The 107305-nt window shown below is 64.1% G+C and carries 129 protein-coding genes and 4 tRNA genes (2 of these 133 only partly in view); 53 read left to right on the plus strand and 80 right to left on the minus strand.

Annotation, left to right across the window (positions count from 1 at the left end):
* From MHZ91_RS01960 to MHZ91_RS01970, 3 genes are all read left to right on the plus strand, one after another.
* On the plus strand, positions 1 to 200 hold the 3' end of the coding sequence (locus MHZ91_RS01960; protein ID WP_239212086.1) for a TRAP transporter substrate-binding protein. 775 nt of this gene lie to the left of the window's left edge; 200 of the gene's 975 nt are visible here — the last part of the coding sequence; the start codon falls outside the window, past its left edge; it ends in the stop codon at positions 198 to 200.
* Positions 201 to 302: 102 nt separating this feature from the next.
* The gene (locus MHZ91_RS01965) at positions 303 to 803 is read left to right on the plus strand and encodes a TRAP transporter small permease (RefSeq protein ID WP_056567167.1); all 501 of its coding nucleotides are present in this window, start codon (positions 303 to 305) and stop codon (positions 801 to 803) included.
* 36 nt (positions 804 to 839) lie between these two features.
* Entirely contained in the window at positions 840 to 2117 is a 1278-nt protein-coding gene (locus tag MHZ91_RS01970) for a TRAP transporter large permease (RefSeq protein WP_239212088.1), read from the plus strand.
* Between the two features lie 125 nt (positions 2118 to 2242).
* On the opposite strand, the gene MHZ91_RS01975 is transcribed toward MHZ91_RS01970, so the two are convergent.
* Positions 2243 to 2533 (minus strand): DUF3579 domain-containing protein, encoded by a 291-nt coding sequence (locus MHZ91_RS01975; protein ID WP_013392635.1) that lies wholly within the window; start codon positions 2531 to 2533, stop codon positions 2243 to 2245.
* Between the two features lie 179 nt (positions 2534 to 2712).
* Here MHZ91_RS01975 and MHZ91_RS01980 point away from each other — a divergent pair, with 179 nt between their 5' ends.
* Both MHZ91_RS01980 and argF read left to right on the plus strand, forming a co-directional pair.
* Positions 2713 to 3894, plus strand: coding sequence for an aspartate aminotransferase family protein (locus MHZ91_RS01980; protein ID WP_239212091.1), 1182 nt, complete (start codon positions 2713 to 2715; stop codon positions 3892 to 3894).
* A 56-nt stretch (positions 3895 to 3950) separates the two neighbouring features.
* Positions 3951 to 4892: an ornithine carbamoyltransferase gene (argF, locus tag MHZ91_RS01985; RefSeq protein ID WP_175138749.1), complete on the plus strand. Its 942-nt coding sequence runs from the start codon at positions 3951 to 3953 to the stop codon at positions 4890 to 4892.
* 76 nt (positions 4893 to 4968) lie between these two features.
* Here argF and MHZ91_RS01990 read toward each other — a convergent pair whose 3' ends face one another.
* From MHZ91_RS01990 to MHZ91_RS02005, 4 genes are all read right to left on the minus strand, one after another.
* Positions 4969 to 5529, minus strand: a complete 561-nt coding sequence (locus tag MHZ91_RS01990; RefSeq protein WP_239212094.1) for a DUF4286 family protein — start codon at positions 5527 to 5529, stop codon at positions 4969 to 4971.
* 11 nt (positions 5530 to 5540) lie between these two features.
* Positions 5541 to 6071 carry a carboxymuconolactone decarboxylase family protein gene (locus tag MHZ91_RS01995; protein WP_175125766.1) on the minus strand — a complete coding sequence of 177 codons (531 nt, stop codon included), beginning with the start codon at positions 6069 to 6071 and terminating at the stop codon, positions 5541 to 5543.
* A 2-nt stretch (positions 6072 to 6073) separates the two neighbouring features.
* Entirely contained in the window at positions 6074 to 7027 is a 954-nt protein-coding gene (locus MHZ91_RS02000) for a tripartite tricarboxylate transporter substrate binding protein (protein WP_175125767.1), read from the minus strand.
* Positions 7028 to 7096: 69 nt separating this feature from the next.
* Positions 7097 to 7963 carry an amidohydrolase family protein gene (locus MHZ91_RS02005; protein ID WP_239212487.1) on the minus strand — a complete coding sequence of 289 codons (867 nt, stop codon included), beginning with the start codon at positions 7961 to 7963 and terminating at the stop codon, positions 7097 to 7099.
* A 97-nt stretch (positions 7964 to 8060) separates the two neighbouring features.
* Here MHZ91_RS02005 and MHZ91_RS02010 point away from each other — a divergent pair, with 97 nt between their 5' ends.
* A complete protein-coding gene (locus tag MHZ91_RS02010; RefSeq protein ID WP_239212097.1) occupies positions 8061 to 9011 on the plus strand; it encodes a LysR family transcriptional regulator in 951 nt (316 codons plus the stop codon).
* Positions 9012 to 9080: 69 nt separating this feature from the next.
* The gene (gene argG, locus MHZ91_RS02015; protein ID WP_175125769.1) at positions 9081 to 10421 is read left to right on the plus strand and encodes an argininosuccinate synthase; all 1341 of its coding nucleotides are present in this window, start codon (positions 9081 to 9083) and stop codon (positions 10419 to 10421) included.
* A gap of 105 nt (positions 10422 to 10526) precedes the next feature.
* On the opposite strand, the gene MHZ91_RS02020 is transcribed toward argG, so the two are convergent.
* The 12 genes from MHZ91_RS02020 to rnr form a co-directional block, all read right to left on the minus strand.
* Complete coding sequence (locus MHZ91_RS02020; RefSeq protein ID WP_175125770.1) at positions 10527 to 12455, minus strand: potassium transporter Kup; 1929 nt, start codon at positions 12453 to 12455, stop codon at positions 10527 to 10529.
* Positions 12452 to 13522 (minus strand): HAMP domain-containing sensor histidine kinase, encoded by a 1071-nt coding sequence (locus MHZ91_RS02025; protein ID WP_063952906.1) that lies wholly within the window; start codon positions 13520 to 13522, stop codon positions 12452 to 12454. The genes MHZ91_RS02020 and MHZ91_RS02025 overlap by 4 nt, the downstream gene beginning before the upstream one ends.
* Positions 13523 to 13636: 114 nt before the next feature.
* Positions 13637 to 14308, minus strand: a complete 672-nt coding sequence (locus MHZ91_RS02030; protein ID WP_006218435.1) for a response regulator transcription factor — start codon at positions 14306 to 14308, stop codon at positions 13637 to 13639.
* Positions 14309 to 14371: 63 nt separating this feature from the next.
* Positions 14372 to 14866: a biopolymer transporter ExbD gene (locus MHZ91_RS02035; protein ID WP_175125771.1), complete on the minus strand. Its 495-nt coding sequence runs from the start codon at positions 14864 to 14866 to the stop codon at positions 14372 to 14374.
* Positions 14866 to 15840 carry a MotA/TolQ/ExbB proton channel family protein gene (locus MHZ91_RS02040; RefSeq protein ID WP_175138753.1) on the minus strand — a complete coding sequence of 325 codons (975 nt, stop codon included), beginning with the start codon at positions 15838 to 15840 and terminating at the stop codon, positions 14866 to 14868. The genes MHZ91_RS02035 and MHZ91_RS02040 overlap by 1 nt, the downstream gene beginning before the upstream one ends.
* A 1-nt stretch (position 15841) precedes the next feature.
* Positions 15842 to 16654: an energy transducer TonB gene (locus tag MHZ91_RS02045; RefSeq protein WP_175124581.1), complete on the minus strand. Its 813-nt coding sequence runs from the start codon at positions 16652 to 16654 to the stop codon at positions 15842 to 15844.
* Between the two features lie 326 nt (positions 16655 to 16980).
* A tRNA-Val gene (locus tag MHZ91_RS02050) sits at positions 16981 to 17056 on the minus strand.
* Positions 17057 to 17201: 145 nt separating this feature from the next.
* Positions 17202 to 17474 (minus strand): HU family DNA-binding protein, encoded by a 273-nt coding sequence (locus tag MHZ91_RS02055; protein ID WP_003812968.1) that lies wholly within the window; start codon positions 17472 to 17474, stop codon positions 17202 to 17204.
* 354 nt (positions 17475 to 17828) lie between these two features.
* Complete coding sequence (locus MHZ91_RS02060; protein ID WP_175138754.1) at positions 17829 to 18509, minus strand: Fe2+-dependent dioxygenase; 681 nt, start codon at positions 18507 to 18509, stop codon at positions 17829 to 17831.
* 57 nt (positions 18510 to 18566) lie between these two features.
* Positions 18567 to 19811, minus strand: coding sequence for a cystathionine gamma-synthase family protein (locus MHZ91_RS02065; protein WP_175124727.1), 1245 nt, complete (start codon positions 19809 to 19811; stop codon positions 18567 to 18569).
* A gap of 45 nt (positions 19812 to 19856) precedes the next feature.
* On the minus strand, positions 19857 to 20594 hold the full coding sequence (gene rlmB / locus MHZ91_RS02070) for a 23S rRNA (guanosine(2251)-2'-O)-methyltransferase RlmB (protein WP_239212115.1): 738 nt from the start codon (positions 20592 to 20594) through the stop codon (positions 19857 to 19859).
* Between the two features lie 137 nt (positions 20595 to 20731).
* Positions 20732 to 23197 carry a ribonuclease R gene (gene rnr, locus MHZ91_RS02075; RefSeq protein WP_175124584.1) on the minus strand — a complete coding sequence of 822 codons (2466 nt, stop codon included), beginning with the start codon at positions 23195 to 23197 and terminating at the stop codon, positions 20732 to 20734.
* Positions 23198 to 23428: 231 nt separating this feature from the next.
* On the opposite strand from rnr, the gene MHZ91_RS02080 reads away from it, so the two are divergent.
* Positions 23429 to 23513: transfer RNA gene (locus tag MHZ91_RS02080), tRNA-Leu, on the plus strand.
* A gap of 164 nt (positions 23514 to 23677) precedes the next feature.
* Here MHZ91_RS02080 and MHZ91_RS02085 read toward each other — a convergent pair.
* Entirely contained in the window at positions 23678 to 24289 is a 612-nt protein-coding gene (locus MHZ91_RS02085) for a tRNA-uridine aminocarboxypropyltransferase (protein ID WP_175124585.1), read from the minus strand.
* Positions 24290 to 24450: 161 nt separating this feature from the next.
* On the opposite strand from MHZ91_RS02085, the gene MHZ91_RS02090 reads away from it, so the two are divergent.
* A tRNA-Leu gene (locus tag MHZ91_RS02090) sits at positions 24451 to 24535 on the plus strand.
* A gap of 230 nt (positions 24536 to 24765) precedes the next feature.
* On the opposite strand, the gene MHZ91_RS02095 is transcribed toward MHZ91_RS02090, so the two are convergent.
* The gene (locus MHZ91_RS02095) at positions 24766 to 25209 is read right to left on the minus strand and encodes a GNAT family N-acetyltransferase (RefSeq protein WP_175124586.1); all 444 of its coding nucleotides are present in this window, start codon (positions 25207 to 25209) and stop codon (positions 24766 to 24768) included.
* A 119-nt stretch (positions 25210 to 25328) separates the two neighbouring features.
* Here MHZ91_RS02095 and MHZ91_RS02100 point away from each other — a divergent pair, with 119 nt between their 5' ends.
* The 4 genes from MHZ91_RS02100 to MHZ91_RS02115 all read left to right on the plus strand — a co-directional run bounded on the left by MHZ91_RS02100 (position 25329) and on the right by MHZ91_RS02115 (position 30450).
* On the plus strand, positions 25329 to 26231 hold the full coding sequence (locus tag MHZ91_RS02100) for a DMT family transporter (protein WP_175124587.1): 903 nt from the start codon (positions 25329 to 25331) through the stop codon (positions 26229 to 26231).
* Between the two features lie 33 nt (positions 26232 to 26264).
* Positions 26265 to 27209, plus strand: coding sequence for an AEC family transporter (locus tag MHZ91_RS02105; RefSeq protein WP_175184388.1), 945 nt, complete (start codon positions 26265 to 26267; stop codon positions 27207 to 27209).
* Positions 27210 to 27358: 149 nt separating this feature from the next.
* Positions 27359 to 28582, plus strand: coding sequence for a YeeE/YedE family protein (locus MHZ91_RS02110; RefSeq protein ID WP_239212119.1), 1224 nt, complete (start codon positions 27359 to 27361; stop codon positions 28580 to 28582).
* Positions 28583 to 28782: 200 nt separating this feature from the next.
* Positions 28783 to 30450: an FMN-binding glutamate synthase family protein gene (locus tag MHZ91_RS02115; RefSeq protein ID WP_239212122.1), complete on the plus strand. Its 1668-nt coding sequence runs from the start codon at positions 28783 to 28785 to the stop codon at positions 30448 to 30450.
* A 58-nt stretch (positions 30451 to 30508) separates the two neighbouring features.
* Here the strand turns inward: MHZ91_RS02115 and MHZ91_RS02120 are convergent, their stop codons facing one another.
* Both MHZ91_RS02120 and MHZ91_RS02125 read right to left on the minus strand, forming a co-directional pair.
* On the minus strand, positions 30509 to 31999 hold the full coding sequence (locus MHZ91_RS02120) for a phosphatidylserine/phosphatidylglycerophosphate/cardiolipin synthase family protein (RefSeq protein WP_239212137.1): 1491 nt from the start codon (positions 31997 to 31999) through the stop codon (positions 30509 to 30511).
* Between the two features lie 9 nt (positions 32000 to 32008).
* Positions 32009 to 32344, minus strand: coding sequence for a YqjD family protein (locus tag MHZ91_RS02125; protein WP_175124592.1), 336 nt, complete (start codon positions 32342 to 32344; stop codon positions 32009 to 32011).
* A 370-nt stretch (positions 32345 to 32714) separates the two neighbouring features.
* Here MHZ91_RS02125 and egtD point away from each other — a divergent pair, with 370 nt between their 5' ends.
* The 9 genes from egtD (at position 32715) to MHZ91_RS02170 (ending at position 38230) form a co-directional block, all read left to right on the plus strand.
* Complete coding sequence (gene egtD, locus MHZ91_RS02130; RefSeq protein WP_239212139.1) at positions 32715 to 33692, plus strand: L-histidine N(alpha)-methyltransferase; 978 nt, start codon at positions 32715 to 32717, stop codon at positions 33690 to 33692.
* Between the two features lie 36 nt (positions 33693 to 33728).
* Positions 33729 to 35045: an ergothioneine biosynthesis protein EgtB gene (gene egtB / locus MHZ91_RS02135; protein ID WP_239212141.1), complete on the plus strand. Its 1317-nt coding sequence runs from the start codon at positions 33729 to 33731 to the stop codon at positions 35043 to 35045.
* 155 nt (positions 35046 to 35200) lie between these two features.
* A tRNA-Met gene (locus tag MHZ91_RS02140) sits at positions 35201 to 35277 on the plus strand.
* A 155-nt stretch (positions 35278 to 35432) separates the two neighbouring features.
* Complete coding sequence (locus tag MHZ91_RS02145; RefSeq protein WP_239212143.1) at positions 35433 to 35912, plus strand: Panacea domain-containing protein; 480 nt, start codon at positions 35433 to 35435, stop codon at positions 35910 to 35912.
* Positions 35913 to 35917: 5 nt separating this feature from the next.
* Positions 35918 to 36409, plus strand: coding sequence for a hypothetical protein (locus MHZ91_RS02150; RefSeq protein ID WP_239212146.1), 492 nt, complete (start codon positions 35918 to 35920; stop codon positions 36407 to 36409).
* A 50-nt stretch (positions 36410 to 36459) separates the two neighbouring features.
* Positions 36460 to 37122 (plus strand): SOS response-associated peptidase, encoded by a 663-nt coding sequence (locus MHZ91_RS02155; protein ID WP_239212149.1) that lies wholly within the window; start codon positions 36460 to 36462, stop codon positions 37120 to 37122.
* 55 nt (positions 37123 to 37177) lie between these two features.
* Positions 37178 to 37486, plus strand: a complete 309-nt coding sequence (locus MHZ91_RS02160) for a hypothetical protein (protein ID WP_239212151.1) — start codon at positions 37178 to 37180, stop codon at positions 37484 to 37486.
* 87 nt (positions 37487 to 37573) lie between these two features.
* A complete protein-coding gene (locus MHZ91_RS02165; RefSeq protein ID WP_239212162.1) occupies positions 37574 to 37750 on the plus strand; it encodes a type II toxin-antitoxin system HicA family toxin in 177 nt (58 codons plus the stop codon).
* A 57-nt stretch (positions 37751 to 37807) separates the two neighbouring features.
* Positions 37808 to 38230, plus strand: a complete 423-nt coding sequence (locus tag MHZ91_RS02170; protein WP_239212172.1) for a type II toxin-antitoxin system HicB family antitoxin — start codon at positions 37808 to 37810, stop codon at positions 38228 to 38230.
* 1 nt (position 38231) lies between these two features.
* Here the strand turns inward: MHZ91_RS02170 and MHZ91_RS02175 are convergent, their stop codons facing one another.
* The 29 genes from MHZ91_RS02175 to MHZ91_RS02315 all read right to left on the minus strand — a co-directional run bounded on the left by MHZ91_RS02175 (position 38232) and on the right by MHZ91_RS02315 (position 61100).
* On the minus strand, positions 38232 to 38732 hold the full coding sequence (locus MHZ91_RS02175) for a hypothetical protein (protein WP_239212174.1): 501 nt from the start codon (positions 38730 to 38732) through the stop codon (positions 38232 to 38234).
* A complete protein-coding gene (locus tag MHZ91_RS02180) occupies positions 38711 to 39205 on the minus strand; it encodes a lysozyme (RefSeq protein ID WP_239212176.1) in 495 nt (164 codons plus the stop codon). The genes MHZ91_RS02175 and MHZ91_RS02180 overlap by 22 nt, the downstream gene beginning before the upstream one ends.
* A complete protein-coding gene (locus MHZ91_RS02185) occupies positions 39202 to 39486 on the minus strand; it encodes a hypothetical protein (RefSeq protein ID WP_175122336.1) in 285 nt (94 codons plus the stop codon). The genes MHZ91_RS02180 and MHZ91_RS02185 overlap by 4 nt, the downstream gene beginning before the upstream one ends.
* 83 nt (positions 39487 to 39569) lie before the next feature.
* The gene (locus MHZ91_RS02190) at positions 39570 to 40676 is read right to left on the minus strand and encodes an acyltransferase (RefSeq protein WP_239212178.1); all 1107 of its coding nucleotides are present in this window, start codon (positions 40674 to 40676) and stop codon (positions 39570 to 39572) included.
* 53 nt (positions 40677 to 40729) lie between these two features.
* Positions 40730 to 41182: a hypothetical protein gene (locus MHZ91_RS02195; RefSeq protein ID WP_239212180.1), complete on the minus strand. Its 453-nt coding sequence runs from the start codon at positions 41180 to 41182 to the stop codon at positions 40730 to 40732.
* Between the two features lie 10 nt (positions 41183 to 41192).
* Positions 41193 to 42878, minus strand: coding sequence for a hypothetical protein (locus MHZ91_RS02200; protein WP_239212183.1), 1686 nt, complete (start codon positions 42876 to 42878; stop codon positions 41193 to 41195).
* Positions 42879 to 43529, minus strand: a complete 651-nt coding sequence (locus tag MHZ91_RS02205; protein ID WP_239212188.1) for a DUF2612 domain-containing protein — start codon at positions 43527 to 43529, stop codon at positions 42879 to 42881. It lies immediately after the preceding gene.
* The gene (locus tag MHZ91_RS02210; protein WP_239212199.1) at positions 43526 to 44716 is read right to left on the minus strand and encodes a baseplate J/gp47 family protein; all 1191 of its coding nucleotides are present in this window, start codon (positions 44714 to 44716) and stop codon (positions 43526 to 43528) included. Before MHZ91_RS02210 ends, MHZ91_RS02205 begins: the two co-directional genes overlap by 4 nt.
* Positions 44709 to 45053 carry a hypothetical protein gene (locus MHZ91_RS02215; RefSeq protein ID WP_239212201.1) on the minus strand — a complete coding sequence of 115 codons (345 nt, stop codon included), beginning with the start codon at positions 45051 to 45053 and terminating at the stop codon, positions 44709 to 44711. The genes MHZ91_RS02210 and MHZ91_RS02215 overlap by 8 nt, the downstream gene beginning before the upstream one ends.
* Positions 45050 to 45709 carry a Gp138 family membrane-puncturing spike protein gene (locus tag MHZ91_RS02220; RefSeq protein WP_239212203.1) on the minus strand — a complete coding sequence of 220 codons (660 nt, stop codon included), beginning with the start codon at positions 45707 to 45709 and terminating at the stop codon, positions 45050 to 45052. Before MHZ91_RS02220 ends, MHZ91_RS02215 begins: the two co-directional genes overlap by 4 nt.
* 32 nt (positions 45710 to 45741) lie before the next feature.
* Positions 45742 to 46566, minus strand: a complete 825-nt coding sequence (locus MHZ91_RS02225; RefSeq protein ID WP_239212205.1) for a hypothetical protein — start codon at positions 46564 to 46566, stop codon at positions 45742 to 45744.
* Entirely contained in the window at positions 46559 to 46867 is a 309-nt protein-coding gene (locus MHZ91_RS02230; RefSeq protein WP_239212207.1) for a hypothetical protein, read from the minus strand. The genes MHZ91_RS02225 and MHZ91_RS02230 overlap by 8 nt, the downstream gene beginning before the upstream one ends.
* Positions 46864 to 47406, minus strand: coding sequence for a phage baseplate protein (locus MHZ91_RS02235; RefSeq protein WP_239212209.1), 543 nt, complete (start codon positions 47404 to 47406; stop codon positions 46864 to 46866). Before MHZ91_RS02235 ends, MHZ91_RS02230 begins: the two co-directional genes overlap by 4 nt.
* Entirely contained in the window at positions 47406 to 49223 is a 1818-nt protein-coding gene (locus tag MHZ91_RS02240) for a phage tail tape measure protein (protein ID WP_239212211.1), read from the minus strand. The genes MHZ91_RS02235 and MHZ91_RS02240 overlap by 1 nt, the downstream gene beginning before the upstream one ends.
* A 90-nt stretch (positions 49224 to 49313) precedes the next feature.
* Entirely contained in the window at positions 49314 to 49769 is a 456-nt protein-coding gene (locus MHZ91_RS02245) for a hypothetical protein (RefSeq protein ID WP_239212213.1), read from the minus strand.
* Between the two features lie 9 nt (positions 49770 to 49778).
* On the minus strand, positions 49779 to 50228 hold the full coding sequence (locus tag MHZ91_RS02250) for a hypothetical protein (RefSeq protein WP_108696878.1): 450 nt from the start codon (positions 50226 to 50228) through the stop codon (positions 49779 to 49781).
* A gap of 57 nt (positions 50229 to 50285) precedes the next feature.
* Positions 50286 to 51794: a DUF3383 domain-containing protein gene (locus MHZ91_RS02255; protein ID WP_239212216.1), complete on the minus strand. Its 1509-nt coding sequence runs from the start codon at positions 51792 to 51794 to the stop codon at positions 50286 to 50288.
* Positions 51795 to 51803: 9 nt separating this feature from the next.
* On the minus strand, positions 51804 to 52331 hold the full coding sequence (locus MHZ91_RS02260) for a hypothetical protein (protein ID WP_239212218.1): 528 nt from the start codon (positions 52329 to 52331) through the stop codon (positions 51804 to 51806).
* The gene (locus MHZ91_RS02265) at positions 52328 to 52696 is read right to left on the minus strand and encodes a hypothetical protein (RefSeq protein ID WP_239212220.1); all 369 of its coding nucleotides are present in this window, start codon (positions 52694 to 52696) and stop codon (positions 52328 to 52330) included. The genes MHZ91_RS02260 and MHZ91_RS02265 overlap by 4 nt, the downstream gene beginning before the upstream one ends.
* Complete coding sequence (locus MHZ91_RS02270) at positions 52693 to 53169, minus strand: hypothetical protein (RefSeq protein ID WP_239212223.1); 477 nt, start codon at positions 53167 to 53169, stop codon at positions 52693 to 52695. Before MHZ91_RS02270 ends, MHZ91_RS02265 begins: the two co-directional genes overlap by 4 nt.
* The gene (locus MHZ91_RS02275; protein ID WP_239212226.1) at positions 53166 to 53594 is read right to left on the minus strand and encodes a DUF4054 domain-containing protein; all 429 of its coding nucleotides are present in this window, start codon (positions 53592 to 53594) and stop codon (positions 53166 to 53168) included. Before MHZ91_RS02275 ends, MHZ91_RS02270 begins: the two co-directional genes overlap by 4 nt.
* A 1-nt stretch (position 53595) precedes the next feature.
* Positions 53596 to 53946, minus strand: a complete 351-nt coding sequence (locus MHZ91_RS02280) for a hypothetical protein (RefSeq protein WP_239212229.1) — start codon at positions 53944 to 53946, stop codon at positions 53596 to 53598.
* Between the two features lie 59 nt (positions 53947 to 54005).
* Positions 54006 to 55088 (minus strand): major capsid family protein, encoded by a 1083-nt coding sequence (locus MHZ91_RS02285; RefSeq protein WP_239212232.1) that lies wholly within the window; start codon positions 55086 to 55088, stop codon positions 54006 to 54008.
* 20 nt (positions 55089 to 55108) lie between these two features.
* Positions 55109 to 55609, minus strand: a complete 501-nt coding sequence (locus tag MHZ91_RS02290) for a hypothetical protein (protein ID WP_239212235.1) — start codon at positions 55607 to 55609, stop codon at positions 55109 to 55111.
* Entirely contained in the window at positions 55606 to 56859 is a 1254-nt protein-coding gene (locus MHZ91_RS02295; protein WP_239212238.1) for a DUF2213 domain-containing protein, read from the minus strand. The genes MHZ91_RS02290 and MHZ91_RS02295 overlap by 4 nt, the downstream gene beginning before the upstream one ends.
* Complete coding sequence (locus MHZ91_RS02300) at positions 56840 to 57712, minus strand: minor capsid protein (RefSeq protein WP_239212241.1); 873 nt, start codon at positions 57710 to 57712, stop codon at positions 56840 to 56842. Before MHZ91_RS02300 ends, MHZ91_RS02295 begins: the two co-directional genes overlap by 20 nt.
* Positions 57612 to 59120, minus strand: a complete 1509-nt coding sequence (locus MHZ91_RS02305; RefSeq protein ID WP_239212244.1) for a DUF1073 domain-containing protein — start codon at positions 59118 to 59120, stop codon at positions 57612 to 57614. The genes MHZ91_RS02300 and MHZ91_RS02305 overlap by 101 nt, the downstream gene beginning before the upstream one ends.
* A complete protein-coding gene (gene terL / locus MHZ91_RS02310; RefSeq protein WP_239212257.1) occupies positions 59117 to 60538 on the minus strand; it encodes a phage terminase large subunit in 1422 nt (473 codons plus the stop codon). Before terL ends, MHZ91_RS02305 begins: the two co-directional genes overlap by 4 nt.
* Positions 60519 to 61100: a terminase small subunit gene (locus MHZ91_RS02315; RefSeq protein ID WP_239212259.1), complete on the minus strand. Its 582-nt coding sequence runs from the start codon at positions 61098 to 61100 to the stop codon at positions 60519 to 60521. Before MHZ91_RS02315 ends, terL begins: the two co-directional genes overlap by 20 nt.
* Before the next feature lie 51 nt (positions 61101 to 61151).
* On the opposite strand from MHZ91_RS02315, the gene MHZ91_RS02320 reads away from it, so the two are divergent.
* On the plus strand, positions 61152 to 62195 hold the full coding sequence (locus MHZ91_RS02320; protein WP_239212260.1) for a putative phage abortive infection protein: 1044 nt from the start codon (positions 61152 to 61154) through the stop codon (positions 62193 to 62195).
* Positions 62196 to 62349: 154 nt separating this feature from the next.
* Here MHZ91_RS02320 and MHZ91_RS02325 read toward each other — a convergent pair whose 3' ends face one another.
* From MHZ91_RS02325 to MHZ91_RS02365, 9 genes are all read right to left on the minus strand, one after another.
* Positions 62350 to 62652 carry a hypothetical protein gene (locus tag MHZ91_RS02325; protein WP_239212262.1) on the minus strand — a complete coding sequence of 101 codons (303 nt, stop codon included), beginning with the start codon at positions 62650 to 62652 and terminating at the stop codon, positions 62350 to 62352.
* Positions 62649 to 63005 (minus strand): hypothetical protein, encoded by a 357-nt coding sequence (locus MHZ91_RS02330; RefSeq protein ID WP_239212265.1) that lies wholly within the window; start codon positions 63003 to 63005, stop codon positions 62649 to 62651. Before MHZ91_RS02330 ends, MHZ91_RS02325 begins: the two co-directional genes overlap by 4 nt.
* Positions 62998 to 63201 (minus strand): hypothetical protein, encoded by a 204-nt coding sequence (locus MHZ91_RS02335; protein ID WP_239212268.1) that lies wholly within the window; start codon positions 63199 to 63201, stop codon positions 62998 to 63000. Before MHZ91_RS02335 ends, MHZ91_RS02330 begins: the two co-directional genes overlap by 8 nt.
* Positions 63202 to 63277: 76 nt before the next feature.
* Positions 63278 to 63619 carry a DUF1064 domain-containing protein gene (locus MHZ91_RS02340; protein WP_239212271.1) on the minus strand — a complete coding sequence of 114 codons (342 nt, stop codon included), beginning with the start codon at positions 63617 to 63619 and terminating at the stop codon, positions 63278 to 63280.
* Positions 63616 to 64299: a hypothetical protein gene (locus MHZ91_RS02345; RefSeq protein WP_239212274.1), complete on the minus strand. Its 684-nt coding sequence runs from the start codon at positions 64297 to 64299 to the stop codon at positions 63616 to 63618. Before MHZ91_RS02345 ends, MHZ91_RS02340 begins: the two co-directional genes overlap by 4 nt.
* Positions 64286 to 65098, minus strand: coding sequence for a YdaU family protein (locus MHZ91_RS02350; RefSeq protein ID WP_239212277.1), 813 nt, complete (start codon positions 65096 to 65098; stop codon positions 64286 to 64288). The genes MHZ91_RS02345 and MHZ91_RS02350 overlap by 14 nt, the downstream gene beginning before the upstream one ends.
* Entirely contained in the window at positions 65095 to 65454 is a 360-nt protein-coding gene (locus tag MHZ91_RS02355; RefSeq protein ID WP_239212291.1) for a Ref family recombination enhancement nuclease, read from the minus strand. Before MHZ91_RS02355 ends, MHZ91_RS02350 begins: the two co-directional genes overlap by 4 nt.
* Positions 65451 to 65972 (minus strand): DUF1367 family protein, encoded by a 522-nt coding sequence (locus MHZ91_RS02360; RefSeq protein ID WP_239212293.1) that lies wholly within the window; start codon positions 65970 to 65972, stop codon positions 65451 to 65453. Before MHZ91_RS02360 ends, MHZ91_RS02355 begins: the two co-directional genes overlap by 4 nt.
* 1 nt (position 65973) lies before the next feature.
* Entirely contained in the window at positions 65974 to 66291 is a 318-nt protein-coding gene (locus tag MHZ91_RS02365; protein WP_239212295.1) for a CII family transcriptional regulator, read from the minus strand.
* A 38-nt stretch (positions 66292 to 66329) separates the two neighbouring features.
* On the opposite strand from MHZ91_RS02365, the gene MHZ91_RS02370 reads away from it, so the two are divergent.
* Complete coding sequence (locus MHZ91_RS02370) at positions 66330 to 66494, plus strand: hypothetical protein (protein WP_239212298.1); 165 nt, start codon at positions 66330 to 66332, stop codon at positions 66492 to 66494.
* Between the two features lie 2 nt (positions 66495 to 66496).
* Here the strand turns inward: MHZ91_RS02370 and MHZ91_RS02375 are convergent, their stop codons facing one another.
* Entirely contained in the window at positions 66497 to 66697 is a 201-nt protein-coding gene (locus MHZ91_RS02375; RefSeq protein ID WP_142054242.1) for a hypothetical protein, read from the minus strand.
* A 96-nt stretch (positions 66698 to 66793) separates the two neighbouring features.
* Here MHZ91_RS02375 and MHZ91_RS02380 point away from each other — a divergent pair, with 96 nt between their 5' ends.
* Positions 66794 to 67897 (plus strand): S24 family peptidase, encoded by a 1104-nt coding sequence (locus MHZ91_RS02380; RefSeq protein WP_239212301.1) that lies wholly within the window; start codon positions 66794 to 66796, stop codon positions 67895 to 67897.
* A 34-nt stretch (positions 67898 to 67931) separates the two neighbouring features.
* Here MHZ91_RS02380 and MHZ91_RS02385 read toward each other — a convergent pair whose 3' ends face one another.
* Positions 67932 to 69224, minus strand: coding sequence for a hypothetical protein (locus MHZ91_RS02385; protein ID WP_239212304.1), 1293 nt, complete (start codon positions 69222 to 69224; stop codon positions 67932 to 67934).
* Positions 69225 to 69246: 22 nt separating this feature from the next.
* Entirely contained in the window at positions 69247 to 69579 is a 333-nt protein-coding gene (locus MHZ91_RS02390; RefSeq protein ID WP_239212307.1) for a hypothetical protein, read from the minus strand.
* An 846-nt stretch (positions 69580 to 70425) separates the two neighbouring features.
* On the opposite strand from MHZ91_RS02390, the gene MHZ91_RS02395 reads away from it, so the two are divergent.
* The 17 genes from MHZ91_RS02395 to MHZ91_RS02475 all read left to right on the plus strand — a co-directional run bounded on the left by MHZ91_RS02395 (position 70426) and on the right by MHZ91_RS02475 (position 79782).
* Positions 70426 to 70812: a hypothetical protein gene (locus MHZ91_RS02395; protein ID WP_239212310.1), complete on the plus strand. Its 387-nt coding sequence runs from the start codon at positions 70426 to 70428 to the stop codon at positions 70810 to 70812.
* Between the two features lie 61 nt (positions 70813 to 70873).
* The gene (locus MHZ91_RS02400) at positions 70874 to 71266 is read left to right on the plus strand and encodes a hypothetical protein (RefSeq protein ID WP_239212321.1); all 393 of its coding nucleotides are present in this window, start codon (positions 70874 to 70876) and stop codon (positions 71264 to 71266) included.
* A 2-nt stretch (positions 71267 to 71268) separates the two neighbouring features.
* Positions 71269 to 71637: a hypothetical protein gene (locus MHZ91_RS02405; RefSeq protein WP_239212322.1), complete on the plus strand. Its 369-nt coding sequence runs from the start codon at positions 71269 to 71271 to the stop codon at positions 71635 to 71637.
* A 100-nt stretch (positions 71638 to 71737) separates the two neighbouring features.
* Positions 71738 to 71929, plus strand: coding sequence for a hypothetical protein (locus MHZ91_RS02410; protein WP_239212324.1), 192 nt, complete (start codon positions 71738 to 71740; stop codon positions 71927 to 71929).
* Position 71930: 1 nt separating this feature from the next.
* Positions 71931 to 73031 carry a hypothetical protein gene (locus MHZ91_RS02415; protein WP_239212326.1) on the plus strand — a complete coding sequence of 367 codons (1101 nt, stop codon included), beginning with the start codon at positions 71931 to 71933 and terminating at the stop codon, positions 73029 to 73031.
* Between the two features lie 7 nt (positions 73032 to 73038).
* Positions 73039 to 73812: an ERF family protein gene (locus MHZ91_RS02420; protein WP_239212329.1), complete on the plus strand. Its 774-nt coding sequence runs from the start codon at positions 73039 to 73041 to the stop codon at positions 73810 to 73812.
* Positions 73809 to 74582, plus strand: coding sequence for a lambda exonuclease family protein (locus MHZ91_RS02425; RefSeq protein WP_239212331.1), 774 nt, complete (start codon positions 73809 to 73811; stop codon positions 74580 to 74582). Before MHZ91_RS02420 ends, MHZ91_RS02425 begins: the two co-directional genes overlap by 4 nt.
* Positions 74582 to 75088: an HNH endonuclease signature motif containing protein gene (locus tag MHZ91_RS02430; protein ID WP_239212333.1), complete on the plus strand. Its 507-nt coding sequence runs from the start codon at positions 74582 to 74584 to the stop codon at positions 75086 to 75088. The genes MHZ91_RS02425 and MHZ91_RS02430 overlap by 1 nt, the downstream gene beginning before the upstream one ends.
* A 13-nt stretch (positions 75089 to 75101) precedes the next feature.
* Complete coding sequence (locus tag MHZ91_RS02435; protein ID WP_239212335.1) at positions 75102 to 75593, plus strand: hypothetical protein; 492 nt, start codon at positions 75102 to 75104, stop codon at positions 75591 to 75593.
* 39 nt (positions 75594 to 75632) lie between these two features.
* Positions 75633 to 76328: a hypothetical protein gene (locus tag MHZ91_RS02440; protein WP_239212337.1), complete on the plus strand. Its 696-nt coding sequence runs from the start codon at positions 75633 to 75635 to the stop codon at positions 76326 to 76328.
* Positions 76329 to 76745 (plus strand): HNH endonuclease, encoded by a 417-nt coding sequence (locus MHZ91_RS02445; protein WP_239212347.1) that lies wholly within the window; start codon positions 76329 to 76331, stop codon positions 76743 to 76745.
* Positions 76742 to 77311: a hypothetical protein gene (locus MHZ91_RS02450; protein WP_239212348.1), complete on the plus strand. Its 570-nt coding sequence runs from the start codon at positions 76742 to 76744 to the stop codon at positions 77309 to 77311. Before MHZ91_RS02445 ends, MHZ91_RS02450 begins: the two co-directional genes overlap by 4 nt.
* A complete protein-coding gene (locus MHZ91_RS02455) occupies positions 77301 to 77651 on the plus strand; it encodes a hypothetical protein (RefSeq protein ID WP_239212350.1) in 351 nt (116 codons plus the stop codon). The genes MHZ91_RS02450 and MHZ91_RS02455 overlap by 11 nt, the downstream gene beginning before the upstream one ends.
* A gap of 49 nt (positions 77652 to 77700) precedes the next feature.
* Positions 77701 to 77913 (plus strand): hypothetical protein, encoded by a 213-nt coding sequence (locus MHZ91_RS02460; RefSeq protein ID WP_239212352.1) that lies wholly within the window; start codon positions 77701 to 77703, stop codon positions 77911 to 77913.
* Complete coding sequence (locus tag MHZ91_RS02465) at positions 77910 to 78104, plus strand: hypothetical protein (protein ID WP_239212354.1); 195 nt, start codon at positions 77910 to 77912, stop codon at positions 78102 to 78104. The genes MHZ91_RS02460 and MHZ91_RS02465 overlap by 4 nt, the downstream gene beginning before the upstream one ends.
* Positions 78105 to 78458: 354 nt before the next feature.
* Positions 78459 to 78701, plus strand: coding sequence for a DUF4224 domain-containing protein (locus tag MHZ91_RS02470; protein WP_128827827.1), 243 nt, complete (start codon positions 78459 to 78461; stop codon positions 78699 to 78701).
* Between the two features lies 1 nt (position 78702).
* Positions 78703 to 79782 carry a tyrosine-type recombinase/integrase gene (locus MHZ91_RS02475; RefSeq protein ID WP_239212360.1) on the plus strand — a complete coding sequence of 360 codons (1080 nt, stop codon included), beginning with the start codon at positions 78703 to 78705 and terminating at the stop codon, positions 79780 to 79782.
* Between the two features lie 337 nt (positions 79783 to 80119).
* On the opposite strand, the gene MHZ91_RS02480 is transcribed toward MHZ91_RS02475, so the two are convergent.
* The 3 genes from MHZ91_RS02480 to MHZ91_RS02490 form a co-directional block, all read right to left on the minus strand.
* Positions 80120 to 81043: a hypothetical protein gene (locus tag MHZ91_RS02480; protein ID WP_239212362.1), complete on the minus strand. Its 924-nt coding sequence runs from the start codon at positions 81041 to 81043 to the stop codon at positions 80120 to 80122.
* Positions 81044 to 81243: 200 nt separating this feature from the next.
* Positions 81244 to 81435, minus strand: coding sequence for a hypothetical protein (locus MHZ91_RS02485; RefSeq protein ID WP_175124598.1), 192 nt, complete (start codon positions 81433 to 81435; stop codon positions 81244 to 81246).
* A gap of 106 nt (positions 81436 to 81541) precedes the next feature.
* Entirely contained in the window at positions 81542 to 81901 is a 360-nt protein-coding gene (locus MHZ91_RS02490; RefSeq protein ID WP_239212364.1) for a hypothetical protein, read from the minus strand.
* A 151-nt stretch (positions 81902 to 82052) separates the two neighbouring features.
* On the opposite strand from MHZ91_RS02490, the gene MHZ91_RS02495 reads away from it, so the two are divergent.
* Positions 82053 to 82244, plus strand: coding sequence for a hypothetical protein (locus tag MHZ91_RS02495; protein ID WP_175124599.1), 192 nt, complete (start codon positions 82053 to 82055; stop codon positions 82242 to 82244).
* 27 nt (positions 82245 to 82271) lie between these two features.
* On the opposite strand, the gene yddG is transcribed toward MHZ91_RS02495, so the two are convergent.
* Positions 82272 to 83180 (minus strand): aromatic amino acid DMT transporter YddG, encoded by a 909-nt coding sequence (gene yddG, locus MHZ91_RS02500; protein WP_239212366.1) that lies wholly within the window; start codon positions 83178 to 83180, stop codon positions 82272 to 82274.
* A 96-nt stretch (positions 83181 to 83276) separates the two neighbouring features.
* Between yddG and MHZ91_RS02505 the strand changes: the two genes are divergently transcribed.
* A complete protein-coding gene (locus tag MHZ91_RS02505) occupies positions 83277 to 83516 on the plus strand; it encodes a 6-phosphofructokinase (protein ID WP_175124601.1) in 240 nt (79 codons plus the stop codon).
* Positions 83517 to 83538: 22 nt separating this feature from the next.
* On the opposite strand, the gene MHZ91_RS02510 is transcribed toward MHZ91_RS02505, so the two are convergent.
* From MHZ91_RS02510 to MHZ91_RS02525, 4 genes are all read right to left on the minus strand, one after another.
* Complete coding sequence (locus MHZ91_RS02510; protein ID WP_239212368.1) at positions 83539 to 85113, minus strand: sensor domain-containing diguanylate cyclase; 1575 nt, start codon at positions 85111 to 85113, stop codon at positions 83539 to 83541.
* Between the two features lie 160 nt (positions 85114 to 85273).
* A complete protein-coding gene (locus MHZ91_RS02515; RefSeq protein WP_191576547.1) occupies positions 85274 to 85495 on the minus strand; it encodes a hypothetical protein in 222 nt (73 codons plus the stop codon).
* A gap of 105 nt (positions 85496 to 85600) precedes the next feature.
* A complete protein-coding gene (locus tag MHZ91_RS02520; RefSeq protein ID WP_239212369.1) occupies positions 85601 to 86782 on the minus strand; it encodes an AI-2E family transporter in 1182 nt (393 codons plus the stop codon).
* Between the two features lie 91 nt (positions 86783 to 86873).
* On the minus strand, positions 86874 to 87587 hold the full coding sequence (locus MHZ91_RS02525; protein WP_239212370.1) for a DUF3053 family protein: 714 nt from the start codon (positions 87585 to 87587) through the stop codon (positions 86874 to 86876).
* A gap of 202 nt (positions 87588 to 87789) precedes the next feature.
* Here MHZ91_RS02525 and MHZ91_RS02530 point away from each other — a divergent pair, with 202 nt between their 5' ends.
* The 3 genes from MHZ91_RS02530 to MHZ91_RS02540 all read left to right on the plus strand — a co-directional run bounded on the left by MHZ91_RS02530 (position 87790) and on the right by MHZ91_RS02540 (position 89900).
* On the plus strand, positions 87790 to 88149 hold the full coding sequence (locus MHZ91_RS02530; RefSeq protein WP_239212371.1) for a hypothetical protein: 360 nt from the start codon (positions 87790 to 87792) through the stop codon (positions 88147 to 88149).
* 691 nt (positions 88150 to 88840) lie between these two features.
* Complete coding sequence (locus MHZ91_RS02535) at positions 88841 to 89122, plus strand: hypothetical protein (protein WP_175124606.1); 282 nt, start codon at positions 88841 to 88843, stop codon at positions 89120 to 89122.
* Between the two features lie 85 nt (positions 89123 to 89207).
* Entirely contained in the window at positions 89208 to 89900 is a 693-nt protein-coding gene (locus MHZ91_RS02540; RefSeq protein ID WP_218345085.1) for a cytochrome b/b6 domain-containing protein, read from the plus strand.
* Between the two features lie 93 nt (positions 89901 to 89993).
* Here the strand turns inward: MHZ91_RS02540 and MHZ91_RS02545 are convergent, their stop codons facing one another.
* Positions 89994 to 90452: a cytochrome c gene (locus tag MHZ91_RS02545; RefSeq protein WP_175124608.1), complete on the minus strand. Its 459-nt coding sequence runs from the start codon at positions 90450 to 90452 to the stop codon at positions 89994 to 89996.
* A gap of 58 nt (positions 90453 to 90510) precedes the next feature.
* On the minus strand, positions 90511 to 91887 hold the full coding sequence (purB, locus tag MHZ91_RS02550) for an adenylosuccinate lyase (protein ID WP_175124609.1): 1377 nt from the start codon (positions 91885 to 91887) through the stop codon (positions 90511 to 90513).
* A gap of 162 nt (positions 91888 to 92049) precedes the next feature.
* On the opposite strand from purB, the gene MHZ91_RS02555 reads away from it, so the two are divergent.
* Positions 92050 to 92661, plus strand: a complete 612-nt coding sequence (locus tag MHZ91_RS02555; RefSeq protein WP_175124610.1) for a glutathione S-transferase — start codon at positions 92050 to 92052, stop codon at positions 92659 to 92661.
* 90 nt (positions 92662 to 92751) lie between these two features.
* On the opposite strand, the gene MHZ91_RS02560 is transcribed toward MHZ91_RS02555, so the two are convergent.
* The 3 genes from MHZ91_RS02560 to gcvA form a co-directional block, all read right to left on the minus strand.
* Positions 92752 to 93570, minus strand: a complete 819-nt coding sequence (locus MHZ91_RS02560) for a sulfite exporter TauE/SafE family protein (protein ID WP_175124611.1) — start codon at positions 93568 to 93570, stop codon at positions 92752 to 92754.
* Positions 93571 to 93654: 84 nt separating this feature from the next.
* Positions 93655 to 94773: a tRNA 2-thiouridine(34) synthase MnmA gene (gene mnmA, locus MHZ91_RS02565; RefSeq protein WP_239212372.1), complete on the minus strand. Its 1119-nt coding sequence runs from the start codon at positions 94771 to 94773 to the stop codon at positions 93655 to 93657.
* Positions 94774 to 94780: 7 nt separating this feature from the next.
* Positions 94781 to 95707, minus strand: a complete 927-nt coding sequence (gcvA, locus tag MHZ91_RS02570; RefSeq protein ID WP_175124613.1) for a transcriptional regulator GcvA — start codon at positions 95705 to 95707, stop codon at positions 94781 to 94783.
* A gap of 237 nt (positions 95708 to 95944) precedes the next feature.
* On the opposite strand from gcvA, the gene MHZ91_RS02575 reads away from it, so the two are divergent.
* The 5 genes from MHZ91_RS02575 to MHZ91_RS02595 all read left to right on the plus strand — a co-directional run bounded on the left by MHZ91_RS02575 (position 95945) and on the right by MHZ91_RS02595 (position 100908).
* Positions 95945 to 96934 carry a tripartite tricarboxylate transporter substrate binding protein gene (locus tag MHZ91_RS02575; protein WP_175124614.1) on the plus strand — a complete coding sequence of 330 codons (990 nt, stop codon included), beginning with the start codon at positions 95945 to 95947 and terminating at the stop codon, positions 96932 to 96934.
* A gap of 67 nt (positions 96935 to 97001) precedes the next feature.
* The gene (locus MHZ91_RS02580; RefSeq protein ID WP_175138766.1) at positions 97002 to 97877 is read left to right on the plus strand and encodes an N-formylglutamate amidohydrolase; all 876 of its coding nucleotides are present in this window, start codon (positions 97002 to 97004) and stop codon (positions 97875 to 97877) included.
* 156 nt (positions 97878 to 98033) lie between these two features.
* Positions 98034 to 99152, plus strand: coding sequence for a Re/Si-specific NAD(P)(+) transhydrogenase subunit alpha (locus MHZ91_RS02585; protein ID WP_239212373.1), 1119 nt, complete (start codon positions 98034 to 98036; stop codon positions 99150 to 99152).
* A gap of 2 nt (positions 99153 to 99154) precedes the next feature.
* The gene (locus MHZ91_RS02590; RefSeq protein ID WP_006224972.1) at positions 99155 to 99472 is read left to right on the plus strand and encodes an NAD(P) transhydrogenase subunit alpha; all 318 of its coding nucleotides are present in this window, start codon (positions 99155 to 99157) and stop codon (positions 99470 to 99472) included.
* Complete coding sequence (locus MHZ91_RS02595; RefSeq protein WP_175138768.1) at positions 99469 to 100908, plus strand: NAD(P)(+) transhydrogenase (Re/Si-specific) subunit beta; 1440 nt, start codon at positions 99469 to 99471, stop codon at positions 100906 to 100908. The genes MHZ91_RS02590 and MHZ91_RS02595 overlap by 4 nt, the downstream gene beginning before the upstream one ends.
* Positions 100909 to 100935: 27 nt before the next feature.
* On the opposite strand, the gene glcF is transcribed toward MHZ91_RS02595, so the two are convergent.
* From glcF to aroG, 5 genes are all read right to left on the minus strand, one after another.
* Entirely contained in the window at positions 100936 to 102171 is a 1236-nt protein-coding gene (gene glcF / locus MHZ91_RS02600; RefSeq protein ID WP_239212374.1) for a glycolate oxidase subunit GlcF, read from the minus strand.
* A gap of 6 nt (positions 102172 to 102177) precedes the next feature.
* Positions 102178 to 103284 (minus strand): glycolate oxidase subunit GlcE, encoded by a 1107-nt coding sequence (gene glcE, locus MHZ91_RS02605; RefSeq protein ID WP_175124619.1) that lies wholly within the window; start codon positions 103282 to 103284, stop codon positions 102178 to 102180.
* 12 nt (positions 103285 to 103296) lie between these two features.
* Entirely contained in the window at positions 103297 to 104796 is a 1500-nt protein-coding gene (locus tag MHZ91_RS02610) for an FAD-linked oxidase C-terminal domain-containing protein (RefSeq protein WP_175138771.1), read from the minus strand.
* 181 nt (positions 104797 to 104977) lie between these two features.
* Positions 104978 to 106387, minus strand: a complete 1410-nt coding sequence (locus MHZ91_RS02615) for an FAD-binding oxidoreductase (RefSeq protein ID WP_175124621.1) — start codon at positions 106385 to 106387, stop codon at positions 104978 to 104980.
* Positions 106388 to 106528: 141 nt separating this feature from the next.
* On the minus strand, positions 106529 to 107305 hold the 3' portion of the coding sequence (gene aroG / locus MHZ91_RS02620) for a 3-deoxy-7-phosphoheptulonate synthase AroG (protein ID WP_175124622.1). It continues 297 nt past the right edge of the window; 777 of the gene's 1074 nt are visible here — the last part of the coding sequence; its start codon lies off the right edge, out of view; the stop codon is at positions 106529 to 106531.

Genomic DNA, 107305 nt, shown 5'->3' on the forward strand with positions numbered 1-107305 from the left:
CCGGCAAGGAATCGGCCCAGGCCATGCGCGCCTACGTCGACAACATCGAAAAGACGGGCGTCGAGCAGCTCAAGAAGGAAGGCATGCAGGTGTCCGAAGTGGACCGCGCCGCCTTTGCCGCCGCCGTGGAACCCGCCTACCCCGAGTACTACAAGAAGTTCGACAAAAAGCTGATCGACTCGATCCGCGACACCAAGTAAGCCGGCACGGCCCCCATCGCGGGGCCGTTTGCCTGGCGGCGGGACCGGCCTGCGCCGCGCGCCCGCCCCACTTTTCCGCGTCCATCGCCAACGGAATTCACCATGCGTTTGCTCTGCGCCTTCGACCGCGGCCTGTTCAAGCTGGTCTCGGCCCTCGCCCAACTTTTGCTGGTGGCCGCCGCGGCCGCCGCGTTCTACCAGGTCATCGCCCGGTTCGTGCTGCACTCGCCCGCCGACTGGAGCGAAGTCCTTACCCGCGCCCTCCTGATCTGGACCGTGCTGCTGGGCGTGGCCCTGGCCTTCCGCCACGGCGCCATGATCAGCGTCGAGCTGCTGCGCAATCTGCTGGGCGGCACGCGCCGCCGCGTGCTCGAGGCCATCATCGGCCTGATCTGCGCGGGCTTTCTCGGCTTTCTGGCCTGGATCGGCGGCAACATGACCTATCGCGTGCGTTTCCAGAACGTGCCGAGCCTGGACATCTCGATTTCCTGGATTTATCTGGCCATCCCCGTGGGCGCCACGCTGGCGGCCATCGCCGTGCTGGCCCGCTGGTGCGCCGGCGAAGAAGACGACGTGCCCGTGCGCAACGACGCGCAAGGCTGAGCCGCCCCCTATCGAACCTGAGCAGCAAAAATCGCCATGTCCCAATTAATGATTGTCTCGATGCTGATTTTCTTCGGGCTGTCCGTGCCGGTCGCCGTGTCGATCGGCTTGGCCAGCCTGGCGGGCGTCGGCGCCTCGGGCCTGCCCTGGCTGGTCGTCGCGCAGCAGCTGTTTGCCGCGCTGGACAAGTACCCGCTGGTGGCCATCCCCTTCTTCATCCTGGCCGGCAACCTGATGGAAGCCGGCGGCATCTCCGAGCGCATGGTGGAATTCGCCAAGAGCGTGGTCGGCGGCATCCAGGGCGGCCTGGCCTGCACCTGCGTGCTGACCTGCATGATCTTCGCGGCGGTCGCGGGCTCCAGCGTGGCCACGACCTTCGCGGTGGGCGCCATCCTGATTCCCGCCATGATCCGGCACGGCTATCCGGCCCCCTTTGCGGCGTCATTGCAGGCCAGCGCGGCGGAACTCGGGGTCATCATCCCGCCGTCCATCCCGATGATCCTGTTTGCCGTGTCCACCGACACCTCCACGGGCGAACTCTTCATCGCCGGCGTCATGCCGGGCATCCTGATCGGCGTTGCGCTGATGTTCTACGTCTGGCTGTACGCCAAGCGCAACAACCTGGGCAAGCGCGACGGCGAAGGCCGGCTGCCGCTGTGGCCCGCGTTCAAGCGCGCCTGGCTGGCGCTGCTGATGCCCGTCATCATCCTGGGCGGCATCTACGGCGGCGTCTTCACGCCGACCGAAGCGTCGGTCGTGGCCGTGATGTACGCCGTCTTCGTGGGCAAGTTCATCTACCGCCGCCTTACGTTCCGTCAGTTGTCGGACACGCTGCACAAATCGGTCGTGTCGACCGCAGTCATCATGTTCGTGATCGCCAACGCGGGCATCTTCAGCTTCCTGCTCAACCGCGCCGGCATTCCGGACGCGCTGGGCACGTGGCTCGCCCAGATCTTCGACACCAAGTTCGGCTTCCTGATGGGCGTGAACGCCGCGCTGTTCGTCATCGGCATGTTCATCGAGACCTCGGCGTCGATCGTCGTGCTGGCCCCCTTGCTGCTGCCGGTGGCGCTGCAGTTCGGCGTGGACCCGGTGCATTTCGGCATCATCATGGTGGTCAACCTGGCGCTGGGCATGATCACGCCGCCGTTCGGGGTGAACCTGTTTGCCGCGTGCGCGGTGGCCAAGCTGCCGCTTGAGCGCCTGATCAAACCCCTGGTGCCCTTCGTCGGCGTGGTGATCCTGTGCCTGCTGGTCATCACCTACTGGCCGGGGCTGTCGCTGGGGCTGCGCGATCTGGTGTACGCGAAGTGATCCGCGCCTAGCCGCCGCGCGGGCAATCGTCCGTGCGGCGGGTAGCGCCCGGCCCGCCTGACCGGCGTGCAGGGATCGCAGAATGAGAAAAGCGCCCGGTTGGGGCGCTTTTTCGTTCTGGGGGCCTAGATTTCGCGTTCTTCCGTCTTGAGGTTGTTGTCGCGGGCGAAATCCACCACGAACTTGTAGGCCAGCGGCTCCAGGTCGCGCAGGCGCAGGTCGACAACGATCCCGCGCACGCCATCGATCACGACGGGCAGCACATAAGGCGAATAAGTGAGGTGGTTACCAGCACAGCCGGCGGGCCGGAACTGTGCCATTACGCCGGCGAGCCGTTCTGCCCAATCGCTGGGGCGGAAGCGGCTACCGCTTTCGGTAACGCCATGAATTACGAATTGTCTGACGCGAGTTGCCATGTGTTCTTCACTGCGGGACGCCTTTCACGAAAGCCGGATCTTCGGCGTGATCAAACATGCGTGCCGCGCCGCGAATTGTATATGATTGATCCTTTGCCCTCTTTCGAACCGCGATTCGCCCCTGATTCGCCCTAGCAAGCGGGCACGCTGTCGATGCCATTCCCCCAGGAGGATCCGCGATGAGCTCGCCTCTGGCCAATATCTATGCCCGGCTGCCGGTATCGTTCACGCACGGCCAGGGTGTCTGGCTGTGGGACGCAGGCGGCCGCAAGTACCTGGATGCCCTGGCCGGCATCGGCGTCTCCTGCCTGGGCCATGCCCATCCGAAGCTTGTCGCCGCCATCGCCGAACAGGCGGCCCGCGTCATCCATACCTCCAACATCTACGACATCCCGCAGCAGACCGAGCTTGCCGCCCGGCTGACGGCGCTGTCCGGCATGCAGGAAGTCGCGTTCAACAACAGCGGCTCCGAGGCCAACGAAGCGGCCATCAAGCTCGCCCGCTACTACGCCTATCAGCGCGGCAACAAGCACGCCCACATCATCACCATGGATTCGTCCTGGCATGGCCGCACGCTGGCCACGCTGGCGGCTACCGGCAGCGATAAGGCGCGCAAAGGCTTCGAGCCCCTGCCCAGAGGCTTCATCCAGGTGCCGTACAACAACCTGGACGCGGTGCGTGCCGCCGGCGACGCCGAGCCGCGCACCACCGCCGTGCTGCTGGAAGTCCTGCAGGGCGAAGGCGGCATCCGCCCGTCCGACATCGCCTACCTGCAGGCGCTGCGCCAACTCTGCACCGAGCGCGGCTGGCTGCTGATGATCGACGAAGTGCAGTCCGGCATCGGCCGCACCGGCAAGTGGTTCGCGCACCAATGGGCCGACATCCGCCCCGACGTCATGACGCTGGCCAAGGGCCTGGCGGGCGGAGTGCCCATCGGCGCGATGCTGGCCGCCGGGCCGGCCGCAGGTGTGTTTACGCCGGGCAGCCATGGCACCACGTTCGGCGGCGGGCCGCTCGTGTGCGCGGCAGGCCTTGCAGTGCTCGATGCGCTGGAATCCGAAAACCTGCTTGAAAACGCCCATGACGTGGGCGAATACCTGAAAGACCGCCTGGCCAGCGCGCTGGCCGGCACGCCCGGCGTGACCGACATCCGCGGCCGCGGCCTCATGCTGGGCATCGAGCTGGCCCGCCCCTGCGGCGTCCTTGCGCTGCGCGCCATGGAAGCAGGCCTGCTCATCAACGTCACGCGCGACCGCGTCATCCGCATGCTGCCGCCGCTGATCCTGACGCGCCAGGAGGCCGACCAGATCGTCGCCCTGCTGGTGCCGCTCATTCAACAGTTCCTGGCCGAAAAACCATAATCAACGTCCCTGCCGGGCCACGAGCCTGGCGGGGCCCAATGACCTGCGACATCAACATGACTCCTCCCACGACTCAAAACGGCCCGCTGCGGCACTTTCTGCAGTTCAAGGACTTCTCGTCCGCCGAGATCGCCTACGTGCTGGACCGCGCGCGCCTGATCAAGGAAAAGTTCAAACGCTATGAGCCCCACATGCCGCTGCACGACCGCACGCTGGCAATGGTGTTCGAAAAGGCCAGCACGCGCACCCGCGTCTCATTCGAGGCCGGCATGTACCAGATGGGCGGCTCGGTCATCAACCTGACGTCCAACGACTCGCAGCTCGGCCGCTCCGAGCCCATCGAGGACACCGCGCGCGTGATCTCGCGCATGGTCGACATCGTCATGATCCGCACGTTCGAGCAGACCCGCATCGAGCGCTTCGCGTCGCATTCGCGCGTGCCCGTGATCAACGGCCTGACCAACGAATTCCACCCCTGCCAGATCCTGGCGGACATCTTCACCTACATCGAGCACCGCGGCCCCATCGCCGGCAAGACGGTCGCCTGGGTGGGCGATGCCAACAACATGGCCTACACGTGGCTGCACGCGGCCGAAATGCTGGGCTTCACGCTGCATGTGTCCACGCCGGCCGGCTACGAACTCGAAGCCTCGCGCATCGGCACGCCGTCCGACAAGGTGCTGCGCCAGTTCAAGGACCCCATGGAAGCCTGCAAGGGCGCGCACCTGGTCACCACCGACGTGTGGACCAGCATGGGCTACGAGGCCGAAAACGAAGAGCGCCGCGCCGCGTTCGCCGACTGGTGCGTGGACGCCGAGATGATGGCCGCGGCCGACCCGCAGGCCGTCTTCATGCACTGCCTGCCCGCCCACCGCGGCGAGGAAGTCACCGGCGAAGTCATCGACGGACCGCAGAGCGTGGTCTGGGACGAAGCCGAAAACCGCCTGCACGTGCAGAAGGCGCTGATGGAATTCCTGCTGCTGGGTCAGGTCGACTAAACCTGTCCTGCATACATGAGAAGGGCCCGGGCATCCTGCGATGTCCGGGCCCTTCTGCTTTCTAGACCGCTTGGTGCTACAGGATCTTCCTGAACATCGTGCGCCGCGTGTTGCGGAACGACGGCCGCACGCGGCTGCTCCAGTCGGTCGCGCGCACCGCCAGCCACGGCGGGCTGCCAAAGGTCTCCTGCGTATGCAGGTCGTAGCAGGCCAGGTAGCGCGGCGATTCGTCGCGGCATTCCCAACGCTGCGCGCGCACCGTGCCGGGCACCGACGCCAGCCCTGGCAGATGCTCCTGGTCGTACCAGGCGTTCAGGTCGGCCTCGGCCTCGGGCAACACGTCGGTTTCGACGATGTAATGCCACGGCGCCTCCTGCCCCGCCGACGCGCCGGGCAGATCCAGCGTCTGGTGCAACACACGTGCATGCGCGCCGGGCGCCAGTTCGTTCAGGCGGGCCTGAATCTCCGGCAATGCACGGGCCCCGCGCACGGTTACGTAGGTCTCCTCCGCTTCCAGCGCGGCAAAGGCGCTGATCTTCACATCCGCCAGCCCGTCCGCAAGGCGCCCGGCCAGATCACGGGCGCGCGCCTCGTCAAACCGTTCGCCCAGCGACACCAGCAACATCGTTTCCTGCACAGCCCTCTCCTTCAATGTCCGACGCGCAAGGCGACCAGGAAGCGCGACACCATGTTGTACGCCCCGACCGTTGCGGTCAGTTCCACCAGTTGCGCATCATCGTAGCGCTCTCGCAGCGGCGCAAACACCGCGTCCGGCACCTCGATGTCGCGCGTCATCGCATCCGTCAGCGCCAGCACCTCAGCCTCTCCCGGTTCCAGGCCCTGCACCTGATCCGGCGCGGGGTTGCCGCGCAGCACGTCGATGACGGCCTGCGGCATGCCGCCCGCCAGCGCGTGCGGCACGTGCGCCTCGAACTCGTAGGGCGCATTGTTCAACGTCGCCACGCGCAGGATGATCAGCTCGCGCAACCGCGGCGCCAGCGACGTCTTCTGCCGGATCGCGGTCAGCATGGCTTCCCAGCCCTCGACCACCGCCGGGCTGTTCAGCAGCACCTGGTACAGCGGCGAAATGCGGCCGCGCGCGGCGGCGATGCGCGCCTCCAGCACGGCCAGCTCCGGGCGGGTGCCCGGCACCACGGGTTCGATTCGGCGGGCGCTCATGCTTACTCCGGACGGATGTTCTTGCGCTGGATCAGCGCGGTCCATTTTTCGCGGTCGGCGGCGATCAGCGCGCCCAGTTCCTGCGGCGTGCTGGGCGCGGCCTCGGCGCCGAACTTCTCCAGGCGGGCGCGGACGGCCTCGTTGGCCAGCGCGGCGCGCACAGCCTGGTTCAGCTTGTCGACGGTGGCGGCGGGCGTGGCCGCGGGTGCGACCAGGCCGTACCAGTTGTTCGATTCGACGCCGGGGATGCCCAGCTCGGCCATCGTCTTCACGTCGGGCAGCAGCGGATGGCGTGTCGGCGCGGCCAGGCCCAACGGCTTGAGCTTGCCGCCCTGGATATGGCCGATCAGGCCGGGCACGTCGCCGAAGAAACCGGACACCTGATTGCCCATCACGTCGTTGATGACGGGCGCCGCGCCCTTGTAAGGCACGTGCAGCACCTTGGCCTTGCTGGAATCGGCAAACATTTCCAGCGTCAGGTGCGGAATGCTGCCGATGCCCGACGAGCCGATGGCCACGGACTGCGACGCGGCCTGCGACTTCTTCACGAAGTCGGCGGCGTCCGTCGCCGGGTTGGACGGATTCACCACGAACACCGTGGCGTTGTTCACCACGCGCGAGACCGGCGCGAAATCGCGAGCGGGGTCATACGGCAGGTCCTTGTACAGCGCCGGGCTGATTGCCACCGCGCCCACGCTGGTCAGGAACAGCACCGAGCCGTCGGCCGGCGCCTTGGCCACGTAGGCGGCCGCGATGTTGCCGTTGGCGCCCGCCTTGTTTTCGACGATGACGTTCTGCTTGAGCTCCTTGCCCAACTGCTCGGCCAGCACGCGGCCCACCAGATCCACGGGGCCGCCCGGCGGGAACGCGATGATCAGGCGCACGGGACCGTCGGCGTGGGCCGCGCCAGCAGCGGCCAGGCTCAGCACGGCGGCCGAGATGATTTTCTTGAACATGGTGTCTCCTCGTTGATGGGGATGTGCTTGCGGCGGGGGCTTCCTGGCCCTCGTTCCGCTTTCTCTGTGCTACTGAAATCCGTAAAGCCGCGCCGGGTTGTCCACCAGCACGCGCTGGCGCAGTCCGGCGTCCGGGCACGCTTCGAAAAACGTGTCGACCAGTTCACCGTCGTCCGGCATATCGCCGGCCACATTCGGATGCGGCCAGTCCGTGCCCCACAAGGTGCGGTCCGGCAAGGCCTCCACCAGCGCGCGCACGAAGGAAATGCCTTCCGCAAAGGGACGGCGGCCGGCGGCGATACGGTCGATGCCGGACACCTTGACCCACGCCTGGCCTACGTCCGCCAGGCTGAGCAACGCGCGCATCGCCGGTGAATCAAGCCCATCGGCCGCCTTCAGCCTGCCCATGTGGTCCACCACGAACGGCACCGGCAGCGTGAGCAGTTGCGGCAGCAGTTCGGGCAGCATCGCGCCGTCCACGTGCAAGCACAGGTGCCATCCCAACGGCGCGATCAGCTTGACCACGTGGTCGAACACCGCCGGCTCGGGCGCGCCGCCCAGATGCGGCACGAAGTTGAACCGCGCGGCCCGCACGCCGCCTTCGTGCAGCGCCTTGACGCTGGCAGCGGTGGCGTCCGCGCCCAGCAGCGCCACGCCGCGATATCTGCCGTTGCTGCGCGCCAGCGCGTCCAGCAAGGCGCGATGGTCCGATCCATGGCAGTTGGCCTGCACCACCACGGCGCGCTCGATGCCCAGATGGGCATGCAGCGCCGCCATGCTGGCGAACGACGCGTCCGGCGGCGTGTACGACCGGCCTTCGGCATACGGAAACACATCGCCCGGTCCGAAGACGTGGCAATGCGCGTCGCACGCGCCCGGCGGCAGCGCGTGGCGGGGACGGGAGGGCGAGGCAAGCGGCGGACGGCAATCGGGCACGGGGACTTCCTGCATGGAAAGCGCCATGGTCGCGGAATGCCGGAGGGCGAACAATGCTATACCGTATATTTCTGATATCGAAAAACCTAATATCCCGATGGATCTCAAGCAAATCGAGTACTTCGTGCGCGTGGCCGAGCGACGCAGCTTCTCGCGCGCCGCTGAAATGCTGGACGTCGCGCAGCCCACACTGAGCCGTCAGGTGCGGCTGCTGGAACTGGAGCTGGGGCAGCACCTGCTCTACCGGAACGGGCGCGGGGCCGAACCCACGGAAGCGGGACTGCGCTTTCTCGAGCACGCCCGCGCCCTGCTGGCGTTGGCCGAGCGCGCCAAGGAGGATCTGCAGACGCTGCGCGAAACGCCCACCGGCAAGGTCATGATCGGCCTGCCGCCCCGCATCGCGCGCGTGCTCACGCCGCCGCTGGTGCAGGCGTTCCGCCAGAATTTTCCCGATGCCTCCATCGCCGTGGCCGAAGGCCTGAGCGCCCAGGTCCGCGAATGGCTGCTCGCCGGCCGGGTGGACCTGGCGCTGCTCTACGACCCTGCCCCGTCTCCGCAGCTTGCCTACGAGTCCCTGTTCCGCGAAGACCTGGTCCTGGCGGCCGCGGCGGGCCATCAGCCGCCCCTGCCCGCCCGCGTGCCGGTCGCGCGGCTGGGCGACTATCCGCTGGTGCTGCCCAGCCTGCCCAACGCCATCCGCACCCTCGTCGAAAGCGTCTGCCGTGCGCAGGGCGTGCGGCTCAAGGTCGCGGCCGAGGTCGACGCCGTGCAGACCATCGTGGAACTGGCCGCGCAGGGCGACGCCTACGCCATCCTGCCGCTCTCGGCGGCGCGCGGGCCGGCCGCCGAACATGAACTGTCCCTGAGCGCCATTGGCTCGCCGACGATCACCAACAACCTGGTGCTGGCCAGCGCCCGCCATCGCCCAGCTACCCGGCTGGCCGCGGCCACAGGCGAGCTGATCCGCGGCCTGCGGCTTGCCGAGCTGTTCGCGCCGGGCGCCCCCCGCGCCGCAACCCCGGCGGCCAGCCCCCCTCAAAAGAGTTAAAATGGCGGGCTATTTTCTTGTTTGGCGGCTCGTTGCTGTCAAAGTCCTGTTGGCGTCTCACCTCAAACAATGACCACTATCCTCCCGAACCTGCCCACCGGCCAGAAAGTCGGCATCGCCTTTTCCGGCGGCCTGGACACCAGCGCTGCGCTCCTCTGGATGCGCAACAACGGCGCCATCCCCTACGCCTACACCGCCAACCTGGGCCAGCCCGACGAATCCGACTACGACGAGATTCCCCGCAAGGCCCTGGCTTACGGCGCCGAAAACGCCCGCCTGATCGACTGCCGCGCGCAGCTCGTGGCCGAAGGCATCGCCGCCCTGCAGTCGGGCGCGTTCCACATCTCGACCGCCGGCATCACGTACTTCAACACGACGCCCATCGGCCGCGCCGTCACCGGCACGATGCTGGTCGCCGCCATGAAGGAAGACAACGTCAACATCTGGGGCGACGGCAGCACGTTCAAGGGCAACGACATCGAGCGTTTCTACCGCTACGGCCTGCTCACCAACCCGGAACTCAAGATCTACAAGCCCTGGCTCGACCAGCGCTTCATCGACGAACTCGGCGGCCGTTCGGAAATGTCCGAATACATGCGCCAAGCCGGTTTCGACTACAAGATGTCGGCTGAAAAGGCCTACTCCACCGACTCCAACCTGCTCGGCGCCACGCACGAAGCCAAGGACCTGGAACACCTGAATTCCGGCATCCGCATCGTCAAGCCCATCATGGGCGTGGCGTTCTGGCGCGACGACGTCGCCGTCAAGGCCGAGGAAGTCACGGTCCGCTTCGAAGAAGGCCAGCCCGTCGCCCTGAACGGCGTCGAATACGCTGATCCCGTCGAACTGCTGCTCGAAGCCAACCGCATCGGCGGCCGTCACGGCCTGGGCATGAGCGACCAGATCGAAAACCGCATCATCGAAGCCAAGAGCCGCGGCATCTACGAAGCCCCGGGCCTGGCCCTGCTCTTCATCGCCTACGAGCGCCTGGTCACCGGCATCCACAACGAAGACACGATCGAGCAGTACCGCGAAAACGGCCGCAAGCTGGGCCGCCTGCTGTACCAGGGCCGCTGGTTCGACCCGCAAGCCATCATGCTGCGCGAAACCGCCCAGCGCTGGGTGGCCCGCGCCGTCACTGGCGAAGTCACCATCGAACTGCGCCGCGGCAACGACTATTCGCTGCTGAACACCGTGTCGCCCAACCTCACGTACGCACCCGAGCGTCTGTCCATGGAGAAGGTGGAAAATGCCCCCTTCACGCCGGCGGACCGCATCGGCCAGCTCACCATGCGCAACCTCGACATCGTCGACACGCGCGAAAAGCTGTTCACGTACGTCAAGACCGGCCTGCTCGCCTCCAGCGGCACGTCGCTGCCCCAACTGAAAGACACGACCTCGAAGAAGTAATTCTTCAAGGCCAAACAAAAACCCTCAGTGTTCACACCGAGGGTTTTTTTTCGCCTGGCAGTTGTGGCCCGGCGCGGCGAGGCCGTGACGCGGTCAGCGTGGCGGCTACAGCTCGACCTGCATGCCCATCTCCACGACCCGGTTCGCCGGGATCTTGAAGAACTTGGTGCTGCGAGTCGAATTGCGCGCCATGAACGAAAACACCGCGCGCCGCCAGCGCGACAAGGCGGGCTTCCTGGCCGCCACGACCGTCTGGCGCGACAGGAAGAACGACGTGCGCATCGGCTCCAGATCCAGCTCCGGATACGCTTCGGCAATCAGGCGCAGCGCCTCCGGCACGTCCGGATCTTCCTTGAAGCCGTAGGTGACCGTCGCAGCCCAGCTCGATGCGCTGAGCTTGTTCACCTCGAAGCGCTCTTCGGGCGCGATATACGGCACGTCGGCCGACTGGATCGACAGGAACAGTACGTGGTCGTGCAGCACCTTGTTGTGCTTCAGGTTGTGCAGCAGCGCCGGCGGCACGTTGCCCGAATTCATCGTCATGAAGATGGCGGTACCCGGCACGCGCGACGGCGGATACTGCTCGAGCTGCTCCATGAATTCCTTGAGCGGCTGGCGGTCGCGCTGCTGCATGTCGGACAAGAGACGACGGCCGCGCCGCCACGTCATCATCAGCGTGAACACCACGATCGCCACCACCAGCGGCAGCCAGCCGCCTTCGTGGATCTTGAAGACGTTGGCCGAAAACAGCAGCACGTCCAGCAGCAGCAACAGGCCCAGCACAAGGAACCACATCATGCGCTTGATGCCCGTGCTGCCGCGCGGCAGCACCGCAAACGCCAGCACCGACGTCGTGAACATCGTGCCCGTCACCGCAAAGCCGTAGGCCGCGGCCAGGTTGTCGGAATTGCGGAACCACAGCACCAGGATCAGCACCGCGCACAGCAGCAGCGCGTTGACCTGCGGCAGATAGATCTGGCCCTTCTCGATCGCGGATGTGTGCAGGATCTGCATGCGGGGCCAGAAGCCCAACTGCACTGCCTGGCGCGTCACCGAATAGGCGCCCGAAATCACGGCCTGCGACGCCACGATGGTGGCGATGGTGGCCAGCGCGACCAGCGGGGCAAGCCCCCATTCCGGCGCCATCAGGAAGAACGGATTGCGGATGGCGGTGGGATCGCGCAGCAGCAGCGCCCCTTGGCCGAAGTAGCACAGCGTCAGCGCCGGCAGCACCATGCTGAACCAGGCACGGCGGATCGCCGGGCGGCCAAAGTGGCCCATGTCGGCATACAGGGCCTCGGCCCCGGTCAGCGCCAGCACCACCGCGCCCAGCAACACGAAGCTGACCCACGGCGCTTCGACGATGAAGCGCAGCCCCCACATCGGGTTCAGCGCGGCCAGCACCTCGGGCGTCTGCCAGATCTGCCAGCCGCCCAGGGCCGCCAGCGTGGCGAACCACAGGAACATCACCGGACCGAACAGCTTGCCCATGGCGGCCGTGCCATGCGACTGGATCGCAAACAATGCGATCAGCACGACCAGCGCGATCGGCACCACCCAGTGGTCCAGCGTATGCGACACGATGCCGATGCCTTCCAGCGCCGACAACACCGAAATCGCCGGCGTGATCATGCTGTCGCCGTAGAACAGCGCCGCACCGAAGATACCCAGCACAATCAGCACCCAGCGCAGCTTGCCCTCGCGCGCGCGCACCGCCAGTTCCAGCAGCGCCAGCGTGCCGCCCTCGCCGCGGTTGTCCGCGCGCAGCACCAGCATCACATATTTCAGGGACACCACCACCATCAGCATCCAGAACAGGATGGACAGCACGCCCAGCAGATGGGCCGGCTCCAGGTCGGTATGCACGCTCAGGCCGGTCAGGCAGGCGCGCAGCGTGTAAAGCGGGCTGGTGCCGATGTCGCCGTACACCACGCCCAGCGCGCCCAGGACCAGCGCCGCACGCGACGATGGGGCGTGGGCGCCGCCCGGGTGACCTGGGGGCAAAGAAGCAGCGCTGACCGTGCCTTGGCTCATGATGCGGGTTCTTGGCGAGTGAGTTGAGCCCCCTTGCGAGGGCCGGGGAATACGACGGACAGCCGCGTTCCGGAAAAATCGGGCCGGCTGGTGAGCTTCCACCACGCGCCGTGCGCGTGCGCGATTTCTCGCACGATGGCCAGTCCCAGGCCCGAACCGCCGGCCGTCGCGGTGGGCGACCGGTAGAACGCCTCGAACACGCGGTCGCGCTCTTCGGGCGGAATGCCGGGCCCGTCGTCTTCGACGGTCAGCGAGGGCGGATTGGCGCCCACGATCAGCGTGATGCGCCCCGTCGGGTTGCCATAGCGCAGCGCGTTATCGATCAGGTTGCCCAGCAGCTCCGCGAGCAGCAAGGGGTCCGCGTCGATCCAGATGGGCGTTTCGGGCGCGGCCAGATCCAGCTCGTAGTGCGCCTCGCGCACCCGCGGAAACCATTCGGCGCCATGCACCCGCACCCACTCGCACAGGTCGATGCGCACAAAGCTGTCCTGTGGGCGCGCATTGGGATCGGCGCGGGCCAGCACCAGCAGCTGCTGGCCCAGCCGGATCATGCGGTCGCTGACTGCCTTGATGCGCTCTGCACGGGCCCGCACGTCGTCCGGCAAGGGGCGCGCCAGCATGAGTTCGGATTCCAGCCGCAGGCCCGACAGCGGCGTGCGCAACTGATGCGCGGCGTGACCAATGAAGCGCCGCTGCGCGGCCAGCGACGCATCCAGCCGCAGCAGCAGATCATTGGTGTGCGTGACCAGCGGTTCGATCTCCACGGGCACACCTGCAACCTCCAACGGCTGCATGTCGTCGATGGAGCGCTGCCGGATTTCTTCAGACAGATGGTTCACCGACCGCAGGCCGGACCGCACACCCTGCATCACCACCCATGCAAACAGCGCGATCAACGCCACCTGGCCCACGACCATCAGCCAGAAGAAGTCTTCCAGCATCCACAGCGACATGTCGATCTTGTGGGTGATGACCCAGGTTGCCGCCAGATCCAGCAGGACGAGCAGCAGGATGGGCGGCATCAACCGGATGACGAGATGCCGGGCAAGCGATCGGGAGGGAAGCATGGGGGGGCGCGCAGCCGGAGACGGTTGGGGGGTGCGTTCCTGCGTCATGGCGCGAAGCCCTCGATGAGGCGGATGAAAACGCGCGGACGGCGATCGCCGGCCGCGGCCGGCCCGTCAGGCCGTTTCCACATCCAGCATGTAGCCAAAGCCACGTACCGTCTGGATGCTGGCGCCCGTGCCTTCCAGGCGCTTGCGCAAGCGGTACACGTAGACTTCGACGGCGTTCTCGCTGAAATCCGCGTCCCAGGCGGACAGGGAATTGACGATCTGGCGCTTGGTCACGACGCGGCCCACGCGGGCCATCAGCATTTCGAGGACGGAAAGTTCACGCACCGACAGCGACAGGCGCTGGCCATTGGCGCGGACTTCGCGGCCGACGGTGTCAAACACCAGCGGGCCGACTTCGATGAGCGGCTGGGCCTGGCCGGCACGGCGGCGGCCGAAGGCGCGCACACGCGCGGCCAGCTCGGGCAGTTCGAAGGGTTTGGTGACGTAGTCGTCCGCTCCGGCGTCCAGACCGGCAACGCGGTCTTCGATGCCATCGCGAGCGGTGAGGATGAGCACGGGAACCTGATTGCCGTCCTGCCGCAGTTGCCGCAGCACGTCCAGGCCGCTCATGCCGGGAAGATTGAGGTCGAGCAGCATGAGGTCATACGGCTGGCCCGCCAGCGCGCCCAGAACCCGGTCGCCCTCGGTCAGCCAGTCGACCGCATAACCCTGGTCGGCCAGGAATTCCTGGAGCGCATGGCCCAGGGTGGTGTCGTCTTCGATTACCAGAACTCGCATGCCGCGATTCTAGCGCGATCCAAAAAAAAAGGGGCGCGAAATGCGCCCCCTTCCTGGATTCGTTCACCGGCCGGACGGTGCCGGGGCCGGAGCCGCGGCAGGTGCGCCCGAAGCGGGAGCACCCGCCGCCGGAGCGCCACCCGAGGGCGGCGTCGTGACGAAACCGATACGCGTCATGCCCGAGCGGCGCGCCGAGGCCATGACCTTGGCCAGCGTTTCGTAACGGGTGTTCTGATCGGCGCGGATGCGGATCTCGGGTTGCGGCTTGGTGCCGGCGATCGACTTGAAGCGATTGGGCAGGTCGTCGATATTGACCGGCTTCTCGTCCCAGAACAGTGCGCCCGCGGCGTCGATCGCCAGGTCCACGGTCTTGGGTTCTTCCTCGATCTGCTCGGCAGCCACCTGGGGCATGTTGATCTTGATCGAGTGCGCCAGGAGCGGCGCCGTGATGATGAAGATCACCAGCAGCACCAGCATGACGTCGATCAGGGGCACCATGTTGATCTCGGACACCGCATGGCTTCCGGACCCTTTACCCTCAAAGCTGCCAAAGGCCATTATTCGCTCCCGCGTTGAGCCGCGTGGCCGTTCTGGCGACGCAGCGCGCGCACCTTGCCGTCGGACAGCGCAACTTGCTGGCCGGTGGTCAGGAACGCAAACAGGTCATGTGCAAAGGCATCCAGGCGCGACAAGTACACGCGGTTGTTGCGCACGAAGGTGTTGTACGCCAGCACGGCCGGAATAGCCACCGCCAGGCCCAGACCCGTCATGATGAGGGCTTCGCCCACCGGACCGGCGATGCGGTTGATGGTCACGCCATCGGACAGGCCGATGCCGACCAGCGCGTGATACACGCCCCACACCGTGCCGAACAGACCGACGAACGGCGCCGTCGAACCCACCGAGGCCAGCACGGTCAGGCCGTTTTCCAGCTTGGCGGTTTCTTCGTCGATGACCTTGCGCATGGTGCGCGTGACGAAATCCGAATTGCTGCCCGACTCTTCCAGCTTGGTGGCGCCGAATTTGTTGTGGTGCGCCTGCGCGTGCATCGCGTGGCTGGCCAGATGCGAGAACGGATCGCGCGCGCCGTGCGTGTTGATTTCGTGTTCGACCTGTTCCAGCGAGCTGGCATTCCAGAACTTGTTCAGGAAGTCTGCCGAACGCTTGCGCATGCTGACGTTGCTGCCTGCCTTGACCAGGATGAGATACCAGGTCACGAGCGACATGAGGATCAGGATGACGAACAGGCTCTTGCCCACGAAGTCGCTCTGGGCGACGAAGTGCAGGAAGCCCATGTCGGGGACGGGCGCGGGCGCAGGCGCGGCCGGCAGCGCCGCCGCGGCGCTGTGCAGCGCGTCGGCCGATTGCTGAACGGCGCCAGCAGCCTGCTGGACTACGTCGCCGCCCGTCGTGGCGGCTTGCTGGGCTGCGGGTGCGGCCGCGGCGGCCGCGGGCGCGGCGCCTGCAGCCGGCGCTGCCGGGCTGGTGGTCGCCTGCGCCACCAGAGTGGCGCTATGCAGTGCGTTGGACATCTCAGTTCCTCATTACGAAATCGAACGGAATTTTTGCTTTGGCGGGATAAGCCACGCCATTACGGGTATACGGCTTGAAGCGGCCTTTGCGGGCGGCTGCCAGCGCCGATTCGTCCAGGCGCGGAAAGCCCGACGAAGCATCGATGGTTGCCCGCTCGACCAAGCCCTGGGTATTGATTTCCACCAGCACCACGACCCGGCCCTCTTCCCGCATGCGGCGCGACGCCATCGGATAGTTGGGCATCGGACGCGCACCCTGGAACTCGATGCTCGAGACCAGCACGGGCTGATCGGGTGGTGGTCCCTGCGTCGGGCCCTGCGGCGCCTGCGTGCCTTCGGGCGCACCACTGGGCGGCGTCGGCTGCGGCGGCGTTTCAGGCTTGGGCTCGGGTTTGACTTCCTGCTTGGGCTTTGGCTTGGGCTTTGGCTTGGGTTTGGGCGGAGGCGGCTTGGGCGCCGGCATCGGCGGCTTTTCCACCACCGGTTCGGGCTCGGGTTCCGGCTCCGGCTCGGGCTTTAACTCGGGTTCGGGCTCGGGTTCGGGCTCGATCTCGGGTTCAGGCTCGGGCGGCGTCTCGGTCACCGGCTGCGGCACTTCGGGAGTGGGTTCGGCTTTGGCGATCTGGGGGATGGGGGCATCCACCACGCTCACCATGATTGCCTCGGGTTCCTCCAATTCAGGACGACTTTCCGGCGCCATGAAGATGGCGCCGATCACCGCTGCATGAAGCGCGACGACCGCCAGGCCAGCGCCTGCGCGTATACCAAAAGAAGACCGCGAAGAAGAATTCCAACCGGGTTGAAGACTAGGCATGAATCAGCCAGGGTGCATTGACTTTTCCGGCCAGCCAGAGAAATGACGCGCACAAAACGGCGACGCCGGCTGACCGGTACAAGCCCGACATAGTATCTTAAATGCGAATGATTCGCACGTTGTATTTCGAATGGAACAGCGTAACACCGCTGATGGAGATCAAAGCGGAATCAATAAACGCTTACGAAAAAAGGCGGACGCTCGCGCGTAGCGGCACTGAAAACGCCCACCGGAAAAACAAAAAACCCGCCACGTCGCCGTGTGCGGGTTAGATGCGGATCCGGAACGAGGCGCGGTGTGCCTGCCCAACCGGGATCGTGTGCTTCTGGTGGGTGCTACAGGGGTCGAACCTGTGACCTACGCCGTGTAAAGGCGCCGCTCTACCAACTGAGCTAAGCACCCATTTCAGTGCAATTGCCCGGCGCGATTAACACGCGGGAATTACCAATTTGGGGTACTCAAAAGCAATACGCGGGCCGGAGTATACCGGACCGCGTACTTGTGGGCAAATCGCAGCGCCAGGCGCCTTGCGATCCGCTGCCGTCAATCAGTTGACGGCGTCCTTCAGGGCCTTGCCCGGACGGAACTTCGGCACCTTGGCCTTCTTGATCTTGATGGTTTCGCCGGTGCGCGGGTTACGGCCAGTGCGCGCGGCGCGAGCCGACACGGCAAACGTGCCGAAACCGACCAGCGTGACCGTACCGCCCTTCTTCAGCGTGGTCTTCACGGCACCGATCAGGGCGTCGAGCGAACGGCCGGCAGCAGCCTTGGAGATATCGGCCTTGCTGGCGATGTGATCGATGAGTTCGGTTTTGTTCATGCAGGTGTACCCCTCACAAGGTGTGGAGTCTGCCGGGGGGCGGAGTTCATGGCCGTCAGGATGGATGCCACAAATGGACGCGAGACCAGGCAAACGACGAACAGACAGTGGATAAACTTTTTTCTTGCGCTGCAAAGCACAACTTTTAAACTGCTGCGCCGCTTAGGATTTGCTGGCTTTTTGCCTGCAAACCGTCAGCGACGCAGAGGTGTATTAGGCCTTGGCGTAGAGCGGCTGTCAAGAGAAAACCTGACCGCAACCCGCGTCAATACTAGCTTTTAGCCGTTTTCGCAATAAACAAAAACGCGAATTTCGGGGTTTGCACGACACCCCAAATAAACACTTTAAGCTTCATCAAACGTCGGCCCAGCGACGCAGCAGATTGTGATAAATGCCGGTGAGCTGCACGATCGACGCATGCCCCGCCACATCCTGGTTCAAGCGCTGGATAGCCACGTCCATGTCCAGCAGCAATGCGCGCTGGCTGTCTTCGCGCACCAGGCTTTGCATCCAGAAGAACGAACTGACGCGCGCGCCGCGCGTCACGGGATTGACCTTGTGCAGGCTGGTGCCCGGGTACAGCACCATGTGCCCCGCCGGCAGCTTCACGGCGCGCGGACCATAGGTGTCGTCGATGACGAGCTCGCCGCCGTCGTAGCTGTCGGGATCCGAGAAGAACAGCGTCGCGGACAGGTCGGTGCGCACGCGCTCCGGTGAACCCGCGATGCCGCGCACGGCGTTGTCGACGTGATAGCCGAAGGCCTCGCCGCCTTCGTAGCGATTGAACAGCGGCGGGAAGATCTTGCGCGGCAACGCAGCCGACATGAAGAGATTGTTGCCCGACAGGCGCTGCAGGATCAGCGTGCCGAGCTCTTGCGCCAGGGGATGCTGTTCGGGCAATTGCCGGTTGTGCTTGACCTGCCCCGATTGATGGCCGGCGGTGACCTTGCCGTCTACCCAGTCCGCGGCATCCAGCCGCTGGCGGATGTCGGCCGCCTCTTGCGGCGTGAAGACTTCTGCGATCTGTATAAGCATGGGTTCCTACCCGATTGCGTTGCCGGCGCGGCCCTGGCGGAAGCCGCGCCTGCCGCATTATCCCTTCAGGCAACCATTGAGCGCCTGATCGAAATCAAACAGCAAATCGGCTTCGTCTTCGATGCCCACCGACACGCGAATCAGGCTGTCCGCAATGCCCATCTGCTGGCGGCGCTCCGCGCCCATCTCGTAATAGATGGTGTGGGCGGCCGGCAGCGCCAGACTGCGCGTGTCACCCAGGTGCGTCGCCATCAGCACGACACGCAGCCGATTCAGGAAGTCGAAGCAATCGACGCCATCTGCCAGCTCGACGCCCAGCAGACCGCCGAACCGCGAGCCGAAGAGCGCCGCGGCGCGCGCGTGTTGCGGATGGCTTGCAAGGCCCGGGTAATGCACCTTCGCGACGCCCGGGTGCTCTTCCAGAAAGCGCGCCAGCGCCAGCGCATTGGCGCAGTGCTTGGCCATGCGCAGCGCCAGCGTCTCGGCGCCCACCGCAATGCGGTGCGCCGGCTCGGCGGCCAACGTGCCGCCCATGTCGCGCAGGCCCTTTTTCTTGATCTGCGTGAGGCCCCAACCGGTCGACGCCCCCTTGCGATAGGCCTCGTAGATATTCTCGTTGCCGGCCCAGTCATACAGGCCCGTGTCGGTCACGGCGCCGCCCAGCGCGTTGCCATGCCCGCCGATGTACTTGGACAGCGAGTTCATCACCAGCGATGCGCCCACGGAAGCAGGCCGGAACATCCACGGCGAGGTCAGCGTGTTGTCCACCACATAGACCAGCCCCTTTTCGCGGCAGATCTCACCGATCACGGCCAGGTCGGCCACCTGCGTGCCCGGGTTGGCGATGGTTTCGGTAAAGACCATGCGCGTGTTCGGCTGGATCGCGGCGCGCACCTGCGACGAATCCGTCGCGTCGACAAAGGTGATCTCCACGCCCAGTTCCTGCAGCGTGCCGAACAGGCTGTTGGTGTTGCCGAACACGAACTGGCTGGACACCAGGTGGTCGCCCCGGCGCAGCAGCGTGGTGAAGATGGCGGCCAGCGCAGCCATGCCGGTCGAGAAACTGACCGTGCCCTTGCCGCCTTCCATCTGGCTGATCTTGGCTTCCAGCGCGGTCGTGGTCGGCGTGCCCTGGCGCGCATACGTGAAGCCCGCCTTGCCCTGGAACACGGCAGCCAGCTCGCGCGCGTCGTCGTAGGCAAACTCGGACGACGGATGCATCGGCTTGTGCACCGCTCCGTGCTCGACGGATTGATTGCGGTCGGAATGGAGGATCGTGGTGGTAAAGCCGTTCTGGTGCATGATGGGCAGACGCAAGAAAGAAGGGTATCTACAGGATTAGACGGATCACGATTGGCGCTGGCGCACGGTCTCGTACAGGCAGACGGCGCTGGCGACGCTGACGTTCAGGCTTTCCACCGAACCCAGCATCGGGATGTTGACGAGCTGATCGCAGGTTTCACGCGTGAGGCGGCGCATGCCCTCGCCTTCGGCGCCCATGACCCAGGCCATCGGCTGGCGCGCGTCGATCTTGTGCATGCTGTCGGTGGCCTGATCGTCCGTGCCGACGAGCCACACGCCGCGATCCTTCAGGCTGCGCATGGTGCGCGCCAGGTTGGTCACCATCAAATACGGAACCGTATCCGCCGCGCCGCACGCAACGCGCTGCACGGTGGCGTTCAGTCCAACCGCGCGATCACGCGGCGCGATCACCGCGTGCACGCCCGCCGCGTCGGCGGTACGCAGGCACGCGCCCAGATTGTGGGGGTCGGTCACGCCATCAAGAATCAGCAGCAGTGGCGGCCCTTCGATCACGTCGAGCACTTCGTCGACATCCACCGCCAACTGGCGCTCTTCGGCCAGCGCCACGACGCCCTGGTGACGGGTGCCGCGCGACAGGCCGTCCAGGCGCTCCATGGGAACCGGGTGCAGACGGCAGCCAGCCCGCTCGGCCTGCTCGATGAACGTCTGCATGCGCTTGTCGCGGCGCGAGGCCTCGACGTAGATTTCCTTGATCGACTCGGGCGCGTGGCGCAGCCGCGCGACAACCGCGTGAAACCCGGCCAGGACTTGGGTCGACGCCATAAAGCAATACCTTTAGATAAACGAATACCCGCCCCAGAGGGGGCGGGCCACCGGACAGGACCGGCAATAACCGCAATGTTACCCCTTACAGCCACACCGCCAAACGACGGCATGGCCATAAGGATCCGCGCCGCCGCTCAGTGGCGCTTGCGGGTGGCCTTCTTGGCGGGCGCGGCCCGCTGAGTGGCCTTGGGCGGCTTGCTGGCCTTTTTGGCCGCGGCGCGCCGTTCCTTGGCAGTCTGCCCCTTCAGGCCCGCGGGCTTGGGGGACGCGGCCTTCTTGACGCGGCGCATGGGCTCATCGGGCCCGCGCGCCGCCGCCTTGCGCAGCGCGTCGAAACTCGTGCCCTGCACCAGCCGGAACTCGATGCGGCGCGCTTCCAGGTCCACGCGGGACACCTGCACCTGCACCTTGTCCGTCAGGCGGTAGCGCATGCCGGTGCGTTCGCCGCGCAGTTCGTGCAAGGCGTCGTTGAACTGGAAGTACTCGCCGCCCAGCTCCGAGACGTGCACCAGGCCCTCGACATGCAGCGTATCCAGGGTGACGAAGATGCCGAAGCTTGCCACGCCGGTGACTGTGCCGCTGAAGTCTTCGCCCACGCGCTCCTTGACGAACCAGCACTTGAGCCAGGCCTCGACATCGCGCGAGGCCTCGTCGGCGCGGCGCTCGCTGGCCGATAGCACCAGACCCATCTTTTCCCAGATGGCGTGTTCGTGTTCGCGCTGCGTGCGGCCGATGACGACGGCGTGGTCGTCCAGACTGGGCACATACCGCTGCCCCGCCAGCAGCGCCTTGATCACGCGGTGCGTGAGCAGGTCGGGATACCGGCGGATCGGCGAGGTGAAGTGGCTGTAGCCCGGATAGGACAGGCCGAAGTGACCCATGTTGTCGGGGCTGTACACCGCCTGCTGCATCGAGCGCAGGCACATGGTCTGCAGCAGCTGGTAGTCGGGGCGCCCGCGCACGGAATCCAGGAAATCGCCGTAGTCCTTGGCGGTGGGCGTGTCGCCCCCGCCCAGCGACAGCCCCATCGTGCGCAGGAATTCGCGCAGCGATTGCAGGCGTTCCGGCGTGGGGCCTTCGTGGATGCGGTACAGGCCGGGATGCTTGCTGCGCGTCATGAAGTCCGCCGCGCAGGTGTTGGCGGCCAACATGCACTCTTCGATGAGCTTGTGCGCGTCGTTGCGCACGGACGGCACGATCTGTTCGATGCGGCCCAGCTCGTTGCAGACGATCTTGGTTTCGACAGTATCGAAATCAATGGCGCCGCGCTTCTTGCGGCCTTGCGACAGCAGCTGGAAAAGCTCGTACAGATGCTGGACCTGCGGCATCACGCTGCGCATCGCATGCGCGGCCGGCCCGCCCGGCTGCTGCAGGGCCGCCCAGATGTTCGTGTAGGTGGTGCGGGCGTGCGAGTGCATGACCGCGTTGTAGAACTGGTACGCCGTGACCGTGCCGGCCTTGGCGCCGCTGGCCGGAATGACCATGTCGCACACCAGCACCAGGCGGTCGACGTCCGGATTCAGCGAACACAGACCGTTGGACAGCGACTCGGGCAGCATCGGAATGACCCGGCGCGGGAAATACACGCTGGTGCCGCGTTCGATCGCATCGTCGTCCAGCGCATCGCCCGGACGCACGTAATGGCTGACGTCGGCAATGGCCACCAACAGGCGCCACCCCGGACGCTTGCGCTGGCCCGTGCCCAGCTCCACCGGCTCGCAATACACCGCGTCGTCGAAATCGCGGGCGTCTTCGCCGTCGATGGTGATAAGCGGCACGTCGCGCAGATCGACCCGGTCTTTCAGGTCGGATTTGCGGACCGTGTCGGGCAGGCGCGCGGCCTGCTTCAAGGCGCCATCAGTGAAGTCGACCGGCACATCGAACTTGCGCACGGCAATTTCGATTTCCATGCCGGGATCGTCGATCTCGCCCAGCACCTCGGCCACGCGGCCCAGCGGCTGCGTATGGCGCGTGGGCTGCGCCATGATTTCCACCGCGACCACCTGCCCGTGCTGGGCGCCATTGGTGTCGCTGGGCGGAATCAGGATGTCGTGCTTGATGCGCTGATCTTCGGGCACGACGATGGACAGACCATGTTCGTGCAGAAAGCGCCCCACCAGCTTGTTGGTGCGGCGCTCGATGACTTCGACGATGGTGCCTTCCGGCTTGCCCCGGTATTCGCCGCCCGGCTTGACCAGCACGCGGTCGCCATGCAGCACCTTGAGCATTTCGCGAGGGGACAGGAACAGATCCGGACCGCCGTCGTCGCGCAGCAGGAAACCGAAGCCGTCGCGATGACCCAGCACCTTGCCCGCCACGAAGTCGAGCTTGGTCGCCAGCAGCAGCACCCCCTTGCGGTTGGGCAGCAACTGCCCGTCGCGCTCCATGGCGCCCAGGCGGCGTTCAAACCCCACCAACGTCGCCTCGCGCTCGACGCCCATACGCTCAGCCAGCTCTGCCGGAGACAACGGCGAACCCGCGGCGCGCAGCGCTGTCAGGATGGCTTCACGGGACGGAACATCAGGGTCGAAGTCCGGCGGCGCTTCGGGCAAGGGTGTTGATCTGTTCTTATTGGATTCGTTATTCGATCGTTTTGCCAAAGCTAAATTTTCCGTATATAATGCGCAGCTTCTGTGGTTCGCCCAAGGCTGAACACTGAAGCAGAAATGGTCAGAACGGTTTAAAAAACCGGGTTTGAAAAAACCGATTGTAAAACCAACTGCACTCAGACGCATGGATTAGTTCAAAGCTGGCTGATTAGGTCAACGCTTAAAACCAACCCAAGTGACTGGAACGCAGCGTAGCACATAGTTCTGACAGTATCTTTCAGTGCCCAGGTGGCGGAATTGGTAGACGCGCACGGTTCAGGTCCGTGTGCCGCAAGGTGTGGAGGTTCGAGTCCTCTCCTGGGCACCACGGAATTCTAATCAAGGCAGTTTTCAACTGGCTTGGTGAAATAAGGCTAAAAGGCCCCGGAAATCGAAAGGTTTCCGGGGCTTTTGCTTTTGTGTTTTCTTTCTGTGATCGCTTGCCGGAATCTGCGCGCGCCAGATATCAGCGCCGCACCGCCCTCGCTTCGGTTATCGCCAGGGCACCTTGCGATTCAAATGATGACGCGCATAAAGATCGGCGCCCATGCCGTCGATCTGCCCATCGATCAATGCCTCGAACGGTGCAAGCAGCGCGTCAAAGTTGCGCGGCGCCTCGATGGCGTTCAGTGCGTGCGTCACCGCTTCGATGGTGGACAGCGCGCCTGCCACGTCGGCGTGGCGCACCCGATAGCGTGTCGTCAACCCCGGCGGCAGCATCACGCGAGGCAGCGCGGCAAGCGCCGGATTGATGTGCAGCAGCTTGCGCGCATGCCCCCATGTGCCGTCCGGCACGATCAGCCGGACGGGCATGCCCAGGTCCTGGCCATAACCCGGCGTCAGCACCTCGGCGCCCTCTCCGGGAAACAGCAGGCGCGGCGCATGATCCGGCACTGCCCAATCAGACTCCGAAAAGTACTCGCCCACCACACGGCGCGCCCCCGCCAGTCCCAGCACCGCAAGGCGCGCCGTGTTCAACGCGTGGCGCGCTTCGCTGGGATGCTGCAGCACCACCACGCGGGTACGGCAAGACAACGATGGAATCAACGCGCAAAGGCAATGCGACAGCGGGCGCAGGCAGCGCGTACAGAGGGCTCGAGACATGGGCGACACTATATCGAAAGCGGCCTGTTCGCGGCCCGCCCAAAAAAAAGTGAAAAAAAAGCAGCACGACTTGCACACATCAAAAAAAGTGTGCATAATCTCGTTCCTCTGCTGCTGAACACGAAACGAAGCGAAAGCGACGCAACATGTGAAGCAACAGCGCCCAGGTGGCGGAATTGGTAGACGCGCACGGTTCAGGTCCGTGTGCCGCAAGGTGTGGAGGTTCGAGTCCTCTCCTGGGCACCAATTACTACATCACGAGGTACCTGTCGTGATGCGCCAAAAGAAAAACCCCGAATGCGAAAGCGTTCGGGGTTTTTGCTTTGTGCGCGCGTTTTTGTTTTGCGTGCGCGGTTCTTTGGCACGGCTCTTTGGCACGGCTCTTTGGCGCGGTTCGTTGTTTCGCAGGCCCGTTAGTTCGCTGTTCGCGGACTGCACCGCAGCCCATCGGCTGCGGTGCATGGTCGTGCAGCGCCCTACTTCAACGTGCGCGTCATCACCACGTGCGGAATGCCGGCCTCGACAAATTCCTCGCCCTCGGCCTTGAAGCCATGCGCCTCGTAAAAGCCTGCGGCATGCGTCTGCGCATGCAGCACCAGCATGCGATGGCCGTCGCCGTGGCCCTGGCCGATCAGCGCATCAAGCAACTGTCCGCCCACGCCCATGCCGCGCGCCCGCTTGTGAACCGCCATTCGGCCGATGTGACCGTCGGGCAAGAGACGCCCCGTGCCCATCGGCGTGCCATCGGGCCCGTAAGCAACGGCATGCACGGACACGGCATCGTCGTCGTCCATCTCGATTTCCGGCGGTACGTTCTGCTCGACCACGAACACCGCATGGCGCACCGAATATGCATCGTCGCGCAAACGATCCCAGGTCCCCAGCGCGATACGCACCGTTGTTTGTCTATTGGCCGACATGTCCTTCCCCCTACGTTGCAGCAAATGAATAACCGAATCCTACGCCGCATTTTGGCAGGGATGAAGAACGCGCGAAAAGGGGTACGATCGCGGCTTGCCCTTGCCGCCCCTGGTCCGCCATGACGCCTGCCGCACCCCCTGCCTGGTTGAAAGCCGCACCCGCGCTCTTTCTCGTGCTGTGGTCCAGCGGCTTCGTCGTATTGAAGGTGGGCCTGGCCTACGCCGATCCGCTCACGTTTCTGGCGCTGCGCTACGCCTGTGTGCTGCTGATCCTGACCCCCCTGCTGCTCGCCCTTCGCCCGCCGCTCCCCACCCGCGCCAGCGCATGGGGTCATCTGGCCATGGTCGGTTTGCTGTTGCAGGCCGGCTACTTCTGCTTCACCTACCTGTCGCTCAAGCAGGGCATGTCGGCGGGCGGGGTGGCCCTCATCACTTCACTTCAACCCATATTGATCGGACTGCTGGCGCCGGCCCTCGCGCATGAACGCGTCGACGCGCGGCGCTGGGCCGGATTGGCGCTGGGCGTGACGGGCGCCGCGCTGGTGATCGTGGCCAAGGCCTCGATCGATGTGCTGGCGCCATTGGGACTCACTTTCGCGGTCGGGGCCTTGCTGTGCCTGACCGGCGGCACGCTCTACGAAAAGCGCTTCGGCGCCCAGATCCATCCGGTCGCGTCCAACTTTGTCCAGTACGGCGTCGGACTTGCCGTGTCCGCGCCGCTGGCATTTTGGCTGGAACCGATGCACATCGACTGGACGGGCCCGTTGCTGGGTTCGCTGGCGTATCTGGTGGTCGGCAATTCACTCGTCGCCATTACCTTGCTGCTGGCCATGATCCGCCACGGCGAAGCATCGCGCGTGTCCGCGCTGTTTTTCCTGGTGCCACCCTGCACGGCGATCATCGCGCTGCTGATCCTGCGCGAACCCATCCCGCCGCTGGCCTGGCCCGGCATGGCGCTGGCCGCGCTGGGCATCCTGCTGGTCACGCGCAAAACCGGTAAGACCGGCGACGGCGGCAAGTAGAATGAGCGCCTTTCCGCCTTCGCGCCCTCGCCCATGAACGCCGTCGTCACCGCCGCCCTGCCGGTCTTTGCGTTGATATTGACCGGGTGGCTGGCCGCCCGCTGGCGCATCCTGGGCACCAACGCGACCGACGCACTGAACCGCTACGTGGTGTACCTGTCCTTGCCCGCGCTGCTGTTCCGCGCCATGACGCAGGTGGATCTGGCGCACATGGCCCACTGGGGATTCGTTGGCGCGTTCGCGGGCGGCGTCGCCATCACGTTCCTTGTGTCCTTCCTGCCGCGCAAGCGCGGACCACAGTCGCTGACCGACCGCAGCATCGAAGGCCTGGCGGCGTCCTACGCCAACGCCGGCTACATGGGCATTCCGCTATGCCTTGCGCTGCTGGGCGCCGACAGCCTGGCGCCCGCCACGTTCACCACCTTGCTGACCGCCAGTGTGCTCTTCGGCTTTGCCATCGCGCTGATCGAGTTCGACCGCCAGCAGACACCCAATCTACCCGCGACGCTGCTCAAGGTGGGTCGCGCGCTGGTACGCAACCCGCTGCTCGCCGCCCCGGTTCTGGGTCTTGCGTGGGCCGCCACCGGCGTGGCGTTGCCCGAAGGCGTCGACCGCTATGTGGCCTTGCTGGGCGCATCGGCCAGCCCGTGCGCGCTGGTGACCATCGGCCTTTTTCTCGCGCAGACCGAAACCGCCAGTTCCGGTCCCGGCGTGTTGCGCCTGGTGCTGGGCAAGCTGCTGCTGCAGCCGGCCGCGACGGCGGTGCTGGCCTTCTACGTGTTCTCGATGCCGCCGCTGTGGGCCTGGACTGCGGTTCTGATGAGCGCGTTGCCCATCGGCACCGGCCCCTTCATGCTGGCCAAGATGTATGGGCGCGATGCCCGCGTCACGTCGCGCGCCATTCTCGTGAGCACCGTGGCGTCGGTGCTGACGGTCAGTCTGCTTGTGGCGTGGATCAGCGCGCATCCCGTCTCGTGAACGCGCGAGCACTTTATATAACCTGCAGTTATCGTTAAAGCACAATTCCTTCGTTTGAGAAATTTAACGACAGGACTAGACTGATGGCTATTTCCACGGGTGCGACTACGCACCCGTTTGCATTTACGTCTTGATCCTCGGGATTGCCCATGAGCGCCAACGCTTCCTCCCTGCCCCTGTCCCCGGCCCTGCCGCCCATCCAGATCAACCGCAAGCCGCTGTGGATCGCGCTGCTGCTGGTGCTGGCCGGCGCGCTGTATCTCAACCAGACCGTCAGCTGGCGCCAAGGCGCACTCTGGGTGATCGGCGCGCTGCTCGGCGTCACGCTGTACCACGCCTCGTTTGGCTTCACGCAAGCCTGGCGCGTGTTCGTGTCGGACCGCCGCGGCGCGGGCCTGCGCGCGCAGATGCTGATGCTGGCCGCGGGCGTGCTGCTGTTCTTCCCCTTCCTGGCCGCCGGCACGCTCTTCGGCCAGCCGGTCAACGGCTTCGTGTCGCCCCCGGGCGTGTCGGTCGTGCTGGGCGCGTTCCTGTTCGGCATCGGCATGCAATTGGGCGGCGGCTGCGCGTCGGGCACCCTCTTCGCGGTAGGCGGTGGCAACACCCGCATGGTGGTCACGCTGCTGTTCTTCATCGTCGGTTCGGTCATCGCCACAGCCAACTTCGGCTGGTGGTCCAGCCTGCCCGCGCTGGCGCCCACCTCGCTCATCAAGACCTGGGGCCTGGCGCCCGCCATCCTCGCCAACCTGGCCGTCTTTGCCCTGATCGCATGGATCGCCACCGTGCTGGAAAAGCGCCGCCACGGCCACGTCATTTCCTTTGCATCGCGCACCGCTCGCCCGGCCTCGTTGCTGCAGGGCCCGTGGCCGCTCATCTGGGGCGGCGTGGCGCTGGTCGTGCTGAACTTCGCGACGTTGGCGCTGGCCGGTCGCCCGTGGGGCATCACGTCGGCATTCGCGTTGTGGGGCGCCAAGGCGCTGGATGCGGTGGGCGGCGACGTCGCCACCTGGGCCTATTGGACCAAGCAGCCGTCCCTGGCCGCACCGCTGCGCCAGGACGTCACGACCGTCATGGACATCGGCCTCATGCTGGGCGCACTGGCCGCCGCCAGCGCGGCGGGCAAGTTCGCGCCCGTCTGGAAGGTGCCGGCGCGTTCGCTCGCCGGTGCGGTAATCGGCGGCCTGCTGCTCGGCTACGGTGCGCGCCTGGCCTTCGGCTGCAACATCGGCGCCTACTTCAGCGGCATCCTGTCGGGCAGCCTGCATGCCTGGCTGTGGCTGCCTGCCGCCTTCGCCGGCAGCGCGCTGGGCGTGCGCCTGCGTCCGCTGTTCGGCCTGGCCGTCGAGAAGACGCCCTCGGCGTCCAGTTGCTGAGAAACTGTGTTCCAACAATGGCCTCCTGATGCAGGAGGCCATTTTTTTTGGCTCGCCGTAACGCCAGCAACCATGCGGGTTTCGGCGCGCCGCATGGCTGCGCGAGACCCGCGGCACCACGCGCATGTGGGGCGCGCCATTCATCCGCCAGACGGCCGCGCTGGTGTATGGTGGCTCCATTCCGAAATACGGAGATGCACATGAACTGGATAGCCGGCCGCTTCACGGCCTTTTTCCTGACATTGGCCGGCGCGGTGATCACCGCCGTCCTGGCCGCCACCGCATCCTTGTGGTGGCTTGCCGCAGCAGTGCCGCTGGCGCTGCTGGGCGCATTGGGCGTGTACGACCTGATCCAGCCGCGCCACGCCATTCGCCGCAACTATCCGGTGCTGGGCAACCTGCGCTTTCTGTTCGAATTCATCCGCCCCGAGATCCGCCAGTATTTCCTGGAAGACGACACGCAGGCCTCGCCGTTCTCGCGCGCGCAACGCTCCATCGTGTATCAGCGCGCCAAGCGCGAGATCGACAAGCGCCCCTTCGGCACCCAGGAAGACGTCTACGGCGACCGCTACGAATGGATCAACCATTCCATGTCGCCCTCACACATCAACGACACCGACTTTCGCGTGACCGTCGGCGGGCCTGATTGCACGCAGCCTTATTCCATGTCGGTGTTCAACGTATCGGCCATGAGCTTTGGCGCGCTGTCGGCCAACGCGGTGCTGGCCCTGAACGAAGGCGCACGGCAAGGCGACTTCGCGCACGACACGGGCGAAGGCGGCATCAGCCGCTACCATCGCCAGCCCGGCGGCAGCCTGGTGTGGAACATCGGTTCGGGCTACTTCGGGTGCCGCGACGAGCACGGCGCGTTCTCGGAAGAAGCCTTCGTGCGCAACGCCTGTACGCCGCAGGTCAAGATGATCGAGATCAAGCTGTCGCAAGGCGCCAAGCCGGGCCACGGCGGCATCCTGCCGGCGGGCAAGGTGACGATCGAGATCGCCGAAGCGCGCGGCGTGGCGCCCTGGCAGGACTGCAACTCGCCGGCCAGCCATTCCGCGTTCGACAGCCCCATCGGCCTCATGAAGTTCGTAGCGCGCCTGCGCGAGCTTTCGGGCGGCAAGCCGGTCGGCTTCAAGTTCTGCGTGGGGCATCCCTGGGAATGGTTCGCCATCGTCAAGGCCATGCTGGAAACCGGCATCACGCCCGACTTCATCGTGGTGGACGGCGCGGAAGGCGGCACGGGCGCGGCGCCCGTCGAATTCGTGGATCACGTCGGCACGCCGCTGCGCGAGGCGCTGCGCCTGGTGCACAACACACTGATCGGCGTGAACCTGCGCGACCGCATCAAACTCGGCGCGTCGGGCAAGATCATCACCGCCTTCGACATGGCGCGCGTGATGGCGATGGGCGCGGACTGGTGCAACGCCGCGCGCGGCTTCATGTTCGCCATCGGCTGCATCCAGGCCCAGGCCTGCCACACCGGCAAGTGCCCCACCGGCGTCACCACGCAGGATCCGTTGCGGCAACGCGCGCTGGTCGTGCCGGACAAGGCGCAGCGCGTGGCGAACTTCCACAAGAACACGCTGCACGCGCTTGCCGAACTGCTGGCCGCGGCAGGCCTCACCCACCCAGGCCAACTGCGTCCGCACCATATCGCGCGCCGCATCTCGCCCAGCGAGATCCGCCTTCTGTCCGCGCTGTTTCCGGAACTGGCGCCCGGCGAACTGCTGCGCGGTGAATTCCGGCATCAGGTCTTTCGCGCAGGCTGGGCGATGGCGCAGGCGCAGTCGTTCCAGCCCACGCACGACATCACCACCGCGCTCGCGCGCGAGCACGCCGCCCAGGCCGCCGCAGCCGGCAATTCCTGAGCGGCGCGGCGGGCGGGCCTGTCGCAGCACATCGCGCCAAGCCCGCCTGCCGCGTTCGCTACAGCCAGCGCTCGAACATGCGCGAGAACGACTCCATGAAGCGGTCGTCCAGGCCGCGCTCCTTCCAGGCCTCGGGCGTGATCTGCACGGCATCGGCCACATCGCGCTGGAACAGCGCTTCCATCTCGGCCGCGAACTCGGGGCCCAGCACCACCGCGTTGATCTCATAGTTCAGCGCAAAGCTGCGCCAATCCATGTTGCTGGAACCGACGGTCGACCAGACGCCGTCGACCACCGCCGTCTTCGCGTGCAGCAGCGCGTCACGCCGTTCGTAGATCTTCACGCCGGCACGCAGCAGATCGGTGTAGTGCGACCGCCCCGCGTGGAACACCAGTGACGAATCGCTGAATCCCGGCAGCACCAGCACCACGTCCACGCCCCGCCGCGCCGCCGACTGCAACACCTCGATGAACGCAGGGTCCGGCACGAAGTACGCCATCGTGATGTGGATGGATTTCTGCGCACTTTCGAACGCGGACATCAGCGTCAGATAGACCGTATAGCCGTCGCTGCGATCGGGCTGGTTGGCCAGGATGCGGACCGTGGTGTTGCCGACGGGCGGCGCGACCTGCGAATCGCCGCCCTTGATGGGCTCCTTCGCCTGCGACGCCCAACCCGCCTGCAACACCTGCTCCAGTTCGGCGACCGCCGGGCCTTCGATGCGCAGATGCGTGTCGCGCCAGGGCGCGGAATCGGCGTCTTCCGGCGGGTCGCCCGCCTTATCGCCGGAGCCGCCCCCCGAGCCGCCGCCCGAGCCCGAGCCGCCCTCGCCGGAGAACGACGACGACTCGTACACGCTGCTGACGTTGATGCCGCCCAGGTAGCCCACCTTGCCGTCAACGACCAGCACCTTGCGGTGATTGCGCTGGTTCGGCGACCAGCCAGCCCGGGCGTTGACCGGATTGACGGGATTGAAGACGGCCACCTGAACGCCCGCATCGCGCATCCGCTGGAACAACGCATCGGGCGTCTTGATCGTCCCGACCGCGTCCACCATCAATGAGACCTCGGCGCCCCGGTTGCGCGCCGCGATCAACGCCTCGGCAAAGCGCTGGCCTTCGGCGTCGTCGTCGAAGATGTAGGTTTCCATGTGGACGTAGCGGCGCGCCTGGCCAATGGACTGCAGCATCGCCTTGTACGTGCTGGGGCCGTCGGCCAGCAGACGCACGCGGTTGCCTTTGACCAGCGGCGCGCCGCTGACCGCCTGTTCAACTGCCAGGTGCCTGGCAAGGAAGTCGTCCTTCGGTGTTTGAGGGTCCGCAGCAATGCCTTGCCCGCGACGGTAACTGTCCTGCGCGGCATCCGCGGACAGGCCCGCCTGCGAGGCGCGCGCGTGCCGTTCCTGCGCGTCGGGGACGCTGGCGCAGGCGGCGAGCACGGACGCGACGCACGCAAACAGCACGGCGCGCGCCCACCGGCGCGCGTCGACCGTCAGTTTGTGCCAGGTATTGTGCGGCCCACCCCGGCTCTCGGCCGGTAATGGGCTCATGATGCGCCTCTAGCGTCGATTGCCTGCCACGAAAATGCAGCCGAGCACGGCGCCCACCAGCGCCGCCACGCCGACCGACTTCCACGCATTCTCATGCACGTACTCGTCCGCGTAAGCGGTGGCCCGGCGGGCCCGTTCGCGCGCGACGACTTCCCAGCCGCCCGCGGATTCACGCGCATCGGCGAGTTGGCGCTTCAGGCGTGCACGCGCCGATTCGATTTCGGAGCCCGTATACGACGCAGTCGAACGCAAGAGGTCTTCCGTTCCGGCGAGCAGCTCGTGGAAGCTGTCATTCACGCGTTCACGATGCAAAGCCATTTCAGCGCGCTGGTGCTTTCGATTCATGGTAGCTCCTTGTTTTTTTTGGACCGTACCCGCGACACCACCATTGCCTGATGCAACGCAGCATCGCCAGGACTGCGGGACACATCGTTCCGCATGGCCGAAGCCCCATTGTCCATAGCAACGGCCATAACTGCCCGAGCTTTCGCAACCAGCCGTAAACCGATATTTCAGCGGCGCGAAACTTGCTGATGGCGCTGTCTGGCCCGTGCCCAAGGTGAGGCAAACACCTTGTCGCTTCCGGCCAAACGCGTTTTCGATTTCGTAAAAGTCCATTGCATTCAGAGGCTTGGCGCTTGACACCCGAACCCCCTCGGCCGCCACAATAGGTCTTCGCAATGCGCTTCAACCGCCCCAAAAAGGAACTGAACGCATGGTTTCCCCTTCCGCACTCCTTGCCGCCGTTTCTCCTGAATTCGTCGCGCAAGAACCGCAGCACCAAAGCGCCGAGCAGATCGAATTGCACGACGGGTTGCTGGACAGCCCGGCCCACATCGACCCCAAGTTTCTGTACGACGCCCTCGGCTCGTCGCTTTTTACGGCCATCACGCAGCTGCCCGAGTACTACCCGACGCGCTGCGAGGACGAAATCTTCCGACGCCATGGCGCGGATATCGCCCGCCACGTCGGTCCGGTGCAGGCCATGATCGATCTGGGCGCCGGCGACTGCGTCAAGGCCGAGCGGCTGTTTTCAAGCCTTCGTCCCAGCCACTATGTGCCGGTCGACATTTCTGCCGACTATCTGCAGGCGGCTGTCCGCCGGCTGAAGCTGTCCTATCCCGACATGCGGATCACGGCCGTGGGGCAGGATTTCTCGCATGAACTTGCGTTGCCGGCCGACATCCCAACGCAGCAACGTCTCTTCTTTTATCCCGGCTCCAGCATCGGCAACCTGGGTCCCGACAGCGCGTACGCCATGCTGCGGAGGATTCGCGAAGCGTGTCCCGGCGGCGGGCTGCTGATCGGCGTTGACCGCGTCAAGCCCAGAAGCGTGCTTGAACCCGCGTACGACGACGCGCTGCATCTGACGGCCGCGTTCAACCTGAATCTACTGCGCCACGTGAACGCGGTGCTGGGCAGCGACTTCAATGTCGACGACTGGCGCCATGTGGCCATCTTCAACAGCGAACGCTCGCGGGTCGAGATGCACCTGGAAGCGCAGCGCGCATTACGCGTGACCTGGCCCGGCGGCCATCGCGACTTCAAGCGCGGCGAGCGCATCCATACGGAGAACTCGTACAAGTTCACGCCACAGGCCTTCAGCGACCTGCTCCATCGCGCAGGCTTTGGCTATGTCGAACACTGGTCGGATGCCCGAGACTGGTTTTCTGTTTTCAGCGCCCGCGCCTGACGCGGGACCACCCACGACGCCCCCCGGAGGATCGCCATGGACCCCGCATGCCTGCTGACCCATCCCGCCATCGCGCCCTACGCGAGCGGACAGGCTGGACAGCACGACCGCTACGACGCCGTGCGCTCGACCACGACCGCGCTGGCCGCGCCACTGAGCCCCGAAGACTGCCAGGTGCAATCCATGCCGGACTGCAGCCCCGTCAAATGGCATCTGGCCCACACCACCTGGTTCTTCGAGACGTTCCTGCTGGCGCGCTTCGACACATCGACGCCGCCCTTCCATCCGCAATACCGGATGCTGTTCAATTCCTACTACAACGCTGTCGGCGCAAAACATCCGCGGCCGCAGCGCGGCCTCCTGTCGCGCCCGCCGCTCGCTGAGGTGCTGCGGTACCGCCAATACGTCGACGAAGCGATGCACGCGCTGATTTCGCGGCTGGGCGGCAACGATGCCGACTTCGACGCCCTGCTCGAACTTGGCCTGAACCACGAGCAGCAGCACCAGGAATTGATCCTCACCGATCTCAAGCACATGCTGTCGGCCAATCCGCTCAAACCCGCCTACGTTGCGCCCGGCCAACCCGCACAGCCGCCCGCCACGGACGCCGGCTGGACCCGCTACGAGGGCGGCATCACGCGCATCGGCCATGACGGACGCGGCTTTGCGTTCGACAACGAAGGCCCCGCTCACGACGTCCTGCTGACGCCCTTCTCTCTTTCTGATCGTCTCGTGACCCAGCGGGAATTCCTGGACTTCATCAACGACGGCGGCTACGACCGGCCCGAACTGTGGCTGTCCATGGGTTGGGACATGGTGTGCGCGCAAGGCTGGCGCGCCCCGCTGTATTGGGAAAGCGACGACGATGGCTGGCGCGTCTTCACATTGCGCGGCATGCAGGCGCTGGAACTGGAGGCGCCCGTCACGCACGTCAGCTATTTCGAAGCCGACGCCTATGCGCGATGGGCGGGCGCACGCCTGCCGCGAGAAGCCGAATGGGAACACGCCGCCCGGCAGATGTCCGAAGACACCTACTCGGCCCGCGCCAACCTGCTTGAAAACGGCCACCTCGACACGCGCCCCGCCCCCGAACGCAACGGCCAGCGCGGTCCGGTGCAACTGTTCGGCGACGCGTGGGAATGGACGTCGAGCGGCTACGACGCCTACCCCGGCTTCAAGCCCAGCGCTGGCGCGGTCGGCGAGTACAACGGCAAATTCATGTGCAACCAGTACGTGCTGCGAGGCGGCTCCTGCGCCACGCCGCGCGATCACATCCGGCCCAGCTACCGCAACTTCTTCCCGCCAGAGGCGCGGTGGCAATTCTCAGGGATTCGGCTGGCTCGGGATGATTGAGGGGATTTGCGCCGCTGGCGAGCCGTTTGGATCACCGGATTGGCCGGATCTGAAAAAATTGGCGCCGGTTCGCTTGCACTGCCAAAAAACTTCGTGCTAGAATTTCGTTCTTCGTTGAGCAGCAATTGCAACGCTAACTGTTCAGCAAAAGGGATGGCGCATTAGCTCAGCCGGTTAGAGCGACGGAATCATAATCCGCAGGTCCCCTGTTCGAATCAGGGATGCGCCACCAAGAATACTAAGGCCCGCACACCGTTGCGGGCCTTTTGCTTTGCTCCGCAATTCTAATTGCGCTCCGCAATGCGGGCATTGAAGTATTCGCGCCCCACCCCTATACTGTATAAGCAACCAGCGTGCTACTAAGGCTTTAATAGGATCAGGATAGCAATGGCTTACACCGCCTTGGCCGTGGCGAACTCACTTCTGAAGCTTGCCCGCAAAGACGAGTCGGGCGAGTCGATCACGCCTATGAAGCTTCAGAAACTGGTCTATTTCGCAAACGCGTGGAACTTGTACATCCATGACGAGCCGTTGGTGGTTGAGCGGTTTTACAAGTGGACATACGGTCCTGTCGTCCCCGGCCTCTATTCTGAGTTTCGGGACTATGGCCGCGCTCCAATAACGTCATACGGAACCCGGCCTTCTCGGTCGGATCCGGACCGAAACGTGACCCCCGTCGTGCCCGACGATGATCGCGAGACGTGGCGCCTTCTTCGCAAAGTTTGGCGGGAGTATGGCCACATGGATGGAATTGATTTATCGGCTCTCAGCCATCACCGCGATGGCGCATGGAGAAAGGCTGAGGACGAGGGTCCTCTCGATGATGACGAGATCATCCGCGAAATCGAAGCTATTCATCAAAGCTGAGTTCGATGAAAGACAATGCAGATGTGGCCGAACCTCTTGGGGCCGGCGGGAAAAAGTCGACGTCGAAACATGACGCCCCTTCCGTCAACGATGTAAGGCCAGGCACTGTCACACCGCAAGAACGACTCGACGCTGAATCTCGTGTTGCAGAGGAAGCGGAGTCGTACGAAAACGCCGCGCGCTACAGCGACGGCGAGATGAACAACATTGAACGCGATCAAGCTCTCAAGCTGCGGAAAATTTATGCTGATAAGGGCTATCGCTTTGTCCGCGGCAGTGTAGCCATGTTGTTTGCGCTGTTGGGCGTACATCTGCTCTTCAAGGCGATTTTTTATTCAGTCTATCTTGCAACGCCCCACGACAACCGGCCACAAATCCTGTTCGAGGGAATTACTTCGGACGTTTGGCTCGCATTGATCACCGCTGTCACTGTCAACATTCTGGGTGTATTTTTGTTCGTCATTAAAAACCTGTTCCCCGCAAAATCTGACAGTTGACTCTGGGTCCAGAGGCCTTAGGCTAGTTTCACGTCGACGTTGGAAGGTCCATGTGCAGCCACTACCAGACATTGAAAGACGCCGAGCTGTTGCTGAAGAAGTTCGGAGTGACGAGGCCGGGCGTGCTCGGCAAGTACGACATGTGGCCGCGCTACCAAGGCGTATTCGTACGCCGGCCCCCGGAGCATGACGCAGGCGACGAAGCTGTTTCCGGCATCGAAGCCGTGACGGGCCGCTGGGGTCTCATATCCGGCTCCACCCGCCCGGACGCGCTGGCTGGTGCCGAAAAGCTCTCTACCTTCAACGCGCGCGACGACCGTGTCGCCAACGCCTTCACCTTCCGCAATGCCTGGCGCCGAGCGCAGCACTGCATCATCCCTGCCGATGCCATCTTCGAACCCGACTGGCGATCCGGTAAGGCCGTGGCCACCCGCTTCACCCGGGCCGACGGCGCGCCTCTGGGCGTCGCTGGCCTTTGGGACCGCTACCGCGATGCGGCCGGCCAGTGGCAGGAGAGCTACACGATGCTCACCATCAACGCCGATCAGGATCCGCTCTTCCGCGACTACCACCAACCCAACAAAGAAAAACGCATGGTGGTGATCCTTCCCGAGGGCACCTACGCCGACTGGCTAACAGCCAGCGCCGATCAAAGCCGCGAGTTCCTCGTACCCTTCCCCTCAGATGGACTGGTCGCCACGCCGATGACCTGACCCCGATTCTGCTGCCATATACTGTATATCCGTACAGTTTTATCGTAGCAGAATCATGCTTTGCTCCGTCGTCCGCACCCACTACCTCGGCCAGAAGCGCCGGGACAATGACCCCGCGCCAGCCGTGACCGGCACGGTGCGGATGTACTCGATCACGCGCCAGGACATGCGGCGCCAAGTGCGCATCATGACGATGGATGGCCTGGCCAAGTTCGGGGCGACGGCAAAAGGGCCGATACCCGACCTGCTCGAGCCGGAGTTGCTCACCTTCTGTTCTGACAGGGGGATGATGGTCTGCGGCTTCGAAGAAATCGACGGCCGGCGCTACTACCAGGGGTGGTGGATGCAGTGGCTGGTCGAGTGACAATCTTTGCGGGCATCAACTTTTTTGTTGACTATATAAACGTTTTTGTTTATACTGTTTTCACTGTCAACAAACAAAGGAGGTGCGGTGAAGCAAAGCGAGTTCAAACGGTGGCTCGCTTCCAAAGGAGTGACTTTCGCAGAGGGTAGCAACCACACGAAAGCCTACTACAACGGAAAACAGACCACCCTGCCTAGGCACCCCGCCAAGGAATTGAGAGACGGCACTAGGCAGAACATCCTGAAGAAACTAGGACTGAAATAGGAGGAGGCCCCGAAAGGGGCTTCCCCACTCGCTACGCAACACCGCACAGCAAATTATATGGCTCGATATCCTGCATTTCTTGAACCCGAGGGCGACGGCTTCAACGTCACGTTCCGCGACATCCCGGAGGCGATCACCTGCGGTGACAACCGCGAGGACGCGCTTGAAATGGCGGCCGGCGCGCTGCTGACTGCCATGGAGTTCTATTTCGAGGACCGCCGCCCCGTTCCTCTTCCGTCCGCCCCTGAAGAAGGGGAGGTTCTTATCGCCCTGCCCCCGAGCGTATGGGCGAAGGTTCTTTTGCTGAACGAGATGCTGGCTCAGCGCGTCACGCCCGCCGAGCTTGCCCGCCGCTTGAACACACGCCCTCAGGACGTCACGCGCATCGTCAATCTTGGTCACGCCACGAAGATCGACACCATCTCCGCCGCGTTGCGCACGATGGGAAAAGATCTGGACATTGCGGTCCGGGACGCTTGAATCAGCGTCTGCTTACGGCCTTCGACCAGGCGTCGCCGGGACGTATCGCATCTATGGCTGCGTCAGCGTCTCTTGCCAGTGCTGCATATTCGTCCGTGCACGCTTTGAGAACGTCCCAGGCTCTGTTAGCGGCTTGCTCAGAGAGGCCGGCGCGGGCGGCTGCTTGGGCGGCTCGGGCACGTTGGACGGCGATGGCGTCGCGCAGGCTGCCAGCAGCGCCAGCGGCAAGATCGCGCTCAGCATTCGAAAGGCGGATCGCTTCATTGGCTTCCTCCAGGCGGCGCGCGTAGTCGGCCACCATCTCTTGTTCCTGGCGCCGATACTGCGCCTCGATCTGGCGGGCATTGGCGGCCGCCTCCAGCTTGGTCTGTTCCACGCCCGCGCGGAAGCGGCTGTCACCGTGCGCATTCCAGACCACGACACCTGCCGCAGTCAGCGCGGCGCCGGAGATGGCCGCCGCGGCGAAGCCCTCCCAACCAGTCAGCTTTGCAAGCAGACCCATGTATTCACCTCCCTGCGCGTGACGAGGCCCGGCAACGTCACCAGCACACCGTTCTGACGCCCCTTGACCCACCGGTTGAGCTCGGCGCATCCGCCGACGTAATCGCGCGCGTTGAACTTGCGCCGCATGGTCGACGAGGCCAGGTTGCCGGCACCCAGGTTGTAGGTGAAGTCGATCAGCGCGGCGCGCTGCCAGTCGTTCAGCGGCACCGTGATCAGGCGGCGCACCGCTGCGTCAGCTTCCGCCAGGTCGGCGTCGCGCCAGGCGTCGCACTCCGCATCCGTGTAGATGCGCGTCGGGTCGATGTCCGGCCCCGTGTGACCGTCGCATACGGTCAGCACACCGACGGGGTCAACGTAGGGCTTGCCGCGCACCTTGCCCGGCTCGAAGTGCGCGACCAGCACGCCCGCGATGGCAACCGCGCCGGCGCTGCCGGCCGCCAGCAGCTTCCGTTTCAGGCTGCTCAAGATCATTTGATTCCCCTCCATGCCGAATAGGCCGTGATGATTGCCGTGCCCAGGCCCACGATGTAGGCCAGCGGCTTTGCCACCCTGCCCAGACCCTGCAGCACCTTGAATCCGCCAGACAACGCCTGGAACGTGTCGACGATGTCCTGCGTGTTCTGCCGGATCGTTTCGATGGACGATGTGTTCCGCGCCGTGGCTTCTGCGTTGCTCGCCATGTCCTGCTCCATCTGCACGACTCGCGCGTGCAGCGACTTTATGAAGGCGTCCGACAGATGTTCGTCAGCCATGGAATTTCCTTTGAAGCGACAACATCGCGTCCCCTATAGACGAAAAAAAACCCGCCGAAGCGGGTTGGTTGTGTAGGCTGGGATCATGGGCGCGTCAGTTTGGCGTCCCGGGAGGAACGCCGCTCGAGCAATATTCCGCGTAGCGCTTTGGTGAGAGGGCCGACAAGCAGATCCAAGATCGCCGCGATGACGAAGCTCATCAACAGGACTCCGCAAAACAGAAGCAAGAGCCGTGTGGACGACATCGCACCCACCTGCACGCGCGGCAGCCATACGTAGATAACTTGATGGTGCACCAGGAAGGCGAGAAACGAATACTGGGCGACTTTCGACACCACGGCTGCCACGCGGCCGGACACGGGAATTACGCTGCCGGCATACGCCAACACACAAAAGCAGGCGATGCCAAGCGCCAGGCCGTAAAACAAGATGTGGATCGGTGGCATCCAAATAGCGAAGAGGGCCAGCGTGCCCGCCGCCACTACGAATGCGATGAGCTTATGAGGCATCACATATCGCGCCACGCACACCCCAAAAAGAAACTCGGGCAGCCGCATCAACGGATTGCGATCGACCTGGATCGAGAACAGCGAAGCGTAGTTCCGAAACAGCAGGTACACCAAGGCCCCTACCGCGATCCATGTCAACAGTGGCCATCTGAACACCGCTGCCCGCAGCGCGGGGAACAGCGCGTAGAGGCACAGGATGAAACCTACAAACCATTCCCCTACCAGATAAAAATTCGGACCCTTGTAGAAGAAAAAGCCGTCAAAACCCGTTACGGTCAACACGGCCTTCCATGTTGGCCCTGATCCCGGCCACGTGCCCGAGAGCCAAAAAAGGACGAGAGCCACGAACAACCAGGCAGACCAGAATGGTGGGTAGATCGCCAGGGCGCGTTTCAGATAGAACTCGCCCGCCCCTTTCCATTTGGCGGAGGTGAGGCCCAGCGATGCGCCAGAAATGATGATGAAAAGTGTCACCCCGAGGTCACCCATCATCTGGCGGAAAACCGTCATAGATCCGACCACCGACGCGTCCGGAGCCTGTGCGCGAACTTGGATGTTGAAGTGGTAGAGGACGATCAACACGATGGCCAGCACGCGGATGGCGTCCAAGTAGAACAGGCGCCCCTGGTCGCCGGGCTTCAGCCCCACATCATTTCCAAACGCCCCAGCCGCCATCGTCATTCCACTTCATCTCCAATATGTCGGCGGACGATATCAGAACCCGAAACTAGGGTCTACTCCAGGCTGGGCATGCTCAGGACCAGCTCATCGTCCGACGGTACCGCGATGCCATGACCGATCACCTGATCCGCCACTTCATCGAAACGGGCCCGGACAAGGCTGCGCCATGCTCGTAAGGCCCGCCCTTCTTCCTGGAACTGCGGGACAGCAGGCTCTTCCGCATATGAGACCGCGTCGGCCAAGTGCTGGTAGCCCATCTCCACAGCTTTTGCGTCCATAAACGCCTGTACGACGGGCCACTTGCCGGCGATTGCGGCGGCAGCATCCAGCGGCGCCTCGGCCGGCGGCACCAGTCTTCCTTGGCGATACAGCCAGCCATCGCGGACCTCGGCGCCCGCTGGGATCCACGTGTAGCCCTCGGGGGTGAGGTCTGCGATATCAACCTCGTCCACGATCTCGATTACCTCGGAGACCTTGCCGTCCAAAACGCGCGCATATCGCTTCATCGCGACTCCTTTAGTAGTGAAGAATGATCAAACCGGTAGAGCCGGGGCTGCCGCTTCCGGTAGAGCTCGTGCCGCGACCGGCCCCACCGCCGCCTGGGAAACCACCGCCTCCGGTCGCTCCAGGGCCGTTAGACCCCCCAGCGCCGCCGAAGGCGGCCCCCCCGCCCATGCCACCCATCGCACCGTTTCCGTATGCCGTTCCGCCAGCTCCGCCATAGTTGCCAGAAGACCGAATCGACACCGCGCCCGCGCCGCCGGTGCCGCCCGCGCCGCCATTGCCTGTGCCGTTGGGGCTACCGCCAGACCCGCCCATTGCGGAGTAGCTGCCAAAGATGGTCGACCCGCCATTGCCGCCAGCGCCGCCGGCGCCGCCAGCGCTTCCTGCGGCACCCACAGCGTAGGCGATCGATCCACCGGGGTTCACAGGTAGCACGAAGCGAACATACTCTCCGGCACCTCCGCCGCCCGCTGCGATCGACCCCGCAGTCCCAACGCCTCCGCCGCCGCCACCCCCGCCCCACATCTCAACATCAAGGAAAAAGGTTCCGGCCGGGACGGTGAACGTTCCGCTGCCAGTCAGCGCCTGAACGGTATGCGGGCCGAGCCTGGCGATGGCTTCGGCAGTCTTCTTCGGCGTCATTACGGAGGCGTCGTCTGTACCTGCGCCAGCCTGCGCGGTCGTAGCGAGTGCTGCAACGCCGCGCCGCGTTTCCGTTGCCGTAACGGCAGCCAGCTTCGCCGGTGACAAGACGGCTGCGTCGTTCGTGCCGGCTTGCGCTTCGGCGACCGTTGCGATTCGGGAAATGCCGGGTACGGAAGTCGATGCGGCGGGGATTGTGCGAGACGTGTAGACCTGTTCCCACTCGGTCCAGGTGCGGGCGCCGGTCGTGCCGCCCGTACCGTATCGGATCCAATTGCCGTTGGCGTTCGGCGCACTCGGGAGAGAATTTAGCTCCTGGATGAACGTGACTCCGGTTGTGCCGCCGCGCATCGTGTTCTTCACGATACCGGTATAGCTAAATGTGCCGGCGCCCGCCGGGCCGTTTACCATGTTGCCGGCGACAGCGACATTTTCTGTTCGAACGTCAATCTGGTTGAAATCGGCAGGATATCCGAGCGTGCCAAGCGAAGGCGTAGAACCGCCCCATCCGAATGCGCCAACCACCAATAGCCTGCCGCTCGTCGCGTCAGTAATTCCGCTCTGCACCTTCGACTGCAGGCCGGCGGGCGTGACGGCGCGCCCGGCATCGGCGCCCGCCTGCGTTTCAGCATTCGTCGCGAGCTCGACGATGCCGACCACGCTGGTGCTAGCCACGGGAAGAGTACCCACAGTAGTGAGGACCGGCTCCCAATTGCCGCCGACAGCTCCAGGCGTCGTGGCGTTGCTGGCCGTCGTGGATTGGTACTTCAGGCCGCCGTGAGTTACCAGCGCGCCATTTGGCCAGCCGCCGTCGATAGCCTGCCAGGTGGCAAAACCATTCAGTTGCATGTCTCCCAGGCCTTCGGTGACCTCTCCGAAAATGCCATTCATCTCCGCTCGGCCGACCGGGCGATAGTTGGCGTTGTCGTTCGGAAGCTCGTAGTCGGGCGTCCAGCCGGCCTGTAGCGACACCTTTCCGTCGGGCTGGTCCGCAGTCGCCAGCGTCTCTTTGTCGCCCGTCGCCGCGAACGGCGTCTTGTAGATCCTGGTAGCCATTTACGCTCCGAAATTTCCGTTTTCGAAATTGAGATGATTCGTGCCAAAGCCCCAAGCGGGGCGCAGCTGCACTGCCCACTTGATCCCGACCGTCGAGGGCCGGGGAAGAATGTCGGTCTTTTCCAGCAGGCGCCGCAGCCTGTAGTCGGGCGCGCTCGTAAACATGAACGTGACCGTCGTCATGTCGTAGTTGTCGAACACCGAGGCCGAGCCGGCCCCAAAAACGCTCTCCAGCGCCCGATTGATGTTGGGCGCGGTTGGCCGCATGGTGATTTGGAACCAGCGCAGCTTCAGCATCTTGCGCGCTGATTCGATATCCAGGCTCACCTGGCCGTCGCTTGCCCGGCCGAAGTTCCCGTTCTCGAAGTTCGCATTGTTGACGCCGAACCCGAACACGCCTTCCACGCGCCGCGGCGCGCCAATCTCCAGCGACACGCCGAGGATGCGGGCCCAGACTGAAAGCCCAAACTCGTTGGCCGTGTCTAGGTCGAAGACGTCCCGATGCCAGTTGCGCCAGAACTCCGAATGGTGGCTGTCGATCCACGCTTGGTCATTGCGCGCCAGCGCAACCGCGCGCGGCGCGCCTTCGTACTGCCATAGGATCGACCGCATCAGATCGACGGAGAAGTCGAATTGCTGCGTGCCACTCATGAAATCACCACTTGGATGGAGCTGCGCTGCGTGCGCGCGATCTGGTTGGGCGGGATCTCCATCGTGTCGGCCGACCAGGCGCCCGAGCCCACCACCGACAGTTCCACTTTCTTCACGAAGATCGTCGGCTCCTGCTGATTCACAGCGCTGGCGATCTCGAACGTCGAAACGTCGCTGCCCACCACAAAACTCACGTCGCCCTCGATGTCGCCGTTGACGTAGTTCATGACCAAGTCCGGGACGAGCTGCTGGACGTCCAGCGAACTCGCCCTCACCGTGACGCGGATGAGGAGCGCGATCTCTTGGGGTCGGTCGAACTTCACCTCGTACAGCCGGCCGTTCACCGGATCCGCCACATTGACCACGACCGCGCCGTTGTAGCCACCGCCGACGGTCTTGGTCTCGAAGAGCGCCCGAGCGACTTCCTCATCCGTGCCACCTTCAACGCATGCCCAGATGCTGTGCTTGCGCATGGGGATACCGCCGACCACTTGATCGACGTCGGCATAGTTCTCCAGGTAGTAGCAGGACCGAACGGCCTCGATGTCATAGAGCCGCGACACGATTGCCTCGTTGATGGAGGTGGTTTGCAGCGCGAGCGTCTGCGCGCGCCGCCGGCGCAAGAGGACGTCGTTCTCCTCCACCTGACCCGGAATCGCCGCGTCCGGGTTGGTGATCGACTCCCATCCAAGGACGCTGGACGCCACCGTATCCAAACCGCCGGGAGGCACCACAATTTCTCCTTCCTGCAGCGCCCGCAGATTCCCGACCGCCGAGCCGGCCGGGCCCAGGACGACCGTTGCAACCAGCTCGAACTGCTCACCCAGAGATGTCTCCGCGATCGAGCCGGCGGGGACGTTAGTGCCAGGAACACCTCCGAGGATGGCGCCGACGATCAACGACCGGACGCTGCTGCGGCGCCGGCCGCCTGTCAGTGCCATAAGCGAATCAAGGAACACCCCGCCGGCAAGCGCCGGGTTGATTTGGTTGGCCAGCTCCGCATTGTTCCGCGCGATCGCATCGCGCTCCTCAGTGATGCGGGTGATCAGCATGCCTTGAGGCGTCGCCGGGTCGGTCGGCATATCCGCACCGAAGACGGCCCGAAACTCTGCCTCCACCTGCGCGCGCGTCGTGGCCGTATCCGCGACGATGACGCCGCGATTTGCGATGAAACTGTAATCAGCCATTGATCATTACCGTCCCGTATGTGGTTTGGAGCGTCGCCGCATACTTCAGCGTCTCGCCCTCAATCTGCGTAACCAGGCTCAGAATGGCCGTCACGTCCGGCGTATTGAGCAGACGCCGGCGCAGAGAGGCCTCGAACTGCGCCAGGTTCGGCTGCTTGCTGAATGCCTCGCGCAGGAACGGGATGCCCTCGTCGTAGGCGTGGATCATCTCCGCGCGCGCTGTGGCGGCGAAGTGCTTGGCTTCCTGCGCAACAGCCGCGCGATCGTTCACCATGGCCAGATTCCCATTGGGGAGCGTCACGAAGTCGTTGTCGTCGTCGGTCTGGAACGAGATCAATTAGGGCCTCCCGAATTGCCGCTGCCGGGTTGCACCCCGCTGTGATTGTGGGTGCTTCCGATGTTCTTGCCGTTATGGGTCAGAGAGCCGCCAGAAATCCCCACGTTCCCGCCGCTGGTGGCCACGTTGCCCTTGAATTCGATGTCCCCAATCCATTCCGTTTCAGGAATCTCCACCTTCGCCTTGGGCGCCTTGATCCGAACCTCGCCAGCGTGCAACGAGATGCAGACCGCACCGTCCAGCGATTGCAGCACCAGGGCGTCAGCGTTATCGCCGTCGATCGCCCAATCCTTGATCGTGTCGGGAAAGAACATCGCGTCCGAGAACGAGTGCAGGCGCTCCGTGTTCGGCCAGTCTTCCCGGCCGCCGCGCTGAAACATCAGGGACACGTCGCGGTCGTTCGCCTTCAACCACCCGAAGTCCCCTGGCTTGACCGGAAACCGCATGAAAAAGCCGCCACCACCGAACCGGAAAACGGGGATGTTCGGGATGCTGCCGCGGGCGATCTTCTGCCCGTCCGTCGTACCGACCATGATCAGCGGCTTGATGACCGCGCGGTTCGACGTGTCGTCATAGGCCACGACCTGGGCGGGCAGCATGTCGTCCAGGTTCTCGCGGATGAACGCGCGGAGCCAGGATTTCAGGACGCCCGACATGCTTCCATCGGCGGCACCGTCGATATCGGGGGCTACAGTCGGCTGCATGTCGCTTGATAGAAGAATGGATCTTCGTGGCTGGCCACGTCGAACTTCAGTTGATCGATCTTGTAGTCGCCGTTCAGCGACCGGTTGAACTTGCTTTCCAGGCGCAGCGTGCCTCCCAGGACCGACTCGCCGTCGATCAGGTAGGTCACCTCCACACCCTTTTCTGTGGCCTTGGGAATGCCCACCATGCCGCTGTTCATGTTCAGGATCTTGACGCGGCCGCGCACGGCCTTGTCGAAGTCCTGCACGATCAGTCGGGTGTCGTCTACAAAGGCCCGGACACCGCCGGCCTCGGCCAGGCGATTCACCTGCCCAAGCGCGCCGCCGGTATAGGTGTAGTTCCCGATGAACTTGTCCAAGGCCTGAAAGACCAGGGTTGCGCCGATATCGGTAGCCACAGCCGCAGCGATTGCGGACAGTTTCGAGGTCGCCTGAGCGCTCTTGGAGACGACAACCCCGTTCGAAGCGTTGCCTGTCTTGGACTTCAGAACGATGTCCACGTCCGGCGGGCTGCTCGGCTCCGCGCTGATAATGTCGCCCGTGTACACCTTGAACAGGCCGGTGGAGATCCGCCCCACCTCCACGACCAACCGCTTCGGCGTCCGGTTCTGGTTGAACGGGCTCGTCTCGGTCAGGAGGAAGTCGCGCGTCTCGCGGCGCAGGTTCGAGATGGTCACACTGCACTCGTTCTGCGTGGCGTTGGCGTACTTCGTGCCGCTGGCCTTGATCCGCATACCATCAGCGGCGCTGTAATAGTTCATCCGGCCGGATACTTCGATCCCGATCCGGATAGCGCGTAGGTCAATCATCGATGCCAACCTCCGCCGGCTCCAGATAGATCATTGACTGCGACCGCCCGAACTCCTCCCACCATGGCAGCTCTCCGTCCCTGGTCAGGATGGCGAAGTTGCCCCTATGGCTCAGATGGCGGTAGGGCAGGATTGGATACTCAGCAATGATCCGCTGCCCGAGAACCAGGTCGACCCCATCCCGCTTGACGTCCGCCAACATGGTTCCGATCGCAACCTTGATCGTCAGCTCCCACTGGATGCCGTTGATCGTGGCAGAGAACGTCTGGTTCGGCGCCGCCAGTAGGCTAATGTCTCTCACTTGAACACCCCGCTCAAAACGCTGCCCTTCCGCTCCGTGGATGCATCAGAATCCTGCGTGGTCTGCTGGCCGCGCTTCACCGTGCTGGACTGGCTCTTGTTCTCCACCTTCGCCGGCGGCAGCTGGCCAAACTCCGGCTTGACCTCGATCCATTCCTGCATCCGAATCGGGACATTGACGGCCATGCCAAGCTCGGGCGTCTCGTCATGCGGCATGTCCACGATCAGCATGCTCTCGTAGGACTTGACCTTCGTCTGGACGGTCAGCAGCTTGTTCCGATCGAACGCCTGCCGCAGGGACTCGAACTGATTTCGCGTGTCATCGACCAGCAGGAAGTCGATCTGGATCTCCGTCAATTCCCGCACGACGTGGTCCGAGCGCTCCGAGCCATCCTCGACCGCAAACTTGGTTGCCCGCTTTGCCTCCCTCACCGCGACGCGCATAGGATGGGCGGACGCAAACAGGGTTTCGAAGCTCTCGGTATCGAGGATCGCCACCAGTTGCTGCGTGGTTGTCGACAGGCTGTCAGATAGCTGCATTACCGTTTCACTCCACTGGCGGAATCGGCCTGCAGGTTCCTGAGCTCGTCCTTCAGCTCGCCGCCGATCGACTGGCTGATGCCCTGCGCATCGGTCGCCTGCGTCTGAACGGTGACTTGGCCCACCTGCACGTTGGTCTCGTGGTGCGTATTGCTGGAGTTCGAAATCGCGTTTGACGTAATCGAGTTCACGGGGTTGGCCGCGGCGGTATCCAACGAAGCCCGCGCCGCATTGACGCTTTCTGCCATCCTCCCCTCGGCATGGATGGGGTTCGCTTCGACCTGGCGCATCGGCTCCCGGCTCTCCGCGGCCGGCTGGGGCTGCGCAAACTCCGAACGCGGCGGTTCGGCTTTCGGTCGGCCGCCGCGACGCCAGCGCGGATCGTTCTGAACGGCAGGGAGGTCTTCCACTTCCGCGCTTTCTGCCGCGCGCTTGTTTTCGGCGGCAGTCGCCTCAGCATCGGCTACGCGTTTAGATACGGTGGTGGCGGTAATCTGGATGTCGTCGTCACCGCTTCCAAAGCCCAGCCACTTGCCGATTCGCTTGATCACCGACGAAACGCTTTCGAACACGCTTCCCACGTATTCCCACGCACTCCGCACGACCTTGACGATTCCATCGAAGATGTCGCGAATGCTGGCTCCCATAGAGGAGAACGCACCCACCACCTTGTCCGGGAAACCCTTGATCACTTCCCAGGATGTCGCGATAGCTTCGACAACCCACTGGAACGCCGTCTGCACCGCCTCGGCCATCGCCTTGACCGTTTCGCCGACGATTGGGTACTTCTCCGAAATCTGTCCGATGAGTGAATCATTCCCGTCCAGGAAGTTCATCACGTCGTCGTACAGCAGCGCGAAGAGCGCGACGACAGCGGCAATCGGCGCAGCCACCGCCAGGAACGGGGCGATCAGCGCCCACACCGCCGCGGTAGCCGAGATCACCGCCGGCAGGAACATAGTGGTCAGGATGGTCGTCAGCCCGATGAAGAACCCTTTGACGAAGGTGTCGTGCCTGTTCATCCAGGTCACAACGGAGTCCAGCATTTGGATGAAACGCGTGATGGCTGGCAGGATCCAGTCCACGATGCCGCTCGTCGCAACGCCGGCGCTCTGCTTCAGCTTGGCCAAGGCTTCCGAGTAAACGCGGACTCGCTCGGCGGACTCCTTGGTGACGACGCCCTGCTCTTTCTGCACGCGCAGCATGCGCTCGACTTCCTGGCGCCCCTTGAGCAGCAGCTCGACCGATCGGTTGTCGGTGATGCCCAGCTCTTTGATGCGGAAGACGGCCTGCTCGCGGCCCATCCCTTCGACGGCGCCGGCGAGTTCGATCATGCCCTGCACGGCATTCTTGGCCTGGCCGTTCACGTCCTTGAGGCTGATTCCCAGCGCCTTGAACGTCTTGGCGCGACCGGACTCCACGTCCTGCAGCGCCTCGCCGATGGATTCCGCCATGTCCGTCAGGGAGTCACGCGCGCCCTGTGCATCGCCGCCCATCCGCTCGATTGCCTTGCCGAACGCGTCCACGTCTTCGATCGCCACGCCCAGCGCGTCGCTGGTGTTGCGAATCTGCTCGACCGTCTGGACGTGGTTGTTGAACGTCTCCAGGGCCTTGGAGGCGGCGACCGTGGCCAGGATGGCGGCGCCGATCCGGGTGAAGACACCCTTGATCTTCTCCTCCATCAGCCCGGCGCGCCCCTCGGCGGTCAGCATCGACTTCCCGAACTCGTCGGTCTTCTTCTCCGACTTGTCGATCTCCTTGTTCAGCTTGGAGTTGTCGGCGTCGATGATGTACGTCAGAGCGTCCAGCAAGGCCATGTCACTTCCTCTTTTCCGCTTCCATCGCGCGGATTTCGTTGACCTTGTTGGTCGTGGCGATTTCCCAGAGGTCCATCGCCTCTTCCAGGTCTATTTCTGTTTTGAGCTCGACGAGTCGGGCGAGGCCTGAGCTGACAATTGATCCAATAAAGGGGTCAGCATTGGCATAATCGAGTGGAGACACTTTTCCAGCAGGCAATCGAGGAAACCGCGCTGCCCGCCGAGTCCGAAAAAACCGGTGTTCTCCTCGATCATCTCGATCTCCAGCTTCATGAGCTGGATGCCGTCGTCGACGTGGTTGTCGATCAGGGCCGCCGTGTTCAGCCGCTGCTCGCGGCCGTCCAGGTCCACCGCCACATAGGCCATCAGCTTTTTCATGACCTCTTCGGAGGTCTGATAGTCGCCCAGCTTGGGGATGTTCGACAGTGGGTACTTGGCGATGACCTCCCGCGCCACCGTTGCCGGCAGGCGGGAAATCGTGAACGCCTTCTCCACGCCGTCACGGTTCTTGACCATGACGACGCGGGGTTTGATCAGGTCTGCCATGGCGGGCCCTTACGCGCGAGTGCGGGAGAGGTTCTGGAAGGCGAAGGTGTAGGACTTCGACTTGATGCGGCCGGCGGACGCCGGCGAGTTGCCAGGCATGCCATTGGTCATCTTGCCTTCGCTGAGCGTCAGGCTGGCGCCGTCGGGATAGGTGGCCACCAGGGTGATCTCGTCGCGCGCGTGCCGCTTGTTCTTGGCCGCACGGTTCGCTTCGAAGATCACGGCAAGGTTGTTGTCCTCTTCGCTGCCAGGGATGACGTTGAGCGTGATGGTGATCGGCGTCGGCGCGCTGAACACCACCAGATCGCCGTTCACGTTCATGGCCGGCGTGGCGATGTCGATCGCCGGGATGTCGAACGGATCCGCGTCATCCGCGAACGCGGTGATGGTGAACCCCGACGGGAAGGACTCGCTGGCCACGCAGCGCACGGCTACGCCGATCGCGGAAGTATCGTACATGTCTGATCCTCAAAAGAAAGACGACCCGCAGGCCGCCCGAAATGTTGTCTTGCCCGGTCAGACCAGGTTGTGCGATCCGTCGACCTTGCGGACCATGTCACCCTTCGAATAGACCAGCGTGTACTTGGCCGTGAACTCGGTCACGCCAGACTCGCCCGTCTCCTGCTCGATGCTGACGTCGTACCAGTAGCCGTTGTCCTGCACGTCGTGCCAGGCCAGCGGGTCGTTGGTCAGCTGAGTCACCGCGACCTTCTGCAGCTCCGTCAGCGTCTTGCCGATGAGGATCGTGCCGTTGTTCAGAGCCTTGTTGACGCCGCCCTGGATGATCGCCATGACCATGCCGCGACCGTCGTTGTTGGCCGGGATCTTGTTCGTGGTGAGTAGCAGGCTCATCAGCTGGGCCGTCATGTACGCCTTGAGCCATTGCTCGTTGGCGTGCACCGACATGTCCAGGGGCGCAGTCGCGCCGCCCATCAGGTAGCCGCGCTGGAAGAACGAGATCTTCTGGCCGGCGCTGGCCGTCTGGCCGTAGTAGTTAACCCGGCGCGCGTCGTAGAAGTCGGCCATCTGGTCGTCGGTCACGTCGGACGTGAGCGTCACACCGGACTGACGGAACATGTAGTTGATCGTGGCATTGGTACGGTCGTAGTCCGTGGCCGCCATCACCGCCATCGGCAGAGCTTCCTTGTACTCGCCGGCCGTGCCGTTCAGGATCAGACCGTTGGAAGCGGTGCCGATCATGGCCGCGTTCCAGGTATCGGCCGTCACCGAGTCCACCGACCAGAACATCTGGTACTTCACGTTTTCGCCGGAGACGTACTCCGCGAGGGGGATCGCGTCTTCCAGATCTACCGCGACACCGAACGACGCCGAGCCGAACGAGTCCGTCACGTTCTCGGCCGCGCGGAAGGCCTCCAGAGGCGTCATGGCGGCGGATCCCGGGGAACTGATCGCCTGAGCGCCCTGCAGCGCCAGCATCGCGCCGATATCGCTGCCGGAGGCCGGCGACACCACGATTGCGCCCGGGCCCGTCGCGGCGGACTCCACCGTGAACGAACCAGCGATGGCGTCATAGGTGACGGTCGCGGCGGTGCCCGTCTGGGCGGTGGCCGCGGTGGCGATCGCAGCAGTCACAAGCTGGGCCACGTTGGTCAGGCTGGTTGCCGCCGACAGATTCACGCCGGTGAGCGCGTAGGAGAACTCGCCCACCTTGATGTTCATCGCGCCAGCCGTGACGGCTTGGAAGTCTGCCAGGCTCGCCGCGATCCGGTAGCCGTACACGCGGCCCGGGCGGCCGACGTCAGGATACGCAGCGAACTGAAGCTCGGGCGCCTGCGAGGCGGGCGCCGGGCTGACGTAGGAGAAATACTGGCGGGCGAACGCCGCCTCGGGCGAGTCCGAGCCGAAGTAGTCATCGGCGCCGCCCGGGCGCACAGATACGATCTGGCCGACAGGCACGCGCGGATCAGTGGTGAAGCGCCGGCCGGTCAGTTGTTGCTGGGCGACGGCATTGGCGCCGATCACCGCACTGATGATCCGGACGTAGCGAGTCATCTTGATGGACATGTCTTTTCCTCAAATGCGATGGATGCCCGGCGCAGCCTGTTGGATGTGTGCCGTGGCCTGGGTGATGTTGCGGTGGTGGGTGAAGATGACGGTGAAATTGGGGTTGAAGTCGAAGTTGTCGCGGTCGTTCACGAAAGCCGGCGTGACGATGTCAGTCGCGCGCTGCACGCCGATGCCGGCCGCCGTCATGGCCTGCGTGAATTTCATGGACTGCAGCAGCCCGCGCACCACCGACAGGACGTCGGAGGCAAGCAACTGCTCCGGCGCGTTCAGGTCATCCTCGACGAATGCCTGAAACTGGTACATCGACTCGTTGATCTGGGATTCCGTCGCCGTGAGCGCGGCGCCGTCATCGCGGTACTTGCGCGCCTGCCAGCCACGCTTGCCCCGGCCTACGGGGAAGAAATAGATGCCGTCGTCGACGCGGCCCTGCTTCGTGGGCTGGAACGCCGCGAGGACGGGCAGCGTTACCCCCTGCTCCGGCAGCAACGCCAGCAGCGCGCCGCGTACGGTGGCCTCGAGTTGCTTCTGCTTCATGCTGGCCCCACGTCAACGCACAAGATGCCCCGCCAGCCGTCCTGGACGTACCAGTCGGCACCGCCCACGACGTCATGCCGGCGTCCACCATAGATAAGCTGGTCCGGCGCCGCGCCGCGCTGCACGTTCTCCACCGGATGGGACGTGTACAGGTTGAAGTAGCGCTTGGCGGTATCCAGGCCCAAGTCGCGGATCGTCGATTCGCCCACCGGCTGCCAGGAACCCTGGATCGGCTGCGGCAGCTCGTACTCATTGACCCACTGCCCGCGCGCGTTCTCCGTGCGCCCCTTGAACTTGAGCCAGAACGGCGCCTGTTGCGCGACCACGCCGGCAGCCAGGCCCAACAGGTTGATTCCTGGAATCACGATTTATCCTCCACGACGTGGCTGACAGACTGGATCATCTGGCCGGTATCGACCAGGGGCTTCTTGGACACGCCCGGCGTCTTCTTCCTGGCCTGGCGGGCTTCAAGCGTCGTCTTCTTCAGCGGCGGCGTCGTCAGCAGCGAGATGGTCCGAGCGATGTCGCCAGCCGAACGCGCGCCCAACGCCTCGAAGGCGTGGCCGATTTCAACCTTGCCGTCGATGGCGCCGCGCACCGCCCCGGCGATCTGCCGGCCCCATTCCGCCTTCTTCTGTTCGGCGGTGGGGCGCATGAACGGCCGGGCCGGGATGTTCCCCTGTAGATAGCCGTATTCTTGGATAGCCGCCACGTACGCGACCGGCGTGCCGTCCGGATACTTGGCCTCCGGGAAGAACCCGACCCGGATCTGCTTGCCGCCGATATCCTTCAACGTCGCCTGCAGCTTCTCCGTGCCGCCTTTGCGCACCACCTTCATCGGAACCTTCCCCCACGGATGGACAGGCCGCCCACGTTGCGAAATGCCGCGCGCTCGGGCAGGCCGCCCACGTACACCCCGCCGGCCGCGCAGCTCTTGGACAGCGCCAGGAACTGCTGACCGTATGTGGTGAGGTTCAGCCAGTGAGACCATGAATCCGTCGCGGGCGGCGCCTGGAACGACACACTCACCTTGTCGATCGTGGCCGAAGCCAGCGCGCCGGGCGCGCCACCATTACCCGACTCCGCGTTCAGCCGCAGCTGCAGCAGGTGGGCCGTGATGAGCATCCACAGCTGCCCGTTGCACTGACAACCGCGCCCGCTGGTGTAGCACTGGGCCCATTCCGCCACGGCCAGCACCACGTCATCCGGCACGGCGTTGAACATGGGGATCAGGATTCGGAACTTCGCCAGCGGGAAGTCCATGTCAGGCCTCGGCGTCTTTGACCTTGGCGCCGCCGGCGTTGCGCTTCTTGGCCGTCTCAGGAGTGTCCTGGGCGGCCTTGTCCGCGGGCGCCAGGTTGCGCGCAGCGAAGGTTTCCGCGTCCTGCTTGTCGTGGCTGGCCGACACGAAGCCGTTCTTCGAATGCGCCTTGAACACGATGTTCTCCTGCAGCAGGTTGAACTCGTCTTCGGAGACGGCGGTAACCATGCCTCTGGGCGTCACCAGTTGCTTGTTGGCCACGTTGGCCTTGCCCGTGACCAGGACCGACGCGCCGTTCTTGAGCTGGTAGCGCTGGTCGTTGCTGAGCGTGCTGTAGATATAGATGCGAGACATTTCGACTCCAGAAATGACAAAGGCCGGGTTTCCCCGGCCCTCTGTTCAGTGCGCGACGATCAGGACGCGCTGATGGTCCGGCGCGCGAACGCCCAGGGGCGCAGCACGAAGATGCCCGCCGTGGCGTTGATGGCGTCTTCGATGTAGCCCTTGATGCGGTTCTCGCTGCCCAGGACCTGGTAGCGCACCGGCACGGCCTGGATCAGGCTGGCGCCGGTGATGTCCGACTCGTCCTGATCCGCGGCGTTCTCGACGAACAGGTAGGCCACGTCCAGGCCGCCGTTGGCGTCCTTGAACTCGGCCGTCGTCACCACGCGCAGGTTCGGGAAGTTCTCGCTCAGCCACTGGCGGAACGTCATGCCCGAGGCGGCGGGGCTGTACACGCTGAAGATCGAGCGGTAGCCGGTCGGCATGACCAGGACTAGACGGGCCGAATCCTTCAGCTCGCCGCCCATCTGGGTTTCGAGCTGGTTGTACATGCCCGTGAACTCCACGGTCAGCTGGTCAAAGTTCGCGGACAGCCACGGCGTACCCGCCGAGACGAAGGCCGGCAGGCTCGGGTCGTTCAGCAGGCCGTACACGTTCGTGTCGGGCTGGTTGAAGCCGTAGAAGCCCACCTGGTTGCGGCTGATGTCCAGCGACTCGGTGGCGGCGCGGCGTTTCTCGTCCGCCGCCTGGTAGCCGATGGCGGCTTGGCGGGCGTCTTCCAGCTTGCCCACCTGGAAGCCCTGCTCGAAGCGCACGATGCCGCGCGATTCGACGGATTGGCGGTAGTCAGCCAGCGGGATGTTGGTGGAGTCGCCGTACAGCTCGGCCTTGGCCGCGGGCTCAGCCACGCGCAGGTTGATCGACTCGTCTTCCCAGCGACCGACGGTCGTGATGCCGGCGATCTCGTCGATGTTGCGCACCTGGGTCACGACGCGCAGCGTGCCGGGCAGCCAAGTCTGGAGCATGTGCGAGAGCATCGCGCCGTTCGTGACGGCCGGGCCGGTCAGGGCCGAGTCCATCGCGCGCACGCCGACGCCCAGGTTCTCCAGGTCTTCGAAGCCGATCTTGGCATCGCTGCCCAGCTTGACGGCGCCGCGCGCGAGGGCTAGGCGGCCGCTCATGTGCATGTGCACCTTGGATTGAGTTTTTGCCATGATTTCTGGTTCCTTTCCGATCAGGCGCCGGCCGGGGTGGGCAGCACCACCAGACCATTGAGGGCGATCACCGCCAGACGCGGGGTCTCGGCGCTGGGTTCGTGGCGGGCGATGTGCGCGCCGGGGATGACGGTGCCGGTCTCGCCGGCCGAGATGATGCCGGTGGCCGGGTCGAAGGACACCGGGTCGCCGATGTTGCCGTCGTTGCCCAGCTGGACGTAGACCTCTCCCATGGTCAGGAACTCGCCGACCGTGGCATTGCGCGCGAACGTGACATCGATCGCATACGCCTTCGGGTTGATCAGGACGCCGGCGAAGGCGCCGTCGCCACCGGCCTGCACCTGCTCGAACGTGCCGCGGCCCGAAGGCTGACCGGCGACATACGTGAAGGCGCGACCGAAGACGTTGTTCGCCTCGGTGGCCGAGTCGATGATCGCCGAGGCGGCGCGGGTCGGGCCGTCATGGCTGATGTTGCCCGGGATGCCGGACAGCAGGTAGGTTCGTGCGGTGTTCGGGATCATTGCTTTTCGCCCCAGACTTTGGCGGCCGTGTCTTCGGCGCGCACGGTTTTGGAATCGCCGACGATCTTCTCGGCGTCGGATTTGGCGGCCTGCAGGTAGCCTTGCAGCACCGCGAGCTCGGCGCCGTCCTGCGCCTTCAGGCCCAGCTTCTTGACGGCGTACTTGGCGACGTGGTCGGCCGACACCAGCAGCGCGCTGTCAAAGGCGCCGATGAACGGCGTCACGCGCTTGACCAAGGCGTCGCGGTCGGCGATCTGCTTGATCACCGCGGCAGCGTCATTGGCCTTGATCTCGGTGCGCAGCGTGCCGATCATGCCCATGACCTGCGCGTCCGCGGCGCGCGCGGCGATCTTGTTCTTGGCGGCGCCAAGCTTGGCCATGGCGGCGTCCAGGGCCTTGCGGCTGTCGGCGGTCGGGGCGGCCTTCACTGCCTCGGCAGCAGCCTCGACTTCCTCCAGGGCAGCCGTGACCTCTTCGATCGCAGCCGTGGCCGACTCGACGGCGCTGGTTGCCTGCTCGGCAGCCGCGGCGGTCTCCTCCACGGCGTCCTTTTCTTCGGTCGTGACGGCGCCGGGGGCTGCCGGCGCTTCCGCGTCCGTGACAGCCTCCTTCTTGGGGTCGTTGTCCGAGACAGCGGCAGCTTGTTCCGCCAAGATTTTCTCGATCAACGCCCGCAATGCTTGTTCCATTTCGGGGGTGATTTCCATATTGATGAACTCCGCTGAGTCGTATGTGATGGTGAGGCAGTCCTGTACAGCCACGTCCGGCCCCGTCCTGCCCTCTTTCACGGATGCCAGATGATTGAATCGAATGTCGCGCTGAATGGCGTCGTACTGCATGCCATCGAACACGCCTTCCCTGAATTCGTATCGGCAGCGGTAGCTGGGCGATAGCTCCACCTTGCCGCGGTCGACCAAGTTCTTCATGAACTCGGAATAGAGCCGGAGGTTGTTGCGGATGTACGGGTAATCGAATCGCGCCGTCTCGCCCGTGGTCCCCTGCACGCCTTTCTTCTCGGCCGGCGTGCCGTCCACACCCAAGAACTCGTGCTCGTCGATCCACGGCACTAGGTTGGCCGAGGCGAGCGTCTCCGGCTTCTCCAGTTCTTCCCGAGGTCGATAAACCCGGTAGACCCGATCCGCATCAGGCGCGCCGATCTCGCTACCCAGATACGAGAACACACCCACCTTCGTGATCGGGTTGTCGCGCACCAGCAGGTAGCCATTGACGTCAGTTTGTCGCTTGCTCATCGAGGTACTCGGTAAAGTCGATGACCGGGCGCATGCGGCACCGGCAGTTGATCAGCTCGCCGGGGAAGCCGTGTTGCCCGGTCCGCTTGTCGATGATGGGCGGGTTGTCCATGCTGAACGTCTGCCCGTCGTACTGAACGTGGAGCGACCGCGGCTCTGCGCCGCCTCCGCTGTGAATCCACTCGAACTGCTTCACCCCAGCGGCCTTCATCCGCTCCTCGTTCATGGCGGACGTGATCTTGCGCGTCTGGTCGACCGCGATCAGCTTGGCGCGGTTCCGGGTGACCTGGTTCAGGTTTTTGATCTCGTCGAAGATCTGCCCGCTGCCCTGGCCGCCCGACTGGATCGACCGCATGACGATGCCCTGGATCCTGTCCTGGAACTGGACCGGGATGCTCTTGATCAGCCCGACGTTCTCCGCCGTGCTTGCGAGGACCTTGTCGTACAGGCCGGCCGGCATCTGGAACGTCTTGATGGTCAGGCCGCCCGACATGTCCCGCAGAGACGCGCCCAGGTTCTGCTTGGAAAACCGGTCCACCTGGCCGATCGTGCGGTTTGCAAGCGGGCCCGCCTTCTCGGCAAAGGCCTTGCTCCACTTGCGCCCCAGCTCGGCCAGGATGCGCCGCGCCTGGGTGGTCACGCTCTCGTCCTGCGTGATCTCCGGGTTGCCGCGATACAGCCGTCGCAGTGCCGCGTCGTACTCGGCTAGCATGCCGTCAATCAGAGACTCCATGCTGGCGCGGTAGCGGCCTTCAACGGCGACCGGGTAGGCCAGCGCCAAGCCCTTGAACTGGCTGGCCTGTTGCTGCTGCCCCCACGCCTGGCGCCGCTTCGTGACCATTTTCTTCGGCATCTACGAACTCGGCGGCTTCAAGGTTGTGGTAATCGCCCTCGCGGTCTTCGCGCAGGCGGTTGCGGATGTCCTCCGCATCGATCGCGCCCGTGTTGAACAGCGCGGCGTCGCGGTCTGCCTTGATCTTGTCGATCTCGGCCCATTCCTTGGCGGTCGGGCTGTCCACCGGCATCCACTGAATGGCGATGTCGGCCGGCAGCGCTATCCCTTCGGACTTCGCCAGCAGCCGGTAGTGCGTCTCCAGCAGCGGCGTCATGTCGTTGGACTGGATGCTCTCCAGGTCTTCCCGGTACACCGACTGCTCATAATCGCCCGTGGCGTTGAAGCCCTTGGGCTGCGTGCCCAGAAGCTTCGTGGCCGGCACGTTCGCCACTGACGCGGATAGTTGGTACTGGGTCATGATGACCGTGTCCACGTCGCCCAGCGCGGTGTCGAACTGCTGGATGGTCTCCTCGGCGCCACCGACGCGCACGCCGTAGTTGTCCCTGAAGGCGACCCATTCCGCCAGGTTGTTCTCCAGCGCCTCGCGATTGGTCAGGGCCGCATCGCCGACGTTCAGCGACGTCAGCCGCTTCGTCATGAGCAGCTGCGGGCCCTCGTTCGCGCTGCGCTCAGCTGCGTAGGCTCGCTCCATCATCCGCTGAGGCACGCTCACGCCCAGATAGCGATAGTGCGGCTTCAGGTAGTCCGGCACCGGATACGGCACGAAAATCCGGAGATGGGACTTGTGATAGACCCGGTCCTGGATCTTCCAGAATGTCGGCTCGTAGTAACTCTGGCTGGCCGGGTCGTTCAGGTTGTCCTCGGTCAGCACTGGCGTGACCCAGTTCGGATCGATCTGGGACATGCCGCGGTACGTGCCGGCCTGCACGCCGTCCAGATTGAACGGCGCCTTGTAATACTCCTCGGGGTTGGCCGCCTCGACGTCGAACAGCACGATCCGGCCGCCATACACGCGCCCGAAGTGAACCAGCTCGCGCAGATGGCGCTTGACCGCGTACTTCTTGTCGCCAGCCATCAGGCGGGCCGACGTCTTGTCCGAGCCGCACATCAGCAAGTAGCCATTGCGCACCGCGTCGCGCGCGGGCATGTTGCAGGCCTTGTCGATCAGCCAGTTCGTGGCCAGCATCGCGCACGCCTGGTAGCCGATGAAGATGCTGCCCGCCGCGTAGAAGCCGAGCTGCGCCTCGTTGACCGGCGTGAAGCTGGCGGTCTTGGGCGTCGGCCGCTCGCCGATGTAGCCGTTGTCCGACGCGACCGTGGGCGCGCCGGTGGGCTGCTCAAACGCGGGCATCTCGAAACGAGTCTGCACCTTGTCACCCAGGGGATGCGTGGAGAACAGGCCGCGCCGCTTGGATGCCGGCGCGGGCTCTTGGCTCCGGCCGAACAGGTTGCGAAAGAAATTCATCCGAAGAATCCGCGTTTCAGCGATAAAAGTTCGTTGAATGCGCGGGATGCGCCATCAACCTGATCGTCGTACTTGCCCAGCGGGAAGTACCTGCACTCTTCTTTGAACGCCTGGTTCCATCCGCCCCGCAGTAGGAGTACGTTCCCGGCGTTGATCTGCGACGCCAGGGGCGTAGCCCTGGTCACCTTATCGCCGCTCTCGGGGCTGAACTTGACGCTGTGGCCCGCCAGCAGTTTGGCGAAAGCCACAACTTGGCTCTTGCCGGCCTGCCCGGGGTCTTGCGGCAGCGACTGGACCACCCTGTTGGCACCGTCCGCATCTGCGGTGTTTTTGATGAGAGCGTCTCGCTCATTCGTCTCAAACTGTTCACGGCGAACGTCTGCAATCACGAAGCGACCATCGCTGAGCTTTCCAAGCTTCACGCCGGCCGTGTGATCCCCAGACGCCGAAGCACCCAGGTCCCACCCACGGACCCATGCGACCACGCTGGCCGGCACCGCATCCACAATGGGCATCATGTCCGGCTTGATGGTCCCACCAGATGGCGGCGTGGGCCGTTGTCTGTACTGCCCCGCAAACACGTACGGTGCTGCCTTCTCCATCCGCGCGAGGTCGTCCGCGCTGTGTTTCTCAGGCCACAGGGGCGTGCCGTCATCGTTCCAGACCGAGAGGCAGAGGTGATCCCAGACTTCGCCATTGCCGCCGGCCACCGGTGGGCCCGCACCATCCGGCCCACGATCGCCAAGCAGCCACCCGGCCAAATCTTCCTCATGCAAGCGCTGCATGATCACAATGATCGGCGTATCCGGGCTGTTCTTCCGGCTCTCCAGGGTGTTCTGGAACCAGTCGATGACGTTCTTCCTCATTACGTCGGAAGTCGCCTCATCGGCCTTGTGCGGGTCGTCGATGATGATCGCGCCGCCAAAGCCTTCGCGGTGCTTGCCGGCGCCAAAGCCGGTAATGGTCCCGCCCGCGCCTGTGGCGTACATGACGCCGCCTTGCTCCGTCTTCCAGTGATGCTGTGCATCGCTAGCCAGGGAGACCGCCGGGAACACTTCCCGGTATGCCTCGTGCTGGATGACGCCGCGCACGTTGGCGCTGTTGTTCACCGCGAGCGTGCTCGAGTAGCTGGCGTGGATGAACTCACAATCCGGCGATCGACCGAAGCACCAGGCGATGAAGTTCACCACCGCAAGCTCGGTCTTGGAGTAACGAGGCGGCACATTGATCATCAGCCGCTTCGTCTCTCCCCTGTAGACGCGCATCAGCGCATCACAGATCAGCTTGTGGTGCGCCGCCCTCTGCCACTGGTAGCCCTTGCGCTGCAGGAACATCCAGCGGCTGAAACTGAACAGGTCCTCACGAGACCAGCCAATCGCTGCCAGCCGTTCAGCAGGGCTAAAACTTGTCTTGGACACTTTGAACGGCCTTCCTCAGCTCTTCCGGGCTGACCGCCGCGGTAGCTATGGGGCCGCCGTCCGGGCCGGAGTGCTCCACCCGATCTTTGAACATTCCAAGGTGGCGGCCGATATCGACCAGCGCGCCCTTCTTGTCATGCAGCTTCACCTTCAGCCCTTCGCGCCCCTCCGAGATTTCAGAGATGGCCGCCGCGGTGTCGTCGTCGATGTCGTCGGCACTCACCAGCGCCAGGCCGTGATAGGCCTCCGTGACTTCGCCTTCGTCGTCGCCTGCGTCCGTAACGCGAAGCTCTGTCTTGCCCCAGCGCACGATCTTGCGGATGTCGCTGAAGCCGATCTTGGCCAGCTCGCGCAGGACCATGTCCTGGGTAATGTTGGTGCGCTTTGACCGAGCCGCCTGGGCTTCCTGAATCACCTGAGCGATTTCAAGTTTTTTCAAGTTCTGCTCGCCAATCTGGCCAGCAGTCTTCTGGCTGTACCCCGCCCTTATCGCCGCTTGCGTGGCGTTGAGGTCAACGAGGTACTCATCCACGAAGCGGCGCTGTTTGTCTGTCAGCGCCATTTTTACTATATTCCAGTTACATGTAATTACTGCGATATCAAGCGGCCCACCATGACCACCGACCATAAGATAAACGTTGAGATGCCAAGGCCCGTAAGGCTTGTATGGGTTCCGCTCCTGATCGCCGTTCTTCTGGTAGGCGCCTACGCTGCGTACTTTGGCATTTATAAGTCAGCGCCAATTGGACAACCCGAGAGCTGGGGCCAATTTGGAGACTTCCTCGGCGGACTTCTTAACCCTGTTGTCGGCGTAGTCACTATTATTCTCTTGGTCAGAACTCTCCGAGCGCAGGAGGAAGCCATCCGGGTTCAAACACATGAATTGAACCTCACACGGCAAGACATTGAACGCCAACTGGAAGAAACCCGGCAGTCAACCAAGGCGCTGGCTGATCAACACGAAGCCATCGTACTTCAAAGTTTCGAACAAACCTTTTTCGCGTGGCTAGAAAGCTATCGAGCGATGGTGAACAACCTGCAAGGCGGCAGTCCACCACGCAAAGGGGCCGCGCGGCTAGTTCAGCTTGCGGCCCCGTTTAGAGCCGATGCAGCGGTAAATATTCTTGATCACCAGACTCACAGCTTTCGAGAGGACTCAAGGCCGCTAACTACCTATGCTACGGCCATTAAAAGTTACCTCATGGACGGGTACGAACTATTGGTCGAACGGTTCGAGCGCGCCGCAAAGGGATATGAAACGGTGTACACCGCGCATCATTCGGATCTTGGGCCAATGTTCCGAACGCTGTACAGACTGCTCGACTGGGTCGATCAGTCGAAGATTTCTGACAAGCAGAAGTGGCATTACATCGCGATTGCGCGTTCACATCTGTCTTGGGGAGAAATGTATTTCCTCGCATTCAACGGACTGACGTGGCGAGGAAGAAACTTCGTTCCGCTGATGAACAAGTACGCGTTGCTCGATAATCTCGAAGATGACACTGACGATCTTGTTCGCGTAATGAGAGAGGCCTTCCTCACGCGTCCGCCTAAGAGCATTCTCGGAAACCGTAATCCTTGGAAATACACTCCCGAAGTATTCAATTCCGGCTTGGCAAAGGTGCGTCTTGGAATTATTGAAGCAAGGGATCTTTAAGAGACCGCCAGCCCAGCCTCGCGTTTGAACAAAATTGACCTAGATAGGAAGGTGTGATCCGAGATCTGATCCGGCAGGAAATTGTGGCAGCAACAGTTTGATCCGTAGATGGTCGCTACACGCGGCGCAGCTTTTACCCGTAGGCCTCATTTCTTCAGGGCGCAAGAGCCCGGGGGAATTGTCCCACTTCTCGTCCCACTTTTGGCGGGATCATGTCCCACTTGTGGGACACGGAGTATTCTGCAAAGGAGCCTCGGCCCTCTGCCGGCGCGCTGACCTGAACGGATTCGGCCGCCACCAAGGCATCCAATACCCGCTGCACCGCCTTTCTCGCCGCGTCCCGCTCGCGCGGCTCCAATGTCCGGCCTCGGGTCACATGCCGCACCAGCTCCAGCATCCGAAAGCTGCGCATCGGGTACGCGCCCATTAAGTCCATCACCTCGTGCGCGTACTTCACGCCAGCCTCCTTTCGACCTGGCTGCGGAACAGGCCCAGGTACAGCTTGTAATCGGTTTCTGTCAGCTCCACGCCGGTGGTCTTGGCGATCCATGCGCGCGCGGCCTTGCGCCGGCCTCTCGGATCCAGGCCACCGAACATCGCGCTCTTTTGCGGGTACTCGGCGATGACGATCATCCGCTCATGCCACGGCAGCGCCGCGTGCATAGCCTCCACCACCAGGGCATGGTCATGGAGGATCGGCCGCGGGGCATCCTCCCAGGATACGTAGGCCTCCATGTTGCCCACCGTGGCGCCGGACCAGGTCCAGCGGGCCCAGTTCCACAGCAGATCGTCGCCCGTCAGCCTACTCATCGACCACCTCGTACCGGTTGCACTTCTTGCCGTAGGGCTTGCCCTTCAGGCATCGCATGTGCGTGTCGCCGAACGGGGTTTCGATGGCCTTGGCGTGGGCGCAGCCCTTGCACGACCGATTCAGCGCGGCCTGCTGCCGGCTCATCACGACCAGCATCGGGTCGCGGAATTCCCACTTCTGCAGGTCGGCCGTCATGCGAACCGCCCCGCGTGCACCGCGCGATATTCTCCGCACGTTATGCGGAGAATAGACGTCGTAATCTCCGCATCCATCAGAATTCCTCCACGGACCAGCCGCCGCCGTCCTTCTTGGCGCGTGCCTTCACTGCGATGAACTTGAACGGGTACATATCCGCGGCGATCTTGATCTTGGCGCGAGCGTCGTCTTGCCAGAAGCCCTTCACCTCGTGCAGTTCGATCTGGCCATCGGGCGCCATCACCGCGAAGTCGGGCGTGTAGAAGGTGTTGTCAGCCAGGCGGAACTTCATGCCCTCGAACTTGTGCCAGAGAATTCCGCCCACCGCCTGCAGCTGGCCCAGGTAGTCGGCATAGGCCTGTTCGGTCTTGTTGAGCTGGCCTGACTTCAGGCGGCCCAATGCAAATGCGCGATTCATGCCGTCACCTCATCGACATCGCCCTTGGCGCGCTTCAGCATCGCCGCGATGGCGGGCGTGGGCTGCTCGCCCTTGGCGACGCGTTCGTCCCACTTTTCGATCCAGCGACGCGCGTTGCGGCCGGTCTGGTCCAGCACCTTGTCCGCTCCCATCTTCTTCAGCGCCGCGGCCGCTTCCGCCTTGGTTGCCAGCGTTTGACCAGGGGCAGGCAACGCCTGCCGCGGCTCGGGGATATCCGGCCACGCGCCTTTCGCCAGTTCGTCGCTCAACGTCTTCTCCCAGCGCGCCTTGATTGAGCCGTAGGTGCTGGAAAGCAGATCGACGGTGCTGACGCCAACCGCAGCCCAGTACACGGCGGGATGCGACCAGATGCCGATCTCGCCGCGCTTGCGGGCGGACATGCCGCGCACCGCCTCGTGGTACGCCACCTCCGGCGCCATCCACGGGCAACACAGCTTCACGAACTCCGGCAGCGTGGGCGGCCATTCACGGGTCATGCAGGCAACCAGCCCGCGGCGCACCTGGCCCTCATCGAGTCCGGCCAGCTTCTGACTCCAGGAGTCCTTCAGCTCGCGGGGCGTGAGGCCTTCCCACTGCTGGGCGAACTTGGCGCCGTACAGCAGGTGCATCTCGTTCACCACGAGAGCGCCCAAACCGGTCTGAGCGTTAGCTACTTGCATCGATCACCCCCATGTCAATTTCCCTTCGTCCCTGGCCCTCAGCCAGCACATCCCGCAACTCCGATGACCACGCGGCCCGCCGCTGTGCCGCGGTAGGCGGGCTGGCGCGCGCCTGCGCCCTCGGCGGGAAAAGCCCCTGGTAGCCCCCGGCGATGCTGTGGGCAATCACTGCGCGCGGCTGATGGCCTTCGTCCAGGTAGCCAGCGAGCTGCTGCAGTTGACGCTTGGCGCCCTCCTCCGTCACCGGCTTCTTGCGGGCCTTCCGGTCGGCAACCCAGCTTTCCCAGTCTTCGCGATCGAGCCAGTCGGGCAGCTCGATCGCCGAGGCGTCAAATCCTTGCCCCCGCTTGCGGGGGGTAGGGGGGATATCTGTTTCTTGGTTATGGTTATGGTTATGGTTCTGGTTAGTTGCACAGTCGTGGTTCGGCTGTTCAACAGGTGTTGAACGGGTGTTCAACGGTCGTTGCGTTTTTTGGGCTCTTTTTGCAGCGCTAGCCTTCCCGGCAGCCGATTTCGCCTCGCGCTGAGCGTGATACTTCTCGATTTCGGAATCGCAGCGCGAATGACGCCATCCTTCGTCGGTTTCTGTGAAGAACTCGTTCAACACCTGTTCAACGGCTGTTCGTTCTTCGTTGGAACGGGCGATCAGCAGGCGGCACAGGACATCCACATCGAGGGTCAGCGGCACCTCGGTGTCGTAGTACAGGTCGAGCATGTCGCGGTACACCGACCGCTCAAGGCGGGTCAGGTGTCGCGTGGCGCTGTTGAAGTCGCCGATGTGGTGCGGGTAGTAATTCATGCGTGCTCCAGCATCCCCGCCGCGCGCAACGCGCCATCAGGGACTTCAAATCCTTGTGCCTGTAGCTGCTCGATGCACCAGACCAGCAGATCCAGCTGGCGGCCGTAGCGGGCCTCGAAACGAGCCTTCCACGGGTGCACAGCAATGCGCCCAGGCGCGCCCGTTCCATCCTGGTGGTTGCCGGCCGATAGCGGCAGTACGAGCCAGTGCGCGTCCGGCTTGGTGCGCCCGTCGATGTGATGGATCGAGCACTGGCTGTCGAAGAAGCCATCCATGCGCGAGGCCACGCAGCCGATGTTTGTGGCCAGCAGATCCCAGAATCGCTTCTGCTCGGCGGTGGGGTTGCGGCCTTTCATTCGCCGAAGCCTCGCAGAACGATCTCCAGCATCTCGCTGGCGCGCGCGGGCGGCAGATGCGGCCACATGGTCTTCTGAGCGTGCGCAGTGCGCAGGAACGCCACAGCGTCATCGTGGAACTGCTCCATGTCGGCCTGCTCCAGCTTCGCGTAGCTGATCGACCGCGGCACCGGAATCACGCCGCCCTTCGGGCCCGGGTACCAGTCCACGAAGCCGCTGCCCGTCTTGAGCCAGGCACGGAACGCCTCGAATTCCTCGAAACGGTCCTGAACTTCAAACAGCACCGACTCCAGCGCCATGTGCTTTCGGTGATACCAGCCGGTGCGCTCTTTGTGCGTGGTGATGGACATCATCTCGCCCGGCTCCAGCCGGACGATCTGGTTCCAAAGCCGGCGCCATTGCTTGCGGCCACGTTCACCCAGGCCGTCGACCATGCCGAAGATCAAGCGGCGCGCGGCTTCCTTTTCCTGCTCGGAGGCTTGGACGGGCTGCTGACGGACCAGGGTGATATCGGCCATGTCAGTGCCGCTCCTCGGATTCAATCTCGGCCTGCAGGTACTTGAAGGCCATGCGCTTCAGGGCCTGCAGATCGTCACGGCTCACCACGACAGAATCCGCCGCGGCCACCTGAAGTCCGACGGCGGCCAGTAACTGGCACGCGCGCTCCAAGTGCTCAGCCTTGAAGCGGCTGAGCGTGCTGGCATCCATGCCCATGCAAGCTGCTGCACGGTCTTGCGTCGTCACCGCAAGTCGCTGCAATACCTCGGCCAAATACCTTGCGCCGGTCTTGCGGGTGCTTTCCTGTCTATCGGCAGATACTGGTTGGGTGGTGCTCATCGAGTACTTCCTTATGAACAAAGAGCGAGGTGTGTTTCGTGACCGAAACGGAAAAGTTGTTGATTAGCGCCCAGGACTTGGCCCGCCGGATCTTTGAAGATCCGAGCGAAAAGGCGGTCATGGATTTGTTTCAGGAACTGTGCGCCGAGCGCGACCGGATGGCGTGGGCCACCGACGGGCGCGAGAGCGCGACGGTGCATTGATGTCACGCCGCCTCCTGCTGCACCGGCGCGGGCGCACGCAACCATTCATGCGCGAGCAGGACGCTCGAGGGAATGCCTCGACGCTTCCAGTTGCTAACGCGCTGGACTGCGCCGGGCTCCTCAGCGATGCCGAGCCGCTCGGCAACCTTGGTGGGTCCGCCAAAGGCATCTATCCGCGCCGCGTCCCGATGAAGTTGTTCCATTCGTTTTTCCATATGCGGCCAATTAAACACCATGTTTAATTGTCAGGTCAACACGATGTGTATCAACAACGCGTTTATCCCGGCAACAATCGCCCTATGAAGCAAATGCACGAACAGATGGCGAGGATCTACGAGGCTGCACGAGCCTCGGGGATGCTGATGAGCGGCCCAGAGCAAGCGAATCTGGCGCGGCTGTTGAACGTCGCCCAGCAGAACGTCAACAATTGGGAGCGCCGCGGTCCATCGAAGGAAGGGATGCTGGCTGCCCAAAACGTCCTGGGAGTGAATGCCACCTGGGTGATGACTGGCGAAGGCGCAATGTTCACGACGTCCGCGCCCGCCAAGGCATCCGACGAGCCTGAGCCGGCGAAGGCGCAGCCTTGGCCCTTCCGCACGATCCCCGAGGACCAGTTACGGGCACTCCCCGAGTCGCAACTCAATGCGCTCGAGGGAGCCATTGCGCTCGCAATAGCCCAGATGAAGTTAGGGATACAGGTGTCGTCGCCGCCCGCTGCTCCGGCGGCCAACGTCATTCCTTTGCGGGCTCACAAGCCCGGCGGCCTAGTCGACATGGACCGTGCTGACGACCCCTTCCCTATGCGAATTGCGGGCTTGCCGCCTGCTCCGTGGGAAGGTGGCCACACCACGTTCCAGGCCGAGCGCAATCCGAAGATGAGGATCAGCACGCAAACGGGCGTGACAGCGAACGCCGGACCAGGCGAGCCGCACGCCGCCAATGACAGATTTGAGAAAGTGCCGGAGCTGGCTGAGGTGCGCCTGGCCGCGGGCGACGGCATCGAGAACCACAGCGAAGACCAGACCGGCATGATCCAGTTCCGCCGCTCATTCCTTAAGGCGGTAGGCGCCGACAACGGGAAGGCCCGTGTGGTCTATGCGAAAGGCGACAGCATGGAGCCGGTCATTCGTGACGGCGCTGCCCTGCTTGTCGTTCCCAACGAGAACCTGACGCTGCAGGACGTGGCCAGCGGTGGGGTGTACGCCATCAACTATGACGGGAAGATGCTCGTCAAGACTGTGACCCGGGACAAGCTCACGGGGCGCTGGGTGGCTCGGTCGTTCAACCCAGCCTATGCTGATATCCCGCTGGAGAATGGCCATCCCGTGCGAGTGCTAGGGCAGGTCGTATGGGCCGGCGCGAAGCTGCGGGATGACGAGGCAGGGCAGTGGGTGCGGCATTAGCACGCACTGCCGATTATCAGCCAACCACGGCCACTTAGGTTTGCAACCCCACCGTGTCTAAAAGTTCAAGCGAGTCTTGATGCTGCAGCCAAATAAGAAACCCCTTGTCAACTACGTGCAAAGTTTTGCTCGACTGATCGTAATCGACGATGATGGGCATGATGTTCTTTTTGACTTGCAAAGACGCACTTGACTGTAGTGACTGAGTAATGTTGCCGGGGTTTAATTCAGCCTTCCTGGGGTGGGCTTCTACCAGTGACGCACGGATCTCTCGATACTTCAAACCACTCCGCAAATGCTCAAGGTCGGCAGTGAGTATGGGGTACAAAAGCCACTTGTGCATCTCTAGTTCAGTGTCTTGAAACCCATCTGCGAAGTTCGTCAAAAATCCTTCATACCGCGCCGACTGCTGGTCCACAACCGATTTAACCAGCGCCTGTACGTCGACTCCTTTACCAACGCTGACCATTGATGTGCAAGTCTGGCGCACTCCGATCTCAAGGCACGCACGACGGCACGTCTCCTGAACCACGTACACGCTCTCTTGCGAAAGCTCCACCAATTGATGGGCGAATTCGGGCTCAAAGCTAACGTTGAGCAGCGCGCCACCATCCGCGATAACCTGATGGAGATCCTTTTGTTCCCAGCGATCAGCGTTGACCGAAATAACGCGCCCCGTTAAGTCGCCGTTGTAGACAATCAATCGGTTGTCTTCCAACCAAACCCCAACGACGATAAACGTAATTGACGAAGATTCGTGAAATGCCTTTAGCTCAATCGAGAAATCACGTTGAATTTCGTAAGGTAGATAGTGGAAATCTTCGAGCACGATCCACTTTGAGAAGTTGATACTTTTGAGGGCGGCGATGACATCGTTCACATCGTCAATATCGAGTTCCAGAGGGCTACTAACTTTCTCGATCCCCTCAACGCGTTCGCTTTCCGTCCCGACACCACTTTCCGCGGATGCAGACAGCCCCAGCACGGCTGCCTTTAACGTTCCCTTAAAGGTGGCGAACACTTTACTTCGCCCCGAAAGACTTTTCTTCGTGGATTGCGAAATTTCGAACCCTGCCCGTTTCAAGATGTTGGCGTGGAGTTCTCCCATATCGCTCTTGTTCGAGCATTGCACCAGAATATAGTCCTCTGGCCGCATGCAATGTTTGCGGAGCGAGGTCTTTCCTTGTTTCGAACTCCCATAGATGACCACGTGATGGCCGGCTTTCAGCTCACTCTTAAGCTTGTCGTCGACCGCAGGCCGTTGTACGTAATTCAAGGGAAGTTCACGAGTGATACCAAAAACCTCGTCTACGCTGTGGGATTCCATTAGTTTCGTCTCGGGTTACAAGTTATTTCACGACGAGATTGATTCTAGGCGATAGCACCCGCTTCGGCAAAGAGGCTCGCAGCCCGGTGGCCTCGGTGGCCTCAGTGGCCTCGGTGGCCTCAGTGGCATCGGTGGCCTCGCCGGCCTCAGTGGCCTCGGTGGCCTCAGTGGCATCGGTGGCCTCGCCGGCCTCAGTGGCCTCGGTGGCCTCGGTGGCCTCAGTGGCATCGGTGGCCTCGCCGGCCTCAGTGGCCTCGGTGGCCTCGCTGGCCTCAGTGGTCGCAGTGGCCTCAGTGGCCTCAGTGGCCTCGGTGGCTACGGTGGCCTCGGTGGCCTCGGTGGCCTCGTCGGCCACGCTGGCCTCAGTGGTCGCAGTGCGCTCCGGCAAGTACCTCATCTCGTACTTGTGATGAACAGTCGAAGGTTGGGACATATGCCGGCGTGCGCCGCGCAAGTCGAACAGCCGGCTCGCGCAAGTGGTGGGATGGCTTTCGCTCCGTCGATCTAGCCGCTCCCCGGCGCACGCGTCATACGGGCCTTTTTTGTCCGCGAGTAGCCCGAAGTGATCATGACTATCCAGTACTAGGTAACCCCAAAACCTAGGCACAGGAGCAGTCCATGATTCGAATTTTAATAACGCTCTTAGTGGTGCTAACGGCCCTCTGGGCCACACCAGCCTACTAAGTCTCCCCTTCAACCGCCCGCCTCGAGCGGGCTTTTTTGCGCCTCAAAATAAACACCATGTTGACCAAACAATAAACATGGTGTTTAATTACATCAACGCGTCACCAACCAGTGAGCCGAACACCCCCACGGACCCTCAGCCAGCAGTCAGGGCATCGCCTCAAGAGGGAGACGTACCGCCACGAAGTCGGATGGGGAAGGCGAGCACCGCTCTTTAACAACCTAGCGCCGATGTTGCTCGCCCCGCCTGTGGGGTGTTCGTCCGGCTCAATCGCATCTACGGGCATGGCCGTAGCGCTGCGCGGTGTCCCTGCCGTATCCAGTCCGCCAAAGCGCGGTTCACGGGTCAATAGGGTGAGGCGTAGACGGCCAAGAACAGAAACGGTCATGCCGGTTGGAATCCCGGCGCAAACGGCCTCGCAAGAGGCCGCTTTCACCAGCCCGTTCCTTGAGCGCCGGCTGACGAATGAATCCTCCCCACACCCGGGGACCAGCCCAAAGGGCAAAGGAGAAAACTGTGACACCCCAACAGAAGATCAAGCATCTGGTTCTCGTCCGCCGCGCTGAACTTGCAGATGAATCGGCGCCCGTGGTGACTGCTGAAAACGTCGACCAACTCTACGACGAGGCCGAAGAGAACGACGACGGCAACTTGCAGGACGCCCGCAGCGAGATCCGCTGCTCCGGTGTTGAGACTGGCCTGAAATGCGATTGGTCTCGCCACTACGAGAGCGCCGCGGTTGCGGCTCAAGCGCCGGATGGCTCATGGGTTGGCTGGACGTATTGGTATGGCGGCGGCAAGCACGGCGAGCCCGAAGCCATTGATTGGATCGAGGACGCCTACGACCTGTCCTGCATTGAGGAACAGAAGACGGTGACCGTCCGCACCTTCACGAAGCAGTAAATCCCCCTGCTGCTGCATAGCTTGAGGAAGCCGCCCCGGCCGCCGGGGCTTGGAGACCACCATGAACCAGAACCGCATCAAACGCCGCGCCGCGCGTATCGGCGCAGTTGGCCAGGAATACCTGCTGAACGTGTCGAAGCTGCGCGCCGTGGTGCGCGACTACTCGCGGGACCGTCTGCCGTGGTATCGCGTGAACCCGGCGAACCGCCGGCGCGCGCAGGACATGCTGTTCAAGGAGCGCCGATTCTGGTTCGGCGACCGATTTAGTGGCCCGGTCAGCCCTGCCGCTCAAGCCGCGCTGCGAGTCGCGTGCGACGTGGGCACGGACTTTATGGCGCTGCGCGCGGCGCTGATCCCGGACTACTACGTCCGACTGCTGGCGGCCCGACGCATGCCCGCCGCGCCGCGCGCCGGCGCCCTGGCTGCGGCCTACGAGAACGAAGGACGGAACTGAGCATGAACGCCCGCCAACACTTCGAGCGGCTGCGCGACGACTCGACCCGCACCGCGCCGCCCGGGCACTTGCCGAAAGAGTTCGACGACGACGCCCCGACCGTGACGCGCCAGCAGGCCGTCGCAGCAGTCCGCGCATGCCTGTCCAACGAGACCGCGGGCGCCTTCGGGCTGTCGGCTCGCATATGGGGCGAGAGCCTGATGGACGCCCTGGCCGACAACCAGGCCGGCGCCGCGCTGGTGATCCTCGCGGCCGACGCATGCCCGCGCATCCAGTCATTCGTGCAAGGCCGGCTGGAAGCCCACATCGAGAAGACCGTCAACGACCTGCTGGCGGAGATGGATCCCGATGAGGCGGAGAGCTACCTGTGATTGTCGCCCTCCTCAGCCTCTGCGCCGCCCTTTACCTGATCGGCCGGCTTGGTGATGCGCTGATGCGCGCGCACGCCCGCCGCGATTCCTGGAGCAAAGCATGATCCGCCGCCTCCTGCGCTCCCTGCACCAGTTTGATCGCCACGAGTGGGTAGGTGCCGTCTGCGCCGTCGTCTTCGTGGGCGGCATCGTCGCTGCCTACGGCGACCGCCAGCAGCGCGACGAGCAAGCCCAATCCACCCTCACCGCCTGCGAAGGCTGCGGCAAGACCGCAGTCGCCGCGAAGGACTGACATGACCGAAGCAACCCAACTTGCCGAGCTGCCGCCGGCGGAAACCGCGCTGGACGTCTACTCCAAGCCCGGCGGCCTGGACCCTTGGCTGGACAAGATCCGCGCCGAGGTCACCGGTCACGTGCCGGACCTGAAGACCAAGAAGGGCCGCGACGCGATCGCCAGCCTGGCCTTCAAGGTCCGCAAGGTGAAGACCGCTCTGGACGGCATCGGCAAGGAACAGGTCGACCGCCTGAAGGAGATCCCGAAGAAGATCGACGCCGAGCGCAAGCGCATGCGCGAAGCCCTGGATGCGCTGGCCGATGAGGTCCGCGCGCCGCTGGACCAGTGGGAACAGGCGGAGGAAGCGCGCCAACGGCGCCACCAGCAGGGCATCGAGTGGTTCCGGCTGCGCGCCGATGAGAACCGCGACCTGGACGCGGACGAGCTGCGCGCCACCATCGCCGATGTGCAGGCCCGCGCGGTCGATGAATCCTGGGAAGAATTCGAACCCGAGGCGCATCGCGTCAAGGCCCACGCGTTGGAGGCGCTGCAGCAGGCGCTGGCTGCCCGTGAGAAGCACGACGCGGAGCAGGCCGAACTGGCGCGCCTTCGCGCTGAGGCCGCGGCGCGCGAGCAGAAAGACCGCGAAGAGCGCATCGCCCGCGAAGCTGAGGAAAAGGCCCGTCGCGATGCAGAAGCTGCAGCGCAGGCTGAACGCGAAGCGGCCATCCGCCGCGAGCAGGAAGCCAAAGCCGCAGCGGAGCGCCGCGAACTTGAACTGAAGCTGCAAGCCGAGCAGGCCGAGAAGGCGGCCGCCAAGGCAAAGGCCGACCAACTCGTCGCAGAGCAACGCGCGGAGCAGGAACGCCTCGCAGCCATCGAGCGCGAGAAGAAGGCCGCTGAGGACGCGCGCCAAGCAGAGATCAAGCGCCAGGCCGACGCCAAGGCAGCAGAAGAGGCTGAGGCCCGGCGCCGCGAAGAGGACAAGGCCCACAAGGGAAAGGTCAACCGCGCCGCCCTGGATGCGTTCGTCGCCGGCGGCATGCCCGAGGACTGCGCCCGGCAGGCGGTCACGCTGATAGCCAAGGGCCTGATCCCCAACACCCGAATCACCTACTGAGGTAGCTATGACTGAAGTTATCGACGCCCCGGCCCGCGCAGTGGCCATGCAACCCGAGCCGGCCACCGGCCAGGTCGCCGTACTCGCCGCCAATTCGCCCATGGGCATGATGATGGCCGCCGTGAAGCAAGGCATTCCCCTGGATCAGATCAAGGAGATGATGGCGATCCAGCGCGAGTGGGAAGCCGACGAGGCGCGCAAGGCGTTCAACGACGCCTTTGCCGCGTTCAAGTCCGAGGCTGTGGAGATCATCAAGCGCAAGCAGGTCGAGTTCAAGACCGACCGCGGCACCACCAGCTACAAGCACGCCGAACTGTCCGACGTAGTCACGGCCGTGGGTCCTGCCCTGTCCAAGCACGGCTTTGCCTGGGGCTGGGACGTCGAACAAAAAGACGGCCGGATCCACGTCACCTGCACGCTGGTGCACCGCCTGGGCCACGAGAAGTCTGTGACCCTGAGCGCGCCGCCGGACGAAAGCGGGAAGAAGAACACGATCCAGGCCATCGCGTCGACCACCACCTACCTCGAGCGCCACACGCTGAAGGCGGTTTGCGGCATCTCCGAAAAGGGTGATGACAACGACGGCATTGAGATTGACCCAACCTCCCAGCAAGCAATCGACAGTTGGATCACGGCCGCCACGCAGGCCAAATCGATCATGGACCTTGACCAGGTCTGGAAGGACGGCCTACCCGAGATCAAGAAGGTGAACTCGCTGGCCGTCTACGAACAATTCCGCGCCGCTGTCAGCGAGTCCAAAGCACGACTGGAGAAATCATGAGCTTCAAAGTCATCGAATGCGACCAAGGCAGCCCGGAATGGCACCGAGCGCGCGCCGGCGTAATCACCGCCAGCATGTTTTCGACTGTGCGCGCGAAGGTCAACGGGCTGACCGACCAGCAAAAGAAGTACGTCGACGCCATCCTGGCCGGCCGGTCTGAAGCTGCCGCGCGCGATATCGCTGGCTACAAGGCCGCGCCGCGCGCGGACGTCATTCAACGGGCCATCGACGGCGAGAAGGTGGGCGAATTCTCGGAAGCCGCGTTGAACTACGCCTTCCGCTTGGCAGTGGAGCGCATCAGCGGCGAGCCGCTGGACGAAGGGTTCGAAACCCATTCAATGCGCCGCGGTCACGAGCTCGAGCCGAAGGCCCGCATGGAACATGAGATCCAGACCGGCCTCTTCGTGAACCATGCCGGCTTCGTCATGACCGAGGACGGCCGCTACGGCGCCAGCGCAGACGGCTTAATCGGCAACGACGAGGGCAGCGAATACAAATGCTTCATCGCTCCGGAGAAGCTGCGCGCGTTCTGGGTCGACAACGACGCCAGCACGGTCATGGAGCAGGCGCAGGGGTGCATGTGGTTGACCGGTCGCAAGCGCTGGCACATCTGCCTCTACTGCCCGGCCCTTGAGGTCGTCGGCAAGCAGTTGTGGATGAAGGTATTCGACCGCGATGACGACTTCATCGAGGCCATGGAAACCGACCTCGTCGAATTCGAAGCCCTCGTCTCCAGCTACGAAACCCTGCTCAAGAAGGAAGCCGCCTAATGAAAGTCGACCTGCGGCAGATTAAGGGTCGCTGCCGTATCGACCCGAGGACTGAATGCTGGGAATGGATGAACTGCGTCCAGTCGAACGGCTACGGGCGTATCACCGTCAACCGGAAAACCATGTACGTGCATCGCTATGTGTATGAGCTGGTGAATGGGCCTATCCCGGAGCGTAGAAACGACGTGATGCACGTCTGCGATAACCGCCGCTGTTGCAATCCTGAGCATTTGGTCGCCGGCACAAGGCTGAACAACTTGCGTGACGCTCAAAGCAAGGGCCGGCTCTCTCGTGGCCGAGCCCATGCAATGCGGATGACTCAGGGCGCGCGGCGCCGCGCCACGACGAAGCTGACGATGGAATTGGCTCGCGAAATTCGGAACCGCAGCGCTGCAGGAGAAAGGACCAGCGATATCGCCGCCGCATTTTCAATTTCCCCTTCCAACGTCCGCCTGATCACACGCGGCAAGGCTTGGCGGGATACGGCGCAACCGTTCTCGTTCTAATTCGGAGAAAAGCATGATCCCCGCCATGAACCGCCAGCAGCGCCGCATGATGGAAAAGCAGCAGGCCCGCGTGCGCGCCACGCGCCGGCCTGAACGCCCTGCCCGCCTGCCCATGCTCATCAAGACCCAGCAGACCCTGGCGCCGCTGGAAGCCATCATCGACCAGATGGAGCGCGACGGCACCGTGACGGTCGACACGCGCGGCGTACCGGTCTTCCACTGCGTGGCCGACGGCGAATGGTACGCCAGCGCGCCGGCGATTGCGGGCATGGCGGACTTCTTCGACATGTGGGCGACGCGGCACGGCAGCCCGTTCAAGGCCACGGCGCTGCGCCAGCTCGCCAAGCGGCTCGACCTAGGCATGCCGATCGACGGGCCGCTGATGGCCGCGTTGCACGCCGAGATCCCCGCGCTGCGCCGCATCGGTGCCGGGCTGACGCAGGCCGACGCGTCCGACCTGCTGCGCCAGACTCAGATCCTGGCCGAGATTGAGGCCCGCCCATGAGCCTCCTCGTTTCCATCTTCTACCCTGGAGCGTGAACAAATGACCCAACAATGGAAGCCGATAGCCTCAGCGCCGAAGGACGGCACGGAAATCATTGTCTTTCACCCTGAAGCTGGCGTTTGCGCGGCGTTTTGCCCTGCCGATGGCTTTGCGTGGCACGTAATGGACGGGATGAATACCGTCGTTGGCAGCAAGAGCGGTAAATCCATCCCCGTGATGACGAGCTTTCTCAAGCCGCCCACACACTGGATGCCGCTACCCTCCGCTCCGTGCCTGACCTGCAACGGCCACGGAATGGTAGGCGGCTTGGCGCCGCATTCCGGATACAACGCCGAGCCGTGCCCGGATTGCACCCCTCCCGCCGGCGCACAGGACGATGCGAAGGACGATTCCATCACACTGGACAAGCTAGCGGACTACATCGCCGACAACTGGCCCGACAAGAAGTACAGCCTGGAAGAAATCTGCCAGCGGCTGAACGCGACGTGGCCAACCGCATTCATGCCAGCTGGCTCCGCTGGCGATACGCGTAAGCCGGATTTCGCGCGCGCTGACCAGTTCATTCAGGATTACGTGGCCGGCTATGAAATGTGCGGTGAAGATCAGGAAGGCAGGGACGCGAGCCATACGCCCACCGAAGGCGAGCGTGCGCTGATTGTTGACGCTATCCACGGCCTGATGGCCCAGCCTGAATTCATCGCCGCCCTGTCGGCCTCTCAGCAGCAGGAGGGGTGAATGGCCATCAGCAAAGCCGAGCGCGCCCGCGTGTTCGCCATGTTCGACGGCAAATGCGCGTACTGCGGCCAGCCCCTGCCGGAACGCTGGCACGTCGATCACCTGGAGCCAGTGCAACGCGACCTGAAGCTGGTGCGCGGCGAACGGTCTTGGAAGTACGTCAACGGCGCGCCCCTGCGGCCCGAGCGCGACGTACCTGCCAACTACATGCCGGCTTGCCCGCCATGCAACATCGACAAGCACGCGATGAGCCTGGAAGCCTGGCGCGTGAAGCTTCAGCGCACCTGCAAGGTGCTGACCGACAACTACCCCACCTATCGCCACGCCTTGCGTTTCGGCCTGGCCGTTGAAACCGGCGCTCAGATCATTTTCCACTTTGAGCGCGTGGCCGCAGAAGCGGCAAAGGACGCAGCATGACCACCAACACCCCCGCCCAGCATGAAGCCCGGCTGACGGTCGAAGAAATCCGATCCATCTGGGTCGAACACGGCCTGGATGACGAAGCCGTCGAGGACTTCGCCCGCGCCATCGAATCCGCAGTGCTGTCCAAGCTGCGCGCCCCTGTAGCCGGGGAGCGCGCGGCATTGCAACGAATCGTGGACACAGCGAAAGACGGGGCGAATTCAGGGGACCGCCATGCCCGCTGCGTCGAGCTTGCCCGCGCCGCCCTGGCAAGCGCCCCTGTAGCCGGGGAGGCGCAGCCGGTGGCGTGGCGCTATCAGACGCCTACGGGCTGGCACGCCACGACAGACGCCCAGAAGGCAGTCAACGTGCGTGCCCATCACCCGGTCGAACCGCTCTATGCCGCGCCCCAGGCCAGCGAGGCGGTGCGCGATTGGACGGCGATTCTTCCGCAGCCGCACACCGACATGAGGTACCACGGGGAATTCGTCCGGGGCTGGAATCAATGCTTGCAACAGGTTCACGCCGCCCTGTCCGCGCAACCGGGCGCGCAGGAGAACGGAGGGAGCGATGCAGAGTGATCGCGAGTTGCTGGTGCTGGCGGCGAAGGCCGCGGGTTATCTCAAGTTCCAATACTGCGAGACGTCTGGGGGCCTCCAGGCAATCTATGTCGAAGACGGCGGTATCGGCTTCTGGGAACCCCTCATCGACGATGGCGACGCGCTGCGATTGGCGGTGAAACTGAAAATCGACTTGAAGCTTTACGACGATCACGTTGTTGCGTGGTTTGGCGGCGGGTACATCGGGACAGGAAAGATACTGTACGGCGACGATCCTCAAGCCGCCACCCGCCGCGCCATCGTCCGCGCCGCCGCCGAACTTGCCCAGCCCCACCCCGACCACAAGGACGGAGGCGCTTGACTCATATATAGCGCATAGCCTCTACCTTTGAATCATTAATGAGCCAAACATGACCAAAGACGAACTAGAGCAGATAGCCACCCGAGAGGCGCACTGCAAGCCCTATGGCGCTGCGGTGACGCTCAGTATTGGAGAGCGCGACGAGCTGGTGGCGCTGGGGAGGGATGGGATGCTGCTGCGGGAGAAGTTCACCAGCGGCAATGCAATCCCGGTTGAGCGGGTGACTGTGCGGGCCGAGGAATTGGCGAAGGAGGGAGCGTGAAGCAATTCGAGATGGTCGATAGATTCGACAAGCAGGACGAACATGGACGCCTCATCTACATGTGCCACTCTGGCGGTTACGTGATGGCGAAGCGGCCGCGCGCTTTCCCGAAGGTCTTTACGCTGAAGGATTGGGCGAAGCTAGAGCGATACAGCCGGCCCATCACCCCCGTCACCTTACCGGCTCAATGACCGAGTATGCACACAAAGTCGTTGAGACGACTCGCCAGTATTGGATGCCCGCCTAGCGCGGGCTTTGTTTTGGAGAACGGAAATGTACATCGGCAAATGCAGCCGCTGCGGCGGCGACGTTGAACTACCCGATCACTGGTTCGGCACACAGCGCGCTCGCGCAACTTGCACCAGTTGCCATGCTGTATCAACTGACGACTTTTCCAGGACCATCCCTATGGAACCGTCACATGAGCAACAAGCCGAACGGCGCAAGCTGTACCAGGATTACGTCCAGGAGGCTGAGAAAGCGGCCACACCGCGCTGGCCCTGGCTCAGCAAGAACACCCGATAGGGCTTTGTTTTGGAGGCGATATGGATACGTTTTTGAGCGCCGAAGAGATGGCAGAACTAACCGGCATCAAGACCGGTAAGCGCATCAAGGGCAAGACCGTTCACCGTGAGCAACTGCAGGCTGAGTGCCTGCGTACGATGGGCATCCCGTTCTACCTGAACGCCCGCGGACGCCCGGTGGTCGTCCGAGCCAATATCATGGGCAGGCCAAGCGCCGAGCAACCTAAGCCTGCCTGGCAGCCCCGAGTTTTGAGAGCAGCTTGATATGGGCCGAAAACCTTACAAGAACACCAACCTTCCGCCTCGGATGCGTGCCCGCAAGCAGAAGAGCGGAACGGTGTACTACTACTACGACATGGGCGGCCGTCCCCGGGTCGAAGTACCGCTGGGGCCGGATCTGGTGGAAGCCGTTAGGAAGTGGGCGGACCTGGAGCGGGATAACGCCCCGTCATCCGCCCCGGTTGCCACCTTCCGATATGCGGCAGAGCGCTATATCCGGGATGTGCTGGTGACCAAAGCGCCCAGGACTCAATCGGACAACCTCAAGGAATTCGCGGTCCTCTACAAGTTCTTTGACGACCCGCCCGCCCCTTTGGACGCCATCAAGCCCCAGCTCATCAAGCAGTACATGGCGTGGCGCAGTGACCTGGCCCGGCAGTGGTACGTGGAGAATAAGCGCGAAGTTCCGCCGAACCCGGGCCACGTCAGGGCGAACCGGGAAATCGCCCTATTCAGCCATGTGTTCAACTTCGCCCGGGAAGTCGGGATCACCGACGCACCCAACCCCTGCGCAGGCGTCCGAAAGAATCGGGAGACCGGACGGGACGTATACGTAGAGGACGATGTGTTTAAGCGCGTATGGGCGAAGGCAGACGGGCCTACCCGAGACGCCATGGATCTGGCCTATCTCACCGGCCAGCGCCCAGCCGACACCCTCAAGTTCGACGAGCGGGATATCCGAGATGGGATGCTTCACCTAGGCCAGAACAAGACCGGGAAGAAGCTGCGGATCAGCGTCGAAGGGGAATTGGCAAAGGTGATCGCCCGCATCCGCGCCCGCAAGGCTGGATACAAGGTGACTTCTACCGCGCTGGTGGTGAACGAGTCCGGGCAGCACCTTGGCTATGATGCGCTGCGGCAGAGGTTCTATGCTGCGCGGGAAGATGCCGGCGTGCCCAAAGAGGGCTTCCAGTTCCGAGACCTGCGCGCCAAGGCTGGTACCGATACGGCTGAGTCGTCCGGCGATATCCGGCAGGCACAGCGCCAACTCGGGCACAAATCCATTCAGATGACCGAGCATTACGTCAGGGAACGCAAGGGCGATAAGGTCGGCCCGACCCGCTAAAACCCGCTCCGCAACCGGAAGTCATCACAAGCAAACATGCGGCTTCTAGCTGCGCATTTGATGACCAGTTGCGGAGCGGGTTTAGTGCCTACAGCGTTGATTTAATTGGCCTTTGGCATGGAATCATAATCCGCAGGTCCCCTGTTCGAATCAGGGATGCGCCACCAAAGAATTCAAAAGGCCCGCACATTGTGCGGGCCTTTTTTCGTTGGCGGGGAAGGAACGACGGACGCGAGGTTCACTCACTCTCGACGAGCCCGAATCCATCGTGAAACAAAAAAAATGGCCCGCACACCGTGCGGGCCATTTTCATTCGGACAATACAGGCCTCAGCCCATCAAGTCCGATACACCGTATCGCGCCGGCGGCCGCCCCACGTCGCCGCCAGGCTTGCCACGAACGCGCCGATCAGCATCGACGCAAAGCCCCACAACGCGAATGCCGCAGCGGCCTTGCGCGTCGCGTCGGCGGCTTCCTTGGCCTTTACCTTGGCTTCTTCCGCGGTCTTCTTGGCGTTCTGGATCGCCTCGTCGACGCGGCGTTGCGCCACGGCGGGCTCAACACCGGCCTGCGCGGCCACGACCTTCACCACGTAATCGCGATCAGCGGGCGTCATCTCGCCACGGGTGATGCTCATGGCAACGATGCGGCCCACTTCGGCACGTGCCGCTTCCGGGTCAGTGTTGGCCTCGGGACGTTCCGAACGCATCAGGGTGTCGGTGAGATAGTCGGTGGCGCGTTCCATGCCACCGTTGCTGCCTGCACCCGCCGCGCCGGCCGTCGCGGCCGCAGTTGCCGCGGTGCCGGCAGTGGCTGCCACCGATGCGCCGGCCTTGGCCACGCCCGATGCCATGGACGCCAGGGCCGACCCCAACAGCGCGGCGCTGACCACGGCGCTCAGCGCCCAGACCAGAAAGCCATGCGCGGTGTCGCGGAAGTAGACCTCATCCGAGTGCACGTCGACCCACTTGGTGCGCAGGCGTCCAGCGACATAGCCGCCAATGCCGTACGAGAGGATCTGAGTGAGCAGCATCCAGACAATGATGCCAATACCGATGGTCGGGGCCGACACGCCCTCGTCGCCCCACGGCGATACGGACAGGAAGCCCAGGCCGGTGCCACCGGCAAACAATGCGAGCGAGAGCGCGGCGGCAATCACCGCGCCGGCGAAGACCGCCGCCCACGACACGGCCGAAATGGCGGACTCACGTGGAGGCACGCCATCGGCATAGGGTTGGCTCAATGAAGACGTATTTTGCATGATCGATCCTTGTCCAGAGTCTTACGCAACCGCGCGGACGCGGGTGCCAAAGCGGAAATGACGAACCGGCCTTCAGTGCCAGAACAGCGCCAGCAGAATGATGATGGGAATGGGCACGCCAAGCAGCCACAACAGGATGGAGCGCATGGAAACCTCCTTGCTTCGATAAATGGATATGGGTGAAGTGACGCCGGCCGCAATCAGGCCAGGTCGATGGTGCCCGGAGCACGGGGGTCCGGCGCGGGCGGCGTGGGATCGATGACGTCGGGATTGTCGGTGGGACGACCCGGGTCCGGACGCGGATCGTCCGCAGGGGCGGTACCTGGAAGCGCCGGATCGTCCGGCGTGAGATCGTCGGGTTGACCGGGTTCTCGGTGCGGGATCTGGGACATGTTGCCTCTCCTCAAGCAGCGCAAGTCGCGCTTCGATTGAGCATCAGCAAATGGCGTGCCTGAGACCCTCGAGGCGTTCAACGCCTTCAGGAAAACGAATCAGCGATCAGTCTTTGCGCTTGCCGCCAACCACGGAAGCGGCACGTTCGGGCGTCTCGCCCGCAAGAAAAGCAACGACCGCGGCCTTGCCGGCGGCAGAGGCCTCATCCTGGCTGGTGTATCGCTTGTCCGAGTAATTGGTGCTGCGCACATTTCCAGATTCAGGATCAAGCAGCGTGATGATCCATGCGAATTCACCTGGCGCGAGCTGCCGGACCTGCAAGGTGGCGCGCGTGCCGGGACGTAGTTCTTGCGGCATCTGGCGGCCTCTTCCGTGTTTTGATGACGCCATCGTAGCGCAATCGCGGCGGCCCGCCACGGACGGACGCGGCGCGTGAATAATGCTGCGCTTGCACACGATTTTCATGCTGCAGACTGCGCGGCTAATCCGCCACAAAGCGCCCTGCCTGCAAGGAAAACCCTAGGGTGCAGTCCTGCAATACAGGCGCACAATCGTCTCAAACATAAGACCGCAAAGCGGCGCCGAATCCCCTAAGTCAGGCGAGGACGGAGACAACATGACTTACTTGGCAGTTTTCATGAGCTGTTTGATGGTTATGGGTATCGTCGCGTTGGTGATTCAAACGATACGAAGCGCGGGGCCCGAGCCCTGGCTGAAGATATCGGCGGCGATTGTCAGTTCCACCTTTGCATCGCTGATGCTGGTCCCGTTGGGGTTCGCCGTGGCCCTGACGATGCTCGTCGAGTAGTCTCCCCCACCGTAGACCAGGCCCGGACTATCCGTTGCGGGCCGGTCTGCCGCGGGTTGCCGCCCAACACAACAATGAACCGGCGGTGACCATCGCCACGCCCTGCCAGAACGACAGGGTGAGCGGCGTCGCCAACCAGAGCGCGGCAAAGAAGGTGGAAAAGACCGGCGTGAAGTACGACGCGGTGGCCAGCAAGGTCAGGTTGCCTCGCAGTATCCCCACGTTCCAGAATGCGTAGCCGCTGGCCATTGCGCCGCCGGCCACGCATAGCTCGATCGTGGCGGGCGCCGTGAACGCAAGCGCGGGTTCCGCGCTGATCGCATATTTGATCCACAGGACAGCAGCGGTCAGCACGAAAAACAGCGCGACGCCGTTCTTGCCGTCGGCAAAGCGTTTGGTCACGTTGCAATACACGGCCCAGATGATGGCGCCGCTGAACGCCAACCCATAACTAAGAGGATTGCTCGACACATTGGCCACGGTGCGTTCATACGACAGCCCGCCGGCTCCGCCCACGACCCACACGATGCCGATCACCGACAACAAGATGCCCGGCGCTACCCAGATGCTTGCCCGCTGGCCATTGATGAGCATGGCAAACACGACCGTCAGACACGGCCACAGATAGTTGACGATGCCCAGCTCGATGGCTTGCCCCCGATCGGCCGCGAATCCCAGCGACAGGGACAGGCAGATCTCGTAAGCGACGAACAGCATGCTGCCCACGATGAGATAGGACCGGGGAAACGTGCGCAGCTTCGGGAAGCCCAGCAACAACACCAGGAAGAACGAACCCACCGTATAGATGAGCGCGGCGCCGCCGATCGGGCCAAAGTTTTCACTGACGCCACGAATCAGTCCGACGACCGTGCCCCATAGCAGGATCGCCAGCAAGCCGAGGGAAGTGGCCGCATTCCGGCCAGGATTCAATTGCATTACCGTTTCCGATTGCGCGCCGTGCCTGTATGAGAACTGGGCTGGCCCGGCGCCAAGGCGGCAAGTTTAGCGAAAACCGAACGGAGAAATCGCGGCATGGCTATTTCGACACGCAGGATGAGCGACGTGCTGGCAAGCACGGATTCGGGGCGGCTTTACCGCATTGAAGTGTTCTTGCGGGCGGAGGATGCGGGCGCCGGCATCCTGCCGCGAACCGGCGGGCGCTACATATTCAGAACGTCCGAAGGTGACGCCGTCATCGCGCTGGACGACAAGCGGTATCGCCTGGGATCCGGCGAGGTCCTGACTGCGCTGGCGCCGCGCCACGACACCTGACACGCCCGGCCACGCGGCGGGCTTACTGATCCAGCGCCACCCGCCGCTTGCCCAGACCCTTGGCCCGATACAACGCCACGTCCGCGCGCTCGAGCAACTGCAGCATGGTCGTGCCCGATTGCGGATACACGGCGATGCCGATGCTCGCCGACACCGCGACGCGCACGTTGGGATACGGCAGCGACAGGCTCTCGACCAGCGCCTCGGCAACCAGCCGCGCGTTTTCCTGATTGGCGCCCAGCAACAACACGGCAAACTCGTCACCGCCCAGGCGTGCCGCCACGTCGGAAACCCGGATGGCGCTTGCCATGCGGTCGGCGGCCTCTTTCAGCACCGTATCGCCCGCGGCATGACCATGCATATCGTTGACGGCCTTGAAGCCGTCCAGGTCGATGGCCAGGATCGAGAACGCCTCGCCGCTGCGCTGCGCGACCGCCAGCTCACGCAGCACAAGTTCGCCGAACAGCACCCGGTTGCACAGACCAGTCAGCGGATCGTAGTGCGCCAGATGCTGCGCGCGCGCCAGCATGCGCGACGCCTGCAGCATGGCGGCGCCCACTTCCTGGGCTTCCTTGATGCGTGTGGCTGGCAGTTCCACGGTACGGCCCTCGCCCAGCGCCAGCGCCGGCGCGACGAGCCCCTGCACGGCCGACGTCAGCCGGCTCGCCAGCCTGATCGCCAGCCACAGCCCCAGGCCGAACGCGAACAACGTGCCCATGCCGATCCACGCAATGGAACGATAAAGGTCCGTGGTCAGCAATTGCATCGGCGCGCCGGCGGCAACCGTCCAGCCCGACAGTGCCGACCGGCTGAACGCGGTGTAGACCGGCGTGCCTTCCTTGGTGATCGTTTCGAGCGACCCCTCGCCTTCCTGCTGCACGGCGCGGGCCAGCGCGGGCACCGCCTTCTGGCCAACGAATTTCGACGTGTCGCGGGTGCGGGCGACGATGGTTCCTGCGTCGTCCAGCACGGCAGCCACCCAGCCCTCGGGCAAGGCGCGGCGGCCCAACACATTGCCGATGCGTTCGGGCGACAGCCCCACATTCAGGCTGTAGACCACCTCCCCGCCTCGCACGACCGGCACGCCGAGCGCGATGGTGGGGTCGTTGGTCAGACCGCCGGTGAACAATCCCGTCAGCACGGGCATGCGCGATTGGAAGACGCGAAGCAGCTCATCCGGCGCGCCGGTGGACGGCAACGCCGTACCGTAGGGCACTTGCGTGTTGATGATCTGGCGCCCTTCCTTGTTGGTCAGGACGTAGCTGTCGACGATCTGGAACCGCACGGACTCGCGCGCACGGCGATGAAAACCGGCAAGGTCTCCTTCGACCAGGTCCGGCGATGACGCCAGCATCTGCAAGCCGGCTTCGACGCCTGTGAGCTCGCGATCGAGGATTGCCGTGAGATTGCGCGCCAGAAAGATGGTGTCGCGAAAGATGCGTTCCTTCTGGATGACGTAGCTTTCGTAGACCGCGACCGTCGCCACGACGAGCGCGGGCGTGATACAGGCAAAGACAAGGGCCAGCAGGCCCGTGCGCATGGAGTAGCGCCGCGCCTGGCGGCGGCGCACGCCCGCACGCGTTTCGCCGTCAGACATGGCGCGCCTCGCCACTCAGGTTCCGCATTGCGCGGACGTTCGACCTAAACAACACCCGTGGGCTCATGCGCCTCCCCGTACGCCCTCCCGGCACCCCCGCCGGGCCTGGATGGAAACTCAGAGATTATTGCAGAACGCGCCCGCGGCCGACTTTTGCGGCCTACGTCTCTTCCAGATCCGGCGTGCCGGTAAATTGGCTCTTGAGCAGCGTCAGCGCGCCTTTTTCGGCCAGCGCCTCGTTGGGGAACACGTGCTTGGTGTCTTCCAGGATGGGAAAGCCGAAGACGCGTACGCGGGTGTGGTACCCCTCAGGCGTTTCGGCAAATTCGATGTCAAAGTTGCGTTCTTCGATCCAGCCCGACCGATGCAGTTTCCATTCCATATCCAACGCGCTCCTGTTTGGCGAAGTTGACACGAAAGGCCGGCCGCAATGGCCGGCGCTGCTACACCATACACCCGGCCGGGCGCACATGGGCGCCCGGCTCGGTCAATCGACGCGGGACTGGCGGTCCCGAGCCAGCGCGGCCTGCGTACCGGCAGTGGCGCCGCCCGCTGCCGCCGGCGTGCCGGCGACGGGGTTGCCCGGCAACGGCGCGCTCGCTGCGGGGACGACCGTCGGATCACTTGCCGCGGGCGAGAACAGATCCCAGCTTGCCATGAACAGCGCCGCGATCAGCGGACCGATGACAAAGCCGTTCAGGCCGAACAGCGCCATCCCGCCAAGCGTGGAGATCAGGATCACGTAGTCGGGCATCTTCGTATCCTTGCCCACGAGAATGGGTCGCAGGATGTTGTCGACCATGCCGATGACCAGCACACCGAACGCGATGAGCACGGCGCCCTTGACCACGGAGCCCGTCAGCAGGAAGTACACGGCCACCGGCGCCCAGATCAGTCCCGCGCCAATCGCCGGAAGCAGCGACAGGAACGCCATGATCACGCCCCACAGCAACGCGCCCTGGATCGACAGGATTGAGAAGATGATGCCGCCCAGCGCGCCCTGCGCCGCCGCCACCGCGACGTTGCCCTTTACGGTGGCGCGCACGACGGTCGTGAATTTGCGGAACAGGTGCTGCTTGTGCATGTCGCTCAGCGGCACCGCGCGCCGCAGCCGGGCCGAAAGCTGGGGCCCGTCACGCAGCAGGAAGAAGAGCAGATACAGCATGATGCCGAAGCTGACCACGAACTGGAACGTGTCCTGTCCGATGTTCAGGGCTTGAGTCGCCAGGAACTGGCTTGCCTGCATCGCGCCGGCGCTCAGCTTGTCCTGCAGGCTGGGAATGTCGGCCAGGTCGAAGCGCGCCAGCAGCGCATGCACCGACGGCGGCAAGGCGTCCATTGCCTGCTGGAAGTACGCGCCAAAGTTGATCTGGCCTGACTTGATGCTTTGATAGAGGCTCGCGCCTTCGCTCACCAGCGAGCCGCTGATCACGACCAACGGAAGAATCACCAGCAGCAGCACCAGCAGCAGCGTGATGAGCGCGGCGAGATTGCGCCGGCCGCCAATGCGCACCACCAGGCGGCGCTGCAAGGGCGCGAAAAGAATGGCCAGAATGGTGCCCCAGAACACGGCCCCATAGAAAGGCCACAACAGCCAGCCGAACGCGATGGTGACCACCACCAGCAAAAGCACGAAGGTTCTGTAATGCACGCCTGAAGATTCGCTCATGGTGTGTCCAAGGCACGGCATGCGCCGCGAGAGCCGCATTGTACAAAGCGCCGCCTGGCGCCGCTTGCATTGAGACGAGGCTGATCCACGGCTATGGCGCCTTCGAGCCGGCGCTCGCTGCCTGCAGCAGCGTGGCGCGGGCGGCTTCAAGACCGTCGGACTGCGCATTCAGCGCTTGCAGACGCAGGTTCAGTTCCTGTTGCAACGTCGGTTTCGCCACCTTCGTCTGCCCATCCTCGAAGGTGACCTCCGCGCCATTGGCAGCCACGAAGTCCGCAATGCCCAGCGCGTCGCGGGCGACCGAGTCCATCCTGGCCGCGGCCTCCATCATGTCGGCAGCCGGCGCTGTCACCGCCTCGTCGTAGACGCCGTCATACACGGGTGCCAGATCGGCGGGCAGCGTCAAGGCCGCGCGCGCCTTGTCGGCCTTGCTTCGCGCCGCCTGGACCTGCGCGGCGCTGTCTGCCAGCGTCTTGCGCGCCGCCTGCAGGCTGGCCTTGCGCTCCACGATCTCGCTTACCGACCGGATCGTCTCCACGGACAGCACTTCGCGCAGCGGCGCGGCCGCCTTGGCCATGGCGTCCTGGAAATCCGTCATTACTTCGTAGGCGTCGTCGTAATCCCCGATCGCGTCCTTTTCCTGCTTGCTCAACAGACCGATCGGCACAAGCGTCACGTTGTTCATGCGGACTTGCAGAACCTGTATGAACGCGGCGCGCTCCTGCGGCTCCTTGTTGACGCAGGCCGCCAGCAACAGCATCGAAACCGCCGCCATGCCCGCCACCCACGCGCGAACCCAACCCATGCGCATCCTTTTGCACTCCGATTCTGCAGATTACGGGAAGATTATCCGGTAGCCCCGAGCTTGGATCCGAATGGGGCGAAATTTGTTGCCATCGAAGCGAGTTGACACAGGGAGAGCGGCGCGCATGCCCGCGGCGCCGGCGTCCTCTAAAATCACGGATTCGGCGGCGTTCGGCCGCCCGCAACACACACTGGCTGCCCCCATGACTCAGAACGCTTCTCCCCTGCCCTGGGGTTTCACGCTCCCGGATTGCCGCGGCGCGAACGCCTTGCTCCTTTTCATGAACGACCTGGCGCGGGTGGTCAACCAGTACCTCGGCCACGGCAAGCTATCGGAAGAGGCGCTGGCGGACGCCCAGAAAGCCGTGGACGCGCTGCTGGAACGCTATGTGGAGATTCAGGCGGCGCCCGAGGCCTTTGACGACGAGCGCATCGAACTGGCGCTGGAAACCTTGCCGCAGCCCGACGGCACGACCAGCACCCAAGTGGCGCTGCGCATGTCGCCGCGCCTGGAAGGCCTGATCATCGAGGCCCAACGCCAGGCCCGTCCCGCGGCGCACTAACGCGTATTTGCTCGGCCGGATGCCTATCCGGCCGAAAATGCTTGCATAATCGCGTATTCTCCGATATTATCGTCGGTTGGATCTGCGCAGTCGTACCCCGGTACGCCATGTCCGCCACGAACTGCTCACCCCAAGCTGGCCGCAAAAAAGCGGTTGCCGCAAACAGATCCGCCTCCCGTAAGCTCTGCGTCCTTGCGAAGTACAACGCAAAATACGCAAACCCAGAGCACCATCGGAAACCCCACGCCTTCGCCCATCCGCCAGTCCGGATCGGCCTGAAGCAGATACACCCAAATAACACGTTGCTTTTCCGGAAGCAGCGACGCATGCCGCGGTCCAACCACCGCGAGCGCCAGAGCCAACCCACTCTGTGCGCACCCAGGGCTGCATCGGCGCACGCTACCGCGCCGGCAACCATGCCCGTGTATGGCGCGCCTGCGCCCTGCAGCCCGACCGATGCCCGCCAGGACTGGACGAAGGCATCACCACGCCGGCCCGGCGCGCAAAAAACATGAGAATGCGCAAAAGAACGGCAGCAGCAATGCGTTAGTGTCATGTAACGCCTGTCCAATACATCCGGCGGACAAGGCGCTTCGCGAAGGTCCGGCCAAGTGCCCCGCATTTGCCCGGCTTGCGCGCACCATGACAAGACGCAGCTTTTCCAATAACTAGAACCTAAAGAGAACACAACATGAATACTCGTTTCACCACCACCGAACTGATCCGCCGCCCGGCCCATACGCAGCTCGACGACATGCCCATCCACATCGGCGACATCGTCTACCTGAAGCCGGCAAACGGCCCCGAGATCCGCGCCACGGTCATCTTCAACGCGCCGATCAACGGCACCACCACCTACACCACCGAAGTCGTACCGTGCGGCGCGCCCGCGCAAAAGACTCCCGCCCAGCGCATCCGGTTCCGCCACGAGCACGTGCATCGCATCGAACCGGTGCGCCGCAACGCTCGCTAAGCAGACCAACACCGCCGCGCTTACCCCGCGGCGGTTTGCTTTGTGCGTGATAAATTCCCAGCAACTTCAGCCCGCTGATCTCACCATGCAGAACAATCGTCTTGCGGTCCGCATCTGGGACCTTCCCACCCGCCTCTTTCACTGGGGACTTGTCGTCTGCATCGTCGGCGCGTTCGTCAGCGTGAAACTGGGCGGCCTGTACATGGACTGGCACGTGCGGTTCGGCTGTACGGCGCTGGGCCTCATCATCTTCCGCGTGCTGTGGGGCTTTGCCGGACCGCGCTATGCCAGGTTCGCGCATTTCGTTCGCGGCCCCGGCGCCGTGGCCCGCTACCTGAAGGGCGCCGCCGCGCCCGCCGGCCACAATCCGCTGGGCGCCCTGTCGGTCATGGCATTGCTGCTGGTCGTGGGCTTTCAGGCGGTCAGCGGCCTGTTCACCACGGACGACATCATGACGCAGGGTCCGCTGTTCGGACACGTATCCGAAGCCACCGCCAGCGCCATGACGTCCTGGCACAAGCTCAATGAATGGGTCATCATCGGCCTGGTCGTCCTACACCTGCTGGCCGTCACGTGGTACGTGGTGGTGCGCCGCAAGCGTCTGGTGCGTGCCATCATCACCGGCAACGTCGATGCCAAGGACGTGCCCGCCGGCACGCCGCCCGCGCAGGACGGCTTGGCCATCTGGCTGCGCGCACTGTTGCTGGGCGCCTGCGTGACCGGGCTGGTGCTGTGGATACGATCGCTCGAGGTCGTGTCCGACATGTCGTTCTCCTGACTCTGCCCAAGCGAACAGCCCATGAAAAAAGCCCCTTGACGGGGCTTTTTGCTTGCCAGGATGACGGGCCGGATCTGACAACGGCCCGATGCCTTATTTCTTCTTGCGGTACGAATCGTGGCAGGCTTTGCAGCTGGCGCCGACGTCGCCGAAGGCCGCGCGCAGCTTGTCCAGATCGCCGGCATCGGCGGCTGCCGACAGTTTCACGATGTTGTCCTGGAACGCCTGCTGCTTCTGCTTGAAGCCAGCCGCGTCGCTCCAGATTTCGGGACGGGCGTCACCGCCTTCCGTACCCGGGCCGAAACCCGCCCACGGCAATGCCGACAGCGTCTTCAGCACATCGACGTTGGCCTTGATCTGCGCGGCGTCATAGGGCGCCTGGCCCTTGACCACCGGCGCCATGCGGCCGAAGTGCGAGCCGATCAGTGCAAGCGCCGACTGGCGGTACTTGACGGCATCTTCGGGCTTGGCGAATTGCGCGGAGGCGGACGTTGCCAGCAGCGGACCCACCGTCATACAGGCCAGCGCAGCGAGCGTGGACAACTTCTTCATTGATTTCTCCCGTAGGTACAACGTGAAAGCCGCGCGCGTAACGCGCGCGGCACGGCGACTATACCGCCCGGGCCAGCTCGGCAGCCAGACCAATGTACGAGCGCGGGGTCATCGCCAGGAGGCGGGCCTTGGGCTCTTCAGGCAGCGCCAGGCCCTGGATGAATTCTCGCAGAGCCTCTTCGGTGATGCCCTTGCCGCGCGTCAAGGCCTTGAGCTGCTCGTACGGCTGCGGCAGGCCATAGCGGCGCATGACGGTCTGCACCGGCTCGGCCAGCACTTCCCAGCAGGCGTCGATATCGGCGTCGATGGCAGCCGTGTTGACTTCGAGCTTGCCCAGGCCGCGCATGCAGGCATCCCACGCCACCAGGCAGTAGCCCAGGCCCACGCCGAGGTTGCGCAGGACGGTGGAATCGGTCAGGTCGCGCTGCCAGCGGGAGATCGGCAGCTTGTCGGCCAGATGGCGCAGCACGGCGTTGGCCAGACCCAGGTTGCCTTCGGAGTTTTCGAAGTCGATCGGGTTGACCTTGTGCGGCATGGTCGACGAACCGACCTCGCCTTCCTTCAGGCGCTGCTTGAAGTAGCCCAGCGCCACGTAGCCCCAGATGTCGCGATCCAGGTCCAGGATGATGATGTTGGCGCGGGTAATCGCGTCGAACAGCGCGGACATCCAGTCATGCGGTTCGATCTGGATGGTGTGGCGGTTCTGAGTCAGGCCCAGGCCGGTCAGCACGCGCTTGCTGAACTCGGGCCAGTTGATTTCGGGATAGGCGGACAGGTGGGCGTTGTAGTTGCCCGTTGCGCCGTTCAGCTTGGCCAGGGGCTCGACGGCCACGACGGCGGCGATGGCGCGGTTCAGGCGCGCGGCCACGTTGGCGAATTCCTTGCCCAGCGTGGTCGGGCTGGCGGGCTGGCCGTGGGTGCGCGACAGCAGCGGCTGATCGGCGTTGGCGACGGCCAGGTCGTTCAGCTTGGCGGCGACTTCGCGCAGGCGCGGCACCACGACCTGGTCGCGGGCGCGCGACAGCATCAGCGCGTGCGAGGTGTTGTTGATGTCTTCGGACGTGCAGGCGAAGTGGATGAATTCTGCGGCGCGGGCCAGTTCGGCGTCATCGGCGACCTTTTCTTTCAGCCAATACTCGACGGCCTTCACGTCGTGGTTGGTGACGCGCTCGATATCCTTGATGCGGCCGGCGTCCGCCTCGGAGAAGTTGGCGACCAACTGGGCCAGGCGCGCGCGGGCGGCCTCGGAGAAGGCCGGCAGCTCGGGCAGGCCGGCGTCCGACAAGGCGATCAGCCAGGCGACCTCGACTTCGACGCGGTGCGCCATGAAGCCGGCTTCGGACAGCAGACCGCGCAGTGCGTCGCCCCGGGAAGCGTAGCGGCCATCCAGTGGCGAAAGGGCATTAAGTTGGCTCAGCTGATCGGCGATTTGCATGGTCTGGTAGGGAAAAAGCGACGGATGGGAAAACCCGGCGATTTTATCATCCGGGGCCGCCTGACATTGTGGCAAACTGACGAAGATTCCGCCCTGCGGACAATTCCGGCCGTCATACAGCCTGCTATACTTCGGCCGCTTTCCGACTCCGCTTGTGACTCCATGAAACTGATCGGCTCGCTTACCAGTCCCTACGTGCGCAAAGTGCGTATCGTCATGGCCGAGAAAAAGCTGGACTACCGGCTTGAACTCGAAAACGTCTGGTCCGCCGACACGCAGATCCAAACGTACAACCCGCTGGGCAAGGTCCCCTGCCTGGTGATGGAAGACGGCGGCGCCCTGTTCGATTCGCGCGTCATCGTCGAATACGTGGACACCTTGTCTCCCGTGGCCCGGCTGATTCCTCAGCAAGGGCGCGATCGCGCAGCCGTCAAATGCTGGGAAGCCATCGCCGATGGCGTCCTGGACGCCTGCGTGACCATCGTCAAGGAAAACCAGCGCCCCGAGGCCCAGCGCAGCCCCGAATGGATCGAACGCCAATACGGCAAGATCCACGCCAGCCTGGACGCCATGAACAAAAGCCTGGGCGACAACGCCCATTGCATGGGCATCAACTACAGCCTCGCGGACATCGCGGTCGGCTGTGCCCTGGGCTACCTGGACCTGCGCTTTGCCACCCTGGACTGGCGCACCGGCCAGCCCAATCTGGCCCGCCTGTACGACAAGCTGTCGCAGCGCCAGTCGTTCATCGACACGGTGCCCAAGACGGCCTGACGGCCGGCCAGAAATGCCCGCAAAAACGCCCGGCTCGACCGGGCGTTTTTTCGTCCGGCCGCTTTCTGCGGCCGGTTTTCCGTATATCGATCAAACCGTCCAGGTCTGCCAGGCCTTGAACAGCATGTACGCCGCCAGCGCGAACAGCAGCGCGGCGAACACGCGCTTGAGCGTCTGCACCGGCAGGCGATGGGCCATGCGCGCCCCCAGCGGCGCCGTCAGGACGCTGGTGCAGACCAGCGCCAGCAATGCCGGCCAGTAGATGAAGCCGAGCATCCCCGGATAGGTCTGGGCTTCGTTCAGGCCCGAAACGATATAACCCACGCTGTTGGCCAGCGCGATGGGAAAGCCCAGGGCCGCCGAGGTCGACACCGCATTGTGCAGGGCCACGTTGCACCAGACCATGAACGGCACCGACAGAAAGCCGCCCCCGGCGCCGACCAGGCCCGACAGGAAGCCGATGCCCGCCCCCGCCGCACTGGTGCCGACCACGCCCGGCATCTGGCGCGTGGGCTTGGGCTTCTTGTTGCGCAGCATGCTCCAGCCGGAGTAGCCCACGAACAACGCGAAGAACAGCGACAGCCACAGCGTGCTCAGCGCGGCAAACACCGCGCCGCCCGACAGCAGCCCGCCGATGATGATGCCAGGCGCCATCGCCGCGACGATGCGCCACTTGATGGTGCCCCGCTGTTGGTGGGCGCGCACGCTGGAAATGGAGGTAAAGAGGATCGACGTCATGGACGTGGCGATCGCGGCGTGCACCACCAGGTCGGCCGGCATGCCCTGCCAGGTGAACAGCATCGTCAAAAAGGGAACCAGCAGCATGCCGCCGCCAATGCCCAGCAGGCCCGCGGCAAAGCCGACCACTCCGCCCAACACCAGCAGGCAGATCACCATCGTCACATCCACAACCGTCTCCTCAGTTTTATTGTCATGAACAAGGCCCCGCGGGCATGGCTCCGGGGGGCCTTGGTTACGTGCAGCGGGGACTGCTTAAATAATGATCCCGCCACCCAGGCAAACCTCGCCATCGTATAGCACGGCCGACTGCCCGGGCGTCACCGCCCATTGCGGCTCGGTGAAATCCAGCGAAAACGTCTCGGGCGCCGCATCGCCCAGGCGGCACGCCGCGTCGGCTTGCCGATAGCGGGTCTTGGCGCCGTAGGCGCCCGCTGCCGGCGGGTGACCGGCCACCCAGCTCGCGTCCTGCGCCTTCAGATCGCCAGACAGCAGCCAAGGATGGTCATGCCCCTGCACGACGTACAGCACGTTGCGTTCCAGATCCTTGCGCGCCACGTACCAGGCCTCGGCCGTGCCGTCGTCCCGCTGGCGGCCCTTGACGCCGCCCACGCCCAGCCCCTTGCGCTGGCCCAGCGTGTAGAACGAAAGCCCTTCGTGGCGGCCGACCTCCTGCCCTTCGGGCGTCAGGATGGGACCAGGCTCGGTGGGCAGGTAACGGTTCAGAAATTCCCGGAACGGCCGCTCGCCGATGAAGCAGATCCCCGTGGAATCCTTCTTGGCGGCGTTGTGCAGGCCGATCTCGTGCGCGATGCGCCGCACTTCGGTCTTGTGGATCTCGCCCAGCGGAAACAGCGTGCGCGACAACTGCGCCTGGTTCAGGCGATGCAGGAAGTAGCTCTGGTCCTTGGATGCGTCCAGCGCCTTCAGCAACTGGAACTGCGAGCCGCCGCCCTCGGCGGGCACTTCGCGCACGCGGGCGTAATGGCCGGTCGCGATGTGTTCTGCGCCCAGCGCCATGGCGTGGTCGAGGAACGCCTTGAACTTGATCTCGGCATTGCATAGGACGTCGGGGTTGGGCGTACGGCCCGCGGAGTATTCGCGCAGGAAATCCGCGAACACGCGGTCCTTGTACTCGGCGGCGAAGTTGACGTATTCGAACTCGACGCCGACCAGGTCCGCGACGCTGGCGGCGTCCAGGAGATCCTGGCGGGTGGAGCAGTATTCGGAATCGTCGTCGTCTTCCCAGTTCTTCATGAACAGGCCGACGACCTCGTAGCCTTGCTGTTTGAGCAGCCAGGCGGTGACCGAAGAATCGACCCCGCCGGACATGCCGACGACAACGCGGCCTTTCTTGGTGGATGTTTGACTCATGATGCGGCTATTTTAGATCGGACAAGGCGTCTTCCCGCGGCTGCGGTTCGGCGGCGCGCGACACTTCCATCAACCAGGCGCGGAAGGCCTGCAGGGTGGGCAGATTGGCCTTCTGCTCGGGGTAGCACAGGTAATAGCCCATCCGCGCGCGGATCGGCAATTGCATCGCGATGGCCAGCTTGCCGTCGCGCAGCTCGTCCTCGATCAGGCAGCGCGGGATCAGCGCCACGCCGAAGCCCGCCGCGGCGGCCTGCGACAGCAGCGCGTACTGATCGAACCGGGCGCCTTCCAGGCTGCGCCGCGTATCGCAGCCAGCCTGCTCGAACCAGTCGCGCCAGCCTTCCAGGGCCGACGTATGGTGCAGCAGCGGGTATGCCAGCAGATCTTCGGGCGACTGGCACCCGCCCGCGATCAGGCGGGGACTACAGACCGGCAGGATCTCGCGGCCCACGATGTAGTCCGCGCCGCTGCCGGGCCACAGCCCCTCGCCGAAGCGCACGGCGGCGTCCAATTCGGGGGTGGAGAAGTCGTAGCCCTGGCGGTGCGGCAGGAATTCCACGTGGATGTCGGGCCGCAGGCGCATGAAGGCGGTCAGCCGCGGAATCAGCCACCGCGCGCCGAACGTCGGCATACAGGTCAGGTTGAGCGTGCCGCCGCGCCCCTGGTGCGCGATCAGCTCGACGGTGGCCGCTTCGATCTGGCCGAGACCGGCCTGGATCTTGGCCAGATAGCTGCGGCCTGCTTCGGTCAGAACCAGGCCTTGCCTGATTCGTAGGAATAGTTCAACGCCAACGAACTCTTCCAGATGTTTCACCTGTTTACTCACGGCCCCCTGTGTCACGCACAATTCCTGCGCGGCGCGCGTGAAACTGCTATGCCGGGCGGCAACTTCGAACGCCTGGAGATCCGTTAAAGAGGGACAGAAACGCCTCATCTGCAGCCCCCACCGAATGTGGGGCTCCCTTGCCCTGCGGGCATGATGACGGCAAAGGCGCGGGCGACGGATGTTACAGAAAAGTAACGCCGACGAGAGCCTGCCGAAAAGAGGTATGAAAAAAAGTCATAGCTTACGGAGAATCTTTCGTTTGCGCAAACCTGCCCGCCAGGAAAGAATTGTCGGGTTTGCGTCTGCCTTTGCGCATCCGCTGTTCATTCATTAGTAGGGGAATTCATGCAACGCCGTAATGTAGTCCTGGGCCTGTGTGTCGCCGCCGCGACCCTGGCCACGCCGCTGACCTCGGGTATCGCGCACGCTGAAGATGCGTATCCCAGCAAGCCCATCCGCCTGATCGTTCCCTTCCCGCCCGGCGGCACCACCGACATCGTCGGCCGCCTGTTCGCCGACAAGCTCGGCAAGGAACTGGGCCAGACCGTCGTCGTGGAAAACCGCGGCGGCGCCGGCGGCTCGATCGGCAGCGCCTTCGTCGCCAGCAGCGCGCCGGACGGCTACGTCCTGGGCATCGCCACCGTCAGCACGCACGGCATCAACCCGGCCATCTACCCGAACCTGCCGTTCGATGGCGAGAAGGACTTCACGCCCGTCTCGAACCTGGCTGCCGTGCCGAACATCATGACCATCAACCCGAAGGTCCAGGCCAAGACCATCGCCGAATTCATCACGCTGGCCAAGAGCCAGCCCGGCAAGCTGACGTACGCGTCGGCCGGCAACGGTTCGGTCTCGCACATGATGGGCGAACTGTTCAAGATGGCCTCGGGCACCGACCTGATGCACGTGCCGTACCGTGGCGTGGGCCCCGCGCTGAACGACGCGCTGGCCGGCCAGGTCGACGTCATGTATGACAACCTGCCCTCCACGCTGCCGCACGTCCAGTCCGGCCGCCTGATCGCCATGGCCGTCGCCTCGCCGCAGCGCGTCGCCTCGCTGCCCAACGTGCCCACGTTCGCCGAAGCCGGCCTGCCGGCCGTGAACGACGCCTCGTGGTTCGGTCTGGTCGCCCCGGCCAAGCTGCCCGCCCCCGTGCTGGCCAAGCTGAACGCCGCCGTCCAGAAGGTCAGCGCCGAAGAAGACGTCAAGAGCCGCCTTGCTGCCCTCGGCGCCTCGCCCGCTGCCAACACCCCGGCCGAATTCGGCGCGCAGATCTCGGCTGAAATCGCCAAGAACAAGCGCATCGCCAAAGAAGCCAACGTGAAGATCGACTAACCGGTCTTCGGTCCTCGCGCGCCCGTGGCGCGCGAGGACCTCCGATTCACGAACGCAGTACCCCCTTATGCGACTTACCCAGCCCCTGTCCTACCGCTTCGACCTCCCGCAGCACTATCCCGATTCGGAAATCTCGGTCCCTCTCGTGCTGGATTCCCCGCACAGCGGCACGACCTACCCCCCCGATTTCGCCGCCGCGGTGGACTTTGGCGCCTTGCGCACGGCCGAGGACACCTGGGTTGACGATCTATGGGGCGACGCCATCGAGATGGGCGTGCCGATGATCGCCGCGGCGTTTCCGCGCGCCTACATCGACGCCAACCGCGCCGCCGACGAGATCGACGAATTGCTGCTGGACGCGGCATGGCCCGACGCAATCAACCCCTCGCCCAAGGTCAAGCTGGGCAAGGGTCTGATCTGGCGCATGCTCGATGACGGCACCCCGCTGTACAACCGCAAGCTCACGGTGGACGAAGTGCGCCACCGCATCGATGCCTGCTGGAAGCCCTATCACGCCGCGCTTGGTCAGGTGCTGGACAACGCCCACCGCAAGTTCGGCAAGGTCTGGCACATCAACTGCCACTCGATGCCCAGCGTGGCCGGCGCCTTCGCCACCGATCGCCCGGGCCTGGTCCATCCCGACTTTGTGCTGGGCGACCGCGACGGCAGCACCAGCGATCCGGCCTTCCGCGAATTCATCGCCGCCTGGCTGCGCGAGCGCGGCTACAACGTCACCGTGAACGATCCCTACAAGGGCGTGGAACTGGTGCGCGCGTTCGGCCGCCCGCAAGAAGGCCGCCACAGCCTGCAGATCGAGATCAACCGCAAGCTCTACATGGACGAAGTGTCGCTTCGTCCGACCGACAACTACGGCCGGCTGAAGGCCGATCTGCGCGACCTTACCGCCGCGCTGATCACCTGGACCCGCGCGCAGACGGCATAAGAAACGCCGCCCGTCCAGACGCCGGGTTGCAAGCCCCACGCCCCATGGTTCGCCATGGGGTTTTTTTTTGGCCCGGCGCAAGCGGCCAAAACGGGGGAGGCGTGAGAGCGCACATTCCGTGTATAACTACGGCGAACCTTCTGAGGAGAGGCGTCGATGCACATCGGGATACCTAAGGAAACCCGAGACGGGGAAACCCGTGTCGCAGCAACACCGGAGACCGTCAAGAAGTACGTGGGCGGCAAGCACACCGTCGTTGTGGAAAGTGGAGCCGGCGCCGCCGCCCGCTATCTCGATGATGCCTATGTTGCCGCGGGCGCCACGCTCGGTTCAGCCCAGGATGCCCTGGGCGCCGAACTGGTCATGAAGGTTCGCGCGCCCGCACCCGAAGAATTGCTCCGCATGAAGCCGGGTGCCGTGGTCGTAGGCATGCTCGACCCCTTCGACGCCGAAGGTCTGGCGCAAATGGCCGCCGCGGGCCTGACCGGCTTCGCGCTGGAAGCCGCGCCGCGCATCACCCGCGCGCAAAGCCTGGACGTGCTGTCGTCGCAGGCCAACCTGGCCGGCTACAAGGCCGTGCTGCTTGCGGCCCATCACTACGGCCGGCTGATCCCCATGATGATGACCGCCGCCGGCACCCTGAAAGCCGCGCGCGCCGTCGTCCTGGGCACCGGCGTGGCCGGCCTGCAGGCGATCGCCACCGCCAAGCGGCTGGGCGCAGTGGTCGAAGCCTCCGACGTACGGCCCGCCGCCCGCGAACAGGTCGAATCGCTGGGCGCCAAATTCATCGACGTGCCGTTCGAGACCGAGGAAGAGCGCGAGATCGCGCAAGGCACGGGCGGCTACGCGCGGCCCATGCCGCCCGCCTGGATGGCGCGCCAGGCCGCGCTGGTGTCCGAACGCTGCAAGCAGGCGGACATCGTCATCACCACCGCGCTGATCCCGGGACGCCCCGCCCCCACGCTGGTTTCGGCGGACACGGTCGCGGCCATGAAGCCGGGCTCGGTGCTGGTGGATCTTGCCGTCGAACGTGGCGGCAACTGCCCGCTGTCGGAAAAAGGGCAAATCGTCGAAAAGCACGGCGTGACGATCATCGGGCTGACCAACCTGCCCGGATTGGTCGCGACCGACGCCTCGGCGCTCTACGCGCGCAACATCCTGGATTTCCTGAAGCTCATCATCAATGCGGACGGCGCGCTGGCGATCCAGCGCGACGATGAAATCGTGGCAGCCTGCCTGGTGTGCGAAGGCGGCAATGTGACGCGGAGGACGTGACCATGGAAGCGATCAACCCCACCCTGATGAATCTGATCATCTTCGTGCTGGCCATCTATGTCGGCTATCACGTGGTCTGGAACGTCACGCCCGCGCTGCACACGCCGCTCATGGCGGTCACCAATGCCATTTCCGCGATCATCATCGTCGGCGCGATGCTGGCCGCCGCGCTGACCGAAGGCGGACTGGCGCGCGGCATGGGCGTATTCGCGGTGGCGCTGGCCGCCGTCAACGTCTTTGGCGGTTTTCTCGTGACGCGGCGCATGCTTGAAATGTTCAAGAAGAAGGACCGCAAGCCGGGCAAGGAGGAAGCGAAATGATCTCGCTGAACCTCGTCACCCTGCTCTACCTGATTGCCTCGGTCTGCTTCATCCAGGCGCTCAAGGGCCTGTCGCATCCCACCACCTCGCGTCTGGGCAACGCCTTCGGCATGGCCGGCATGGCGATCGCCGTGGTGACCACCGCGGCGCTCATCATCGGGCTGGCGCGCAGCGGCACGGCCACGATCGGGCTGGGCTGGGTCGTGCTGGGGCTGCTGGTCGGCGGTTCCATCGGTACGCTGATGGCCAAGCGCGTCGAGATGACCAAGATGCCCGAGCTGGTCGCCTTCATGCACAGCATGATCGGCCTGGCGGCGGTCGCGATCGCCGTGGCCGTCGTGGCGGAGCCGCACGCCTTCGGCATCGCGCCGCCCGGCATGGCCATCCCGACCGGCAACCGCTTCGAGCTCTTCATCGGCACGTTCGTGGGCGCCATTACGTTCTCGGGTTCGGTCATCGCCTTCGGCAAGCTGTCCGGCAAATACAAGTTCCGGCTGTTCCAGGGCGCGCCCGTGGTGTTCCCCGGCCAGCACATGCTGAATCTGGCGCTGGCGCTGGCGATGCTGGGTTGCGGCCTCTGGTTCATGCTCACGCAGGAATGGACGCCGTTCATCATCATGACGCTCATCGCCTTCGTGCTGGGCGTGCTGATCATCATCCCGATCGGCGGCGCGGACATGCCGGTGGTGGTGTCGATGCTGAACAGCTATTCCGGCTGGGCGGCGGCGGGCATCGGCTTCTCGCTGAACAACCCCATGCTGATCATCGCCGGCTCGCTGGTGGGCTCGTCGGGCGCCATCCTGTCCTACATCATGTGCAAGGCGATGAACCGGTCGTTCTTCAACGTGATCCTGGGCGGCTTTGGCGGGCAAGCGGGCGGCGGCGCGGCGGCAGGCGACGCGCAGCAGCGCAGCGTCAAGTCGGGCAGCCCGGACGACGCGGCGTTCCTGATGACCAACGCCGAAAGCGTCACCATCGTGCCGGGCTACGGCCTGGCTGTCGCGCGGGCCCAGCATGCGCTGAAGGAACTGGCCGAAAAGCTGACCGCGCGGGGCGTGACCGTGAAGTACGCGATCCATCCGGTGGCCGGCCGCATGCCCGGCCACATGAACGTGCTGCTGGCCGAGGCCGAAGTGCCTTACGACCAGGTCTTCGAGATGGAAGACATCAACAGCGAGTTCGGCCAGACCGACGTGGTGCTGGTGCTGGGCGCGAACGACGTGGTCAACCCGGCCGCCAAGAACGATCCCAAGTCACCCATCGCCGGCATGCCCATCCTCGAGGCCTACAAGGCGCGCACGGTCATCGTGAATAAGCGCTCCATGGCCTCGGGCTATGCCGGGCTGGACAACGAACTGTTCTACATGGACCGCACGATGATGGTCTTCGGCGACGCCAAGAAGGTGCTCGAAGACATGGTCAAGGCCGTGGAGTAACCACAACGCCAGGCGCTGCGCGGGCGGCTAGCCCTGCGCAGCGCGGCGCAACTGCTCGTCGACCACTTCGACCCAATGGCGCACCGGCGTATCGGTGCCGCTTTGCAGATGGCCGATGCATCCGATGTTGGCCGACAGGATCACATCGGGACTGCCCACCGCGATGGCGCCCAGCTTGCGGTCACGCAGCTCCAGCGCGATGTCCGGATTCAATACCGAATACGCGCCCGCCGATCCGCAGCACAGATGCTTGTCCGCGAACGGCTGCAGCTCAAATCCCAGATCGACCAGCAATTGCTCTGACAACGGCCGCAGCCCTTGCCAGTGCTGCAACGTGCACGGCGGGTGAAACGATGCCCGCGTACCGACCGGCAGACGCGACCGCAGCATGTCGGCGTGCGGCGCGACAATCTCCGCCACGTCCTTCACCAGCGCCACGATGTCGGCGGCTTTCTGCGCATACGCTGGGTCGTGGCGCAGATGGTGCGCGTATTCCTTGACCATGGCGCCGCAGCCCGACGCATTCATGACGATGGCCTCGACCTTGCCGTCCTGCACCAGCGGCCACCACGCGTCGACGTTGGCGCGCATCTGCGCCACGGCTTCGTCCTGCGCGTCCAGGTGAAAACTGACCGCGCCGCAGCAACCGGCGCCCGGCGCGATGCGCGCGCCGATGCCGACCGCATCCAGCACGCGGATGGTGGCGGCGTCGATGGTGGGCATCATGGCCGGCTGCACGCAGCCCGCCAGCATCAGGACCTGGCGATCGTGTCGCGCCACCTGCGGTAGCGGTCCGGCGTCGCGGCGTTCCGGCACCTTGCGCCGCAGGGCCTGGGGCAGGATGCCGCGCAGGCTCTGAGCCAGACGCATGGCCGGCGCGAACATCGGCGACAGCATTGCCTTGCGCAGCAAGGTGCGTTTGGTCCTGTCGCCCCACGACCGCTCCACGCGCTCGTCCACGATCTTGCGGCCGATGTCGACGAGGTGGCCGTACTCGACGCCGGACGGGCAGGTGGTCTCGCAATTGCGGCAGGTCAGGCAGCGGTCCAGATGCTGCTGCGTGGATTGCGTGGGCTCCTTGCCCTCCAGCACCTGCTTGATGAGATAGATGCGTCCGCGCGGGCTGTCCAGTTCGTCGCCCAGGACCTGATACGTGGGACAGGTGGCCGTGCAGAATCCGCAATGCACGCAGCGGCGCAGAATCGCGTCCGCCTCGTTGCCCAGATCGGTGCCGCTCGCCCAGGAAGCCAGATTGGTTTGCATGATGTCCTACAGCTCCAGGACCAGGCGGCCGGGGTTGAAGAGGCCGGCGGGATCGAGTTCCTGCTTCAGCCTGCGGGTGATTGCGCCGACACCCGGCGCAAGCGGATGGAACACGCCATCGGCGGGCGGCGGGGTATCGGCGGGCCGGAACAGCGTCGCGTGACCGCCATGTCGGGCCGCCATATCGCGCATTTCGGCGGCATCGCGCTGACCGCTCAGCCAACGCTGGCCACCGCCCCACTCCACCAGCATCGGCCCCAGTTCCAGATCGGGGGTGGTTGGCGGCAGGGCCAGCCGCCACAATGGCCGGTCTGGCGCAAAGAACGGGTGCGTCTGCTCGCGCAACGACCGCCACCATGCGTCGGCCGCATCGGGCGCCAGCACATCGCCGCCGATCAGCGCCCGCGCGCTGGCCAGCGCGGGCGGCGCGCCCGACAGGCGCACCATCGTCATGCCGTCCGCGCCGTCGGCATCGCTTGACCAGCTCGATGCCGAGATCGGCAGCGGCTTGCCGCGCCAGAAGGCAAAGTTGGCCAGTGCCTGCGCCTGCGTCGCGGGCAACGCCAGCGTCATCTCTTCCATCGGCTTGGGCACGACCTTCAGCGACACCTCGAGGATGGCGCCGAAGATGCCGTGCGAGCCGGCCAGGAGGCGCGACACGTCATAGCCCGCCACGTTCTTCATGACCTCGCCACCGAAGGAAAGGATGCGTCCTTCCGAATCCAGCAGTTGCGCACCGAGCACGAAATCCTTCAAGGCGCCGGCGCTCATGCGGCGCGGGCCCGACAGGCCGGCCGCGACGCAGCCGCCCACCGTCGCGGTCGGCGCAAAATGCGGCGGCTCGAAAGCCAGCATCTGGCCGTGCTCGGCAAGCGCGGCCTCCAGTTCGGCCAGCGGCGTGCCGGCGCGCACCGTCACCACGAGTTCGGATGGGTGGTAGCTGACGATGCCGCGGTACGGCGTCATATCCAGCAGGCAATGGCCATCCTGCGGCCGCACGGGACGGTAGTTACCGTAGAACCGCTTGCTGCCGCCGCCCATCACGAACAGGGGTTTGTGGCCGGCACGGGCCGTCATGACCTGGTCGCACAATTCCGACAGGACAAAATCCATAAGGGATACGTCCTAGAAACGGGCGAGATCGGGGAAGCGCAGTTCTCCCGCATGGACGTGCATCTTGCCGTATTCGGCGCAGCGTGCCAGCGTGGGGATGACCTTTTCAGGATTCAGCAGGCACGGCGGATCAAAGGCCCGCTTGACTGCCAGGAACGCGTCGAGTTCTTCGCGAGAGAATTGCACGCACATTTGATTTATCTTCTCCATTCCCACACCGTGCTCTCCGGTCACGGTTCCTCCCACCTGCACGCACAGCTCAAGAATGGCCGCACCGAATTTCTCGGCGCGCTCCACCTCGTCCGGCTTATTCGAATCGAACAGGATCAGCGGATGCAGATTGCCGTCGCCGGCATGAAAGACGTTGGCGCATCGCAGGCCGAATTCGTCTTCCATCTGTTCAATGGCGCCCAGTACGCGCGCCAGATGACGGCGCGGAATCGTGCCGTCCATGCAGTAGTAATCGGGCGACACGCGCCCGGCAGCGGGAAACGCGTTCTTGCGCCCCGCCCAGAATTTCAACCGTTCCGCTTCGGATGCCGACACCTGGCAGCGCGTGGCGCCGGCTTGCCGGAACACGGCCTCCATGCGTGCGATCTCGTGCGCCACCTCTTCGGGCGTGCCGTCCGATTCGCACAGCAGGATGGCCTGCGCGTCCATGTCGTAGCCCGCGCGGACAAACGGCTCGACCATGTGCGTGGCGCGGCGGTCCATCATTTCAAGACCCGCCGGAATCATGCCTGCCGCGATCACCTGCGTGACCGCGTTGCCTGCCGCCTCGACGCTGGAAAAACTGGCCATGACGACCTGCTGGCAGGCCGGCTTGGGAATGAGCTTGACGGTCACTTCGGTCACGACGCCCAGCATGCCCTCAGACCCGACGAACACAGACAACAGGTCCAGTCCGGGCGCGTCCGGCGCGTGCGATCCCAGTTCGACCACGTCGCCGTCGATTGTGACCACACGCACGCGCAGCACGTTGTGCACGGTCAGGCCGTATTTCAGGCAATGCACGCCGCCAGAGTTTTCCGCGACGTTGCCGCCGATGGAGCACGCGATCTGGCTCGATGGGTCCGGCGCGTAATACAGCCCATACGGCGACACGGCTTCGGAGATCGCAAGATTGCGCACGCCCGGCTCGACGATCGCGGTCGTGCTGGCCAGGTCGATATGCTTGATCCGGTTGAATTTGGACAGCCCAAGCAACACCCCTTGGCTGTGCGGCATGGCGCCGCCCGACAATCCCGTTCCGGCGCCGCGCGCGACAATAGGCGCGTTCAGGCGCTTGCAGATGCGCATGATGGCCTGCACCTGCGCTTCCGTTTCGGGCAAGGCGACGACCGCGGGAATCGAGCGGTAAAGGGATAGGCCATCGCATTCGTAAGGACGGGTGTCCTCTTCGCGATAAAGCACACAGTGCGCGGGCAACGCGGCCGACAACGCCTCGATGAGCTGCTGCTGCGAATAAGGCGCCTGCACTTGTGCCAGGCCGGTTTCGACCAGTGAATTCATGAGCGCAACAATAGCGCGTGTGCCCATGTTAATCAGGCCGGGATTTACCCGCACCTGACGCATTTACCGGCATTTGCGGCCAGTTCATACGTAACCGGCCGTAAACCGTGAAGCAGCCTGTCGCGTAAAAGCAGCAGGCGCTGACGGATCGAGGGAGGCGTTTGCAGCCTCCCCCTGTTGATTACCAGGACACGATCTTGCCTGGATTCAGGATGTTGTTCGGGTCAAACGCGTGCTTCAGGCTGCGCATCAGATCCAGCGCGTCTTCGCCGTGTTCTTCCGCCATGAATTGCATCTTGTGCAGGCCGACGCCGTGCTCGCCCGTGCAGGTGCCATCGGCAGCGATGGCGCGGCGCACGAGGTTGTGATTGATGGCTTCCGATTCCTGCCATTCCTGCGCGTTGTCAGCGTCCAGCAGCATCAGCACATGGAAGTTGCCGTCGCCCACGTGGCCAACGATGGTGTACGGGAAGCTTGCGCGGTCCAGTTCCTCGACGGTGTCGCGCACGCAGTCGGCCAAACGCGAAATCGGCACGCAGACGTCGGTGGTGCTGGCGCGGCAGCCGGGACGCAACTGCAGGCCCGCAAAATACGCGTTGTGGCGCGCAGTCCAGAGGCGGCTGCGGTCTTCCGGGCGCTCGGCCCATTCGAAGTCCATGCCGCCGTGTTCGGCCGTGATGGCCTGCACGGTTTCGGCCTGCTCCTGAACGCCGGCGGGGCTGCCGTGAAATTCAAATACCAGTAGCGGCGTTTCGCGCAGGGTCAGCTTGCTGTGCAGGTTGACGGCACGCACGCTGGCGGCGTCCATGAACTCGACGCGCGCGATCGGCACGCCCATCTGGATGATCTCGATCACGCTCTGCACGGCGGCGTCCAGCGTCGGGAAATTGCAGACGGCGGCGGACACGGCTTCGGGCTGTGGATACAAGCGCACGGTCACTTCGGTGATGATGCCGAGCGTGCCCTCGCTGCCCACGAAAATGCGCGTCAGGTCGTAGCCGGCCGACGACTTGCGGGCGCGGCCCGCGGTGCGGATGATGCGGCCGTCCGCGGTGACGACGGTCAGCGACATGACGTTTTCGCGCATCGTGCCGTAACGCACGGCATTGGTGCCAGACGCGCGGGTGGCGGCCATGCCGCCCAGGCTGGCGTCAGCGCCCGGGTCAATCGGAAAGAACAAACCGGTGCTGCGGATCTCTTCGTTAAGCTGCTTGCGCAGCACGCCGGCCTGCACCGTGGCGGTGAGGTCTTCGGCGTTGATGGCGAGAACCTTGTTCATCTGCGACAGGTCCAGGCTGATGCCGCCCTGGATCGCAAGAATGTGGCCTTCGAGCGACGAGCCGGCGCCGTACGGAATCAAGGGAACGCGGTGCTCGTTGCACACCTTGGCGACGAATGCGACATCTTCCGTCGAGTGCGCGAAGACCACGGCGTCGGGCAGCATGGCCGGATAAGGCGATTCGTCGCGGCCATGGTGTTCGCGCACGGCGGCCGATTCCGACAGGCGGTCGCCAAAGTGCGCACGCAAGGCATCCAGACAGGCGGCCGGAACCGCGCGGCGCAACGATTCGGCGTGCAAGGGAGCGTTCATGATCTCGTGGTTTCCCGGGTTCGATAATCCGAATATTCTACGCCGCCTCGCGTGCTGCGCCGCACACCGCCCCAGGCTGACGGTGCGCGGCGTGAATCCCCCTCATTTTCCGGAATCGCTTGCCGGAATCACTTGCCGGATTTACTTGCCAGACGTCAGCGCCACGCGGCGGCGTTCGCGCACGGCTTGCGCCAGGCGCTCCAGCACGGCCACGGACGCATCCCAGTCGATGCAGCCGTCGGTGATGCTCTGGCCGTACACCAGCGGTTGGCCCGGCACCATGTCCTGGCGGCCGCCCAGCAGATGGCTTTCAACCATGACGCCGACCAGGCGCGCATCGCCGGCTTCCATCTGGCGCGCCACGTCTTCGACGACGAGCGGCTGGTTCTCCGGCTTCTTGCTGCTGTTGGCGTGGCTGGCGTCGACCATGATGCGCTGCGCGAGACCGGCCTTGGACACGTCCTGGCAAGCGGCGTCCACGCTGGCCGCGTCGTAATTCGGCGTCTTGCCGCCGCGCAGGATGACGTGGCAGTCCTCGTTGCCCGCCGTGGACACGATGGCCGAATGGCCGCCCTTGGTCACCGACAGGAAATGGTGCGGCTGCGAGGCCGCCTTGATCGCATCGACGGCGATCTTCACGTTGCCGTCCGTGCCGTTCTTGAATCCCACCGGACACGACAGGCCCGACGCCAGCTCGCGGTGCACCTGGCTCTCCGTCGTGCGCGCCCCGATCGCCCCCCAGGAGACCAGATCCGCGATGTACTGCGGCGTAATCATGTCCAGGAACTCGCATCCCGCCGGCAAGCCCATGCTGTTGATGTCCAGCAGCAGTTCGCGGGCGACGCGCACGCCCTTGTTGATGTCGAAGCTGCCGTCCAGGTCGGGATCGTTGATCAGGCCTTTCCAGCCCACGGTCGT

This window comes from Achromobacter sp. ACRQX (assembly GCF_022346505.1).
In the GTDB taxonomy this organism is placed as follows: domain Bacteria; phylum Pseudomonadota; class Gammaproteobacteria; order Burkholderiales; family Burkholderiaceae_B; genus Achromobacter; species Achromobacter animicus.

Bases quoted from the DNA above. Each gene is read 5' to 3' on its own strand.
- MHZ91_RS01965 (WP_056567167.1), top strand. From the start codon at position 303: ATGCGTTTGCTCTGCGCCTTCGACCGCGGCCTGTTCAAGCTGGTCTCG.
- MHZ91_RS01970 (WP_239212088.1), top strand. From the start codon at position 840: ATGTCCCAATTAATGATTGTCTCGATGCTGATTTTCTTCGGGCTGTCC.
- MHZ91_RS01975 (WP_013392635.1), bottom strand. From the start codon at position 2,533: ATGGCAACTCGCGTCAGACAATTCGTAATTCATGGCGTTACCGAAAGC.
- MHZ91_RS01980 (WP_239212091.1), top strand. From the start codon at position 2,713: ATGAGCTCGCCTCTGGCCAATATCTATGCCCGGCTGCCGGTATCGTTC.
- argF (WP_175138749.1), top strand. From the start codon at position 3,951: ATGACTCCTCCCACGACTCAAAACGGCCCGCTGCGGCACTTTCTGCAG.
- MHZ91_RS01995 (WP_175125766.1), bottom strand. From the start codon at position 6,071: ATGAGCGCCCGCCGAATCGAACCCGTGGTGCCGGGCACCCGCCCGGAG.
- MHZ91_RS02000 (WP_175125767.1), bottom strand. From the start codon at position 7,027: ATGTTCAAGAAAATCATCTCGGCCGCCGTGCTGAGCCTGGCCGCTGCT.
- MHZ91_RS02010 (WP_239212097.1), top strand. From the start codon at position 8,061: ATGGATCTCAAGCAAATCGAGTACTTCGTGCGCGTGGCCGAGCGACGC.
- argG (WP_175125769.1), top strand. From the start codon at position 9,081: ATGACCACTATCCTCCCGAACCTGCCCACCGGCCAGAAAGTCGGCATC.
- MHZ91_RS02020 (WP_175125770.1), bottom strand. From the start codon at position 12,455: ATGAGCCAAGGCACGGTCAGCGCTGCTTCTTTGCCCCCAGGTCACCCG.
- MHZ91_RS02025 (WP_063952906.1), bottom strand. From the start codon at position 13,522: ATGCTTCCCTCCCGATCGCTTGCCCGGCATCTCGTCATCCGGTTGATG.
- MHZ91_RS02030 (WP_006218435.1), bottom strand. From the start codon at position 14,308: ATGCGAGTTCTGGTAATCGAAGACGACACCACCCTGGGCCATGCGCTC.
- MHZ91_RS02035 (WP_175125771.1), bottom strand. From the start codon at position 14,866: ATGGCCTTTGGCAGCTTTGAGGGTAAAGGGTCCGGAAGCCATGCGGTG.
- MHZ91_RS02040 (WP_175138753.1), bottom strand. From the start codon at position 15,840: ATGTCCAACGCACTGCATAGCGCCACTCTGGTGGCGCAGGCGACCACC.
- MHZ91_RS02045 (WP_175124581.1), bottom strand. From the start codon at position 16,654: ATGCCTAGTCTTCAACCCGGTTGGAATTCTTCTTCGCGGTCTTCTTTT.
- MHZ91_RS02055 (WP_003812968.1), bottom strand. From the start codon at position 17,474: ATGAACAAAACCGAACTCATCGATCACATCGCCAGCAAGGCCGATATC.
- MHZ91_RS02060 (WP_175138754.1), bottom strand. From the start codon at position 18,509: ATGCTTATACAGATCGCAGAAGTCTTCACGCCGCAAGAGGCGGCCGAC.
- MHZ91_RS02065 (WP_175124727.1), bottom strand. From the start codon at position 19,811: ATGCACCAGAACGGCTTTACCACCACGATCCTCCATTCCGACCGCAAT.
- rlmB (WP_239212115.1), bottom strand. From the start codon at position 20,594: ATGGCGTCGACCCAAGTCCTGGCCGGGTTTCACGCGGTTGTCGCGCGG.
- MHZ91_RS02085 (WP_175124585.1), bottom strand. From the start codon at position 24,289: ATGTCTCGAGCCCTCTGTACGCGCTGCCTGCGCCCGCTGTCGCATTGC.
- MHZ91_RS02095 (WP_175124586.1), bottom strand. From the start codon at position 25,209: ATGTCGGCCAATAGACAAACAACGGTGCGTATCGCGCTGGGGACCTGG.
- MHZ91_RS02100 (WP_175124587.1), top strand. From the start codon at position 25,329: ATGACGCCTGCCGCACCCCCTGCCTGGTTGAAAGCCGCACCCGCGCTC.
- MHZ91_RS02105 (WP_175184388.1), top strand. From the start codon at position 26,265: ATGAACGCCGTCGTCACCGCCGCCCTGCCGGTCTTTGCGTTGATATTG.
- MHZ91_RS02110 (WP_239212119.1), top strand. From the start codon at position 27,359: ATGAGCGCCAACGCTTCCTCCCTGCCCCTGTCCCCGGCCCTGCCGCCC.
- MHZ91_RS02115 (WP_239212122.1), top strand. From the start codon at position 28,783: ATGAACTGGATAGCCGGCCGCTTCACGGCCTTTTTCCTGACATTGGCC.
- MHZ91_RS02120 (WP_239212137.1), bottom strand. From the start codon at position 31,999: ATGAGCCCATTACCGGCCGAGAGCCGGGGTGGGCCGCACAATACCTGG.
- MHZ91_RS02125 (WP_175124592.1), bottom strand. From the start codon at position 32,344: ATGAATCGAAAGCACCAGCGCGCTGAAATGGCTTTGCATCGTGAACGC.
- egtD (WP_239212139.1), top strand. From the start codon at position 32,715: ATGGTTTCCCCTTCCGCACTCCTTGCCGCCGTTTCTCCTGAATTCGTC.
- egtB (WP_239212141.1), top strand. From the start codon at position 33,729: ATGGACCCCGCATGCCTGCTGACCCATCCCGCCATCGCGCCCTACGCG.
- MHZ91_RS02145 (WP_239212143.1), top strand. From the start codon at position 35,433: ATGGCTTACACCGCCTTGGCCGTGGCGAACTCACTTCTGAAGCTTGCC.
- MHZ91_RS02150 (WP_239212146.1), top strand. From the start codon at position 35,918: ATGAAAGACAATGCAGATGTGGCCGAACCTCTTGGGGCCGGCGGGAAA.
- MHZ91_RS02155 (WP_239212149.1), top strand. From the start codon at position 36,460: ATGTGCAGCCACTACCAGACATTGAAAGACGCCGAGCTGTTGCTGAAG.
- MHZ91_RS02160 (WP_239212151.1), top strand. From the start codon at position 37,178: ATGCTTTGCTCCGTCGTCCGCACCCACTACCTCGGCCAGAAGCGCCGG.
- MHZ91_RS02170 (WP_239212172.1), top strand. From the start codon at position 37,808: ATGGCTCGATATCCTGCATTTCTTGAACCCGAGGGCGACGGCTTCAAC.
- MHZ91_RS02175 (WP_239212174.1), bottom strand. From the start codon at position 38,732: ATGGGTCTGCTTGCAAAGCTGACTGGTTGGGAGGGCTTCGCCGCGGCG.
- MHZ91_RS02180 (WP_239212176.1), bottom strand. From the start codon at position 39,205: ATGATCTTGAGCAGCCTGAAACGGAAGCTGCTGGCGGCCGGCAGCGCC.
- MHZ91_RS02185 (WP_175122336.1), bottom strand. From the start codon at position 39,486: ATGGCTGACGAACATCTGTCGGACGCCTTCATAAAGTCGCTGCACGCG.
- MHZ91_RS02190 (WP_239212178.1), bottom strand. From the start codon at position 40,676: ATGACGATGGCGGCTGGGGCGTTTGGAAATGATGTGGGGCTGAAGCCC.
- MHZ91_RS02195 (WP_239212180.1), bottom strand. From the start codon at position 41,182: ATGAAGCGATATGCGCGCGTTTTGGACGGCAAGGTCTCCGAGGTAATC.
- MHZ91_RS02200 (WP_239212183.1), bottom strand. From the start codon at position 42,878: ATGGCTACCAGGATCTACAAGACGCCGTTCGCGGCGACGGGCGACAAA.
- MHZ91_RS02205 (WP_239212188.1), bottom strand. From the start codon at position 43,529: ATGAGTGGCACGCAGCAATTCGACTTCTCCGTCGATCTGATGCGGTCG.
- MHZ91_RS02210 (WP_239212199.1), bottom strand. From the start codon at position 44,716: ATGGCTGATTACAGTTTCATCGCAAATCGCGGCGTCATCGTCGCGGAT.
- MHZ91_RS02220 (WP_239212203.1), bottom strand. From the start codon at position 45,709: ATGTCGGGCGTCCTGAAATCCTGGCTCCGCGCGTTCATCCGCGAGAAC.
- MHZ91_RS02225 (WP_239212205.1), bottom strand. From the start codon at position 46,566: ATGATTGACCTACGCGCTATCCGGATCGGGATCGAAGTATCCGGCCGG.
- MHZ91_RS02235 (WP_239212209.1), bottom strand. From the start codon at position 47,406: ATGCAGCTATCTGACAGCCTGTCGACAACCACGCAGCAACTGGTGGCG.
- MHZ91_RS02240 (WP_239212211.1), bottom strand. From the start codon at position 49,223: ATGGCCTTGCTGGACGCTCTGACGTACATCATCGACGCCGACAACTCC.
- MHZ91_RS02245 (WP_239212213.1), bottom strand. From the start codon at position 49,769: ATGGCAGACCTGATCAAACCCCGCGTCGTCATGGTCAAGAACCGTGAC.
- MHZ91_RS02250 (WP_108696878.1), bottom strand. From the start codon at position 50,228: ATGTACGATACTTCCGCGATCGGCGTAGCCGTGCGCTGCGTGGCCAGC.
- MHZ91_RS02255 (WP_239212216.1), bottom strand. From the start codon at position 51,794: ATGTCCATCAAGATGACTCGCTACGTCCGGATCATCAGTGCGGTGATC.
- MHZ91_RS02260 (WP_239212218.1), bottom strand. From the start codon at position 52,331: ATGAAGCAGAAGCAACTCGAGGCCACCGTACGCGGCGCGCTGCTGGCG.
- MHZ91_RS02270 (WP_239212223.1), bottom strand. From the start codon at position 53,169: ATGAAGGTGGTGCGCAAAGGCGGCACGGAGAAGCTGCAGGCGACGTTG.
- MHZ91_RS02275 (WP_239212226.1), bottom strand. From the start codon at position 53,594: ATGGACTTCCCGCTGGCGAAGTTCCGAATCCTGATCCCCATGTTCAAC.
- MHZ91_RS02280 (WP_239212229.1), bottom strand. From the start codon at position 53,946: ATGTCTCGCATCTATATCTACAGCACGCTCAGCAACGACCAGCGCTAC.
- MHZ91_RS02285 (WP_239212232.1), bottom strand. From the start codon at position 55,088: ATGGCAAAAACTCAATCCAAGGTGCACATGCACATGAGCGGCCGCCTA.
- MHZ91_RS02290 (WP_239212235.1), bottom strand. From the start codon at position 55,609: ATGATCCCGAACACCGCACGAACCTACCTGCTGTCCGGCATCCCGGGC.
- MHZ91_RS02295 (WP_239212238.1), bottom strand. From the start codon at position 56,859: ATGAGCAAGCGACAAACTGACGTCAATGGCTACCTGCTGGTGCGCGAC.
- MHZ91_RS02300 (WP_239212241.1), bottom strand. From the start codon at position 57,712: ATGCCGAAGAAAATGGTCACGAAGCGGCGCCAGGCGTGGGGGCAGCAG.
- MHZ91_RS02305 (WP_239212244.1), bottom strand. From the start codon at position 59,120: ATGAATTTCTTTCGCAACCTGTTCGGCCGGAGCCAAGAGCCCGCGCCG.
- MHZ91_RS02315 (WP_239212259.1), bottom strand. From the start codon at position 61,100: ATGGCGCTGACAGACAAACAGCGCCGCTTCGTGGATGAGTACCTCGTT.
- MHZ91_RS02320 (WP_239212260.1), top strand. From the start codon at position 61,152: ATGACCACCGACCATAAGATAAACGTTGAGATGCCAAGGCCCGTAAGG.
- MHZ91_RS02330 (WP_239212265.1), bottom strand. From the start codon at position 63,005: ATGAGTAGGCTGACGGGCGACGATCTGCTGTGGAACTGGGCCCGCTGG.
- MHZ91_RS02335 (WP_239212268.1), bottom strand. From the start codon at position 63,201: ATGACGGCCGACCTGCAGAAGTGGGAATTCCGCGACCCGATGCTGGTC.
- MHZ91_RS02340 (WP_239212271.1), bottom strand. From the start codon at position 63,619: ATGAATCGCGCATTTGCATTGGGCCGCCTGAAGTCAGGCCAGCTCAAC.
- MHZ91_RS02345 (WP_239212274.1), bottom strand. From the start codon at position 64,299: ATGCAAGTAGCTAACGCTCAGACCGGTTTGGGCGCTCTCGTGGTGAAC.
- MHZ91_RS02350 (WP_239212277.1), bottom strand. From the start codon at position 65,098: ATGAATTACTACCCGCACCACATCGGCGACTTCAACAGCGCCACGCGA.
- MHZ91_RS02355 (WP_239212291.1), bottom strand. From the start codon at position 65,454: ATGAAAGGCCGCAACCCCACCGCCGAGCAGAAGCGATTCTGGGATCTG.
- MHZ91_RS02360 (WP_239212293.1), bottom strand. From the start codon at position 65,972: ATGGCCGATATCACCCTGGTCCGTCAGCAGCCCGTCCAAGCCTCCGAG.
- MHZ91_RS02365 (WP_239212295.1), bottom strand. From the start codon at position 66,291: ATGAGCACCACCCAACCAGTATCTGCCGATAGACAGGAAAGCACCCGC.
- MHZ91_RS02375 (WP_142054242.1), bottom strand. From the start codon at position 66,697: ATGGAACAACTTCATCGGGACGCGGCGCGGATAGATGCCTTTGGCGGA.
- MHZ91_RS02380 (WP_239212301.1), top strand. From the start codon at position 66,794: ATGAAGCAAATGCACGAACAGATGGCGAGGATCTACGAGGCTGCACGA.
- MHZ91_RS02385 (WP_239212304.1), bottom strand. From the start codon at position 69,224: ATGGAATCCCACAGCGTAGACGAGGTTTTTGGTATCACTCGTGAACTT.
- MHZ91_RS02400 (WP_239212321.1), top strand. From the start codon at position 70,874: ATGAACCAGAACCGCATCAAACGCCGCGCCGCGCGTATCGGCGCAGTT.
- MHZ91_RS02405 (WP_239212322.1), top strand. From the start codon at position 71,269: ATGAACGCCCGCCAACACTTCGAGCGGCTGCGCGACGACTCGACCCGC.
- MHZ91_RS02410 (WP_239212324.1), top strand. From the start codon at position 71,738: ATGATCCGCCGCCTCCTGCGCTCCCTGCACCAGTTTGATCGCCACGAG.
- MHZ91_RS02415 (WP_239212326.1), top strand. From the start codon at position 71,931: ATGACCGAAGCAACCCAACTTGCCGAGCTGCCGCCGGCGGAAACCGCG.
- MHZ91_RS02420 (WP_239212329.1), top strand. From the start codon at position 73,039: ATGACTGAAGTTATCGACGCCCCGGCCCGCGCAGTGGCCATGCAACCC.
- MHZ91_RS02425 (WP_239212331.1), top strand. From the start codon at position 73,809: ATGAGCTTCAAAGTCATCGAATGCGACCAAGGCAGCCCGGAATGGCAC.
- MHZ91_RS02430 (WP_239212333.1), top strand. From the start codon at position 74,582: ATGAAAGTCGACCTGCGGCAGATTAAGGGTCGCTGCCGTATCGACCCG.
- MHZ91_RS02435 (WP_239212335.1), top strand. From the start codon at position 75,102: ATGATCCCCGCCATGAACCGCCAGCAGCGCCGCATGATGGAAAAGCAG.
- MHZ91_RS02440 (WP_239212337.1), top strand. From the start codon at position 75,633: ATGACCCAACAATGGAAGCCGATAGCCTCAGCGCCGAAGGACGGCACG.
- MHZ91_RS02445 (WP_239212347.1), top strand. From the start codon at position 76,329: ATGGCCATCAGCAAAGCCGAGCGCGCCCGCGTGTTCGCCATGTTCGAC.
- MHZ91_RS02450 (WP_239212348.1), top strand. From the start codon at position 76,742: ATGACCACCAACACCCCCGCCCAGCATGAAGCCCGGCTGACGGTCGAA.
- MHZ91_RS02455 (WP_239212350.1), top strand. From the start codon at position 77,301: ATGCAGAGTGATCGCGAGTTGCTGGTGCTGGCGGCGAAGGCCGCGGGT.
- MHZ91_RS02460 (WP_239212352.1), top strand. From the start codon at position 77,701: ATGACCAAAGACGAACTAGAGCAGATAGCCACCCGAGAGGCGCACTGC.
- MHZ91_RS02470 (WP_128827827.1), top strand. From the start codon at position 78,459: ATGGATACGTTTTTGAGCGCCGAAGAGATGGCAGAACTAACCGGCATC.
- MHZ91_RS02475 (WP_239212360.1), top strand. From the start codon at position 78,703: ATGGGCCGAAAACCTTACAAGAACACCAACCTTCCGCCTCGGATGCGT.
- MHZ91_RS02480 (WP_239212362.1), bottom strand. From the start codon at position 81,043: ATGCAAAATACGTCTTCATTGAGCCAACCCTATGCCGATGGCGTGCCT.
- MHZ91_RS02485 (WP_175124598.1), bottom strand. From the start codon at position 81,435: ATGTCCCAGATCCCGCACCGAGAACCCGGTCAACCCGACGATCTCACG.
- MHZ91_RS02490 (WP_239212364.1), bottom strand. From the start codon at position 81,901: ATGAAAATCGTGTGCAAGCGCAGCATTATTCACGCGCCGCGTCCGTCC.
- MHZ91_RS02495 (WP_175124599.1), top strand. From the start codon at position 82,053: ATGACTTACTTGGCAGTTTTCATGAGCTGTTTGATGGTTATGGGTATC.
- yddG (WP_239212366.1), bottom strand. From the start codon at position 83,180: ATGCAATTGAATCCTGGCCGGAATGCGGCCACTTCCCTCGGCTTGCTG.
- MHZ91_RS02505 (WP_175124601.1), top strand. From the start codon at position 83,277: ATGGCTATTTCGACACGCAGGATGAGCGACGTGCTGGCAAGCACGGAT.
- MHZ91_RS02510 (WP_239212368.1), bottom strand. From the start codon at position 85,113: ATGTCTGACGGCGAAACGCGTGCGGGCGTGCGCCGCCGCCAGGCGCGG.
- MHZ91_RS02515 (WP_191576547.1), bottom strand. From the start codon at position 85,495: ATGGAATGGAAACTGCATCGGTCGGGCTGGATCGAAGAACGCAACTTT.
- MHZ91_RS02520 (WP_239212369.1), bottom strand. From the start codon at position 86,782: ATGAGCGAATCTTCAGGCGTGCATTACAGAACCTTCGTGCTTTTGCTG.
- MHZ91_RS02525 (WP_239212370.1), bottom strand. From the start codon at position 87,587: ATGGGTTGGGTTCGCGCGTGGGTGGCGGGCATGGCGGCGGTTTCGATG.
- MHZ91_RS02530 (WP_239212371.1), top strand. From the start codon at position 87,790: ATGACTCAGAACGCTTCTCCCCTGCCCTGGGGTTTCACGCTCCCGGAT.
- MHZ91_RS02535 (WP_175124606.1), top strand. From the start codon at position 88,841: ATGAATACTCGTTTCACCACCACCGAACTGATCCGCCGCCCGGCCCAT.
- MHZ91_RS02540 (WP_218345085.1), top strand. From the start codon at position 89,208: ATGCAGAACAATCGTCTTGCGGTCCGCATCTGGGACCTTCCCACCCGC.
- MHZ91_RS02545 (WP_175124608.1), bottom strand. From the start codon at position 90,452: ATGAAGAAGTTGTCCACGCTCGCTGCGCTGGCCTGTATGACGGTGGGT.
- purB (WP_175124609.1), bottom strand. From the start codon at position 91,887: ATGCAAATCGCCGATCAGCTGAGCCAACTTAATGCCCTTTCGCCACTG.
- MHZ91_RS02555 (WP_175124610.1), top strand. From the start codon at position 92,050: ATGAAACTGATCGGCTCGCTTACCAGTCCCTACGTGCGCAAAGTGCGT.
- mnmA (WP_239212372.1), bottom strand. From the start codon at position 94,773: ATGAGTCAAACATCCACCAAGAAAGGCCGCGTTGTCGTCGGCATGTCC.
- gcvA (WP_175124613.1), bottom strand. From the start codon at position 95,707: ATGAGGCGTTTCTGTCCCTCTTTAACGGATCTCCAGGCGTTCGAAGTT.
- MHZ91_RS02575 (WP_175124614.1), top strand. From the start codon at position 95,945: ATGCAACGCCGTAATGTAGTCCTGGGCCTGTGTGTCGCCGCCGCGACC.
- MHZ91_RS02580 (WP_175138766.1), top strand. From the start codon at position 97,002: ATGCGACTTACCCAGCCCCTGTCCTACCGCTTCGACCTCCCGCAGCAC.
- MHZ91_RS02585 (WP_239212373.1), top strand. From the start codon at position 98,034: ATGCACATCGGGATACCTAAGGAAACCCGAGACGGGGAAACCCGTGTC.
- MHZ91_RS02590 (WP_006224972.1), top strand. From the start codon at position 99,155: ATGGAAGCGATCAACCCCACCCTGATGAATCTGATCATCTTCGTGCTG.
- MHZ91_RS02595 (WP_175138768.1), top strand. From the start codon at position 99,469: ATGATCTCGCTGAACCTCGTCACCCTGCTCTACCTGATTGCCTCGGTC.
- glcF (WP_239212374.1), bottom strand. From the start codon at position 102,171: ATGCAAACCAATCTGGCTTCCTGGGCGAGCGGCACCGATCTGGGCAAC.
- glcE (WP_175124619.1), bottom strand. From the start codon at position 103,284: ATGGATTTTGTCCTGTCGGAATTGTGCGACCAGGTCATGACGGCCCGT.
- MHZ91_RS02610 (WP_175138771.1), bottom strand. From the start codon at position 104,796: ATGAATTCACTGGTCGAAACCGGCCTGGCACAAGTGCAGGCGCCTTAT.
- MHZ91_RS02615 (WP_175124621.1), bottom strand. From the start codon at position 106,387: ATGAACGCTCCCTTGCACGCCGAATCGTTGCGCCGCGCGGTTCCGGCC.